Origin of the sequence: Alkalicoccus luteus (genome assembly GCF_052061695.1) — a bacterium.
GTDB classification, from domain to species: Bacteria; Bacillota; Bacilli; order Bacillales; family Salisediminibacteriaceae; genus Alkalicoccus; species Alkalicoccus luteus.
The window spans coordinates 221,234-329,775 of the sequence record NZ_JBPZEY010000003.1 but is presented as its reverse complement, the minus strand read 5'-3'; the positions used below and the strand labels follow the sequence as shown (position 1 = coordinate 329,775).

Sequence of the window (108,542 nt, the reverse complement as noted above, 5' to 3'; positions counted from 1 at the left end):
GGCATTGAGATCATTATAGTTGTTGAAGATGCAGAAACGGTTTTAAATCGCTGCATCGATTATGGATATGCATTAGAAACGAAAATTGTAACTTATCCTTGGAACATGCGAGGCTTTAACGTAGTAGATCCTGACGGTTATTACATCAGGGTTACTTCTCCATAAGGAATTGTCTTTATAAATCTTCATCATCGCAAATAGGTCAAGTACAAAGGTTCTCGTAAATCGAACGGACAAACTGAGTTCTGGCATGTACATTGGAAATGTATTGTATGCATGAAGCATGATTTAGCTTCTTTTTTCTTTAGTCAATCAATCGTTTGGTGCAATGACAAAACGAGAGGCGATTTCGGGTGAGGTATTTTATTGTAGCTAGTCTCATATTGCTCGGAGCTTGCGGTGAACCTGAAGTAGAGCCAGATGCAGAGGCGTTTGCATTAACTTTTGACGAATTGATGTCCGGTAATTCAGCACTGCATGCCGATATCGATTACGTAGCACTAGAAATCAAGGAAGAGTTGAATATGGATGCCGAAATGGCAGATGAATTAATTGCAAGTATCGAAGACCGTTCAGAGGAACAGGTGAGAGTAACCGCCTTCGACGAGTGAGATGAGGAACGACTGAAGGAGGATACTCACCAGCTTGCGGGAGTATTAATTCGTTTCGAAGAAGTATAAGCGGTTTCTGATTCAGAGATCATCATTCAAGCCCAAAAATATCGATCCCCGGACGGTGCCATTAGAATGGCGTTTACGCTGTCAGATGAGAATGGGTGGAAAGTGACGGATTCACGAATCGTTGATATGTCTTAAAGGAGGCTTTACATGAGGATTATTCGAGACGTCGGGACCGGTGTTGATCTGGATGCAGTGCTTGCAAAGCCGCTTGTCGCTCACCTTGCTACGAGCGCTCCAAAAGGACCGCGTGATTCACCGCTTTGGTTTTTGTGGGAGAAAGAACGACTATGGATTATTGGCACAGCTGGGGATACGTTTCCGGAGCGGGTTCGACAAACGCCGGCCTGTGCAATCGGGATCGTAGATTTTGACGCTTCCAGCGGAACGTTCATTCACATCGGCTTTCGCGGAACGGCTGACGTGAAGCCGTTTGAAAAGCAAAGAGCAGACAGGCTTTTAGCGAAGTATCTGGGGCCGGAACGAGCAGCATGGGATCCGCGCTTTCAAGCATTAGGACAGGAGAATGTACTGATCGGTTTTCAGCCGGAATCGGTCGTCGTACGCGATCAGTCGTATCAACCGCCATCGCCTATAAGGGAGTAAAGAGATGAAACACGTATATGCATTTGAATCAAGCTCAGAAAGTGAACGTTATCAGGCTCGGATCAGCCGGTTTACTCAGAAGCTTTCAGACTATCAGCGCTATTTGGAAGCTGATTTTGAACTGAAGGAACCTCCCGAAGCGTTCGTTTGGACGTCGGAGGAATTGGCTACTACTGTTTTTTCCAAACTGCCAATTCCGGCCTTTACGAACCGTCATTTGATTTACATATCTCCTGACTTAGATGGCTGGCGACAGTTGTTTCTCCGGCAGCTGGAGGATAAACATGTACCCGAAATCAGACCATACTATGAACAGATGCCTGAGGCGCAGGTGCTTACGATCGCAGGGCATGAACTGACGCACCACCTGGACTTGTTTCCAGGCGGGTTTGAGGATGCGCGTGAAGATAGTATCTGGTTTGAAGAGGGGATGTGTGATTATCTTTCGCGCAGCTTCTTCCTGTCAAACGATGAACTTCAGAAAATTACCGAGGTGGAAACAGAGCTTGTTTCTCAGTTTCAGGAGCAGTATGGCACTCACTCATTGAATACGTTTGGTCAGGAGAGCTACAGCGGTACCTTAACGAGCATTATGTTCGACTACTGGCGCAGTTTTTTAACCGGGAAGGAACTTGTAGAACGATCCGACGACGATATTCTAACCATATTTAAAGCGTATCAGCATTGGTATAACCATGAAAAAACGATTTCTTTGACCGATTATTTTGAGATTTAAGGAAGAGGATCCTGCATCATCTCGTCCTCTTTTGCAGGGTTTTTCTCATGTACTCGCTTTACACTGGTTACAGAAGGGAGGTCAGCTGATGGATTCGATCAGTCGATTAAATCAAGCGATGACGTTCGTCGAAGAGCATTTGCACGAGGAGCTTAATGAGGAACGTGTCGCTATGCTTGCAGGCACCACAGTATATCATTTTAAGCGGATGTTCTCTTTTTTGGCAGGTATGCCGTTTTCTGAGTATGTCCGCCGGCGGAGGCTCAGTATCGCAGCAAACGAGCTCTACCAGACCGATGCGAAGGTGATTGATATTGCCCTTTTGTCAGGGTATCAGTCACCGGACGCATTCACGCGGGCTTTTTTACAGATGCACGGCGTTACGCCAAGCGAATCCCGCAAAACAGGACGAATGAGAGCATGCCCGAAGCTGACTTTTCAACTGCAGCTTAAAGGAGGACATGAGATGGATTACAGACTGACAGAAAAAGAAGGGTTTTATATTAATGGGTTGAAAAAGCGCGTGTCGATTCAGTTTGAAGGCGAGAATGAGGAAATTGCAGAGATGCACAAAAAACTGACGGATTCGATGACAGAGGAATTGCTGGAGCACAGTCTGGCAGAGCCGGAAGGAATCATACAGGCTTCCGCTAACTTTTCAGAAGGCAGGATGGAAGAAGCCGGATCACTCGATCAGTATTTAGGGACAGCAGGAAGCAGGCCGCTCGAGGGCTATGCGTCATTGGAAGTAGCGGCAGGAAAATGGGCCGTTTTTACTTCAGTCGGAGCATTTCCGGAGCACTTGCAGCAGACGTGGGGAAGCATTTATGCCGAATGGCTGCCATCTTCCGGATACGAAGTGCGGGAAGGACCGGAGATACTCGTCGTCACATCAGACGACTTACAATCGGAGCAAGTGGAGTCTCACATTTGGATACCGATTCGCTGATCAAATCCAGCCACCTCTAGGTAATAGAGGTGGTTTTTTCAGTTTGAAACGGGAATGGGAAACGTACAGGAGGCGATGGGATGAAGGTGTTTTTGATCAGCGGTGTTGTCATCGCGGCGGTTGTGCTCTTAACGCTTCTGCCGAACTATTTTCAAAATCCGCTTGCTGAGTTTCGTGATCATGAGCCGGAGGCGATCGTCATCGATCAGTTTGATGAAGGCGGAAGCCAGGTGGAGCAGACAGTGAGGCTGGAAGAGTCGGCCGAGATCGAGGAGGTGGCATCTGCCTTTCGGGAGGCGGACTGGACGGAAACTGACTTTCCCGACGGAGTCCCTTTTTATGCGTATACGCTGCGCTTTTATGAGGAGGAGCTGATGTTTAACATCGATCTCTTCGACGGCTACATGGAGATCACGTCTATGGAAACAGGACAGAGCCGGGTATACGAAGCGGAGGATGAGCCGCTTCAGGTGATCGAGCAGTATACCGATGACATGGAACCGATTGGGAAGCTGGACTAAAAAATAGGAAAAAGATTCCAGTAAAAGATGTTACACTGAAAAGAACAGCGAGGCTGATGATCAATACCTGCCTATGGAAAGGGGATTGCTTATGGAACAACGAGCGGCTGGCGTTCTAGGTCCGGTCAGCACTGGAGCGTATGCAGCATTTGCCTACGCCATCCTGTTTGTCGCACTGATGCTGTTGTTTGGCGGCGCTATTACAGCAAGCGGCATCGGCATACCGGGACTGCTGCTTTATACAGCGGTGACGATCACGGAGAAAACGTTAATTCGTAAAACAGGCAGCCTGCCAGACGGCTTTACCGCCGGTGCCTTTTATCTTGCTACGATAGCGGCTTTAGCCGTGAGCATCGGAATCGCATTTTTATGACGCTGCGAGTATGTAATCAACTGCTAGGCATGAGCTGGCTCCTTCTGCTCGTGGTGGCATTGCTGACAGGTCAGCGTTCCGGCCTGTTAGGTCAGCTGCTTTTGTACACGGTGCCGCTTTTATTCCTTTTGCTTGGAGTTGCCGAGCTGCGCTCTAGAAAAAGCGTACTCGGATATCTTTATCTCGGAGCAGCCGCTGCAGGTGGTACGGCGATGGTTGTCTGATACCCGGTTTCCTGATTCGTTCAGGATCCGGGCTTTTTTCGTCGCTTAGCCGATTCAGACCGGTTTCGCAGCCCGCGGGATCACTCGCTCCAGCGTCAGCTTCGTGATGAGGAGGTTGATAAGCAGGATCGTCAGTGTAAGAATCAGCAGAAAAAACGTATCTGTAACGGGCAAGACTCGATTCACGACTTGAACCATCGCAAAGCTCAGCACAAGATAAAACGGCACGGCCAGGATCAGATAGCTGAATCGATTCATGGTTTCACCCCTTTCATGCTTGTTGACGTCGCTTCTTCGGAGTAGTCAAATAGAAGCGAATTTCTTCGTTATCAATTTGCAGGTTCGACAACGCTTAAGTTGACGATCGAAACAATTCGTCCACTCATCCAACTGTGTTTCCAAGTATAGCGAATCAGTTAGGTCTAAACAATCTGACATAACTGCCTCCATTAGCAAGCCTTTTTACCCAATAAAAAGCTTGCCTACCTTCAAAGTTGGTTTTTATTTCTATGGAAAGGGAATGGAAACATATACTTACATACAGGAGGTAACGATGAAAAACTCACTTACTTTCAGCTCTGTGATTCTCCTCTTTTTTGCTGCAGGCTGTTCGGATAACCCGGAGGAGGACATGCAGGCGCTCGGGGAGGAATATGGCATCGATCTCTCCACCGGTTCGCAGCAGCAAACCGGGATCGGTGATACGGATGAGATAGATCGTGACCAGGCGGAAATGCTGTTTCAGTACATAAGCAGCTCGTTGGAAGAAGATTCTCCTTATGAAGGCGATGTCCCGATTGAATCCGAGCTGACTGAACCGGCAGAGCCTTATAACGCAGGCGGGACGCATCTGGCGCAAAACGCTGACTACGCTGAGGAGGACGATGAATTTGCTGCGTTCAGTCGTAACGTTTCGTTTGATTACCAGCTGCAGGAAGATACTGAAACGATCACCCCGGACACGATCTATATTGAAGACATGGAAGCGGAACTGTCAGGAACGTTGCCTGGCGCCTCCTGGGACGATCACTTTGTGAGCGCAGACTTCGATGCAGACACCGGAGAATTCATCTTTTTTACCGAAGGAGTTTGGAATATTCATTTTGAGTACGAAGGAGAAGAAATGTATGCGGCAATCCCGGATACCTGGTTTGTTCATTTTGACCCGGATGAGATTTTAGATTCTCTGCCTGATTTACTATAAAAATGCTCCTGTTGTTCACGTTGACTAACCAATTGGTCTTTTGTACAAAAGACAGGAATTAAATAGGATAGATAACAGGTTGATCAAGATACCAATAGATTGTAGGTTTGCATCATCGGGCTCATTCTAAATTGTCTTATCGGGATCTTCACGATCGTTTGTATGTTTATAGTTAACCTCTATATATCTGGAAACAACCAATAGGCATAATCAAAGAGCCCGTGCAGCGCGTCTGCCGGGCTCTTTGAATTGATTTACCACTCGAAGAAAAACTTCAGTGACATCGTAAGAACGGAGTAGAGGATGACGGCAAGGGCAAAGGTCGGAAAGTGTATTTGCTTTTCTCCCGGGAGTTCATGCTTAAAGACCGTAAAGATCATTGCCCCGGCTACGAAAGCAAAGATAATGGACTTTACGAGAGGGCGGAAATCGGTGGTGAGCGCCAATATCCAGCCGACAACGATGCCAATAGCAAGGACATATCTGCCGTACTTATTGTACTCTTCCGGAAACTCGCGCCACATGTCCTGCGCGACGGCGATAAAATGCAGCCCGATCGCGAAGCAGTAAAAAATCGCCTGAATGCCGGAGACTTCAAAGGAAAGTACCGTATAGGAGACAAGTGCATTATATAACGCGTAAAACGTGATCGCCGACCAGAACGAGGACGTATGCGAGACGTAATTTTTTTGCCTGATCATGATCTGAATGCCGAGAAACACGACGACGCCGATCAGTCCGATAAAGTAAATCTCCGACTCCATCGTCAGACGCCGGTAAGGTTCTTCGATCGCTGCCTGCTCCTGGTGAAGCGTCGGCAGCAGGTAAATAAAAATGTACGATACCGCAAGTCCGCCCGAGAACGAGAACCATTTCATCCGCTTGATTCGTTCGGAAGGCAGAAGCACGTTTGCGAGAAAATGAATGCCAATAAACACAATGCCGACAAAGAACGGGATTAAGGACATCGCTTCAGCCTCCATTCAAATTTGGAATAAATGGCGGGAATCGGAAAACAATATACATAAAGTATACATTTTGAACGGAAATAAAGCGAGTGAAATGGTTTTTGTCAGTTGCCAAAACCTTTACATGGAAAGGTTTGTCTGACATAATTTGTTCACAACTTTTTGTATAAAAACGTATATAAATGAATTGTGAACGGGTATGGAATATATAAGTAATTGTTTATGTTGTTGGGTAATTTACTAAAAAGGAGGAGTTATGAACAAAAAGTGGTTTTCTCTATCCGTTGATGATGTTGTCAGAGAGCTTCACACCGACCAGGATCAGGGGATCTCCGCTTCCGATGCAGATCATCTGCTAGAAGCCTATGGAAAAAACGAACTGCCTGAAAAAGAGACGGAGAGCATCTTCGTAAAATTTTTCAAGCACTTTAACGATATTCTGATCTACATTCTGCTGGCAGCAGGAGTACTCAAGTTTTTGCTTGGCTATTACATCGATACGGCGATTATCGTTCTCGTTGCGGTCATCAATGCGACCATCGGGTTTTTACAGGAAAACAAAGCCGAAAAAGCACTGGAAGGGATTAAAAACATGCTGTCGCTGGACGCTGTCGTGATTCGGGATGGCAGACGTCAGGAAATCAGCGCCGCAGATCTCGTTCCAGGAGACATTGTTGTACTGAACGCCGGTGACAAAGTACCAGCAGACATCCGCATTCTCTCTTCTGCCAATTTAGGTGCGGAAGAAGCTGCACTTACCGGTGAGTCAGTGTCGGCACGAAAGCAGACCGATGCGCTGCCGGAAGACACCGTGCTCGGCGACCAGACGAACATGCTTTTTTCGAGCACGTCGATCACGTCTGGAAGTGGAGTTGGCGTGGTCGTTGCAACTGGAGAAGATACGGAAATCGGTAAAATTAATGAGTCGATCAATGAAGTGGATGAGCTGAAAACGCCGCTCATGCGTCAGACGGATACGTTTGGCAAGACGATCACGCTGTTTATCGTCGGTGCATCGGTGTTCATTTACGCATTCGGATTCTTTTTCCGCGACTATGCGCCGGTTGATCTGCTGCTGTCGATCGTTGGTCTGGCCGTCGCTGCGATTCCGGAGGGACTCCCGGCGATCATCTCGATCATTCTAGCGCTCGGCGTGCAGAACATGGTCAAGCGCAAGGCGATTGTACGAAACTTGCCTTCTGTTGAAACGCTCGGGGCCGTATCGGTTATTTGCTCAGATAAGACCGGGACGCTTACGAAAAACGAAATGACCGTAACGGCGCTTCTGACACCGAGTGACACCTATGAGGTAACCGGCACGGGCTACGACCCGGTAGGAAGCATCATGGATGGTGACAAAGAAGTAGAGCCGGATAATACCGAGGTGTATGAGCTGCTCACAGCAATGAAAACGTGCAACGACGCCTCGCTTCATCAGGAGGAGGACGGCACGTGGGTGATGAGCGGCGAGCCAACCGAAGGCTGTCTGTTAACCGTCGCGGAAAAAGCAGCCACCGAGATCCCGAGACACAAAGCCATTTCGAAAATACCGTTTGATTCTGATTACAAGTATATGGCGGTATTGATCGAAGAGGAAGGCAAGCGCCGCATTTTTGTAAAAGGAGCACCGGACCGCCTGTTTGATATGGCAGCGTCCGACGACAGCTTTGACCGTGCTTCCTGGGAAAAGGCGATGAAGAGCCGGACCTCGCAGGGCGAGCGCGTGCTCGCGGCAGGCGTCATCGATGTGGATGCATCGACGTCGGAGATCGATCATGAGGACCTGACGTCCGGCCTGCGCCTGCTCGGGATGACAGGGATCATCGACCCGCCGCGGGAAGAAGCAGTTGCCGCTGTGGCAGAGTGCCACCGTGCCGGCATCGGGGTCAAGATGATTACCGGGGACCATCTCGATACTGCGCTTGCGATCAGTGATCAGCTCGGGATTGGGGACGGCACAAACGGCGTTGAAGGTCGCGACATCGATACCATGTCCGATGAGGAGCTTGATGAGGCCGTTTTGTCTAACGACGTTTTTGCACGCACGAGTCCGGACAACAAGCTTCGTCTCGTAAAAGCACTGCAGAAAAACGGCAACGTCTCCGCGATGACAGGGGACGGCGTCAATGATGCACCTGCTTTAAAGCGCGCGGATATCGGCGTTGCAATGGGCATCAAAGGAACAGAGGTTGCCAAAGAGTCGGCGCAGATGGTACTCGTGGACGATAATTTTGAAACGATCGTCGGCGCAGTTGAGGAAGGCCGCCGCGTGTATGCGAACTTGAAAAAGACGATCCTCTTCATTCTGCCGACAAACGGCGCCCAGGCGCTATTGATCATCATTGCGATTCTGCTTGGTACCGCCGTCATGCCGGTGACCCCGATCCAGATTCTCTGGATTAACATGGTGATTGCGATCACCGTTTCTCTCGCGCTCGCCTTTGAGCCGCTTGAGAAGGGGGCCATGGACCGGCCGCCGCGTCCGATCGATACACCGCTCTTAACGCCGTACTACGTGTTCCGGATTATCTTCGTTTCCCTGCTCATCGGCGGCACCTCATTCGCCTTTTATCTCATGATGCTGCAGGAGACGACGGATCAGGCGTTGCTCAATTCCGTTGTGCTGCATACGATCGTCATGCTGCAGATGTTCCACTTGTTCAACGTACGCAACGAGACCGGATTCGCGTTCAACCGCAATTTCTTTAAAAACAAAGTCGCGTTTCTCGTCTCCGGCGTTCTGATCCTGCTGCAGCTGCTGATTTTGTACGTGCCGTTTATGAACACTGCATTTGGCACGGTGCCGCTCAGCATCGAATTCTGGATCATCCCTGCCATACTCGGCGTCGTGATCTTTACCATCATCGAAATCGAAAAGACCATCACCCGCTCTGTCATGAAGCGGATCGAAGCAAGAAGGACAGGCTAGCATAAGGAGCCTCTGGAGCTGATCCAGAGGCTTTTTTCGTTTTGGCGGCGATGGCAGGTTCTGCTTGGGAAGGTGATCGTGAAAGTGTTCAACTTTCCCGGACAAAGCGTTAACTTTTTCATACAGCAGTTGCGTCTGAAAATAGATTCCAATCAAATGATAAAAGTAGCAGCCAAAATAAAAAGGTTGGGGGAAAGAATGATAAGTTTTTCGATATAAAGAACGCAGGATGATAACACGTATAGGTTTAAGCTTGGAAATAATAAGTTTGACGCAACGGTTAATAAGTTTCCCTTCAAGGATGAAAACATTCCCTCCTCCATTAATAACTTTCCCCATTCCAAACGCAAGAAGGAAGCTTTCGGCCCGCCGAAAGCCAAATCAATCTAAAAAGCTTCTGTCATCAAACTGCAATATTCGTAACAAATCTGTAAAATCCCATGTTTAATCCCAGTTTTGAGAAGGTATGGGATTACTAACAACCTCATAGCTTCACAGATTAAGCCAGTTCAGACGCGGCTACTAATCTTAACGAGGAGGCTAATTGTGAGACGTACGAAGCTAATGGCGGGTACGCTCGCCGCAGCGGGTGCGACGATGATGGTCGGAGGTTTTTCAGTAAGTGCAGAAGACGTGACGCATTCGGTAGCGGAAGGCGAGACGATGTACAGCATTGCGGAAGCGAACACTACTGTGACGCTGGATGAATTGCAGGACATGAACCCGGACGCTGATCCGTACAACCTGCAAATCGGCGAGCAGCTGACGATCACAGCTGCAGATGATGCTGGAAGCGGAGTGGAAACCCACGTTGTCCAGGAAGGGGAAACGTTCGATAGCATCGCATCGGAGCACGACGAGGTGACAGCGGACGACCTCGATAATTGGAACGCAGACGTGGATCGGTATGACTTGCAGCAGGGTATGCACGTTGTCGTAGAAGCACCAATTTCCGTAAATGACGCAGCTCCGGACGGGGCTTATCATCACGCCGATGAAGGTGAAAACTTTCACAGCATAGCACGGCAGTATCATGACGTAACCGCAAATGAGCTGATTGAAATGAACCACTCTGTCTATTCTGACGAAATAAGCATCGGGCAGATGATTCAGCTTGATCCTCAGCCGTTAGAATAAAAAATGCCTGCAGGAAGGTCGTCTTCCTGCAGGCTTTCTTTCGTCAACGCTATTGCGCCACGCTTTCTTCTATATAGCCGTCTGCTTGTTTAATTGTTTTCAGCACCTGCTCTTTGTATTCCTCCGGCACGCGGAACGAAATCAAATAATGCGGATAGTCACGCCTGCTGACGCTGCGGTCCTTGCGAATGTTTCGAAGCGATGTAAACACCTGCACGTTGCCCGGGGTGCCGCCAATACTTCCAGTAGCAATAAACGGGGTACGAAGCTCTGCGCCGTCCGGCAGTTCGTCGATGTACAAATCCGTGACATGATACCTCAGCAGCTTGGTTCTGAGCGACTCTGCGGCATTCTCATTCTTGAGATACACGTTCATATGCACAGACATCGGTAAAACCCCTTTCTGCAAGTTGGTATCACTATTTTTCCCGTTTTATACTTAAATGAAACGCTCAGAACCGAGCTTCGTCAACCGCCTCCCAGATTTCTTCATAGGCCTCCTCTTCTCTTCTCTCCCCGTTATCGTCCAGCAGCGGAACCTGCAGCGTGGAGTGCGAGTCGCCATCGTGCTCCAGTAAAATTAAACCCTTACCACCATGCCATTTCGGCTTTTCGGTTTCATAGGAAGCATCGACTACAAACGGGAGGGGACCAGCCTCTGCTTCAGCAAACACATACGTAAATTCGGTTTCTTCGTACATCGCCACATAGACCGGATCGGCTGCTTCCGACAGCTGATCGGCCAAAATGAGCACCGCATCATAGCCGTCCGGGCGCTCCTCTTCAAACTGCGGCAGCGAATAACGCTCTGCTGATAATGCATCGTTTTCTTCAACTGAGGCAGGTGTTTCCTCACCGATTATCGCAATGGAAAGCGGCGATCCCTCGTAGGTCTCCGCCGACTGACAGGCGCTTATAAGCAGAATGAGAATAAGATATTTAGTCATGAATCGTTTCCTCCGTAATCGTGTATGAAAGAGAAGAGTTCCGTGAGATATGCAGCGGGCTGATCCTGATGAACCAGATGGCCGGCATTTGATACGAGAACGGTTCGGCCATTCGTTAGCTGCTTTTTGTAAACATTCAGTGAGCTCGCTTCATTCAGGTTTTTGTCCCCTGCACAAATAAGAACCGGCATCGTAAGGTCCGCTGCATTTCCCGTAATAGCAAATGGATCGTAGTCATCCTGCGCCATACGCAAAATAGTACGCCAGCCTCCGCCATGAAGGCTGTCGAAATGCGAGGCAGCCGCCTCGTTTTCTAAAAGAGCTTTATAATGGGCGTTCTCCTGAGATCGCAGTTCAGACCAATTAGCTGGTTTTTCAGCGATGATTCCATGAACAGCGAGGGCAGTCACCAGGTCCGGGCTGCGTCTGGCAAAACATAAGGCGACGAGTGCGCCCAGTGAAGCGCCGATAACGATAGCAGCCCTGATGTGATGAGCTTGCAGCGTTTCTGCAACATCATCCGCGCATGCCACAACGTAAGCATGTAAACTCGCAGGCTGAGAGCGGCCATGCCCTCGTAAATCCATCGTCACAACTTGAAAATTTGATTGCAGCATGTCCCGCTGATAAACAAAGTCCGTTTCACCTGTTTCAAGTCCGGCATGAAGAAAGAGAAGGGGGGAGCCGGTTCCATTTAATGTCGTATGTAACAGCATCTTGAATTCCTTTCCTGAGCGGTGGTGACGTGCATGTTAGGTTACGGAGGGTGTTCGTCGGTATTTTTTATCACGTCCTGCAAACGTCATTCTCGCGATCGACCGCACAAGGCCATATATAATCAGCACGTTCAGTACGAGGCCGCCGATGCTGATGAACATGCCGTCGTTGCCGCTGAAAAAGTTAGTGAAAAACCAGCCGCTGCCTGGTTCAAGCTGATAGATGGTAATGAACTCAAATGGCAGCCCGAAGCTGTAGCTGCCGCGGCCGGCGCTCTCATAAGCGCTTGGAACCACATGTGGGATCATCAGGCATAGAACGAGACTCCATGCCAGCTGCGTTTGGTTTACCAATCGCATCACTGGTGTTCCCCTTTCTGCAAAAAGAATCTGTATGTCTATGTTTCCATATTTAAGGAAAAACTGCAACGATATCCATGAAAAACCGCTATGCAACGTGAAGGAACGGCAGCTGCATGATCTTTGCTACCAATCAATCCCGTATGGAGGCTCTACTAAACTGAGCAGAGCGAAAACGATAATAATAAGAGTGGCATAGCTAACGACATAGCAGCCAAGCTGACGATGAAGATAGCGATAGATAGTCTGCACGGTTTCCCTGCTGTTAAACAAACTGAGTTTGTTAACAATCTTTTTCGAACGCCTTAGCTGAACGGCATACTGAACCGTCTCCACTATTAATCGGGCCATCATATAAAAAAGGATCATATAGCCGCCGACAGCAAGCAGTTCCCATGGCGGGCTTGGATCATAAGGTTGATCGCCAACATGCTCCAACGTAATCACTAATGGCATAAAGCCAACAGCAAAAACATACAGAAAGAAGAAAAGATAGTGGGACAGAAAGCGTAAAGGCCACATTCGCCAGCCCGGTGACAACTCCAGATTGATCACACCGAGCATTTTTGCGACCCTGGCATAATCAATCGTCTTCTGACTGATCCGGACAGCATCAGCAAGATAGTGCGACCACGTTGCGCCTGTTGTGGTTCCGGCAGGCCTGAAATGAAAAAAGACATCTCTTCGTGCAGACTCTCGTGTATACCCTGGAATCGAGCCGTTATGTGTGAACGGAAGCCCCTCATCAAACAATGCACCGGCAGTCACATCCTCTAACACCTCACGAGGTTTCATTCCTTTCATGGGGAAAAAGCGGTCCCGCCGGTAACGCCGAGGACCACGCCAGCCCCAAATTAGTCCAATGCCATAGATCGCGCAAAGCATTAAAAAGATAGGTAACGGAATAAATTCCCCGAATATATGCATGTCGTCCTGCTCCTTCTGAAAAGCAATTGATTAGGATCGTGCACGTTCAGATAGCTCATGGCATTCACTGCATCCATATGAAAGTGCTTGGGATGGATGGTGTAGATTGATTCCGCACTCTATAAAAGTGAATTAATTGTATAGCATTATAATGACGAACATCAACGTGGCGATCAGTAACCATTTGAGAAACTGAGTACTGAAAAATAAGATGAATGACGTCCAAAGATAGATGAAAACAGATTTATATTCATTTGTTGTCACACCAAATGATTTGGAAAGCTTTAAGGAATAAATGTTTTGCAGAAAATAAGCAATAAACTCTTTTAACAAATATAAGGCGTAAAAAAACAATCCGAACATGACAAAGATTCCAATAAATTCTGTGAAGAATGCAAGACTTTCATCTAAGGAAAAAGAGATTAATGCGGTGAAAATAAGACCCATGACCAATAACCTGCCTCGCAGGAGGTAAGAAGCGGCGGCGACCCCGGATCTTACCATATTCACCAAAACATTCGGGTTCATTAACCGATTGGTATAGCCCAATAGTTTAAACATTTGGGCGATATTTCTTCGGGACTGTTTTTCAAGAAAACCACGTTCAACATATAAAGCAGTAATTTGATCCTTCCTTTCATTCGAGGAGGGATAAAAGATCACTTCTTCATATTGTCGATCTTTATCAACTTGATAAAAAAATTCATAATGGGCCTTCGTCTTCGTATAGTAGTCAAGAATCGAAAGAGGAGTAGTAGTTGAATGAGCCTCTTTCGGCTGATTAGATTTTTTAATTTCTGACCTGTGAAACCAGGCAGTTTTTTTTAGCAATAAATACATAGCTAAACAAAACGTGAGAATTCCAACGATTGCCGTTACATAATAGTTCATCTTCTACCGCCCTCTGTCTGTTAGAAATAATGATCTGAACGGAGTAACTGAGCAAAAAAAGACTTCGCGTTCCAGCTGCATTGCTAAAGACCCCAGATACGCTACAGCCTGCAGTTGTCGAGATACGTTCCTTTCAGCTGAATCGACCTGCGGTGCGGATTGAGCTAGCAAAGCTATATGCAGCTTTGCTAAGATGCCTTTCATTTAGTGATGTATTTTGATGGGAGCAGGAAGAAAAATAATGAGAGCTTGGATGATGGTAACCAGGTTTAACTCATGTTTTTGATTCTTTCTCGTTTCGCTTCTTGCGCGCGATCGAGGTAATGATCACTAACATAATTCCCGCAGGAACTGCAATGACGGATGCAATAATCAACGTCTCTACTGCTTCAAGCGTTGCCACAGAGCCGGAGTCGGGGAAAGTCGAATCCAATATAATGACCGCCGCGATAAGACAAATGAGACCGGCTGCCGACAGTCCAATACTGCCGTAAAGTGATTTTTTGCTGTTGGTATCCCAATGAATCATGACATAAATAACTGCCGAAACTACAAGAATCAGACCGATTACCATATCCATACCTCCCTTTGAGTCAGGAACGAGACCTGAATGAAGAAGCTGCCAAACAACTAAGAAAACCGAAATTTCAGTAAACTTATCGCGAAATGAAGGAAAGCCTTTAGAGCTGAACCGTGCATCGGCTGATTTCCTGTTCGGATTCGATGAAGATGTTCTCTTTAATGTACGTAAGACCGTATCGTTATGTTTCCATATGTAAGAACAAATAGCAACTATTTGCATAAAAAATCCGCTCCTTATCGCTAAGGAGCGGTACGTTTATCGTTTTGGTTCCGGCGGAATGGTGGTGACATATGTTTTAGCAAGCAGATCATGCAGCGCACGTTTATCCTTACGCGCAATCACCATGATGACAGATGCGATGAAGCCGATGCCGAACGTCAGTGCATACAGAATGTAGGACACCGGTTCGCGGACGATCATCGTCAGCAGCCCTACCTGAGAGCCGTCTGTGCGAACAATGCGAATGCCAAGCGCCCGTTTTCCGATTGTATATCCGGTCCAGATCACGGGTAGCAGCACGTAATAAACGATGGGTAAAATGCCTTCAAATACTTGCAAAAGCCGTTCTTCAGCCGCAAATTCACCGAAAACAATCAGCGCAAAAATAAAGATCGTTGCAGTGATGACGATCCCGTCCAAAATAACGGCCGCAAGCCGCTTCCAAAAGCCGACTGGTTCTCGAACCTCCATGGAAAATCCCCCTTTTTTTCATATCTACGATAAAAGTTCCCTTCCCGATCTTCTGCTAAACTGCAGGTGTGTTTATACGTGGAAAGGGGTCATCTGCCAGTATAACGCAAAGGCGGCGAAAAGGGCGACCGCAGCCTGGATGAACAGGAAGCCGACGCTGCTTTTTGCCCGGTCTGTCCGCCACCAGACGAGCGCGTAGATCAACGCCAGCAGGAGCGGTACGAGCGGGGCAGCCAGCATAAACGTACCAGCTGTCACATAGCCAAAGATCAACAGCTGCACAGACGCGGCCATTGTACCGGCTGCGAGCAGCAGGAATAGCACCGTAAAGAAGGCGAGAATTCGAAGGCGTTTATCCGGCACTTTACGCCGGCGGATAATCCGGTACAATCCTCGTACCGGGATCACGAGCAGGAAAAAGACCGCCACTGCACCGATGAAGCCAAGGACAGCGTAGGAAAGATAACGTTCGCCAATGAGCGGCACCCGGTCAAACACCATCATCGGGTAGACGGAGCTGATAAACTGATCATTTTCCAAAAGCGCCAGCGTCTCATCGTCGTTTACCTGCTGGAAAACGAGCGGAGAACTCGATTCCTGCATGGTGTATCTGCCTCCGGAAAAATGCAGATCATCAACGGACAGCGTGCCGTCTGAAGCAGCTTCGATCGAAATCGTCGGATTAAAGATCGAAATGATGCTGAGCGGACCTTTTTCATTGACCCGGTTCATCGTGTAGGAGCCTGAAAAATTCGCAAGATCGTCCTCTGTTGTCGGCGTTTCAGCGAGAGTGTGGGGCTCAGTTTCCACTCCCATCGCTTCAGCGAGCCCGCTTAAATAATCAGCAATTACCCGCTGCGATTCGATCCCGGTCACGCCGTTTGTGGAGACAAAAATACCAAGATCAAGCTCTGGAACGAGCATCATCGTCGACATGAACGCGTCAATCGAGCCGTCATGGCGAACCGCATCCAGGCCGCCAAACTGCGATCCATAATGACCGAAATGCATCCCGGGCACGTCCTCGTGCATGTGAAACTGCGGCTCATGCATGAGCGAAAAGCTTTCTGAACTGGCAAGCTCCTCGTTTTGTTCCAGATGCGCGAGCATGTAAAGCGCCATGTCGTTCGCAGATGTTGTGATCGAGCCAGCCGGAACCATGTGAATATAAGAATACGGATAAGGCTGATTACCAATGTAGCTCGCGGCTACGTCAGCCGGGTTTTCATGCTGCTCAAAGGAGGAATCATTCATGCCGAGAGGTTCAAAAATTCGTGCTTCCACATAGTCTGGAAACGGGACACCGGAAGCATCCTCCACCAGCTGACCGGCAATCGCGAGTCCCACGTTGCTGTACTCCACTTCGGTGCCGGGCGAGCGTTTTAAAGCAGGTGTCCGCTCCTCGATAAAGCGCACGGGATCCACCTCATCGTAGGAGGTTGCATAAAAGCCGGTCATCGTCTCATCAAAGCCAGCTGTATGGGTTAACAGGTGCGGGATCTTCACCGTCTCTGCCGGCTCGTTAGCGAGCTCAATGGAAAGCATCTCGGTGATCGAAGCTTCAAGCGACAGCGTACCAGCCTCGATCTGCTGCAGCACGGCGGCAGCGGTCATGCTTTTGCCGACAGAACCGGCGCGAAACAGCGTATCGGCATCTGCCTCTACCTGCAAAGACGCATTTGCCATCCCGTATCCATCTGCAAGCACGACCTCCCCGTCCTGAACGATGCTGACGATCGCTCCTTTAAAACTTCCTTCTTCAATTCGCTCTTCCATGTAGGTTGCGGTATAGTTTGTTGCCTCCTGCTCGATTGCCTGAACCGGAACTGCTGCAAGCAGCCAGACCGCAAGCAGGCTTAGAATCGTTCGCATCGTCATCCCCTCCACATTTTCTCTACATAAGTTACGGACGACACGTGACAATTGTTTCATGATGTTGGAAAATATATTTTGTTAAACTGAATGAAGAGAGGAGTGGGGGAGATGGACACGGTTTCACTTAGCACGGCTAAAGAAGCACTGGCATTGGCAGGAGAAAAACTTGCCGCAAATCAGGCGGCCAATGGATTACCGTATGGTGTTTTACATAATATAGACGAGAGCGATCAGCCCCTGCTTGTAGCGGTCAAAGAGAAGGAAGAGGTGCTGGCGCTGCTCGTGCGGACGCCGCCGCACCATTTAATCTTATCGGCGTTTACAACGGAATTGGAACCTGTATGGAACAGCGCCATCAAGGAGCTTGCCGTTCATGACGTGCCGAGTATCATCGGCAGCATTCCGGCAGTAGAAGCGTTCCAAGCGATTTGGCAGGCGAAGCACGGCTGTCAAAGTGAAGTCGGCATGGAACAGCGAATTTTTCGTGCGGACCGGGTGATCCCGCCGCGAAAAACTAGCGGTACACCGCGCTGGGCGGAAGAGGAAGATGCAGCACTGTTAACCGAATGGATTGAGGCCTTCGCAGAGGAGGCACTCGACGGAGTAACAAAAGAGGAAGCAGCAGAGCTTGCGGAGCGCTTTATTTCCAAGCGAAGCGTGCTGTTCTGGGAGGATGATGGTCAAGCGGTTTCGATGGCGGGAGCTGGTCGTCCCGCAGCCGGATCGTGTGCCGTGCAGCATGTGTACACGCCAAAGGAGTATAGAGGAAGAGGCTACGCCGAAAACGTCACCGCCGCGCTCACGAAAGAGCTGTTAAGTCGCTATTCGTTCTGTACGCTCTACACCGATTTGGCAAACCCGACATCCAACGCCATTTACACCCGCATCGGCTATGAGCCCGTTGCCGATTCACGAGTCTTGAATTTTATCTACCGCTGAGGGTAGTGTGAAGTTAAAATGCAGAACGTACGTTTAGATATTAGACTTATATATAAGTCGAAAAATGTAATGCTATATACTGATCTAAAATATATAGTTTGTTAAATGATATATAAATTAAAATAAAATAATACTAAGATGATATTAAAAATAAAACCTAAATAGCTATTATTTCAGGATAAATGTAAATCAATTGCATTGATAATTCTAGAAAGTTTTAAATATAAAAAATTTTTTCAATTATAATTAAAAAGGAAAAGACTCATAAATATGTATAAAGGTTTACTAATTAAGAATTAAGTGTTAATTTTTAAATAGGGAGACCCCTTTTTGTAGGATATATTTACAAAAGATTCCTCAGGAATGTGGCTAATTAAAGTTTGGTTAATCTAAACAAGCTTATAAGGTCTTTTTTATAAGATGAAAATGTAATGTTTCAGGGGTCTTTCTTAAATTATAGAAAGAGTGAGAGAAGTGAGCATATCGCTGATAAATAATTTGAAAAATAAAATATGGATAACTAGAAAATGCCGGATTAATGCTTCACAAAGGTTAAAGCTTGTAGATTTAGTATCTAAACTCTTGATAAGTTATTTTACCATAGTAATTTTAAGCTTTTCTATATGGGTGCTATATAATCCTAATGATCAGAGTCACTTGGCTTTTATAACAATTATAGCTTCTTTATTGATTTACGGTGGATCAATGGGCATAAATTCATTGAATTTTAAGGAAAGATTTTTAAGTTTAAAAGAATGTTACATTGAACTTGATAAGCTGTATAACGATTTAGAAGTTCTAGAGATTAGATTAAGTTCAACCGAAGTTAACAACATGTTAAAAGAATTTACATCCATTAGAGACAAGTATGAGTACTGGTTAAAGAAAGTAGAGAATCATTTGTCATACGATTATCTTAAATTTTCTTATGAACAATCAAGCGAATTTAGTATAAACAATATACGAATTTTTTTAAAATATTGGTTGTATAATTTATGCTTTTTTTCATTTTTTCTACTAGCTCTACTATTGCCTTTTATTCCATTATTTTTAATTTGAGAGGTGATACTGTGCAAGCATATAAACTATTCAGAATACTATTTAGTTTGAATCAAATAAAAAATTTTTATAAGACATCAAATAGGATCAAACCATCAACAGGTATTGATGGAGTAAATGAAACTAGTTTTTCACGAGATATCGATTTATATTCTGAGATAATAAATCGTAAAGTTGTTAATGGAACTTATGGATTTACTCCTTATAAAGAGAAATTGATTAGTAAAGGTCGAGATAAGTATCCTAGAGTTATTTCTGTACCTACTTTAAGAGATAAATTAACTTTGGCATTACTACATCAGCTTCTCTCAAAAGTGTTTGATGATAATTTGAATAAAGAAATAGTACATACGGTTATTTCTAACTTAAAAAAAGAATTAAATAAAGATAGTTTTGATTATTTTATTAAGATAGACATAGAAAAATTTTATGATAATATACCCCATGATAAATTAATTAGCAAACTTAAAAATAAAATAAGAAAAAAAGAGATACTCCATCTTATTAAGCAAGCAATTATAACTCCTACAATTGCTAATGGAAATAATAAACAAAAGCCATATTCAAAAAATGAAAGAGGAGTTCCCCAAGGCTTATCAATATCTAATACGTTAGCTAATGTATATATGTCTGATTTAGACAATAAATATCAAAGTGATAGTAGTTTAAAGTATTTTCGTTATGTAGATGATATTTTGATTTTGTGCGATTCGTCTAAAGGAATCGAAACTGAGATTAACATAATTAATGATTTAAATAATAAGGGTTTGTCGGTTAATCAAGAAAAAAATAAGTGTGGTCACCTTGTAAATGATTTTACGTTTTTAGGCTATCAATTTCGGACTAGGAAAGCAGAAGTCCAAGAGCATAATATTCATAAGATCGAAGCTTCAATTATTGAGGTTTTTACTAAATATAAATATTCTCAATTTAAAAGAAGAAGTGAATTTATTTGGACTCTCAATTTAAAAATTACTGGTGGAATTATAGATGAGAAGAAATATGGGTGGGTCTTTTTTTATTCTCAGATAGATCGATTAGAAGTACTTTACCATTTGGATAAATTCCTTCAAAAAATGATGAAAAGGTTTGATATTAACAATATACAGGAGAGTTCAATTAAGAGCTTTGCAAGAACATTTCATGAAGTTTACTTTAACAAAGCAAACACTAAATATATACCTAATTTTGATTTGTTCTCAGAGGATCAAAAACGAATTTTTTTAAATGAAGTAGTTAAGTTTAAAAATGTAAAATATCTTTCTGCTGACGAAGTAAATGAAAAATTTAAGAGACATGTTTTTCATGCAGTAAAGAAATTAGATAAAGACATCCAACATTTTTCATAGAATAAAATAATTTTACTAATTTCAGATCAGTATTGATACTCAAATTAATACATTCGTTCGGTATTCATTATAAGTTTAAATAAAAATTTAAGAATTAAATTTTTGGTTTTATCAATAAGATAAGTTGTAAGAGATTAAAGAAATATGTTTCTCATAAAATATTTTTGTTGTAGTTACAAAAAACGCACCTTTACAAAACATTCAATAAATCATGAAAAATCTTTACATTTTTATAGATCTTAATATTATTAGCATGTAAATATAAAGTTTGTCTTGTATAAAAAAATGAGCAAATAAATTCAAGTAGTTTAGAATTTTTAAAACATTTACCGGCTTAACATCGACGCACCGGAAAGCTGATAGCGAAAAATCAGCCACGTGAATAAAGCAACGAGAATCAGTGCAACCATCAGTTCCATCAAATCGCCTCCAGTAAATGGAATACGTCGGTTGCATAGAAAAGGTTTCAGTTAGAGGCATTAAATGCCACACGGGAAATACGCCACTCGTTATCCTCTTCGATAAGCAGGTAGTCCATGAAAAACGGCGCATGGCTCGGCACATCGGGAACATCAGCTGCATAGCTTAGCACAAGTCCGGCCTCCGTCATGCGAAAATCGGCAAACTGCTGCTCCAGTTCGTCCGGAGAAAGCCACTGGTACGTATGCATATCGTCAAACTGAATCACGCCGGTCGGCCTGCCTTCGCGGCGGATGACGTTAGCATGAACAGATAAAAGTCCGGAAGCCTCGTCAAGTGAGTCCGCCTGTACAAACTGCTCCGTAATTTGCACCGCCTGCGCTACCTGATAGGTCTCCGGATAGCCGTTCAGCGAATCGAGCAGGTCATCCCGCTCCTCCGTCAGCGCTTCGACCTCTGCTTCAAGCTCGGCAATTTGCGGATCGTCCGTTGGCTCCTGAAACACGAACATCGCACCTCCGACAAGCATCGCAATCGCGAGCAATGGTATCCACTGTTTCAACCCCTTCACCGCCCTCATACGTTCTTAGTTTAAGCCTATCACGGCACCTGCCGAAGCTCTCATCATATGCCTCATTCCTTTTAAATGGAAATTATGGTACGGTAATGAAGTGGTTTTACATAATGAAGAATGAATTTTTAAAGAAAAGAATGGATAGCTGTCTGGTACAAAGGAGGTAGAGAATGAAATATGGGTTGATTTTTGGTGCAGCATTTTTAGTCGGGTTAATGATTATATTTGGAACTGGAAGTGAAATCGGATTTTACATCATGGCGGTTTTACCGTTTGTGGTTTATCCAATCTTAATTAGTTTAGCCGTCTGGTTCTTAATCAGCCTGATTAATCTTCAAAAAGAGAGAAATAGGTATCTAGCTGAGATTGTCAGGAAGCTAGAGAAAGAAAATACGTAAAGGAATCTTCATCAGCGAATGTTTCAGCGATCGCAGCTCAACTGAAGAATCTTTTTTCGAACTCAATCAACCACGCCAATAAGCCTTACACATATTAGTACAGGTCATACGGAGGGTAATATGATCCGAATTTTATTTTTCTTCGCAGCCATTGCGCTCGGGTTTATTCTAAGCCTGCTCGTAGGCTGATAGATGCGCACACAAAAACAGCCTCTGGATTCAGAGGCTGTTTCGTACGTATTAGACAGAGGCAGCAATTTCTTTTAACGAAGCGGAAACGGCTTGCTTGTCACCTTTTGCGTAAAAGCCTGTTACGAGGTCGTAAGCAGTAGCCAGATCAACTAAAAAGCAGTCGTGTGTAGAGGTATCGTACACGAAATGGCTGCGTGTTTCTCCTTTGTAGCCATCCACCACTTTGTACTGCTCTAAATCAAACAATTCCACCATCCCGGACTGAGCCAGGTCCATAAATTCCTCGCGCGTTACTTTTCGTTCAGCTTGCACACTCATCTGAAAACCTCCTGTTATCATCCGTTTTGCATTACCTACTTTAGCATGATCGGTCGCTTGAGCAAACGAAAAAGCATTAAAAGAGATGTATGTGATAGGTGTTCAATTCATCTACTAAGAAATATTCAGTATAAAATGTTTACTTTGTAAACACAACGTGCTATGTTGTATACAAAGTAAACAAGGAGGGTGTTAAGGATGAACGCTACGTTAAAGGAACTGCTTACTTCTTTTCCGCATTTTGAGCAGACAGCACCGGAACAGCTTACGGATCAGGAATACCCGTTTTACGCACTGTATTTGTTTTTGAAAGACCCTGATACGAACGGCTTTGATATTCGTCTGTTAAACAGCCTCACGGACAGAGAAGATGCACTAATGATACTGTCGTTTATTGAGAGGTATATACAAACGTGCCGCTATTCAACCTCTAAAGCGACGATGCCTATCAATCGCCCTCCGGTAGCATATAAGACAAAGAAAGAGCCTGTATATTTCAATCAGACGGATGTCGCGCGATATTTACAGGATCAAGGCCATACATCCTGGAACCGCCATAAGGTTCATGTCTACTATAAACGGGGAAAGCTCCCCGAGCCAGATAAGCAATTATCGAATACGCCTTATTGGGAGTTAGAAACAGTTCAATTGTTTTCTCGCGCGCTATTCTCACGGTTAGACTGAAATAAGAGCATGATAGGATGTCTCAAAGGTGACGATCATGCTTTTTACGTTCTTTACTGAATTTTGAATACCAACTACTATAGACCCTTTTTAAGTTAAGCAGCAACAACAGATACCCAATCATGAGGAGCGCTTACTCCCACTGCCACTTTGAAAATAAGCAGGTGAAGATCGAGTACTTGCAAGGCGGAAAAAAGCAATGAGAAAAGAGAAGGGATAAGCCATCCAGCTGATTTCCCTGCTGTATCCGTTTCTCCCTCTCTTCACGAAACGCTCTGCGAACATATAAGTGACATAAAATCCTGCTAAGATCAGTACCGCATGTAGGAATATCATCATTGGATTCTTTCTTCTTTAATGAAAGCCGTTTCACTTGCTATCCGCTCATGACAGCTATATGCTTCGTTTATTGATAATACGAAAAGCAGCGCTAAGTTGCTGAAGAAACCAGGAGGGCTGTACATGACAAAGGTAGTAGTGACAGGCGGAAGCGGACTGCTCGGCAGAGATGTGATTCAGGAGTTTATCGATCACGGATATGAGGTCGTGAATGCAGACGTGAAGCACCCGAAGGAAGCACGATGTAAGACGGTGATCACCGATTTAACAAACCTCGGTGAAGTTTACGGCGTCTTGGCCGGTGCCGATGCTGTCGTTCATCTCGCCGCGATCCCGGTGGCGTATTCACACCCAAATGAAGTGACGTTTGAAAATAATACGATGTCGACGTATAACATTCTCGAAGCGGCTGCTCATCTCGGCATACAAAAAGCGGTGCTTTCGTCGAGTGAATCGTCCTACGGCATCTGCTTTTCAAGACAGGGGCTGGAGCCGCAGTACGTGGCGATCGACGAAGAACATCCGCAGCTTCCGGACGACAGCTACGGATTTTCCAAAATTGTCAATGAGCAGACGGCCGATATGATGCACCGCCGCACTGGCATGCAGATCGTCTCGTTCCGGCTCGGAAACGTGATTACGCCGGAGATGTACAAAAACTTCCCGAGCTTCATTCACGAACCGGAAATACGCAAACCAATTCTCTGGAGCTACATCGATACCCGCGATGCGGCTTCTGCTTACCGGCTTGCAGTTGAAGCAGAAGGCCTCGGCTCAGTTGCGCTGAACATTGGAGCAGATGAGAGCAGCATGGATATCGAAAGCCAGGAGCTGATGAAAACCTGCTTCCCGAACGTAACAGACATCCGTCAGGACATTTCCGGCTACGCACCGCTTCTGGATAACAAAAAAGCGAAGCGGCTGCTCAACTGGCAGCCGGTTCAAAATTGGCGGGACAACGTGAACAAACTCGCCGATTAACAGAAAGACCCTCGAAAACACGGCGTGCTTTCGGGGGTCTTTACGCTTGCCTAGAGCTTCATGAATGGATTGGTATGGACGTCGACCCACAGCTCTGACTGTTCAAGTGCAGAAGCGAGCTGAATCAGCAGATCCTCCTGGCCTCTCGCACCCATTATCTGCACCCCGACCGGGAGACCGTCACCTGTTTGATGCAATGGAACGCTCATCGCCGGCTGGCCAGTCAGGTTTGCCAGCTGCGTAAACGGAATTCGCTCGAGGCTTTCGGTAATCATCTGGTCGAGCATATCTGTTTTCAGCAGGAGCTTCCCGGCATTCAGTTTGGAAACTATCTGCACCAGCAGCTCTTCGGTTTTCGTCAGCTGGAAAGCGCCAATGTCAGCCTGAAGCATGGCCGTTGCCGGCGTGATGTACAGATCATACGTCTTATGAAATGCCTCCATTTGCATCGCAGCCTCATCCCAGATACGCATTTGGAGAACAAATTCCTCTGCGGTAATAGCTCTTCCCAGCATGCCAAGGAGCCACGTGGTCGTTTCCACATCGCTCATCGTCACTTTTCTGCCGAACATCGATCCAATTTCTGTCAATCGTGCAGCGACTTCCCCGTAATAGAGCGTCATGTAGCTTTTGGCAATGGCAAGTCCGTCGACTGGAGCTGCTTTTTCTTCCACCTGATGTCCCTGTGCCTCGAGCCAGCGAACGGTCTGCAGTACTGCTTTTTGACACTCCTCGTCCACTGCGGTACCGATCGGGGAATCGATCGAGTAGGCGATTGTGAATGATTTCGATAGCGGTTTGTCCAGGCTTGCTGTAAACAACTCCGGCTGCGGCGGTGCTCGAAACGCGCCAGTCGTCTCTTTGTCAGCTAATATGTCTAACATGGCCGCACTGTCCCGCACCGTTTTTGAAAGGATATGATCACCGGACGCTCCTTGCCAGGCACGTCCTCGAATCGGTCCCATCGGCGTCCTTCCGCGCGTCGGCTTTAATCCGAACAGCCCGCAGTAGGCAGCCGGAATGCGAATCGAACCGCCGCCGTCGTTCGCACCGGCGATTGGAACCATTCCGGAAGCAACTGCCGCAGCCGAGCCGCCGCTGGAGCCGCCTGGAGTGACGTTCATGTTCCACGGATTTCTTGTCGCGCCGTACTGGACCGGCTCGGTAATGCCAATCAGTGCAAACTCAGGCACATTTGTTACGCCGATAACATTCATACCGGACTGCTTTACAAGAGACGTATACGTCGAATCCTGAGGAGCCCGGTGATGGTGGAGAACGCGTGAGCCTTCCGAAGCGAGGGCGCCCTTCCATTCCTGATTGATATTTTTTAACAGCATCGGCACACCCGCAAAAGGCCCTTCGGAAGGAGTGCGATCCACCCGTTTGATCGCCGCCTCGTACGCTTTATCAATCACCGCATTTAGCGCAGGATTCATCCCTTCAATACGAGTAATCGCCTCCAGCAACACCTCCTTCTCCGTCACTTCTTTAGCGCGTATCAGCGCAGCAAGACCTGTCGCATCGTATTGTTTATATACAAACCCTTTCACGAACATCCCTCCAGCGCGGTTTAGTAGCTTTATCTTAATAGTAAAGGCCGCTTCGAGCAACACAGATTTGAAAAACAAGGAAAATACTTCCTGATCTTGCATGATAGAAGTGATATGTTTAAAGGGTAGAAATGGGCTTAATTTGATATAACCTACAGTAATGACTGTATGAAAGAAAGGATGGCACAGCATGGAGAAAAACGTGTTTGAGGAACTTGCCAGGCGATACGATACGGAGGAGCGAAAGCAGCTGGCTTCGGATATTGCAGAGCGGGTGAAGCTTGAACTTTCCAACAGCACCGACAAAGCGCTGCTCGATTACGGGGGAGGCACGGGGCTCGTAAGCCTTGAGTTAACCGACCTCGTGCAAGAGCTTGCGATCGCAGACGCTTCTGAACAAATGCTGAAGCTCGCACAAGCGAAAATCGTGGAGCGAGAGCTTTCGAACGCGACCGTGCTTCACGCCGATTTCGTCAAAACAGAACCGAGCGTAAGCGCCGATATCGTGCTCCTATCACTCGTGCTGCTTCATATTCCCAATACGGAGCGGATTCTGCAGGCGATCGCTCGTGCCTTACATGAAACAGGCAGGCTGATCATCGTTGATTTTAATGAAAATGAACGCGTACATCATCTGGCTTTGCACAGCGGATTTGACCAAAAAAAGCTGGAGCTGCTTTTGCAGAAAGCAGGATTTACAGCCATCACGTTCGAAACGTTTTACGAAGGGGAAGGTATTTTTATGAAACAGGACGCGTCGATGTTTATCTGTACGTGTGAGAAGGCAGTACCAGTATGAGAAAGCGAACGATCGTGTACGGAGGGTTATCGAAGGAAGCGTTGATGGAGGCATTTGAAGCAGAGCGATTTATTTGAACATGTATGCAGTGGATATCCTGAAGGATCAGCTGTTTTGAGTTCCCTGAAGTGAAAAGGAAGTGGGCTGCTAGATATGTTCGTTAGCGGAGATCGGCTCAACGGAAGGCGGTACGTGGTTGGAAATCGTCTTGGCAGCTTTTCAGCGTGGGTTCACGCTCGTTCTGCTTGAAGCTGCATCGTATGTACGATTTAGTATGACGCTGCCGACATCTGACAGCATCGAAAGGAAAGACGGGGTCCCGAACGGTGCAATCAGCTTTGCTTCCCCAAGACTCAGAGAGAATCCCAATTTCCCAGCAGGATTTTATGTGAGAGATATAGAAGGCAAAAAGTAGCTTCGAGGATATGTCACAGATGATCTGCACGTTTGACGGCATTCGGATATATATTTATTTGCGGTTTCAGTCAGGGGATCAAGGTTGATTTATTCCACCCGTGACGCCACGATGAACTCCATTCCGACTGCAATAGCAAACGATAAAAAAGGGAGAATGACTGCTGAAGCTGTTGGATAGAAGGGAAGGTCCCTCGAGAAAATCTGGTGATAAGCAAGTTCATAACCAATAACAACGACAAACGAAGCTGCTGGAGCAGCCAGCTTTCTGCCGGTTACCACATATAATGCAATTCCGATCCCAATGCTCGCAAGCGGCAGAACGAATACTTGTAAAATGACTAAATCCAGCATATGAGCACCACCTCAAATTGATATCTACACCTATTCGCCTTCTAACGTCCTATTTCCTTTATCGATTTTCAGCTTTTACGTTCAACTTTTTGCAAATGGGAGAGGGTGGAAAACAATGCCTGTTTTTCGATCAGATTATGCAGTCATTTATTATGAAACGACGGGTCATGGACCACCGCTTGTCCTGACACACGGGGCTACGCTTGATCATCATCAATGGACCCCGCAAATAAAGGCACTTGCAAAGGATTTTCTGATCATCAGCTGGGATGTCCGCGGTCACGGACGCTCCGTTACACCCCCGGGGACATTTCAGCATCATGAAGCAGCGGCAGATCTCATCCGCCTGCTCGACCATCTTCACATAGAAAAAGCGCATATGTGCGGACTGTCGATGGGAGCAGCGATCAGTCTGGAGGCTGCTGTCACATCGCCTCACCGGACAGCTTCTCTCATTCTTATGAACAGCTACCATTCACTTTCTACAAGTGGTTTTCGCAAGCTGTTTGCACCGCTTACGCATTGGACGAGACGATTCGTGCCGCGCCTTCCTGTTGTGAAAACACAGGCGAAATTGCTGGCGCGGTTTAACCGGAATAATCAGCCCTATATTGAACAAACCGTCCGCTCGATGCCCAAGACGACCTGGTCGCAAACATGGCACGGACTTTCTGAAACGGAACTGACCGGGAAGCTGGAAAAGGTCAGCTGTCCAGTGCTCCTCATGCACGGGAAACAGGATCTCGTCACAAAAAATCAGCAGAACACGCTTTTCACACGTCTTGCGGGTGCAACACGTTTGGAACTAGATGATTCCCATCATTTGATGAACCTGGATCAGCCGGAGCAAGTGAATGAAGCGATCCATTCCTTTTTGAAAGAAGTAGACAACTAGCTTCAATACAATTGAACGGTACACCTCAGGAAGGAGAGCTGCTGCATGTACACATCTATCGCCGTTCTGCTTCCATTTGTTGTTTCACCCGGAGCGAGCTATGTGCTCACGCTCGCAGCGGTCGAACAAGCCGGCTTGAAAGGAGTAAGGACTGTTATCAGTGGTACCGTTGCAGGAATTGCCATTCATGTCTTGCTTGCTGCTTTCGGTGTCTCGGCACTGCTCCTGCAGCTGCCGGAGCTGATGAGCGCGGTTCGAATTGTCGGGTCGATGATGCTGATCTACATCGGCATCATCTTGCTGAGAGCGCTATTCGTTTCTGGAGGGCAGCAAAACAGGCAGTCGATTACCTTTCGACGCGTCTTTTTACTGAACCTGCTGAACATCAAACCACTGCTTTTATATATTACGATCATCCCCTCACTAAGCCCGTATTCAGGGTGGGAGCTGTCTGTTCACTACGCAGTCATCGGCTTCGTTCATATCACCATGCAAATTGGCTGGCTTACGCTGCTTGGGTGGCTGACCGCTGTTGCTGCAGCAGGAAAGCTGTATTCATTAATTCGAATACTATCAGGAGCCGGGAGCTTGTTTTTGATTGGAATGGGGTTCTGGAATTTACTGCTATGGATATAGCCATTAAAAAGGAGAGGTTCTATGCTGTACGAAACGATGCACGTTGCTGTACCGACTGTTTTTGATCAACAAGAGGATGTGAACATGGAGGCGACAAGTGCACATATCAAGTCCCTTCAGAAAAAAGGAGTCCGCTCAGTGCTGATCAGCGGCTCAACTGGCGAGCAGCACAGCTTAAGTGTGGATGAACGCTTGAAAATGATGGAATCCATCAGCGAATCAGCGCTTCATCAGATGGAGGTTTTGTTTGGCATCGCAGCTGTCCGGCTGAAGGATGCAGAGAAGCTGGCCGCAAAGGCTTCCGAAACGAAGCTGTCTGGCGTGATGATCGGTTTTCCGCCGTACATACGACCTTCTCAGACTGAAGCCGTAGCCTATGCGAAACGGCTGATCGAGCGCTGTCAAAAACCGGTCATTCTCTATAACAATCCAGGCAGAACCGGGTTTGATTTATCATCTGAGAGCGCAATCACACTTGCGCAAAATGAGAATGTGATCGGCATCAAGGATCTCGGCGGACCTGAAAAAATACAAGCCGTGCAAAACGGACTCGATCGCGAATTTTCGTTTTATGCAGGCGGAGAGGAAGGTCTTGCTGAGAAGATCCGCTTCGGCTATAACCGGCTTTCGTCCATCGCCGGGAATGTTTATCCTGTTGAAATAAAGCAATGGCTGCAGCAGCTGTTGGCAAATGAAACGCCCGATGCCTCTGAACAGAAGGACATCGAGCGTATGATGCAGACAGTGTATAGCAAAAATCCGATCGTTCGGGTGAAGCAGGAAGCGAATCTTGGAGCATGCAGACCACCGCTTGGAATGAGCAGCGATTAAAACAAGTGCTCAAATGGAGCGGTGATCGGTCTGAGCAGTCGTTTTCCGATTTCAGCAGTAATCGGCGTCTCCGCACGGTCCACATGGTCCGACTCTGCATAGTCTCCGTCTTCTGTCACCTGCAAGCTTTGCTCGTTCATCAGCTGCTCGAGCTCGGTGCGCAGCTCATGGTTCACATCCTCGCTGTCAATAACGAGCATGCTCTCAGTACTCAAATACACGCTTCTCGGATCAAGGTTAAAGGAGCCGATTGCGGATAAACGGTCGTCGAACACGTACGATTTTCCGTGAATCGAGTGTTCCTCTGCCTGATACTCCAATAAATCAGCTTGGGAAGCGGCTAAGTCCTCACGGTGAGCCGTGAAGCGGGAATAAGCAGGTAGATTGGGGGAAGCCGCAAGGGAATTCGTTACAACCCGGACTTCCTCTGGCAGCGCTTCCCGATTCAATGCATCAAGCATTGGATTCGTCGGCACGATAAACGGACTTTGCATGAGCACAGACGACTCGGCTTCCTCCATCAGCGCAGTCAGGTCCTGCCACACCCAAGGCTCCTTATTCATTCTGCCAAGCGGGTTATGAATAAACGTCACTTGGTTAACAGGGTATGTGCGTTCTTCCCAATCATACGTATGGCCGTAAAGATCAGCCTCTTCGTCCTGCAGTGACGTATGCTCTGCGCGGAGCACTTCCAGCATTTCTTCCGCATCATCCAGCTGACTTTCTGATAAACCATCTGCGGCATCCTCGACATAGTCACTCGTCCAAACCTCATCAAAATACCGCTGCATTTGCATAACGCCGCTCTCTTCATAGTCGGCGCCCTGCGGATTATACACGACAGCATCGCGGTCATCTGTTGCTCCTTCCACACCTTCCCGCGCGAAATAGCGGTCGCCGATGTTTCTGCCACTGATCATACCGAACGTATCGTCAGCAATCAGCAGCTTATCATGCATACGGTTATTTAACGTCCACGGCTTCAGCACATTAACCGGTTCAAAAAAGCGCAGTTCCATGTTGTCATGGTGCGTAAATGCCTCAACAATAGCGCCTTTTTCACCGCGCAGGTTATAAAACATGCCGTCCAGCAGCACGCGAACGTGAACGCCACGATCTGCAGCTTCTAATAAAGATGTATAAAAGATCATGTCCGCTGTGCCATCCGTTATTTTAAACATCGTTACATCGAGCGTGTCTTCCGCTTGCTTCTTCAGTGAGGTGCGGGTCTGTTTCGATTCAATCCGGTCGTGGATCAGCGCGACCCGGTCGTGAGAGTCGGATTCGCTCATAAATCGATCCGTATCAGGTTGGCCTGTTTCCTCCGGTACCGTCAGCTGCAGCATGAGCACCCCGCCGATCCAGAGATACAGCAAAAACGCACCGGCCAGACCAGCTACGATGAAAAGAACCTTCTGCACCATAAAACGCCTCCAAAAATAGGACAAAAGATGATTTTATCATTCTATTACCTTGTAAAAAAGGAGGCAAACATACTGCTTATAAACGAAATTATCTAATGATGTATTTTTGAAGATATTTCTGTGTTTTATAAAGCTCCTCGTCAGATACCGGTTCAGTTTCCGGAAAGGCACGGTGAAAGTCAGCGAAATCCTGTTCCTCATACCGCGGCACGACGTGCATATGATAGTGATCCAAGTCGTTAAACGTTCCGCCATTTTGTACAATCGAGATGCCATCCGGCTGATAAGCAGCTTTCATCGCCCTGGACATAACTCTGGAAGCCTCCATCACCTCATGAGCAGTCTGTTGATCGAGATCGTCCACGTCGAGCGCATGCAGCTTCGGTAAAATCAGCACATGCCCCGGATTAAAAGGAAGAATATCAAGAATACATGTCACCCATTTAGTTTCGTACACAACAAAAGCACGTTCTTCCTGCAGCGCCAGCCGGCAGCCTAAACACGTCATCGCACAAACCTCCTAAAACACATCGTCTATCCTTATGATATCATAGAAACAGTAAATAAATTCCTTTTACTACACATACGGAAAGGTGGATTCACTATGGAAACCATGAGCATCATTGCATTCGCAGTAGCCTCAGGTGCGATAGGACTTGCTGTCACTTTAAACGGAAAAGTCATCAAACTGGAGAAAAAAGTGATGGAGCTGGAGGAAAAGCTAAAGGAAGGTTAAATACTTACTTTAATGGGAGAGAGTACTGACAGGATTCATGGTTGGTTAAAATAGAAAAGACCGAATTAAATTGATTAAAGAAAAGGCGGAACCTAATGAGTATCGATAAACGAAATCAGCTTGGCCACGAGCCCTTTCGCTACCGCGTGACGAAGCAGGAGACGGTGTTCATTGACTACGAGGGAAGACAGGTTACGACGCTGAAGGGAAAGCAGGCGCAGAAGTTTTTAGCGAGGGCAGCAAATGCCACTGACGAAAAAGAAAGGCAGCTTCTGATGGCAAAAGCTACAGGTAATTTTAAGCGGGGAAATGAATGAGGTTATTTCACAACCGGGAATGATAAAAAACACGGCACCCCGATTGTTCTCGGATGCCGTGTTGATCTATCCGTGAACCTGCCATTGATCGCGAGCGTCTAAAATCTCCGCAACAAACGTGTCCACTTGCTCTTCCGTTTCCTGTATATCGTTGTCGGAATCGAACTTCATTTTTGTCGCGATCAACATGCCGTGCTGCTCGCGAATTGCTTCATCCATCCGGTCGACAGCACCCGCAAAATGCTCGTAGCTCGTATCTCCCGAGCCAAACAAAGCGAATAGCTGTCCTGTCAGGTCGGTTTGCTGCAGCTCTTCGTAAAAATCAATCACGTCATCGGGAATATCTCCGTCACCGAACGTATACGTGCCGATAATAACGAGGTCGTAGGAAGCAAATTCGTGCGGCTCTGCTTCATATGCCTCTTTGACATCCACGGTTATATCCGCTTCTTCCAACCGATCCTTGATTAACTCCGCAAGCTCTTCCGTGTGACCGCTGAGCGTCGCGTAAACGAGCAGAACTGACATTGCCTACACTCCCTTTCCTGATTTGACCGAAAATAATGGTCTGCTAATGGGTTATGTTCATCCTATCATATGACCCGCGGGATCGAATAGGACTCGCCATTTACAGGTTCAGCGTCATCAGAGAGAGATCTGTTGCAGCATGCAATTCCTTATCAACATTTATCCTAATGAAGACTGCTTCGTATTTCATAAATGAAATCGGTTGATGAAAAAGGAGCATGCGGCTTTTGCGTCAATAATATCGGATCTTCTCAAAAGCACAAGGTGTTGTTAGTTAAACAGAGAAGGAGTAGGTGAAGGAAAGGTGGGAGTGAAAAATGCCTAAACAGAAAGCCTATCGCAAAAAGGGATGGTATTGCACGGTGGATCAGCAGTGGATGGCGGAGATCGACACCCAGCTGCAGAAGGATGATACGATCGAACCTCCTGCGAGCACCGTGATCTGGTTTGCCAACGCGGGCCTGCCGTTTAAAATTGCGCCATTGCCAAACGTGAAAGAGCATGACTACAACGTCCTCTTCACGGAAAGAACGCTGACGTATGAAGAAAATAAGCGGCTCGCCCTCTGGTTTGATATAGTGGCTGCTTATGAGGATATTTATTCCCACCGAAAGCTTGTCGGGCTTACGATTCACTATAAAGGATACTATTGTTCATCAGACGCGGTGATCCAGCTCGTGCGTGACATGCCGGCTGTGCAGCCGCAGCTCCGGGAGCGCGAAATCATCATGAACGCTGAGCTGCTGCCGGAGTGCTTGTCCGCTTCGGAGCGCATCGTTATTCAAGAAGTGCTCTCAGGGAAAAACAACAAAGAAATCGCCCGCACGCTGTATTATTCGCCAAACTCGATTACGAGCATGCTGAACCGCATTTTTCACAAGCTGAACCTGTCGAGCAAGCGAAAGCCGGCTCTTATCCAACAGGGCATTCGTGATGGCTGGATCGTGATCAGTCATGTACGTAAAGCTAAATAGCATTCTCGTCATCGACTAAATAGCGTGCCAAATAGCCAAGCAGGGTCGCAGGCTGATCTTCCTGCACGAGATGGCCTGCGTTCGGAATGGAACGGAAAGCTGCATTCGGAATTCGCCTCCGCAGCTCACGACCTTTACCGATCGGAATCCATTCGTCTTCGGCACCCCACAAAATGAGCGTCGGCACCGTCATCGATGCATATAACGGCTCAATTTCGTCGGTGTAGCGCTGCTCTGCCTGGACGATCTGCCGGTAAAACGCCGCCTGCCCGGTTTCTTTCAGCCAGGGTGTGATCGTGCCTTTCAGCGTATCAGCAGGCATCGGTGTATGCATCGCATCCTGTACATAGGCGGATACCATCGCTTCGTGAATGTAGCCGGGAATGCCGCGAAAGGCCTCCTCGTGTCTGGCCACATGCGAAAAAAAGGAAGACCCCCACGGAGCGAGCGCGACAGGGTCAATCAGCACGAGTTTTTTGTATGGAACATTCAGGAGCAGGTGCGTCCTGAGCGCCGTCGACCCGCCAAAGTCATGGCCAACAACGACAGGTTCATGAATACGCCATTCTGCGAGCAGCTCGTGCAGCACGTGATGCTGAATGCCGAGGGAGACGTCGCCGGTCGCTTTTTCAGATTTTCCGTATCCGACTAAATCATAGTAATAAACCGTAAACCATTCGCTTAATCCCGGAATCAGATGCCGCCAGTTAAAGGAAGACCAGGGGGTGCCATGAACGAGAACGAGCGGCGGGCCCTCTCCGCAAATCCCATACCTTACATACCCGTACGAAGAGTGAAACGTCTTCGTTAACCAGTAGTTATTCACGCTGCTAACCTCCTTCTTTTTCAAGCGCGACGATCGTAGTGTTCTTAGTTTATCACTATCCGTAAAAAAAGCACGTACCAACGACGTCATGTAAACAGAAAAGTAGAAGCCTTACGTTTTTATGAGAAATACGTTATCGTAGGGGAGCATGACAGAAAGGATGAATCAGGATGAAACAAGTTGAAATCATAGTGCTGTCCGGCTTTTTAGGAGCAGGAAAAACGACGCTCCTCCAGCATTTGCTTGCGCATGAGAAGGAGCAGGGAAGAAAGATCGGCGTTGTCATGAATGAAGTTGGAAATGTATCGATTGACTCAGATGCAGTTCCAAAAGACACTCCGCTGCAGGAGCTGTTAAACGGCTGTGTCTGCTGCACGCTCTCCGACAAGCTGGAGATTAAACTCTCCGGACTGGTGCAGGACCACGATCTGGACGCCATTTATATTGAAACAACCGGCGTCGCTCATCCGGTCGATGTTCTTCACGCGTCGCTCTCACCGATGCTTGCGAACCGATTAAATATAAAATCTGTCATCACGCTGCTCGACGCGGTGACCTGGCAGAAGCGGGATACGCTGAACATTCAAATGCGCCAGCTTATTTCGGAGCAGGTGAAGCACGCGGATCTTGTGTTAGTAAATAAAATCGACAGTGTATCGGCTGACGACAAACAAGCAATCGAAGCGGAGATCCGGGGGCTTAATCCGGATGGAAACATCGTGCCGACGACCTTTGCGAGGGTGGATCCGAGTGAGCTGACCGCTGCCCGGAAAAAGGTAACCAGAGACCACGTGAAGCTGCACGCTGCTGATCAGCTGCATATCAAAACGTTTGTTTATACGTTTTCGAAGCCAGTCGACGAGGAGCAGTTTGAGTCGTTTTTACGTGACATGCCGGATTCGATTTACCGTATTAAAGGCTACCTCCGGTTTCAGGAAGGGAAAACGCTGTTGTTTCAGTATTCATACGGTATGCCGGTCTACCAGCCGGCGGATTTAAAGTATACGAACACGCTCGTCTTCATCGGCGATCAGCTCGATCACGATGCGCTGCATCACGCAATGAGAGAGCTGGAGCAGCAAAAGCAGGCCTGAATAGGGCCTGCTTTTTTAGTGCGCGACCGGAAAGTGTTCAACTTTTGGCGCAAAAGCATTAACTTTGCTTTCGAAATCATTAACTTCAGCCGCAAAAGCATTAACCTTCGCCGGCAAGTGTTTACGAGCATCAACTTAGGACTGATATAACGAAAAAAACGTTATTTGAGGAAGCAAAACGTTCAACTTTTAGCTGAAAATGTTTATCTTTTTCTTCTGAGCCCAGCTTCTTTTGTTTCACAAGATGTGGAAGCTGAAATAATAACTTCAGTGCCGAGTTTGAAAACTTCAGGCACGACTTTAATAAGATTTTCGCTATCGCGAACGCGAGTTGATAACTATGAAAAGATGCAGCCTTAGAATAATAAGTTCAGCGTCGCGTTTGAAAACTTTGATGCTCCGTTTAATAAACTGGCACGCCTTTTTAATAACTTTCATCCAGCGAATTCAAATCCCTTTCAGCGATCACCCGCATCTCAACCAAATCCGCTCTTTAAATCGTAATAATTACGATTTATAATAACAGCAGTTTCATCATTTCGACATAAGGGAGTGCAACGATGATTTTATCAGATCAAACGATTCAGTCGATGCTGCAGCAAGGCACCTTAGGCGTGAGTCCAATAACCAGCGATCAGATTCAACCGGCAAGCATCGATCTCACGCTTGGCGATTCGTTCAGCCGCGTGCATCCGCACCAGGCTGATATGCTGTCACTGGAATTTCCTCACACAGAGGAATCGTTTAAAAGCCAGCGGGTGATTGTACCGCCGCAGTCGTTTCTTCTCGCAACGACGAATGAGGTGATCCAGCTGCCGGATACCGTCAGTGCATTTGTAGAGGGAAGAAGCAGCATCGGACGGATAGGCTTATTTATTCAAAACGCCGGCTGGGTGGACCCCGGCTTCCACGGTGAGATAACGCTGGAGCTGTTCAACGCCAACCACTTGCCGATCGAGATCCAGGCTGGAAGGCGGATTTGCCAGCTCGTATTTGCAAAAATGGATCAATCCGTTAAAACGCCGTATGCCGGAAAATATCAGCATCAGCGCGGTGCAACCGGAAGCCGAATTTACCAGGATCGCGATAATCCAAAGCGAAGCGGTTTGACAACCTAGCCACACATGAGGTAAGCTAAAGTTCTTAAATCGTAATTATTACGATTTACGAATCAATTACCAGTCAGTTTAAAAAATAGAAGCGGGTGAATAAACGTGTCTATTCCAGTTACCGTGTTGACTGGCTTTTTAGGAGCAGGGAAAACGACGCTGTTAAACCGGATATTACAGGAGCGGCCGCATGAACGGATTGCGGTGATAGTCAATGAATTTGGGGAAGCAGGTATCGATCAGCAGCTAGTAATCGGTGCTGATGAAACCGTATTAAGCCTGAACAACGGCTGCATCTGCTGCAACATCCGAACCGATTTAATTGAGACGATGCTCGGCCTCGCGAATGCGGTGGAGGATCATGGCTTTAAGCCATTTGACCGAATCATCATCGAAACAACCGGTCTCGCGGAGCCTGCCCCGATTATTCAGTCGTTTCTCGCCAACGAAGAACTCGCCTTACGCTATCAGCTGGATGCCGTCGTGACGGTCATTGACAGCGTGTACGTTCAGACGCAGCTGCAGCGACAGGAAGAAGCACGAAAGCAGGCAGCCTTTGCAGACGTATTGGTCATCAACAAAGCAGGCCTCGTGTCTGCGGATGAGGCCACAAAGAGCATAGAGACATTAACACGCCTGAACCCGGAGGCCGCCTGTCTGGTCACGGACTGTTCCGATGCAGACGTGAACCAGCTGGTGGATCGGTACAGCTTTGAGCTCAAGGAAAAACACATTCACCTCGATGCAGCCAGAACGCCGCATAAAGGTACGGGCGCCATCGTCGTCCGCTCCGAAAAACCAGTTGCGATGCGTCCGTTTGAGTCATGGTTTGATACGGTGCTGCAAACAAAAGGAGAAGCCATGTACCGGTTCAAGGGTATTCTCTATGCGGCAGAGTTTAACCGAAAGCTCCTCTTTCAAGGCGTACATATGCTTGTCGCATCAATCGTAGGAGATGCGTGGAGCCCCGGTGAAAAGCGGGTGAGCGAGCTTGTGATTATCGGGGAGGACCTTGATCAGGAGTGGTTTCAAGCCTGTTTTGACGCATGCTGTGAGGCTGTGGAAGAAGGAACAGAGAGAGGATGAGTGGAATGGAAAAAATACCAGTAACTGTGTTGAGTGGCTACCTTGGAGCAGGAAAAACCACGATGCTGAATCACCTGCTGCAAAACCGCGAAGGCATTCGCATCGCTGTTATCGTAAATGATATGAGTGAAGTCAACGTAGATGCAGATCTTGTAGAAAAAGGCGGATTTAAGCGAACAGAAGAAAAGCTCGTGGAAATGTCGAACGGCTGTATTTGCTGCACGCTGCGGGAGGACCTGCTTGTAGAAGTCGAAAATCTCGTAAAACAAGGAGATATCGACCATATCGTCATCGAATCAACGGGTATCAGTGAACCGGTACCAGTCGCGCAGACGTTTTCATATATCGATGAAGAAACCGGAATTGACTTAACGCGCTTTTGCTACATTAACAACATGGTTACAGTCGTCGATGCCTACCGGTTCTGGCACGACTACGAATCCGGTGACTCGCTGCTTGACCGGGGAGAAGCACTTGGAGAGGACGATCGTCGTGAGGTAGTTGATCTGCTTATTGATCAGATTGAATTTTGCAACGTGCTCGTCTTAAATAAAACGGATATGATCGAAGCCGGCCAGCTGGAGGCGATGGAGAAGGTGATGCGCAAGCTGCAGCCGGAAGCAGACGTTATCCGCACGAATTACGGGAAGATACAGGCTAAAGAGGTACTCAATCAAACACGCTTTGATTTCGATCATGCGAGTCAGTCAGCCGGATGGATCAAAGAACTTGAAGCGCCGGAACATACGCCGGAAACAGAAGAATACGGTATTGCAAGCTTTGTCTACCGCAGACGAATGCCGTTTCACTCCGGGAGGCTTGCTGCCTGGCTCGGTGCGATGCCGAAAGCAGTCGTCCGGGCAAAAGGAGTGATTTGGTGTGCGAGCCACAATCACGTTGCGCTGATGCTCTCTCAGGCTGGCCCGTCCATCTCACTGAACCCGATTGCGTATTGGATCGGAGGGCTCCCGCACACGGAGCAAAAGCAGTATCTCGAAGCGAATGAGCAGCTGCGAAACGAGTGGGACCCGGAATTCGGCGACCGCAAAACAGAGCTCGTCGTGATTGGCATCAGCCTGAACCGCGAGGTCATCGAGAACGAACTGGATCAGTGTCTGTTAACAGCAGAAGAGTTTCAGTCAGACTGGTCCACGCTGCCAAACCCGTTTGCAGAACAGCCGGCAGCGCAGCATTAAAAAACACCATACTTGAAAAGAAGCTTTCGGCTGTGCGCCGGAGGCTTCTTTTTGTTCGTCCAGTCGTAATAGAAACGTGCAGTGCCACTGAAGCAAATGAAGTGTTTTGATTGGAACAACAAGTAAGACTGTATGAGAAAAGCGAGGTGTCGTTTTTGAGAGGATGTGTCATACTCTAATTTAGGGAGACACTCATATAGAAAGAAATGCAAAAGGGAGGCGCTCAGGATGAAGCTCATTCCGATGACAGAGGCTTATTTTCGTACATATTTGCAAACGGCACTGAGATTGTACGCCGCTGAAAAAGTAAAAGCTGGCAATTGGCGGGAGGAAGATGCGGAGGCGAACGCGAAAGAATCCTATGAGCACCTATTGCCGGATGGCGTGGATTCAGGAGGACAGTATTTATATGAAGCTGTCGTCGATGGGAATACAATCGGCATGATCTGGTTTGCGGCGCAGGAAAACAGCAAGGGCTTCATTTACGATGTGCTGATTGACTAAGCATTTCGTGGCAGAGGGTATGGCAGACTGCTGCTTAAAGAGGCTGAGCGGGAGGCCCGGCGAATCGGCATCACCGTGTTAGGTCTTCACGTATTTGCACACAACAAGCGTGCAGTACAGCTGTATCAGTCCGCCGGATATGACGTGACAAATATGATAATGGAAAAGAAGCTGGAGGGAGAAGCATGAGTCATCATGTTCGACCAATGACGTCAGAAGATATCCCGTCTGTGCAGGAAGTCGCTGCACGTTCGTGGAAGGATACATACGAAGGCATTATTCCAGAGGCCTCGCAGGAAAGGTTTTTACAGGCAGCCTACAGCACGGAGCGAATGGAGCTGCGTCTCGAAAGATCAAGACTTTACGTAGCAGAAGAGGAGAGCCGCGTCGTTGGTTTCATAAACACAACCTACGTCAACAATGAGGGAAAAGCCATGCTTGGTGCAATCTACCTTCTTCCGGAAGTACAGGGAAACGGCATTGGCACAAAGCTCTTAGATGCCGCGATCAGCGCTTTACCGGAGCTTCAGGAGCTTTATGTAGAAGTTGAAAAAGACAACAGATCAGGAAAAGCATTTTATGATGCAAAAGGGTTTACGTTTGTAAGAGAGTACGACGACCCGATTGATGGTCACGTTTTAAAAACAGTGGAGATGGTGTTGGAGGTGAACCAGGATTCAGGAGCAAGCGCCAGTGTCGATCATTAAGCCTATTGGCAAGTTTGCCAAAGTTGATCAAGATGGTTTTATCATAAACGAAACAAGTGCCTCTTACATTGATATGCATTATTGGAAGGGTATTGAAGAGGCCGTTGATGCATGTATTTTACATGTGAAAGATCACTTACAGAGCATCTATCTCCGAGGATCTGTGCCAAAAGGACAAGCAATCAAGTACGTATCTGACCTGGACATGATTCTAATAACAAAAAAACCAATCACAAATCAAGTGGAGGCTGCTTTGGATAAATCGTTATCGGAGATAGCTGAAGGGCATGACGTATTAAACGGAATGGAACTAAACTCGGTGACAGCTGAAGATGTAACAGGCGGCCAAAAGTTTTCCATGATGGCGTTCATGATTTCAACGCAAAGCGTGTGTATGTATGGAGAACACATAAAACCAAAGCTGCCGCCGTTTAGGATTAGCAGAGCTCTCGCAAACGCTCACCTCCTTTATGTAGAAAGCCACTTAGCAAGCGCTAAGCAGGATATTGTTAACAATGAAGATGATCCTGAGGACATGTTGGACTGCTGCAGCTGGATCATGAAAATCATCGTTCGAGCTGGCATGGCTCTCAAAACAGTAGAAGCTCAGCGCTTTTCACGTGACTTGTATCCCGCTTATCTACTGTTCAGTGAGCATTATCCTACTTTACAGGAGAAAATGCGACTGATGCTGAGTTATGCTATTTCACCAACTGCTGACAGAGACGAGTTGTTAACTATCTTAAAAGATGCGGAAGGGTGGCTGCTTCCGGAAGTGAAAAAATGGATGGACGAACATAACCCGGATCGCAACACAAATCTGAGAATAAATGATTAGCGAGGAATATAAAAAACCAGCCGGTGCTCCCGGCTGGCTCTCACTTAACAAAACGGTGATTTTCGGAAGACGGTCAAAAAAGCGCCTGCGTTTTCCAGGTAGTTAAATGCCTCAGCGTATGAGTCAAAGCGTTTTTGAAGGCAGTTGTCCTGATAGACGTCCAGGCAAAGTGTTCCGACGGCTTCTTCTTTGAATTCCATTACGCGCCACTTCAGCTTGAGCTGCCTATTCTGCTTGTCAACATAATCATGAAATTGATGGGTATACATGCTTCACCTCGAGGGTACGTATTACGTATTACTATAGCGAATAGCAGGGGCTTCGTGAAAGGGCTTTCGAATCATTTTTCCAAAAATGGAAATAGTCATGTGGAATACTGTCAAGACAAGCTCCACGCCTTACTCACTAATAGGAGGATCCGATGAATGTACAGCGAATATTAGCATTTGTCATGATAGCTGCTGCGATCGTTTTTTTCCTGCTGGCCATCGTCGTACCGGCAGAGTTCAGCCTTGGTGCAGGGGTCGTATCCCTGCTGCTGGCCGCGTACTTTTATAATTCGTCCAAACGAGATTATCATTAATGTAAAAGGAGTCATTACTTATGAGGGTCAAATCATTTTACGCACTAAGCAGCAGACAGCTGGATAAACGAATCAATGTGTTTCTCGAAGATAGTCGGATCGACATAGTGGACATCAAGTTTTCAGCGACGCTGTTTTACATAGCAGCGATGGTCGTGTATCGCGACCGCTGATCACTCATCGCCGCCATACATCTCCATAAAGCGGTACATGCCGTATTGGATCATAAACATGTCTTTTCCTAATTTTTCGGGCGGAGCGAAGTCGATCATTTCCAGGACGAGATGCGTAAATGCCACCGGAGCCGTCCCGTTTGCTGTCACGACACGTCCGTCCTGAACGGCCTGCTCGTGAAGAAAAGAACCGGACGGCTCATAGTTCCGGTAGTCCGCCCAATTAGACACGTCATTCCCCGTATGATCGACGTCGTTCAAGAACCCTTTTCTCGCCAAATAATCGACTGCTCCGCAAATCGCGCCGACTGGAATGCCATCGTTAAACGCCTGCTTCACGAACTGTGTCAGCTCCGGCCAGTCCTCATGCCAGCTGTCGCCGCCTACCATGACCAGCAGGTGGTAGTCCTCTGGTTCAGCGCCGGCGAGGTAATCAACGAGCGTCGTAAATCCGCCAATGGATGTTACTGAATGCTTAACAGATACCGTCTTCACCTGCCACTCTGCATCCTCATTCAGCATCGAAGCCAAATAAGCACCTTCCCAATCTGCGTATTGATCCAATACGAGAAACAACGCTGTTTTCATCATGCACGCCTCCTTGTATAGGATGAACATAATTACATTACCCACTGAAAACACGGATTCCATAGCTTATCGTGAAAATAAACAATAGCAGACCGATCAGCATATACACCCGGTCGCGGGCCTGATTCTTTTCATACTCAGAGCGGCTGTTTTTGTCAATATGAGTAAAAATCGTAATATTTGCGACAAGAATACCCATAATAACTAAAGCAGAGCTGATCAAAATAACCGCGAGGATTTCCATTGCATGTTCCCCCTAAGAAGCACACTCATGATGTCAATTGAAATGGAAGCTGACTTTCGTTACTACGTTCATTCCCGTTATTAGTGATTCCAATCCTAAAAGAGAATCATGAAAAACGGACCTTCCACATTTGGAAGACCCGTTCCGTGTCGCTATACTTCAAGCTCTGGTTCCTTCTCTTCCTCCAAGCGGTACACGTTTCGAAATAGGACGGCGTATCCCGTCATCAAAACAAGTGAAAGGAACGAAAGGAAGATAATGGACAGTATTTCCGCCAGGATGCTGTAACCGAAGATGGAGAGAATGATCAGCTCGCTTCCGAAGAATATCACGTAACCTGGCACGCCTAAGACGATGAAAAACAGTAACGCTTTACCGGTGTGGCCGGACATTAAATGGTAAGCCGGATTAAACTGCGGAGCGGAACCCGTAAGCACGATAAAAATAAAATAGAAGCTGTACCGGACGAATCCGATTAACGCGAAGAGAAACGTTACAGTGAGCAGAATGAGTGCGATCACGGGACCGGCTGCGAGACTAAAAAAGACAGGCACTATGATGAAGGCCCCCAGCGCAAGTCCAAATAAGACGTTGGCAAAAAGAAGCAGGGGAATACGTTTCACGGCTGTTTTCAACAGCTGCTTCGTCTCTTGTTCAGGGAACAGCAGTTTTAATAAAAGGAAGGCATAAATCCCTGGTATGACTGCGAAATAGAAGATTTGTTCCAGAAGGACCAGCGTATCACCGCCGCCGCGGAAAGGATGATCGTTCGCCCCGCCGGTTTGATTCAATTCTCCTAAGGACAGTTCGCGCCCTTCACCATAGAGAAAAGGCTGATCCGAAATTAGAAGAAAGATCCATACAGGCAGCGATACCGCAATCAGCGCCAAAAAAGTGGGAGCCCACCATCCCGGCTGTTTGATGTAGCGGAACGTTTCGGTAATTAATTCACTGACAGATAGCAGCTTAGGCATGCCGGTCACTCCTCCCCATACAATTTGTGGTTGTAGTGAACTCAAAGAAACCGGGCTTCTGCTTGAAAAGCCCGGTTTCCATTACATGGCAAGCTCTGGTTTTTTTTCTTCCTCCCACGTATAGATGTTGCGGAAAAGCATGGTGTAGCCTGTTAAAAGCACAATCCAGAACAGGAAATTGAGCAGCGTAGCGATGATTTCCGCTGCCACGCTGTATCCGAGGATCGAGAGAATAACGAGTTCGATGCCGAATACGAGCGCAAATCCCGGCACACCTAGCGAAAGCAGGAAGAGAAAGGCTTTCCCGGTATGTCCGGTCATCAGATGCCAGGCCGGACTGAAGTGAGGTGTTTCTCCGCTCACAGTAATCAGCGCAAAGAAAAAGCTGAGCCTGATCAACAGTGCGGTTAAAAGAATCAGGGCGAACACCAGCATCACTAACGAAACAAACGGACCGCCGGCCATGCCAAGAACGAGTGGTACCATTAGTACGACAAAGGCGATAATGCCGAGGATGAGGTTCGCAATTAACAGCGGCAAAATACGTTTCCCTGACGTTTTCCACAGCTGTTTCGATTCCTTTGCAGGAAACAGCAGCCTTAAGATGAGGAAGGCATAAATACCCGGGAGAAGCACAAAGTAGGTAATCTGCTCCAGCAACGTTAACACTCCGCCGCCTGCACGGTAAGGGTGCTCATTTGCGCCCCCTGTCTGCATCAATTCCCCAAATGAAAATTGCCGGCCTTCTCCAAGAAAGATCGGCTGATTGGATACGAGGAGAAAAATCCACACAGGCAGCGTTACGACGACAAGTGCGACAAATGCCGGCAGCCATGTGCCGGGCTGCTTCATTTGTTGAAAGGTTTCCTTTACTAAAGTTTTGACTGACTTCGGTTTTCTCTCCATCATGCCTCCTAGAAAAATGTGTCTGGTTTTCTTTTCCCTCATTTACACTCATTAACCATTATTTACTATATTGAAAGTCGAAAGCAGGGGGGCATCCTACAGCGAAAAGCTCTATCCGAAAACAGATAGAGCCTTCTTTTGCATGCCAGATTACTTGCGGGTAAGCCGGCGCTTGTGGGATTTCTTTAATCCGTTCTTAATTGAAAGGACCGTCTCGTCCTCCCGCAGGTAATCCCACGGGGAAGGTGCTTCGTGGCGGGGCCTGTAACCTGGCAGCGACGTTAATTCTTCTGGTGAAAACAAGATTCGGCAGCCAAGATCGGCCCGCATCGCTCCGGCCCACATGAGCATGCCGATTTCAATCTCGCTGAAGGCATCGAGATCGGTCCGTACGTTTGCGAGCATGTGCTCAATTTGTTCGAATTCCGTCTGATAGTTCGGCAGCTTTAAACGGCGATCGAGCCCTTTTTTCTCCCAGTGGGCATTCCAATACGTTGTTTGAAACTCGATATTTTGCTGCATCGTTTCAACGTTCACAAGCTGCACGCCAAGGGAATCGTGACCACGGATCAGTTTTTTTCGAAGCTCGGCGACCTGATCCATGCTGACGCTCAAAATGCGCCACTGCCGCTTCCCCCACCAGCGCCGCTCTTTTGGGCTCCAGGCAGCTTTTCTGGCGGACGCATCGAGAATGAGGTAAGGGACCGGCTCATCCTTTTCGTTGGATGCCTCGGACAGAAACGCCTCAGATCCGAGATTGTCGTACACTCCGCCGTCTGACAGCAGGAAAAACGAATACGACTGATCCATGTTCGAAAACGACCGCTTTGACACATCAAAGCGGACTGGTTCAAACATGAATGGAAACGCAGCAGAGGCAGCGACGGCAGCCGCTACCGAAATGTCTGCAACGTCCGGGCTGTAGCCAAATACTTCATCCGTGATGCCTTGTTTACTGAATGAAAGCCGCTTCAATGTATGCAGGTTGGTGGCATTGCACTCCCATTCCGGCGAATCCGGCAGCTGGTCAAGCGTGATTCCGGAAACGATGTCTTCATCGCGCATCAGGGAACGAAACAGCTCGTTGTCCAATGTGATCGGGGACAGGCTGCTGAACCTTGCACGTGGCAGCACAGGGCGGAGCGGTCTTCTTGGCGGAAGCAGTGCGTTTCGGATCACATGGTTGCGAAATCCGCGCCTGCCAAACTCCCTCAGCGGAACCTCTACCCGTTCCTTGAAATCATCCAGGTTCGTAAACGATCCGTGGCGAAGCTCCTTCATAATCACTGCCGCTGTGATGCTGCCACCGGAAACCGAGCTGATTTTCGAAACAAATTCGTGCACGCCGAGCTCAACAAAGCGACTGTACGCGCCTAAACAAAAGAAAGCTGCACGAAACCCACCGCCGGAAAAAGCCAAATTGAACCGTTTCATCATCGCATCTCCTCTACTCGTTTTTAGAGAATGAGCGCAGCGATAGCCGTTAATCTTCCATACCCGAATCCATTTAATGCCAACCGGTTAGCTGGTACCGATATGAATCAGGACGATGGCAGAAAGGTGTGCAGGATAACGGAGCGAACGTCAGCCGGCGAAAGGTCATCTGTATCAATGATAAGATCAGCGCTTTTCTCCAGCAGGGGCAAAACATGCTCCCAGTTATGAAGGATCTCCTCGCGCTCCTCCGGCGTTTTGCCGTAAGGGTTGGTCGTTCGTTCAGCAACTCGTTTCAACATAATATCAGGCTTCGCTCTCAGCAGAACGACAGCATCGACCTGATCTGCGAATTTACCTTGATTGCGACAGCAGCCTGCCATGATTAAAGGGGTGCTGCGTTCAGCAGCTAAAAGCGCCGCTACTTTTTCCTCGATGAGAAGCCATTCGTAACCGCCCCCAGCCATTGGCACCTGCTCTGTAAAGCCTTCATCTAAATCAACGGTTTCCATGCCTTCTCGTTTCAGCTCTTCCAATAAAGTAGATGTACCTGAACCGGAAAGACCGGTGATGTATAAAACAGTCAAATCTGCCGCCTCCATTTGGTTCAAACCAGGTTGATACCTCATTTTATCATGTTTGGATGATTCTCTAAGACAGCTAAGGACGAATAACTATTTCTTGCTTTTAACGTTTACTGTCACGATTTAAAAGGAAAAAATTAGTGACGCTAATGAATGTTCCGTTTCGCCTCTTACGTGCCGTTGAGAAATATGTCAACAGAGTACATGACTGCTTCAGAACGCGCACCGAGCGAATATTTCCCCGATTGCCAGCAAAGGAGGAACCCACATCATGACATACACGCACGATGAATTAACGAACAGATTGAAAGAGAAAATCACTCATACGACCAAGGGAGAATTAAATATTCTCTATAAAGGAATTCCGTTTGAAGAGGAGAGACGCGGACTTGATCCGCGAGTGAAGCGATTTCTGATGGAGCATGTTCATCCCGGGGCACGCCGCCCTCTTGAGATTGATGATCTGGAAGTAACGAGAAGCAAGGTGGAAGTATACAACCGTGATTTAAGCTCTGGCATCCGTGCCACTAAGACCTCTGTACACGCCGATCGGCGCGAGATTAACGTGACGATCTACAATCAGCAAAAAAAGCCGCAGCCCGTTCTGATCTATTTGCATGGAGGCGGCTTTTTTGAGCGCGACGTGGACGTGATGGAAAATGTGTGCAAGCTGCTCGCACAAAAGGCAGAAGCTCTCGTCGTTGGTGTAGAATATCGTCTGGCGCCGGAGCATCCGTATCAGGATGGCTTAGAGGACTGTCTGGAGGCAGTAAAATATATATATGAACATGCAGACGAGTACGGCGTCCGAACCAACCAGATCGGGATTGTAGGAGACAGCGTAGGAGCTAACTTGGCGCTTGCCGTGCAGCATTTAAGCACAGACGAGCCTTGGGAAATCTGCTACATTGGGATGCTTTGCCCGCTGGTCGATTTTTCAGATGTATCGAGAGAATCCTGGAATATTACGCATTACGATCTGGATACCGATTATGAGCTTATCTACGAGGAGCTTGTTACGTTAAAAGAGTCGCTTATCTTTATTCAAACGCTCTATTTGACGAATTTGGAAGACGTTCACCTGCCGCTTGTTTCCCCGCTGCTTCGAAAGGATAAATCCAGCCTGCCGCCGATCACCCTTATCACGGCAGAATTTGATTATTTACGCATTCAAGGAGAGGCATTTTCACGGCAGCTCCAGAAAGCAGGAGTCCCTTTCCGGCATTTTGAATACAAAGGCATGGACCACGCCTTCGTCCGTAAGCTCGGGTACTATCCTCAGGCAGCAGATGCTATCAGTGAAATTGCCGCTCATTTTAAACAGGTGTTAAAAAAAGCGAACAATGACCTGTAGCGAAGTGCACACCCATTAAAGCAAACCGTAAACAACCTGTAAGGCTTTCTTTTTTCCTGTTAAATTTAAATGCGTAAGCGTATATACGACTATTTTCTTTTGAAGACGTTTAGTTAAATAGATGAAGTGGAAGAGAATTTACAAAAACATTCCCGCTTGTTCATCTTATGAAATAGGGATCCCGCGCACTGCTGTTGTGAAGCATTCCCCCAGCAGATTTGTTTTGGTAAAAAGGAGGCAGACGCCTGTGTCACATACACATGAGGAACTCGTTCGCAGGCTGGAAGGAAATATCGCTCATTCGACAGAAGATAATATCAGTATTCTGCATAAAGAGATTCCCTTTGAGGAAGGCCGACGCGGTCTCGATCCGCGCGTCAAACACTATTTAAAAACAGAGGCAGATTTACGGAACAGACGTCCGATGGACATGGAAGATTTAGAAGCAGCTAGACGTCGCGTGGAGCTGCACAACTGGGATTTGAGTACAGACGTCGAAAAAACGATGGCGACGATTCATGCAGAAAACCGAAGTCTTCCATTATCGGTATTTCGCCACGGTAAGGGAAAAAAACCTGTCGTGCTTTATCTGCACGGAGGAGGGTTTTTTGAACGGGACGTTGAGGCGATGGAAAACGTATGTAAGCTGCTCGCTGAGAAAGCTGACGCAGTGGTAGCAGCTGTCCATTACCGGCTGGCACCCGAACACCCGTATCAGGACGGACTGAACGACTGTCTGGAAGCGGCCCGCTATCTTTATGATCATGCAGAGGAATGGAACATGGACAGGAGCAAATTTGGTTTAATCGGTGACAGCGTAGGCGGCAACCTTGCGCTCGGTCTTCACCAGCTCAGCGGCATAGAACCGTGGGAGATCACGTATATCGGTATGTTTTGCCCGCTTGTTGATTTGTCCGAGCTATCCCGAAACACGTGGAGGATCAACGACTATAATAGGAAAGAAGACGCAGATTTAATTTACCGGGAGCTCGTGACGATGAAGGATTCGCTCATGTTTGTGCAAAGCTTGTATTTGGAAAACCTCGAAGACGTGTACAGACCCCTCGTCTCTCCGCTATTGCGAAAAGACAAATCAACGTTTCCGCCGATGACGATTATCACAGCCGAATACGACTACCTGCGTGTTCAGGCTGAGGCGTTCTCCAAGCAGCTGGCTGAAGCGCAGGTACCGGTTCGGCATTTTCGTTACAAGGGCATGGATCATGCTTTTGTCCGCAAGCTCGGGTATTACCCGCAGGCAGCGGATGCGATCAATGAAATCTCCAAACACTTTCAGCACGAAGTAAAGAAGTCTGCCCGCCTTTAAGGCGAAGGCAGATTTTTTTAGGTTGAATCACTGGCACGTGTCACAAATCGTATTCGTTTTCTCCGCTCGATACGTTTCATTTAGAACCTTCCCGCAGGAGGAACAAATCATCGTTTCCTGAAGCGCATTCGTATAAGATCCATAGTTCTCATCGTGCACGTCGAGCGCCTTTCGCAGCATAAAAAAGAAGACGTACGGCAGCAACAATCAGCAGTTCAGCGATTATCATCGACTCCTTCTAAAGTATGGCGTACGAATGGAACGCATGTTAATCAGTTCTTATGAGATAAGCGCCTTAACCACAGTGAGCGACTTATTATGTACATATACGAGATGTTTTTTTGAATGGCTACCTTGAAAATAGCTCGTTTAAACAACGTACAGCGAGCTGTTCCACTCTCGGCGAAGGCTTACCCAATGGCTTGTGCTCGACTACTGTTGGCGAAAGAGCGTGTCGCCAACATGGATTCTCACACTGCGCTGATCCTTAGGGTGTCCTCGCCTTCGTTTCACAGCGTTAAATGTTCATCTGTCATCGTGCAGGTTGTCATTGCATAAGTGTCACTGTTGATGACTAATGTTGATAGAAACGCAATACGCCTGCCGCTACTTTTTCGCTTACAGCATTGAAGTCCTTTGTGATTCTTCTTTTCAGTACGGGATGATTTTAAATCTGTCTCTTACCGCAGACATCTTGAAATTCACTTTCTCTCTTTTTTACGGAGCGGAAAGGGAGAGATCGAAGCGATTTCTCTTTTGTAAGATCGAATAGAAGCGAATCGAAAACCGGTGGACGCCTGTACGCCGGGAAGAACCTGCAGCGCAGCGAGGAAGCGGGGGAGCTCGTCCACGGCAAGCTTGCCGCGTTGTCGTGAGGTGTCCTTCTGTCAGCAATACATAGTAACAGAACTCTTTGTATAAAGCCTGCCCTGCGACGGTTATCCTATGAATACCAGTGAAAGGAAAATAAATGGTGAAATCAACCTTGTGTTTGAAGGCCTCCTCCTGTAACGTACGGGTCAGCACCTTTATAAAGGGGACTTTCTTATGAAAAAAGCACTGGCTGTTTCCATCATTGGCGTAATCGGAATTTCAGCGACGGTCGCATTAGCATCAGACATCGAGCTGTCCGAATCGTCCTCGGCACAGGATGAATCGAATAAAGCGAATGAGGACCGTTCACACGATATGGAGCAGAACAACGATACAGAAGCAGAAGAGACGGAGATGGAGGAAGGACAAGAGACAGACTCGATTTCCTTAGATCGTTCAGAGGCTGCGGAAGATATTGCTTACCAGGAAGGAAAACGGGAGGAAGCAGAACAGCTGATATACGAGGTTCACGAAGCCTTTAATAACATCACCGGGTACGGCGCAATTGACGAGTTTCGATTTGCGGACTTCGTGCATGAAACGAGAGAGTTTGAAGGTGAAAGCTACGTGCCGATGGGATCGGACTTAAGCTATTTACTTTCGTACCTGCTCGACGACTCGAAGCTGCGGGATGACGTGGAAAACGCGCGGGAGCTGTTTTATTACGCCGTTAACAACGAGGACACCTCCGTTCTGCGCTATGCCCATCGCATTATGCATGACATAGACGTGTATATCAACGATGAAGGCCGTCAATCCGATAAAGATGTATTCGGCGTCACGGAAACGTTCGGTCTGGAAAAATCCATTGAACGCATGCACGACAGAGTAAATACAGAATGAGATAAGGCAGCACCAGGAAGCATAAAACGGCAGGCGAGGTTGTGGTTAGAATCGTTGGTACAAGTATAAAGGACGCTTTTCAGCTATTAAGAGGCAGCTGGTTAAACATAATCGGAGTCGTCGTGCTCGCATATGTCATCAAGCTCGTATTCGAAACGCTGCCTGTGCAAGGGACGGTTCAAGTTCGAATGGAGCCGCTGACTATAGCAAATACAAACAATTTACTGTCGCTAGCCTTAGCGGCAGCAGTGAACAGCGTCCTCTTTTTTATCATAATTGATTACATCACAAAAACGGCTCATACGATGCGCAGGCGATTTTGGAGCGCTTGTGCGTATCCATTTAAGCAGTGGAGCCTCTTGTATAAAGGGACCGCCGTGTTTTTCATGACGTATCTGCTACTTGATGTAGTGGGAACACTGTTTATGTATGGCGGGATCCTCGGGCTGTTCGGTAATATGATGGCGCTGCAGGCAGGAGGAGCTATGCTGCTCGCGTTTTATGCAGGCATCTTTACGCTGTTAATCTGGATCCTATTGGGCATCTCCCAGGTCGGGTATATTCTCTATGAGTACCCGGAGAAAAGCCTGCTGAAAAGCATCCGGGAAAGCTTCACGATGATGAAAGGCTATCGCCTCTCACTACTCGGCCTGTTCGTGCTCGCAGTCATCAGCATCCTCGCAGGCGCTCTGCTGTTTATAATCGGAGCAATCGTCATGATCGTAGTGTACGAAGTCGTACGACTCGCTTTTTATCAGGAGCTGAAACGCAGAAAACGGCGGGAGGAATGGCACAGTAAAGTAAACGCAGGAGCATAGAGGTTTATTCAAAAAGCAGCCGTGCGCTGCTTTTTATTTTCAATATAATTGTCATTATTTTACTTTAAGTCACCTTTACTTTACATAAAGACTAGTGTACTATACTATGTATAAAAATGGAAAAGGGGGAGTTTGCTCATGGATCAATTTGTCGTGCCTATATTGGTACTTATTTTTATCGTTTCCACGTTTTATTCGCTCGTGATCTTCAATCAAATAAATGATGAACGTGCGCATAAGATCAAAGGCAAGGTGAGCAGGATCTCTTATTTTTGGTTGTTTCTGATGGTGATGGCCATTGGCCTCATGTATGAAATGAATGTGATGGCTTTCTTGTTCCACAACTTGTTTTACACGCTGCTTGTGACTGCAACGCTTAGCGCAGCGGTTCATTCCATGCTGCTTTGGTTTGCTTCAAGAAGAGCGATGTAGGGAGGCCCCACAGTGAAGAACCGAATCAAGGTATACCGCGCGATGCATGACATCACTCAGGCAGAACTCGCAAAACAAGTAAACGTCAGCAGACAGACGATTGTATCGATCGAAAAAGAGCGCCACAGCCTCTCGCTAGAGCTTGCGTACCGCATCGCAAATTACTTTCAGGCTGATATTACAGACGTCTTTCCTAACCCGGGAAATGACGATCCAGAAGAGAAAAAAGAGTCGTTCTTTAACATGTTTTAAATCAGGAAATCATGCAAATCGAAACATGTTTTATCGGATCAGCCTCGAGGTAAACTTGTACACTTTAGAAGAAGGGAGGGGGGCGCATGAACGTACTGGAGACGATGAACAGTATTGTCGCTTATATCGAGGACCACTTGAAAGAGGAGATAGACTATCAGACGGTTGCCCGAATTGCCTGTTACTCGGAGCATCACACAAAGCGAATGTTTTCCTTTATTGCTATCCATAGCCGAATACGTTCGACGGAGGCGCTTGACGCTTGCTGGTTTTGATTTGCATGACCCGGAGGTGCGCATCATTGACGCAGCGGTAAAGTACGGATATACCTCGGCCGATTCGTTCTCAAGAGCTTTTCAGGAGATGCACGGCGTTTTACCGAGTACGGTCAAGCACGGTAATGCATTATTAAAAGCTTATCCTCGGCTCACCTTCCAACTAACGATACAAGGAGATGAAGGTATGAAGTACACGTTTGTTCAACAAGAAGCATTTTCCGTGGTTGGGAAACAAGAGACTGTTGTATATGGAGAGGGAAACGATACGTTTGAACCAGCTATGTGGAAGCAGATCGAAGCAATAGAGGCTGAAGTGAAGCCATACTCCAATACGGAACTGTCGGGAGTCCTGCATCTCTCATTCACAAATGATGATGGTGACATCGACTATATGATTGCTGCAGCGACTACTCAGGCGTGCCCGGATCATCTGAAACAATGGGATATCCCGGCTCACACATGGGCCGTATTTCACGTTGAGGGAAAGCGTTCTGAGAACATGCTGGACACATGGGAACGCGTTTATACCGAATGGTTTCCCATTTCCGGCTATGAGCTGGCAAAGGCACCGGAGATCATAAGAGGAGTGGAGGAGGGATTTGAAATCTGGATCCCGGTTCAAAAAGGTAAAATCCAAAACTAAGAGATGGTGGAAAGAAGCCGTGCGCTGCTTTTTTATTGTCTGTTGACTTAGTGAATACGTTGTAGCACATAGTCTTACAATAAGAATGGCCTTACAAAGAAGGGGCTATCCCATCAGTCCATATCATCGAAGGGAAATCCTCCTTTTTTGCAATATATATATTGCAAAATGGAAGTTTCTCCTATAAGATAAAGGTAATTCAAGTCGAAGGAGTGATGGTCAATGGTCTCTTTAACCCGTCAGAAGGATGAGCGAGTAGTAGGACTGGAAAACAAGGTGTACCGGGAGCTGATGTACATCGTATACGCACTGCTGCTGGCCTCGCTGATCTATAACTACGTGCAATTTGGTGCGCAGGAAGCGTTTCTAAGCATCGAGGTCGCGCTGCTGCTGTTGCTGAGTCTGTACAGCGGCATCCGCTATCAGATGATGGGGCTCTATACAGATAAAGCGGAGGAGTACCTCGTCAAAAAGAAGAAGAAATATTCCACGTTTTATTTTGTTGCAGGAGGCCTGCTGGGGCTGGGGTTTTCGTTCAGCTTCGCTTTTAACAGCGCGATAAACTATGCAGAAACGACCACGCAAAGTATCACCTATTTCGCCACCGTCTTTTTTGTCTGTGCGATCATCTATATCGTCCCGCTCGCTCTGCTGACCGGATTTATGCCGTGGATCTCGGAGCGGAAGGCGAAAAAGCGGCTTCAGGAGGATGAAGGTGAATCATAATCGCGTCAAACAAGCACGCCAGGAAGCAAATCTTTCCCAGCAGAAGCTCGCCGAACAGGTGCAGGTGACGAGACAGACGATCAGCTTAATCGAAGTCGGCAAATACAATCCGACGATCAATCTCTGCATCGCCATCTGCAAAGCTTTAAACAAACGGCTCGACGATTTGTTTTGGCCGGAGGAAGAGTGAAGATGCGCCCCTGCGAAACAATAAAAAAACAACCTGTTTCCTCATGAAGCGCAGTATGTTACGGTCTGACTAATGGGAAAGCATCACCAGTCAGCGTAAAGGGGAGTTTTATGAGGATCAGAGAAGCAAAGCCGCGAGATGCACGAGCAGTTGCCAAAGTGCAGGTGGATACGTGGAAAAGTACATACAGCGACATCGTTCCGGACAAAGTATTGAATAAAATGACGTATGAAAGCCGCGCGAAGCAGTGGCGAAGCATCATTTCCAATCAGATGGTCTACGTTGCCGAAGATGAGTTTGGATCGATCATTGGATTTGCGAACGCGAGTGAGCAGCGCCTAAGTGAATACAGCGACTACGAAGCAGAGCTTTACGCCATGTACATACTCGACGAATATCAGCGCATGGGCGTCGGTAAACAGCTGCTGGAGCCAATCGTCGACGAATTAGTGAAGAAAGAGATGCACTCCATGACAGTGCTCGTATTAGAAGAAAATGAGTCGCGGGAGTTTTACGAATCACTCGGCGGTAAAGAAATCGACCGTGTCGAAATCGAACTGCTGGATCAAAAGCTGAACGAAATCGTGTACGGCTGGGAGGATATCCGGGAGATTGAACTGAGTCAATAAGAAAAGCCTTTAACAGGTGAAAAAGCAAAAAAACAGCAGGAGGGATGAGCCCTTCTGCTGTTTTCTTTATCTCCATTGTAAAGATATTCTAATACGTGTGTATTCCTCCGCATAAAGAGTAAATATATATTAAATAACTAAATATGTGTTTAACTACTTAATATATATTTAATTAATAAATATGTATTGTGTATAAAAAAGCCAACAGAACAGTCCTTTGCTCTGCTGGCTTAACTTTATGTCGAATATAGAGAAGATAAAAAACGATAGTATTAAAATATCAGAATGATAGTGTGATACCATTGAATTAACATCTACATCATCAATTGCGATCAGGGAGGTATTAACGTGAGCGAAAAAGAAAAGCTTCAAGTGACGATGCCAGCAGCCCTTAAAAAAGAGTTAGAACGAATGGCGAATGAAACGGGTATTTCACAGAATCATTTATCTGTCCTGGCGCTGCATAGTCTTACGGAAAACTATAAGGAAAAAGGCTCGTTCATCTTTGCTAATTTACTCAATCCAGAACATCGAAATTGAACTTACATGGAGGGGGATTCTCAATGGAATTCTTAGATCAGGAACATGAAGAAAGATACCTTTCACTATTACTGCGTGATAAGACACACCCTAGAGATAAAGATCGTGTAGCGATTTTCTATATCTTTGGGGATATGAAGGCTTATATAATAAAATAGAGTATTTCTGACTATGAAGAGAATATTATTTTTTCGGGTGGATTTAAAAGGAAGAATTAAAGTTGATTAGCAGCCTTTTGCTTCAATGGATGAACATAATCGAAATTTGGTCTTAAATGCTATCCGCCTAAGATTTAATTGATAGGCTATGTTGAGGCTAGTTGATAAGAGAGCGTTGTATGTGATAGTCGTCTACAGATTAAACTATACATATGTGTGGGGGGAACATCGTTAATGAACATCAATTATTGGGATTCTATTATAACGAATGCTACAGTGCTCGGAGATGTAGAGATTACTATTCTATTTTCACTACTATTATCTATATGGTTATTACTTAAACGTAAAAGAAAAGAGTTTATATGGATGAACCTCGTGATTTATGGAGGGATAGTTTTAAATCTTGCTTTAAAACTGGTGTTTAATCGGGAGCGACCTGGAGAAGAAAGAATGTTAGAGGTTTTTGGATATACATTTGAGGTCGCTTCGTATAGTTTCCCCAGTGGTCATACGATGCGTATAACGCTATTAGTCCTTTTTATAGGATATCTCCTGCTTAATTTATTTGCTCTTACGTTTCAAAAATTATTTTTTGTAATTAGTATTGGTGTCTTTTTAGTTTTTATAGTAGCTTATAGCAGAGTATATTTAGATTATCATTATATATCGGACTCCATCGCTGCAATTATTATCTCCGTTATATTTTTTAGTGGAATGCTACTTATTCGAATGAAAATGATGTTACCTGTTTATCCGGGTCGATCCATCTACTAATAAAATTTGGTGTTTTCGACCTGCTTTGTCTTATCAGAACACCTTGCAAGAGGGTGTTCTGATAAGGAATGCAGGGAGCGGTCTTATTTTGATGAAGATCTGCTATCTTCTAGTAAACGCATCAACTTTTTCTTTTGTTTTTTGGAAGAAAGGATATATAGTATGTCCATTTCTTGGATTACGGTGTCGCCGGATGGAGTAATCAATTCACCACTTCTAATTATTGCATTAATTAACACTTCTGAAGGGAACTCGATCTCGGCTAAAGTGCAACCAACTATGACCGTGTTTTGATTAACCGTATACTCCACCATTTCCGCATTTGCTTTCCCAATAGAAACAAGCTCTAATGTGTGAAAAGGAGTAACTCTTTCAGGGCCGGTTAGATTTAGGATGTTTGCAAAAGGAGAAATCGAAGCTCCTTGTAGTAAAGCGGAAGTTAAGACGACGAAAAAAACTACATTAAAAAATAATTGGGCGTTCTCGACCCCAGCGAGCATAGGAAAAGTTGCTAATACAATAGGTACCGCCCCTCGAAGACCAGCCCAGGAGATTAATGTTTTTTCTTGCCATGTGTAATTAAATCCAATTGTTGAGATCCAAACCGCGATTGGTCTAGCAATTAAAATTAAAATGAAAGAGAGGAGAAGCCCACTTAATATAATATCCAGCGAAAATAATTGGGAGGGAAATACTAATAGCCCAAGAATAACGAACATCAGTAGTTGCATCATCCATGCAAAACCTTCATTGAATCGAAAAATCGTGTGACGATAAACAAGATCAGAATTTCCGATCACTATCGCTGCTACATAGACAGCTAATAATCCACTTCCATTTAAAGTTGCAGTAATACCATACGTCATCAAAGCAAATCCCATAGCTAAAATAGGATATAGCCCTCCCGAATCTAAATTAACACGATTAATTATAATAGACGCTATCCAGCCGAGCAGAAACCCAAACAAAAGACCTAACCCCATCTGAAGAATAAATTCTCCAACTGTCCCCAATATGGTTTGGCCATCTATCATAATTAATTGAATTAAAGCGAGGGTAAGAAACATGGCCATCGGATCGTTAGTTCCTGATTCTGCTTCAAGCGTAGCTGCAAGTCTTTCTTTAATGTTTTGCCCTTTTAAAGCGGCGAATACAGCAGCAGCATCCGTTGAACCGACAATCGCACCGAAGAGCATTCCCTCTAACCAACTCACATTTAGGATATAGGTAGCGGCGATGGCAACAATCACGCTAGTAATAACTACTCCTACAGTGGCTAAAAGTAAAGATGGGGCTGCTACAGGGCGGATCGTATTCCATTTAGTTGAAAGCCCACCTTCAAATAGAATTACTACTAATGCAAAAATACCAATAGTTTGTGCATATAGAGCGCTGTCAAAATAAATTAAATTAAGACCATCACTACCTGCAACCATTCCCAATGCAATAAAAAGCAACAAGGCAGGTATGCCAAAACGGGAACTGAATTTCGTAGTGATTACTCCTACGAGAAAAAAGAGAGCAAAAATAAGAATCACGTAATTTGGATTGATCGCTTCATCGAACATAAATAGAACATCTTCTCCTCTCTATAAATTTACATCTATCTTGATAAAATGGTCATTCGAAGGGTCTATACCAAGATAATGGTATGTCTCGTACTTTGATGAATGGTCAAAAAGCTTTTGTATAATAGCAATAGAAACTCCTTTTTTATAGGCGTGGTATCCGAATGTTTTGCGAAGCGTATGAGTACCTATGTTTCCTGGGATACCCACTTCGGAAGCTGCTTGATGAATAATGCGGTAAGCTTGTTGTCTAGAAAGAGGGCTATTGGATCTCGGAGATTTGAATAAAAAATCATGAGGGTGTATGGAGGCGCTCTCAATGTATGAAGATATGGCTGTGCGAGCCTGATTATTCAAATAAACATAATTGATGCGATTATTCTTTTTAAGTAACGAATAAGAATCTTTAATTCCTCCTGATTGATTTTGGATATTATCTACCTTTATGTTTAACAAGTCGGAAATACGTAGGCCCGTATTAATACCGACTGAAAAAAGCGCATAGTCTCTTAAAGACTGCTTTTTTAGATGGAGCTTCATTTGATTAATATGATTTACACTCACAATTGGATCAACGAATTCCATGGAATCTTACCTTTCTTTCTAATTTTGTTACTTATACAATAATATACACGAATATGTAATATTAAACAAATAAAAAGCAAGGGTTTACATATTAGTTAGCTTTCACTACAATTAAATGAAGTAGAAATTTAATTGTAGTGAAAGCTAAGGAGCGTAGAAAGTGAATAATAATAACAATAGAAAAAAAGAAGATGACTACAACTATGCAGGAGCGAAGGAAGCTCTGCGGGGTCTATTTTGGGGCGTTGGCATGATGACTTTTGTATTTTTAATAGTGCACTTTGTCATTGGCATACCTGCTTTTCAATAGGACAACAAAACTAGTCTCATATTTGTTAATCTCTCCTTATTTAAAGTAGCAGGCAACTTTATAGTTGCCTGCTACTTATATTAGAATAAATCTATAAATCATAAAAACCCTTTTATATTATGAACTTCTAACGAAAAAGTGATCCCGTGACCAGGTTCATTTAGTTTTCCTTCTGTTTCTATCGCTTTCAAAATTTCTTCCTCTTTTTCTCTAGGAATAATGGAAAGAATTCCTTCGCGTTCAGGTTCAATTTTCATTCCAAAAAGCTCTCCTTCCGTGTCGCTGTGTCCCCTAGCTAAGAAAATTGTGGATTTTTTGATTTTATGTTGATCTTCAAGCATCTTCATAATGTTGCTAGTTAATTTCCTGTCGACAATGGTAACTACTAAACAAAAATCTTTAGACATAAAAAACTCCTGTGTAACTCATATTATTTTTGACTAATGGATAAGTCCAACGTGAAATTTACCATAACATGTTTGTAGAGCTTTATATACCACCATAATCAAAAGAAATAGGGAAGTGTTGTAATGAATGAAAAAAGGAGCGGATATGTTTTTATTATATTAGGAATTAGCCTTATGTGTCTTAGAATATTCGTTATTCAATACTATTATTTTACAGGCATCACTTTAGTTCCTGAATATATAATTATTATTAGTTTCTGGTTGGTATTTTAACTTTAGCAATAGGGATAAATATCCTTTGGAAATTTAAAAGGTAACATTAAGTGCCTCTTATACATAAAATATTTATCTTGAAATAATCATTTTTAATATATAATCGTTTGACTATGTTAAAAATGTAAATACATATAGAAAATCAATTCATTTTTCGAGAGCTTCACTTGTCACTTTAAGAGATAACTTGCATTCATTTCAAGCTTTATTTTGCGTGTCATTATCATAATAAAATAAGGTGTAAAGAAATAATCTCGCAGCTCTTTTAAAAGAGCTGCGAGATTATTAAGAGTTAGGTGTTATCGCTATTTTGGATCATGCGGGGAAGAACAAGGTTCAAAGCGTCGTTAATAGTAAAGACACCAAGGAATTGGGAACCATTCATTACTACCGCCAGTTGTTCACTCGACCGCCGCATGCTTGTTAGAGCCTCATGTAAAAGCGTATCCGACTGTAGAATAAATGAAGGGCGCGCCAGTTCCCATGCAGGTCTTTCTGGAAGCTCGAGCAGCGTATCACGCACATGAATGATGCCTGGTGCCGAATCATTCTCTGCCATAATAAGAATACGTTTGTGACCAGAGCGTTCTGTAGCCTTTTGCACATCATAAGCTGTAGCATCTGAAGAAACTGTGGTTGGCGCCACCACTTTTGAAAGTAAATCAGCAACCCGCAAGGTTTCCAAATCAAGAGCCCCTGAAATAGGGACCCGTATAGAGGAATCGAGAGCACCGACTTTCGCCGAATGTTCTACGAGATAGCGGATCGTCGCCGCATTCTGGCCACCAACCGCGGCAGTTTCAACAGGTTCGACTCCTGAAGCCTTGACGAGACGATTGGCCATACCGTTGACCCACAGTAACATTGGCCGAAATGGCCAAATGAAGATGCGGGCAGGCAAGCCAATCAGAATCGCCGAATTCTCCGGGCGTGAGATGGCCCATGATTTCGGTGCCATTTCGCCGACAACAAGATGAAGGAACGTTACAATCAGCAGGGCCAGGAAAAAAGAAGTTCCATCAGCCAGCCAGTAGGGAAGTCCTGCCTCGGCAAATAACGGTGAAAACCAGGCATCGACAGCCGGTTTTGTTATTGCACCTAAGGCGAAAGTACATACCGTAATTCCCAGCTGTGCTCCTGCGAGCATGACGGTAAGTTCATTCACCGAACGCAGTGCAGCACGGGCGCCGCGGCTGGTAACCGCAGCTTCTTCAAGACGATGGCGCCGCGATCCAAGCAGGGCAAACTCAATAATGACAAAGAATGCGCTGAGTGCGATGATTCCTATCGTCACAATCAAAATGATCCACGGGTTACTCATGATTTCCCCTCCTCACCTGAGTGGAAATCGATGCAGAAACAGTCTCGTCTTTGCATTCCTCCAATGTCAAATTGACTAACGTAGGAACCCGTCTGTCTACCTGCATGATCTGCGCTTCTAAATAGCGGCGAACCGGTTCGTCCTGAACCAGGTCCCCCGGATCCTGAGGCAGCTCCACCCGGATAATTTCGTCAACGGCGGGAAGATTATCACAATAGGATATAAGCATGCCGGCCAGCGTTTCATAGTCGCCCCGAGGTAAGTCGTACCCGATTTCACGTTCGGCTTCATCAATATGAACATCCCCGTTCATCTGCCAGATACCCCCTCCTTCAAATGCAACGACTTCCGGCAGTTCACGGTCGTGCTCATCCGAAATTTCTCCGACGATTTCTTCAGCAAGATCTTCCAATGTTAACACACCAGTAAATCCTCCATACTCATCAATCACACAAGCCAGGTTTTCCCGCGAATGAAGCATCTGTTTTCGCGCCTCCGGAAGAGACATCGATGTAGGAACTACCAAAGGCTGCTGCATCATTGCAGTGACCGGGGTACTATCAGCCAGTGACGAGCCCAGGACATCGACAAGGTGCACGACACCAACGGGGATATCCTCCTCGTTGATGACCGGATAGCGCGTATGTGCTTTCGCCATCAGGATCCGTACCTCCCCAATGGTGATATCCGGTTCGACAGTGTCCGCGCGTGATCGCGGTATCATCGCATGCTCGACATCACGTTGAGGGAAATCCAGGATGCGATCGATAATGATAGAAAGATCTTTTGGTAAATCACCGCTTTCGCGGGAGTCTGCGACAATGTGTTCAAGATCACTTGCGTTCGCACTGGTATCGATGTCATGAATCGGCTCAATTTTTAATAATCGCAGCAATCCGTTTGCTGATTTATCAAAAATCGTAATTAACCACCCAAAAACAAGCAGATATATATTCGTTGAGCGGGCAAGTCCCCGCGCCATTGGTTCAGGATTGGCAATTGCCAGGTTCTTCGGATATAACTCTCCAAAAATCATCTGTACAATCGTCGACAGAACTAAAGCTAGGATGGTGCCGACGGAAATACCGACGACGGCAGGCACTCCCACTCCACCGAGCAATATTCCTAAACTTCGGCCTACGAGAGGTTCGGCCACATATCCAACAAGCAGGCCTGTAACCGTAATGCCCAGTTGTGCGCCTGAGAGCATAAATGACGTCCGTTTCGTGACGGTCAATGCGCGCTTGGCTGCCATATCCCCTCCATCAGCCAATGCACCCAGACGCGAACGATCGACAGACATGTAGGCGAACTCTTGAGCAACGAAATAACCATTGGCAGCAATGATAGCAAGAATGACGAGAATACCAAGCAGTAAGGTCAACGTAGCTATTAACATAAGTCGTCTACCGCTTTATTTCCCAATTGCACCTGTCTACCATGACCGGCCTCCACTTTATACAGAATATAACTACTCGAGGGTGGGTCATCGTCGTCCCGACTCGTTCTTTGTAATGATTCGAACATTATTCTCTTTCCTCCATTTGTATATATCGTTTTTTCAATAGTACTTAAAACCGGCTGCAATAAAAAAGAACACAAAATGGATCCCTGTTATCTTCTCTTAAATTGCCATACCCCCTTTCAAGCTTTTACCAGGATTGCTTATTTTATGTTCAAAAGATGAAATCCATTGCATAACACCTGTGATTTCATATGTTTACACCGAGAAATAATTATATTATATGTTAATTCTATTTTATTTTAAGAAGAATAGATTGGTTTCCACCTTTCATAGTAAGTAGAGAATATTTTTTTTAAAAAAGGAAGAACGAGCATAGACATATTATACCTCTTTATTTGATTTTATCCATACATTTACATCGTACGCAGCTCGACACTTGAAGGAGACTACGAATAAAAAAATTTCAATATTAAACTTTTCAAAATATCTGATATATACTTCTATTTTATTACAAGAAAGTTTGGAGAACTGCATTCTTATAGAATCATTGAAACAATCATCTGCCTTTTACAAGACGACTTTTTTGTGTCAGGATTTTGCATACTTCTTCAGTATGATAATAAGAATGCCGCGGATCTTTTAGTTTCAGAAACTTAATGTGAAAATTTACAATAAATTAGTCGTTCATAAAAGTACGTGTACGAACGTATCAAAAACACCCGAAAAATGCTAGCTGATTTTATATCCTCTTACGAACACTATAATATGACGAACAGCATCAAATAATTTCACTACAAATTCCCACGGTAATTTAATGTAATTTCGTCCTTCTGCAAAGAAGATTTGATCATGAGAATTTATCTAGCTATGAATCGGACATATTCTTGCTATGTTCCAAAACTCGTCCTTTTCTGAACACTTGCTTGATCTTTAAGATTTCAAAAACTTTTTCCATGATAGACCTCTCCTTTTGGTGGATTTACTGTATCTCTGATTTACAGCGTTACTTGTTTTATGTTTCTGTCCTCCTTTGTGAGACAACCCGAATCCACCCGAAAAGCCGTGTAAATGGCGACCGGCAGGGAGTGCGACAGCAGTAAAGAACCGTTAGGGAAGTCGGTAAAACCCAATGACTTAGAGGGCGTTCGCTTGCGATCTGTGCAAGTGTACGCCCTCTTAGCCTACTTGGTTTTATCGGCAGCCCTTCGGTTTCTGCAGCCCGTTTATTCGGCTTATGAGGTTGGATTACCATTGGGAGACAAAGGAGAAGAAAAAATGAGCCGCATCCCGGCATTAGAAAGGTTTCATCCTTTTACCTGTTGAAAATGCAAACAAATGTTCTTATAATAAGAGCATAAAATGCACGGGAAGGCGGGAAATACGATGCTGTTACAAGAACCAGCAAACCGGCTTTCAGATCGAGAGCGAAAAATGCGGCATGTGATTTATTCTCATTTTCAAGGTAGAAATAATCATGCTACCGTGGGCGATTTACAACAATGCATGAATTTAACTCGAAAAGAAGTAGAAGCCTGCATTACGTCACTATTAGAGAAGGAACTTATCTTAAAAGCTCGTACTGATTGTTATATCGTGAAAGAGCATTTTGATAAGTATGTGGAAACCATTAACTACGGGCAGTTAGGAACGAAATCGGACAATGATTATATTCCTCCGCATAAAGAATAAATATATATTAAACAACTAAATATGTATTTAACTAATTAATATATATTTAATTAATTAATATGTATTGTGCATGAAAAAGCCAGCAGAACAGTCCTTTGCTCTGCTGGCTTATCTTTATATTAAATATGAGGAAGATAAAAACGATAGTATTAAAATATCAGAATGATAGTATGATACCATTGAATTACCATCTTTATGACCAATACGATCGGGGAGGTATTAACGTGAGCGACAAAAAAAGCTTCAAGTGACGATGCCAGGAGCCTTAAAAAAAGAGTTACTGAACTTTATAATATTTTAGGAGGCAAATATGATGCAGATGAAATATACGAAATTATTGAACACAACACTGGAAAAATATAAAACAAATGGAGTGGAGGAAGCTTATCAATATATTTCTAAACATGCTGATGAGGTCGAGGGAAACCATGCTCAAATTTACAACTTTAAGTACTCATTGGCTGCTGCATCTGGACACGAAGATGAAGCCTTAGTAATAATGAAAGAAGCGATAATTGAAAACGGTCATTGGTACTCTTATAACTACCTTTTGGAGGATGATGACTTGGAATCCCTTCGTAAGTATGAAGAATTTCAATACATGATTGAACTTTGTAAAAATAGAGAAGAAGAAGCGAAAAGAAATGCTGCATCGAAATTGGAAGTTATATGTCCAGAAGAGGGACAACCTAAGGATCGTTTATTAATCGCCCTACATGGGAACCAAGAAAACAATATGTTTACAAAGGAAAATTGGCAAACTGTTACATCAAGTGGCTTCGTATTAGGATTGCCTCAGTCTTCTCAGGTCGAATTCTCAGGTGGGTATACTTGGGATGATGTAGAAAAGGGATCAATTGAGTTGCATACTCATTATGAAACTATGAAACAAAATTTTCATGTGAATAATGATCGTATCATTCTTGGGGGCTTCTCCGCTGGGACAGGAGTTATTCTAAACACAATTTTGAAAAGGGATATCCCAGTACAAGGTTTTATTTTTGTGGGACCATGGTTACCAAACATCGAACAATGCGCTGATGAATTAATTACCTTGGCTGAAAATGGAATCAAAGGGTACATTATCTGTGGAGATCAAGATGAAGATTGTCTTCAATGTACTAAAGAGTTCATTGAAGTGCTGGAAAAAAAGAACGTTCAACATGTATTTGAACTAGTAAAAGGGTTAGATCATGATTACCCGGAAAATTTCAATAGGCTCTTGAACAATGCTATCGAATACTTAACAAATAATAACTAAAATAACAGACTTACAATAAAAGTCCACCCAATAAGATGAAAAATGCAGGTTTAGGGTTTACCCTAAACCTGCATTTATTTGATTTGGTATAAAAGTAGGTCTTGCAAGCAAGTTAAGGGATTTATAATGAAGGTTTTATGACAATAACTGCATAATGTATATGATGAAAAAATTAAATCATTTCACAGCCGGTATGTTCACTTTACGTATTACCTTGAATATACTAACCTCCATTTAGTTAATTGAACGTTTACATTGTACTAATTAATATGAAATTTTAATTAATTAAAATGTACTATAGGGCAGATGAGACTAGTTAAGTTAAGGAACAAAGAGTTAAAAACTGTAAATGAATGATTTTGGGATTATTTGAAATTTTAATTTATTATTTATATTTTTTACAATTTATTCATAATACAAAAAGGAGGTTTATACATCTAACGGAGGTAAAAAATGCAATTAGAATCTGATGGAGAAGGATTAAGTAATAGTTAAGTGCGAAACAATCAAAAGAATTTAGACGTAGGTTGTTAAATGACGTTGAGGCCGTTGTAGTGAAGTGTTTAGAAGGTGGCAAGGGATTTAAAAGTGTTTTGCTATTCTTTTTAGAGAATAGTAATAAATTTGATTAAGGGGATGTGAATATATGAAGTATATTATCAAGTTCAAATTATTTTTCTTTATTATATTTATAGGATTTACATATAATGTAAATGCAGATACGCAAGACGACTTATCCGTAACCGATGAAGAACGGGAGACAATAATTTCTGATTTGAAGGAAGAAATAGATAATGGCGAAGTAGATTCACTAGAAACAAATCCATTTGATTTAGAGATGGAAATGAATATGACTTCAGATGAAGCCGAAGAATCTGGCCTTATTATGTCGCAACCTCAATCAGCAAGCACTACTATTGGAGAAACCACAGATGAGGACGGAAATGAAGTAACTTTAAATGCTACTCTTTTATCAGGATCATTGAAAAGCAGAACAGCAGGAGATACTTACTACGATTATGGTGAAAGTATAACGCAAAACCACTACCTAGAATGGTATGAAAGATATTCAAACGGTTATGATAGAATTAATTTAAACTATTATTCAAGCAGTTGGGATAGATCAACAGCCGCATTTTCTGTAAGAAACGCAGATGTTTATACAGAAAGTGCCGGAAGAAATGACGCTGGTAATTATACTACTTGTTTGGACGAAAGAGATATAGGTACTGTTTCTTGGTCATCAAATAGCTCTATTCATTATGCAGATTATATCTGTGGAGACGATTATATCGAAGCAGAGACAGCAAACCCTATATCAAGGGTAACAGGCGACATTTACTACAATCAGCGGATAGTAAGTAGTGGTTTTAGAACTACAGTAAGACCCAATTAATAAAAAACAGATTGTTTAAGAGAGATATTATGCTCGTATATAGTCTCTGTTTTGCATAGTAGTATTCTTTCAATATTTGATGATTTTAGGCTCACAAGAAATTGTATAATCCAATAATTGATAGTATAGTTAAAGTGTGTAATCTACTACAATTATACACTTTAGGAGTTGAAAAATATGCAACATACATTGTTGTTATTCTTAACTGTTTTTATATTATCTGCTTGTTCAAGTTTAAATGACAGTAATGAGAATTCCTCATATCAAGATCTGCTACCTGAAAATGATGGTGAATACGCAGCTTACTCTATTGTAAATGATGAAGACGAGGTTCGAGAGTTAATGAGCAAATTAAGTGCTCCAGAGTATAGACACGTTACTAATTATCAAACAGATGAAGTGGAAAATCCGGATGAAGTATATTTTTCCGAACTGGAAGCATCTGGAGTGCCTGAATATTTCATTTTTGATAATAGTAGTTTGATTTTCAAAACCAATGATGAAGAGGAGTTTTTCTCTTATCTAGACGACCTTTCCGAAAATTAATTTTTCTTCCTATTCATTAAAATCACTAGAAATTAGTTTCTTTTCGTATGAGAATCCTCACTCTTATCAAGGATCGACTAAATGAGCGAGAGAAAATGGAAATCATTTTCTCTCGCTCATTTTCCTTGTATTAGACTTCTTTTCAATTTCAGTTTATTAGAAATGTTGCCTTAACTATCCTCAATTCGCAAGTTGAATCTAGTTATGTGTTGCGGGAATATAGGTTAATAAGGTTGAACCAGAAATTATGAAGCAAATATTTACTTCAAAGTACATGAGGCTAATCAGACTATATTACTTGAGTGCAACGAAAAGTTAAGATGGTAAGTTCTTTTAAAAAATCAAAACCCCTTCATCCTCCTAGATTGTTCACGACCTATTTATATGTTTGCTTGGTTTCATCTAGTGTTTTGCGTAGACGACTCACTAAGCACCTTAGACTCTTCGATTTGCTTCACTAATTTATAGAAGGTCGTTTTCTTCAAGCCCGTTTCCATCATCGCACGGGTAGCTGTTATTTGACCTTTCTTCCACTTTCCATAAATGGACCAAAAATCGTCTGGAATTGCGACTTTTGGTCGTCCATAAGGTTTTCCATTATTCAAAGCAGCGTCAATACCTTCACGCTGCCTTTTTCGGATGCGATCTCGCTCATCTTGGGCTACCCAAGAAAGAATCTGTAAAACTAGATCAGCAATAAACGTTCCCATACTGTCTTTATACTGGGTGGTATCTAGAAGAGGCATATCAAGAACGACAATATCTGCTTGGATATTTTTCGTAATATCATTCCATTCTCCCAAAATTTCTTCTTTGTTTCTTCCAAAACGATCTAACGAGTGAATATAGAGCACATCTTCTTTTCGCAGTACTCTCTTTAATAATTGGTACTGCTCTCTATCAAAATCTTTACCACTCGCTTTGTCCATAAAAATATCTCGTTCGTTAATTCCTAATTCACTCATGGAAATTATTTGTCTACTCTCATTTTGATCTTTACTGTTGACACGAATATAACCAAATCTTCTTTTTTCCATAAATTTATATCACCTTCGCTATAGCATAGTATTATTGTTAAATTATACCACATTTCGTTCGTAAATGTATTAGTGAAATCATGAACGTTCGTAAATTTATTTTATGCTTTTGCGAACGTAAAAACAGTCATGATTTATATACGAAATAAGCGTTCGAAAAAGTGTACTTTTTTGAACGGGTTAATTTAATCATGATTTCAATAAGTAACTTTGAGATTGAATAAAATGTTAAAATTAGGTTGTTAAGTAAATGTAGTTATTTTTAACTAATAATATAGTTTGAGGTTGAACATGAATCATCAGTATTGTTTGAAATTAAAAATCAAACAGGACTATTTGGTAGTTAACGTTATGGATAAAAAAGATAAGCCTGTTGAAGGTGTGTTATGAGAAAATAGAAATATACAACTCTTGTAGTGATTTTGAGATTATAGTTGAAAGTTTATAAAAGATGGTTAAGAAAGATCGTATAATTTATAGGAGGTGTTCGGTTTGGACTTATTAAATGTGAATTCAATCGAAGAACTAAAAAAGTACGGAAAGTTTAAAGAAATAAAAAAGAAATTAAATTATAAATTAGGAAATAGCATCAAAATAAGAGCTAGAGGATGGACGGAACTTTTTGAAGTGATTAATGATTTAAACTGCTTAATTAAAACATTAGATAATAATGTAGAAGATGAAACTGCACACATTCTTCCAACGGGACAAAAGGGTCAAAGTCAAATTAAAAAAGAAGTAAATTATTTTAAAACTGAAGTAGATGAGCTTATTTTTTATTTATTAGAATTAGATGGGGATTCTAGGTTAGATAAATTAGGTGTTACTTCTTTTCACTATCGCAACCGCAAATATGCTAATAATTGGAGAAAGGACTTAGCTAGAAAATTGCATCCAGATGTTTGTAAACATCCAAAGGCTGAAGAAGCTTATAAAGAATTAAGTAAAATATATGAAGGGATGGGAAATTATGAAAGAAAAAGAAAGTCAATTGATTCCTCATCCTGATTGGCAAAATTATATTCCTTATGAAAAGCCAAGAGTATCAAAAGATCTAGCAGATAGAACCTTAACAGAAATTACAAATGCTATGGATACTCATGTCTATGTGGATCAACAAGGTCAGGTGTGGGTATCTGAAGAATCTTTGCACGTAGTGTTACGAACAAATAAAATAATGTCAGCCTATTATTTAGAACGTTTCAAGGATGAAAATAAAATAATTTTAAAGGGGTTAACTTATGTTCGTGTATTCGAAGTGACAGGACATATTTGGAAGGAAATAGAAAACTCTGGATTGAAAAAGAGGGGCGAATATCTAAAGTTTTCTGAGGAATGTTTGCGTTCGATCAGAGACTCAGATAAAGCAAGAGTAATAAGAGGAGAGCATGAAGAAAATTGGAAAGAGGAAAAGAAAAAATTGAAAAATAAAAGAATGAAACAATATAATATAATTAGAGATGAACTTACTGGAGAAACACTAGATTTTCGGACAGCTGAGTTTTCTCATATTAGGAGTAGTAGTGCTTATAAACACCTTGCGTTGGATATAAATAACGGGTTGATAGTAAATAAGACCATTCATGAAACGATAACAAGAGAAGGTGTAATAGATGAAGAACAGTTATGATACCTTTGTGATGACAAAGGGTGGGATAAAAGTTGGTATGACGATTATAAATTTTCTTAAATGAAGATTTATTACTTTTCTAAAAGTCACCGATCAAATGTTTATTTAATTAGAACACTGGGGTAGTTTCAATAATCTGAAGGGATCACTTGGAATAGGAGAGGGCTTATGTTCCCTTCAGTCAAGCCCCTTCCTACTACTTACCGAGTGATACTCTAATTAAGTTACACAAACTTATTGACACTACCGTTAATTTGCAAAAAATAGAAATTAATTATTCTATAGTGATTAACATAATCCAATATTATAGGAAGGGTGCTTTGAATTTGTCCTTCTCCTGGTCTCCTTTTTGTCCTGCATGGCTCTGAAGGATGACTGTATTCATAGAATTATAACTTTTGAAATTAAATTACCTAGGGAGAGAAACAGCCGTGAAAATAAACGTTGAAATCGAAAGTATACAAAAAGAAGGGGATTATATTGTAGGAACATTATCATTAGACGAAAATTTCAAGAAGGAAACCTTTGATCTTGAGTGCATTATTAGAGAAGATAATTCTGGTTTCGAGTATGCGTTCTTGAATGGTATAAACTTAATGACTGATGGGTAAGTGACATGCAACTTGTATCCAAAAGAAGAACTGGTCAAAATTTATTCTGTTGGAAGAGCAGTGATAGATTTAATCATAGATTTTTATGAAAGTGATAACTTAACCTATAAGAAAAATAGAGGGAAGTATAATAGATTGAATTAACAGTAAAAAGGAGCAGTTGCTCCTTTTTTGTTATTTATATAAAAAATTAGAATCTATGAATCTATATGTGGGGTCCTTCCAATAAAGTTATTGACAACGGTCGAAAACCCAGTTTTCCAAACTTCCTGCCCCTCACCTGTGGGTAGAAAGCAAAACAGGATTTGTTTTCATCAGGTCAAGAGGGTCTCAGGTGCGTAGCCATCTGGCCACACCTTAATTCTCAGTCTGGCCCCCTCCTTGCGATTACCGTGGGCAGATATGTTATCTTCTATTTCTATTTTTCTTATTTTGTTTCTTATGAACAGGTACAATTTTTGTTTTATAATATTTTTCTAAATTTTTTAAATCCTGAATCATCAAAGGATCTTCAATTTCTTTATCCGGAACATATTTCCAAAGAACTCTATACTCTTTTTGATATGAATATCTTTCGTCCTTAACAAAGTAAGGTTTGTGCAAAACGAAATTTTTTCCTTTGTTTGATAAATTAGAAGTATCAAAATTTTGCTCTCGTCTTGGCAAATAAACGCACGGTCCCATATCCTGAATAAATATTGATTTTTGTTCCAGCAAAGCTGTTAATCCTTTTATAAAACTTTTGAAATCGAAAATTTCTTGAAGGCCATTTCCAAAATGAGTTCGCACATCTTTACTATTTTCTAAACAAACACAATACACAAAATAATTGGTGTCTATAAAGGTAGTTTCTAAAGTAGTATTAGATATAGAAACAGAAGATGTAGAATCTACACTTATTCCATGAGCAGCCAATATACGTCTTTCTAAATCAGATGTTTGATTAGGTATGATTTGATATTCATCAAGATATAGAGACGATTTTGTAATACCTTCAAAATCATCTCCAATTTCAGAACCATGGTTAGTTTCCTCAAAGTTTTTGAGGAAATTAACCCTTATATCTCCTGTTTCTCTAAGTGAATTTAAATATTTTGGCTTCATAAATTTATAAACTTTCTCAGGCATCTCCATCAAATCCACTCCTTTATTGATCTTCCTTTTCATGAATAAATGTTCTATTTACTTTTTTTATGTTCTGAATCAGTAAGCAGTGATGTTTCTTATTCAACATATCCCCCCCATATCCCCAGTTATACATCACAGCATAAATATATTAGTTCTTATCAATTTCTTTATATTGATCAAGTTCACCGTTTTCAAATCGCCTCGCCATTTACTTGAACAATCCGGAATAGAAGTTTGTTAATGAAATGAATCTTCCATGGGAATTTGACAAACTAATACATATATATAATTATCTTATCAGCTTTTTAATTATAATTTGCTTCGTGATATTCTGTCATTGGCCATTTGAGTTATCTTCTCCATATAGTTTAAAGACTCGTTAGTAATGTCAAAATAGATATATCTTACAATTCCAGTTTTTTTCATGAAATTACCTATTGTGGATTTACTGGAGTTTCTATCATTTAGCAATTCTTCAAACTGGGGGAGAGGTATCTTAATTTTTATCTCTTTATCTGAAAAAACATTTATGTATTCACTTGTTTCATTCTCTTCCATTTGCACAGATAATTTTTCTCCCTTCTTACATCTTAAAGTCTCATACATTATGTGATTTATACTCTTTGCTTTTTGTTGAAGTAATGGTTTTATTCTATTGTTAGTCCAAGTTTTTCCGTTAGGTCTAATATCTTTATTAGCGAAAGTATCTGCATCTTCATGCCAAACACAAGTTGATCCATACTGAACAAAATTATAACTATTAAGATCTCCATTCGGATAATCATTTTGAAACATTTCCCATATAGAAAATAGACGTCGCCATTGTCGTTGACGGTCTAACTGATCCGTGAAATGCGAGACTTTTTTTGACTTTGATTTTAGAGTGTAATCCCATGGATTATTTTGTTTAGGTTTGCAATATTTTGCCTCAAATAGCATTTGCTTTGATTCGTTTCCTTTTCTAAATACTATTAACCCATCTGCTCCGAAAAGTCGTTCTTGTCTAGACGGAAGCGTAATCGCTCTAGCAATCGAAGGATGGCCTAATTTAGCTATTCCATATGGTCTTCTTAAATATGCCATGAAATGGGAGACATAATCTCTTTCATTATTAATATCTCCCTTATTCAAATCTTCTCTGCAAACTTCGTCGATTACTTGAATGAAAGCGGCTAATTTTTTTGCTTCAATTTTATTTAACAAAAATCTTCATCTCCTAATTTGATATATGATCTATTATAAGGTAAATCGTTAGGTATTTGTGAATTTGCAATCCCCTTTTCTTGACGATAATCTACTATTTGCTTAACATAATCCCACTTATGCGAATCTCAAACCAGCTGCGCTTTAAAAGCGGCTGGTTTTTATCAAATTATTCATTTAACTTTTGCTGTTTCATCAATTTCTATACGCAAATACATATCTAATGGAATGCTGCTCTCTATTAATTGTTTTTAATTACTTTCTAATTTAGCGTTTACATAGCTCACTAAGACTCACCTCCATTTTTTGTAACTTACCCTGTTGTTTTCATGACTAACAAGGTAAGAAGACACAGAATGGGGGTTTTTCTTTTGCGAAGAAAAAGGCTTGTGTTTTTCCTTCTTATGACAGCGGTGCTGGTCATTCTGGGTGCGTGCATGAATCAGGTGGATGATAATCAGGCTTCTGATAATCGGAATACCGAAGAGGCTGGGGATAATGGCGGCGGTCTTGTGGACTCCAACGAAGAAGCAGCGAATGCCCCGGCAGATGAGGACGCGGACCAGGAAGCGTTTCCGGAGATCGAGGAAGCGCCGACTGCTGATCAGACGGGACAGATGGTGATTTATAATGGAGAGATTTCCGTCGAAGTGAATGATTTTGACACGATGCAGGCAACTATTCAGGAGCAGGTCGATGCCAGAGGCGGATATGTAGTCGAGTCCAATGTGCAGCAGGCGGGAGAAAACGAAGAGCGTAGCGGCCGCATGGTGGTCCGGATTCCGCAGGAGGATTTCCATCCGTTTTTGCAGGAGCTGGAGTCTGCAAGTGCGACAGTACTAGAACGTTCCACGAGCGGCAATGATGTATCCGAAGAGTACGTCGATCTGGAATCCGAACTTCGTGCCCAGGAAGCGGTGGAGGAGCGGCTGCTGAGCTTTCTGGAAGATGCGGATACGACGGAGGATCTGCTTGCCATTTCTCAGGATTTGGACGAGGTGCAAAGTGAAATCGAACGCGTGACCGGCAGAATGAACTATCTGGAAAATCAAGTTGCCTACTCGACGGTGACGATTCAGATACAGGAACGTGCAGTGCACGTGGACCAGCTACAGGACCAGGAATCGCTGAATACGTTTGAGCGAGCGCAGAGCCTGTTTATGACGACCGTCAACTTCCTGCTTTCGGCTTTCTCTGGCGTGACTGTCTTCCTTATCGGATTATCACCGGTGCTCGTCCCGCTTGCATTGATTGCAGGCGTGATGTACTGGGCTTCCCGTCGCACGAAAAAGAAGAAGCAGGTCAATCAGGAATAAGAATGGAAGCAGCCCCGTTCATTAACCGGACGGGGGTGCTGTTTTCCGGTAAGGGATTTGCTGCATTTATCTGCGCTTCCTTGAGAATTTACCTCATCCGACCACTTCGCAGCAGTAAATTCAAATCAGGAGACACCTGTACGAATCTTCATCCAGCAGCACACGATAAGTGACTGGACCCTTTCATTTTTGAATAGTCCGAGCGCTCATTATTTACGGCCAGCTGTTCTTTTAGTTGCCTGTATTCATCTGCATAGAAGGAGTGTTCATTAAGAAATTCTTTGAACAGAATCAAATGTTTCTATTCAGCATCGTTTGCTTTCAGAAAGTGCAGGTGGTGACTGCCGTTTCCCCATGGACCTTTTCGGAAAAACAATCGTTCCTGCCATACATCTTTAGGAACATGTTCATATCCATTTATTTGTAAACGATTCATCGTAGTCTGGTCTAAATCAGCCAATTCCTGGACGACGGCTAGTATATCAATGATCGGCTTGGCCTTCATGCCGGAGATCGACGTACTCCCAACATGTTTGATGAATAGGGCCTTGTCTCTTAAAACCTTTTTTTGTGCCCTTTTCTCGTTCAAATGAATGAATCCATTCATGTTGATAGGCTGTTAAGCTCACATGAGTCTCCACATTAATCTCCCTTTTTTTAATTTAATCTTTTAATAAAAGGATTAATTTACATAAAACTATAGGTTAGTGCCGTTGTAAATTCCATGATTTTCTATATAATGGGCATCAGGTTGTGCATGTATCAAGTCATCATACACAAGTTGGCAGCGTCTATTAGGTATGTCAGATAAGGGAATCGTACATCTTTTTAGAGACCGATAGTTTCAGGTGTCTGACGATACGCATGTCTAGGTGGATATATTGAAAATATTTAATTATCGATACGGATTTTCCTGAGTACTAAAAAAGCATCACGGACCGATGATGGATGAACACGACTTATTCTCATAAATCAGTGGATCCGGCACTGGAAATGTATCTGAAAATAAATAGATATACTGCGAAGAGGTGATGGGGATGAGTACAGAAGAAAGCAATTCTGTAAGCATTGGTTCATTTTTTAAACGGGCAGCGGTACAGCCGCACAAAATTATGAGCAGTGATATGTATATATCTGCCTGGAAGAATGTCCTGCTGCTACTTTGTTTAGCGGCCACTGTAGTTTTTGCCGCTTATATTCTGTACCTGCCGCTGATGTATGATGGAAGCGCACAAAATCAATATGCCGGCATGGGACTTCTTGTGGTCTATTTAGGCCTCTTTTCCTTTCTGTTTCTCGCTCCCGTCATGGTCGTGCATTTTTATGTATTCAGCGGCATCAATCATAAGTGGGGCCGCAGCTCAAAAATCTTTGCCAAAATGTTCAGTGACTATTCAGCCATCCTAATACCTACATTCATACTGTATGCGGCCGGTCTTTACTTTTACTCATTGATGGATACATTCCAGCCGTATTTGCACCAGTTCGGTATCCTGTTAATGCTTGGTGCCGTGATAATCTATATCACATTATCCGTTTCTCTCGTCCATTACTATGTGGGAAAGCACCATAAAACTGTCACCATCATTTATGCGGTCATTACTTCCCTCGTAATTCCGGCGGGACTGATTTTTTTCGTGGCTAATATTATATAGGACTCTCAAGAGACGTCTTTATGTAATGTTGAGTGATCCAGCAGGCGGTCGGGACCAGGCTTTCGAAAAAGTAATGAATTCTGAATAAGCCGCAGTCAGCTGCTTATGTCTTCAAAATCGCTTTCCGGGAAAATGCTCTCAATATTATATTTGATCCAACTCCCGAAAGAAGCACGCACCAATTAGGCGCGTGCTTCTATTTAAAATTCCTTGGTGTCCAAGTTCTGGATGCTTCAGATACAGGACCAGGAATCGCTGAATACGTTTGAGCGAGCGCAGAGCCTGTTTATGACGACGGTCAACTTCCTGCTTTCGGCTTTCTCCGGAGTGACTGTTTTTCTTATAGGATTATCACCGGTGCTCGTCCCGCTTGCATTGATTGCAGGCGTGATGTACTAGGCTGCTCGTCGCAAGAAAAAGAAGAAGCAGGTTAATCAGAATTAAAAATGGAAGCAGCCCCGTTCATTAACCGGACGGTGCTGCTGTTTTCGGTAAGAGATATACTGCTTTTATCTGCGCTTCCCTGAGAATTTACCTCATCCAACCACTAGGCAGCAGGACAATCAAATTAGGACACACTTATACGAACCTTCATCCAGCAGCACCTGTAAAGCACCTGGATAATGTTTGCGTTATTCAAGAGATTTCAATCTTCACTCAACGAAAATACATATCTAATGGGATGACGCTAAGTGTGAGTAACACCATGCCGACGAAGTAGGGGTTGAGTGCTGCCGGGTAATCGCGTTTTTGGGTTTTAATATCGTCTACAGTGGACATGGAGTGAACCGCGCTGCCTGCCATCATGGCACCGTTACCTCCTCCGATGCAGATTAACGCCATGATGGAGCCGCCGACAAACATGATATTTTGCCAGGCAAAGTCCGTCATGTACCATACGCCAGTTAATATCAAGGCGCCAACCGCCATCGTGGAAACCATTCGAATCAAGTAGCCGAGCATGTCCATCACCTCAGTTTCAGTCGTTTTGTTTGTTTGTTTGTATGATTGTTTATCTCTATTTCTATACGCATCAATCACAAAGTAAGTTCCCATTTTTTCACTAATTATCCAGCTAGAGTGAAAGTTGTAAATGGAAAAGAAACGAACGCTGTAGGCAGGTGAGGGGATTAGTCGACGGCTTTTCCATTCATTATAACTGCGTATCTTTTAAGTCCAAGCTCCTTCAGCTTGGACTAGTAGGGCCTATCAAAAAATCAGCCTCCCGAATCTCTCGGAAGACTGGTGGTTTTCGTTATGCTTTATTGCGGTAGTCCAGGTTCTGTTTGTTAAGCGTTTCGTCTTTCCCGAAGAGGAAGTGCTTCTCCATGTCCGGGGAATACTTGGAGTTAATCGCTTCCTGGCCTGCGGCTTCTGCCACTTCACGAAGCATCGCAGGTGAAGCACCGCAGCACAGGCCGATATAGTTGATGCCGAGATCCTTGGCTTCCTTCGCCCAGGCCGCAATTTCGTAGCGGTTGTGGTAAAGCGGATCGAGCGACGTCGGAAAGGTGGTTTCCGTCGGCAGGTGGCAGCTGCAGCCGCCGTCCGGCAGGTTGAAAAACGTCGGGTGCTCCTCGGTCGTGCGGTACGGCACCGGCAGACCGGCAACATATCCGTCAACCTCGCTGCGGATCTTCTCGAGATACGGCTGCATCGTATTTGGTCCGCGGAAGCAGTTCATACCTACGACGAGCGCACCTTTTTCGGAAAGCATGCGGCACGATTCCTCAACCGTGTACCCGTCACGCAGGATGTTTTCTCCCATGAGACCCATCGTAATCACGGCCGGAAGACCCTGCTTTTGAATTTCCTCGAGCGCGACGACGGCTTCTCCGTGGTAGTAAAACGTTTCGCCGTTCACATAGTCGACGCCTTCTTCTTTGCACCAGCCGATCATTTCGGCGAACATGCTCCGCACTTTATCAACGGATTCCTGATCATTCGGGTCAAAGATGTTCGTGTTGGAAATGTTTCCGGCAACGAGCGCCTCTTCTGTCGGATGCTCCTTGGCGACTTCTTTTGCAAGGCGGATCGCCTGCCGATTGAGAGGTTCCAGCACATCCTCCTTGCCGATAATCCGCATTTTCTCCCGGTGGGCGTTGTACGTAAACGCGAGAACGACGTCTGATCCGGCGTTCATAAAGTCGCGGTACGTCTGCTTCAGTGCCTCTGGATTCTCCAGTGCGACCTCCGGCACGAATGAGCCGGCCTGCAGATAACCTCTTCGCTCCAGTTCAAATAAATATCCTTCTCCGGCTACGACGGTTCCGTCCTGCAGCCGCTGTTCCAAGCTTCGCTTCGCCATGTGCATTCCCTCATTTCTATATTCATTCCATGATCGTAATGATCTCCATATACCTGATCGTGCAAATGGGATATCCCGCACTTTACAACGCACTTATCGGATTGTCAAGAAAGGTGACAGAATATTCGTTGTGTTGTAATGTCCTATCCTAAAGAAAACTGGTGCCTAAACATGGAGGCTGCTTTGGCTGCTTTTTTTGGTGAAGCACTTGCGAATAACCAGACGATGAAAAAGACGAGTCCGATCGCGCCCCGATAGAAGGAAATAACGATTGGATTTTTACCCGGTCCATTAAAATGTTCCCGATTCCACCGCTCAAACCCCAGCCAACTGCTGCGATCATAATAAACAACACACCTGCAAAACGCATGCAACCCTCCCCCAATCGTTCTCTTGCTCGATGGCCCACCTGAAGAAGCGGCAGGATGCAGCCTTAGGATGAATTCCTTTTTATACGAATAACTAATCTGCTTTCTAGCAGGAAGAATGTGATAGTGAAAGAAAAACCGACATATCAAAGATTCAATTCTGTAAATCAATCGCAGGAGTACTTTAGACTGGATAATGACGAAATTTCGTGCATCAGCAGAATTGAAGACGCGATTCTTTTAATAAACTGATTGACCGGTCGGACGGTTAATTATATACTGAGCGTAACGATGAAGGAGGGCTTTGATGCGCGACGATTTACGTATGGTAAAAGGAAGTGAAACGAAGAGGCGTATTCTGGATACTGCGATGGCGATTGTGGCAACTGAGGGACTGCAGGGGGTGAGTGCCAAGAAAGTGGCCGACGCATCCGGGATTAGTAAAAGCAGCGTGTTTCACCACTTTCGCTCCGTTGATGAACTGCTGCAGGAGCTGCTTCTCATGATTACGAGAAACCTGTCGGAAGAGGTGGCGCAGGTGCATGAAAGTGCGGAAGAGTACCTGTACGCATTAGGGGCAGAAATCTTTCGATCGTCCACCGAGGAAGCACTTGCCTATACGACGCTGCTCCACTATGTGAACGCGGCTCTGTACACACCTGAATACCGCGACGTGCTGCTTCAATCCAACGAAGAGATGATAGACGCTGTGGCCAGACAGCTTCGCTTCTTCAGCCAGCAGCCGGAGCGGCAGCTGAATCAGGTTGCAGAAATGATTGTCGTGACGCTTGACGGCTACGGCATTCATTATTTGCTCGAACCGGATCGGAAGGATTGGCAGGAAATCTGGTCGCTGCACGTGAAGGGCTGGCTTCAGCTGCTGTAAACGGTTCGGATAAAAAAAGACCGTTTGATCGGTCGGATAGAGGTGCCACGTGATAAGGATCCCGGCTTTTTTTCATGAGATTCTCGGCGAGGTTCAGTCTAAAACGGCACTGCTCGTGATCATGCTGTTTACGGGTACAATCGTGCTCTTGGCAGGCGTTTTTGGCTATGTAACATGGAGCCAGCTGGCCTTCGTGAAACAGCTCGTGCTTTTCGTGCTCCTTATCGATATTGCCGGTGGTGTCGTGGCGAATGTCACACCGGGAACCGACCGCTTTTACGGAGGCTCGGCCAGACGCCGCTGGGTGTTTATTGCGATTCACGTGCAGCCAATCATCCTCGCCTGGGCACTTGAACTGCCGCTTATGATCGGCATTGGCCTCTGGGCGTTTACGACAGCCTGCGCTGTGCTGTTGAACGTAATGCGCGAGCAGCAGGAACAGCCGCTTGTGGCGTTTGCACTCGCAGGCATTGGCTTTATGCTGATTGCGTTCAGCGGAATCGCTCCGTTAGCAGCGGGGATTTTTCTGCTGTACGTGTGCAAAGTGCTGATCAGTTTTTCCATTTCATTTACGAAGGAGGCAGCTTATGAAACACGAGCCAGTCGTTCAGTTATTAGCTCAAGCATTTCGAGAGGATCCCTTTTTTAAGCTGATGTTTAAGGACGAGGAATGGGACACAAAGGCGACCGCGATGATTGCGTTTTTGATCAAAAGAAACGAGCTGCTGGACGGTGTGCTGCTGACAGATGATGAGGCGGTTCCTAGCTTTGCTGCTATTGTGGAAAAGCCGGCACCTTTAAGGCGGATTTCAGTAATGAATCGCCTCAGGCTGCTTGTTGAAATGATGAAGCTGGGCGTTCGTTTACCTGGGCGAATCCTGCCGATTGCACAGCAGTATGAGCGCATTCAAAAGCAGCACCTGCCAACTGAACCTCATTACTACATCACGATGATCGGCGTCGCCGCATCGCTCAGAGGCAAGGGAGTCGGAAAGCGTGTGCTGCAGGCGGTGGACGAATTAGCAGCATCCGGCCCATATCCTATTGCGCTCGATACGGAGAACGAACAGAACGTGGAAATCTACAGACGGCTTGGCTTTACGTTGACCGGCTCTGGGAAGCTCGGCGATGTGACGATGTACTGCATGACGAAGCCGCCAGAGAAGATGAGAAATGAACGTAACGGCATCAGGCGGGGAAACAAATAAACGCTCTTAGGCGTATCGAATAATACGAAGGAGGACTGAACGTGGATACTCATACTTTTTCCATCCTTATTCAGGCGGATAAGAGAGATATCTGGAACGTCTTGTGGGAGGATACGTCGTTTCGGGATTGGGCGAACTTGATTGATGAGGGCACATATATGAAGGGAAGGCTCGAAGAAAACGGGGAGGTCGAATTCATTTCCGCTGTCAACGGCTACGGGGTGACAAGCCTCGTCGAAGAGCTGCGCCCGCATGAGTATGTGCGTTTTCATCATCAGGCAGACACGCAGGATAGCGGCTCAGGCGTGAGGGAGGAGGAATGGACCGGAAAAACGGAAAGCTATCTCCTGAAAGAAGATGAGGGGGGAGTGACGCTTTGTCTCACACTAACGATCCCCGCAAATCAGCTTCCTCTCTTTTCCGAAAGGGTTCCGAAGGCGCTCGCCCGAATTAAAGAACTAGCAGAAGCGTTACCGTTGTCACGGATTCGAATCAACATAAAAGAAAAATGCAGCGCTGATGCATCAAGCATCTTGGCACAGGCTACAGGATAAGGACCGGTCCTGCAGCCATTTTTGTATTTTTGTTCTAGAGACCGTCCTTGTTCATGCTGGTAATCGTAGCGAACATATATGAATGGAAGATGAACAACTAAACGCTTCTTGAATAATCAAGAAGCGTTCAGAAGCAGTTACTGTTGGTGAACCGTGTTTTCCTTTCGAAGGGCCAGCATATTTTTAATGAGGCCGTATATTCCCAGAAGTATCATTACAATGTGTCCAATGCCGAACGGCAGCCTTAGGACAAAGGAAAAAAACAATAGTGTCGCAAGCACGATCAAGGCAATCCATAGTATGTTTTTCACGTATAGGTGTATGAGAAACCCCTCCTTAACTAATAGAGATACAACACAGGTCTTGTAATACCATCATGTATGCTGCAGTGTTACTTCGCAACTTCATTCACGTTCCCTCTTTGCAAAATGGCATGTAATAAGCAAATTTTATCATATAATACGTGCTAGAATAAGAGAATCAAAAGATGACAAATTGTTATGTAGGAGGCACTCTTTGTAAAAAAACAGGCTGTGATTCACCACTATGAGGAAACGATACAATTTGTACGCAGTCTTGAACCGATGTCTGAGCAATACTGGCGTACGCCAATTGCGGCTGGTAAATGGACGATAGCAGAAATTGTTGCTCATTTTATTCCGTGGGATGCGTTTGTCCAATCAAAGCGGCTCCCGTATTTTCATAGCTCTGAGCCATTACCCCCTGGTCCACAAGCGGCGCAAGTAAATCATGAGGCGGATGATTGGGCCAGGATCACCCCTGTTTCGTCTATTGTGAACGAGTTTGTTGAAGGAAGAGACAAGCTGATTGCGAGTATCGACTCCATTTCAGAAGCGGACTGGCAAACGCCTTTTCAAATAGGCGAAACAAACTTGACGATTGCCCGTTATTTCGAAAACTTAGCAGCACATGACCGCCATCATATGGTACAAATTACTGACTTGCTCGACTCTCTGGATGAGACTACAAGCGATTCTTCCATATGATCAGCTTTTGGCGGGGGATAGGTTGAAAGCTAAGGTCACTCATAGTCTTTAGAAACGTAGTGATAAGGTCTTTATGGAACGCATGCTAAATGCTTGAAACGGTCTCCTGGTTGGAGGTCGTTTTTTCTGTCCAGGTGTACCAACCAATCGAATTAATGAGATGCCCTGTGTCTGGTGATGTATTATTTTATTATACAACCAATATACATTACATAAACAAGAGAAACTGCCGATAAAAAGGTCATAGCCAATTTCAGCACGTTCATCAGGAGGAGAGACATGAATTTATTCGCTTTTACGAAACGATCGCAGCAAGCTGTATTTGAACCAGGTCTGGCCTATGAGAAAGGCAGCTCGTTTCAGCTGTCGGAAAAGGTGCTGGAGCAGCGGCTTTTTTACATGAACGTCACGACCGAAAAGCTTGCCGTGCTGCAGGAAGTGAAGCCGCACGTGCTAAGCATAAAAGATGAATTTCTGGATACAGTGCTCGATCACGTGTACAGCATCGAGCCGCTGCGCCAGATTGCGGAAACCCATTCCACCAGGCAAAAGCTCAAGGACGTATTCGCTATGTATCTAGCAACGTTGTTTGAAGGTTCGATTGATGACAAATACGTGCAGCTACGGAAGCGGGTCGGCTCCACGCACAAAGGAGTGGAGCTTCCGGTCGCCTGGTTTCTCGCCACGTATCAGGCGTTCAACAGCCTGCTTATCCCAAAGCTCGTGCAGCTGTTCGTGCATGATCCGCAAAAGCTTTCTGACGTGCTCGTTTCTGTTACTGACGTGATGAACTTTGACGCGCAGCTCGTTGTGGAAACGTATTTAAACAGCAAGATGGAGGAAATTACACTGCTTCACGAGGAGCAGCAGGATCTGCAGCAGGAGCTTAGCGGACTCAGTCAGGACCTTGCCGCGATGGTCGATCAAAACGAAGCCTCACTAAGGGCAACGGCCACACGTGCGGAAAAAATGGGGGCAGATACGCTGTCGACGATGGACCGGAATAAGAGCGTGCTTCAGCTTGCGGGAACGAGCGAGGAGCACATCGAAAAAATGACGGTTTCCTTCGCTGTTTTACAGATGACGCAGGGCGCGAGCCGGATCGAGGAAATGAAGCGCATCTCCTCGAGTATTTCAGACATGACCAGGCAAATTGAAAGCATTGCCGAACAGACGAACCTGCTGGCGCTGAACGCCTCCATCGAAGCTGCCCGGGCAGGGGAGGCAGGGAAAGGTTTTGCGGTTGTTGCAGATGAAGTCCGCAAGCTCGCTGAAAACTCAAAATCGATTACGTCCTCGATCATGGCACTTGCGTCAGAGAGCAGTGCGAATACCGATCAGCTTGTTGCCTCACTGGAGACGATGGGCCAGGCAACCGTTGCATCAGACGAGAGTATGACAAATGCCCGTTCGAGCTTTTCGAGCGTAAAGCTCGAGATGGAAAGCTACAGCAGCATGTTCCAGACGAATAAAGATGAAATGGACTTAATCGTGCAGTCCGTCAGGGAACTCGCCGACTCCACAACGAACCTCTCACACATGTCGAATCAGCTCCTCCAAAAAGGGCAGAAGGTTTCGATACTGTAACGAAAAAAACGTCGCAATCAGCGGCGTTTTTTCAGTCTAGCAGGAATCTTTTTTATCCTTGCTGTTTAAAGGAGTACCCTTCTTCCGCAAGTAGTTTTTTCATCGTCGGAATCGACGCCGGCCCCACCCCGTGTAAGTCTAGAATCTCTTTTTCAGAATAAGCAGCGAGCGTCTCCAGTGAGGTAATGTTTTCATGCAGGAGGGCGCTTCTTGCCGGACCGCTCAGTTTCATGAGAAAAGCCTGTTTGTCATTGGCATTTGTCACGTTAATCACCACCTTTTGATTCTGCCACTAGCTTTACTCGTTGGGTAAACGCTTTGACAGTTTTATCACTCGCAAACAAAAGCATCCATCTCAATATCGGGTTTGTAGGCCGATTCGTCACCGTATACCGGAAAATAGTAGACGAGGCTGTATGCCGAATCAATGTGTAATCGGCTGTAATATCAAACATATTCGCAAGAGTAAAGCTGACGCGAAGCTGCTTTTGACCCGGCAGATCACAGTACGCAATTGTTTCAACCTCATACGTTTCCGTTCGTCTGCCTTCCCGATACGTCTGCCGGTAAACGCTTCCGACTTTTTCATCTGTGATCGTGACCGGCTCATTTGCTTCGACCTGCGGCATTATTTTTTGCGTATGAGCAAGCGTGCCGTCAAATAACGTCCATACCTGCTCAATCGGAGCGAGGATGTGTACCGTACTCGACCATTGCGTCAATACATTCATCTCCTTCTCAGTAAGCTGCTGGTATTCTTTAGTATAGCTTACATGAGGAATGGAATGAATTGTTTCCAGTCTCCAGAAAAAACTTGCCCTATTCGGTGAGAGAAAAGCAAAAATGTAATGGAAGGGTGCGCGTCGCGAAAAATCGGGTATAAGGAGGTAAGGAGGGAAGATGCATGTTTTATTACGGTATGAAAGAGCTGTCGCTCATGCTGCTGTACTGGTCGAATCCGCGTAAGAGCGTGGCCAAAATCGAAGCGCAGGACAGCTGGGGCTATCCGTTTCTAGACGAAAATCGAAAGCCGACTGAGGAAGAGTTAATCCGACGCAGACATCAATCCAGTCCCATTGCTCACTCAAAGAATGACATCAAGAGAGCCGAGGCATTGTACGATAAATACTTGCGCATGAGTAAACGACCGTAAAACGGAACGGAGTCTGAGGAAGGCTCCGTTCCGTTTTAGTTTGAGTTCATACACCGGCAGCTAGAGCATTACAAGACATGGAATTGCATCCACTCGTGAAATAGAAGATAATGTAAATAATGAATCGTAAACCAGCCTCATATTCGGCATTTTCGAAGGTTATTGGAGCATACGGCTTACTTTTTTATTCAGAAAGCAATCTGAAGAAATCATTATCATAACGCAGACGATCTTGTAGATACTTCAATCAACATTCAAGAGAGTAATACGCGCCCAACTTCTTTAGAATCTTTAACTGAGACGAGGGGATCCTATGACTAATTACGTGCAGGAATTAAGGCAATTTGTTGGGAGTAAACCGCTTATTGTAACTGGAGCAACGGTGATCGTTTTAAATGACAATCATGAACTTCTCTTCCAGCACCGTTCAGATACGAAGGAATGGGGTTTTCCCGGCGGTGCTATGGAACCTGGCGAGAGCCTTGAGCAAACAGCAGCTCGAGAATTATTGGAGGAAACAGGACTGACTGCTGGGTCATTAGAACAAATAGGTGTTTTATCGGGAGCGGAGCTATATTTTACGTATCCAAATGGGGATGAGGTATATAATGTGATCAGTCTTTATCTCGCTCAAGGAGTACAAGGAGAGGAGACACCAGATCAACTGGAAAGCATAGAGCTCGCGTATTTCTCACTTCAACGGCTGCCTTCAATAATCGACAAGCGAGCAGAGATGATTATACGGGATTATGGGAAAACCATTAAGGAGCGATTCGGTAAATAAACAGGAGGCGACGGGTATGCAGCAATTGTTCAGCTACAACTGGCAGGTGCGGGAAGAGTGGTTCGCGTGGTGTGAAGAACTGTCTTCTGATGATTTTTTTCTCCTCCGTAACGGTGGTCAGCGAAGCTTTTACCGGACCTTTCTGCATCTGCTCGACGTAGAAAAGAGCTGGGTGCTGGCAATCGAAGGGAAGCCGGACGAACCGATTACCGCTGACGACGCTTCCACATTAGCCGAGCTGAAGGATCTTTCCGCACGTCAGCAAAAAGAACTAAACCGCTTTTTTACAGGCATCACGAACGAAACGTTAACCCAGATCGTTTCGCCTGCTTGGACGCAGCATTCCTATTCGGTTAACGTGATTCTTCAGCACCTTATCGCGCATGAGATTCACCATGTCGGTCAGCTGTCCGTCTGGGCGAGAGAATTGAATCGGCAGCCTGTGTCAGCTGATTTGATTGATCGAAAGCTGCCTGACCACTCCAGGTTTTAACGATCGTGCAACAGGCTAAGAGGAAAGATACTATAAGATATAGGAGGAAGCCGGATGTCAGGTGAACGAACGTATAATGTAAAGGCGATAATCGGATTTTGCTTCTCGCTGATCGCGTTGTTTATCCCGATCTTTGGTGTGCCGATCGGCATTGGAGGCATCACCCTGACCAGAATCGCGATAGCTGAAATCGATCAGTCCCATCAACAGGGAATCGGGCTTGCAAAAACAGGCTTTTTCCTCGGTGTTGCTGCCGTGATTGTACATACGGGCCTGCTCATTGCCGGCCTCATGTCGATATGGACACTTTAATTCACGATTACGTCATAGGGAAGTATTGCAAGAGTTAGTTATAAAACCGGCGGAATTTCTAATGCTAGATCTGATTTTTAGAGGATGGAGTATGGATAAGTAACTGGTTGATATGAATAGAGGCAGAAGCAACTACTTCAGAGTGAAATGACGTAATATACGTCCATCAGCGGAGGTCAACCAAGATTATCTGTGGCTCTTTTAGAAGAGAATATTCGATATCGATAATTCTTGGAAGAAAGGTGATACATCATTATGCTAGTTTTTTGGAATCCAATTCGAGATCACAAAATGAGTATCTCCTTTACTCATCGTGATGGCGAATATGATGCTATGCAATTGCACTCTGTAGAACGACCAGGGAACCTCCGTATTATTTTAGAAGATAATCATTTTTCTTACCTTTTTGAATACGAAGAGTCTCAACTATTTCCCTTTGATGAAGTTTATGCGGTTGTTCGAACTCCTGAACACATGCGAACTGGCCTGATGGAGGGTTATTTTGAAATCCTTGAGGAAGAAGGGATAACAGATAAATTCTGGCCCTTTTTTAAGGTGAAACATTCTTTATTGTTGACTTGGACTAGAAATGCCGTGGATATACACATGCCAAAAGAGAAAAAGCCAAATCATCATGTGTACATTACAGTAGATGAAGTCATTGAAGTAATTGCAGATAGAGACCCAAAAGTGACAATTCAAAAAATCGATAAATAAATAGTATCTTCAATTAGTTAAAACTGTCGGCTATTTTCAACTGGAGGTGCTTCATTTGGCAGGTGCTGCTTATAATGTGAAAGCGATCATCGGATTTATCGCTTCCTTACTTGCCGTATTCGTTCCGGTGTTTGGAATTGTTCTCGCTATTATCGGAATCGTGCTTTGCAGAATCGCACAAAAAGAAATCGTTCTCTCTGCGGAAGAAGGCGCCGCTCTCGCTAAGGCAGGCTCTATATTAGGCATTATCGCACTCGTGCTGCAGCTGTTTTTTCTTATCGTAGGTGTAGCAGCCTTTTTAGCAGTGTAAGCCGCACGAATCAGTCATGTCCGATGAAAATGTTGTGGTCATGCAGTGGAGAAATAGGTGACGATGACCTGCATCGCATAAGCAAACGGAGTCTGTTGAACAGGCTCCTTTTTTTGACGCGCTTTTATTTGGATAGCGTATAACTGGTCAGCTCGTATTTTAACGTAAACCCCAAAGAACGGACTAAATGATTAGCTGGTTTGTTATCAGAAGCGGTGCAGAGTTCAATTGTACGTATATCAGGATGGTGAAAGTGATGGGTCAAAGCCGAGCGGAGGAGGCGTTCCCCATAGCCGCACTGCCGGTAATCATGGTGGACGGCAATATATTCAATGGTTCCTTCACCATGCATCGGATTGGTTTCAGTGTACACATAACCTGTAACCGAATCATTATAGTCGCTTACGACAAATAGTGAATTGTTTTGGTTCATGCGCTTCAAAATAGTTTCACCATCAAAATAAGTTTGAGGAAAGGTTTGATCATGTAGCGCGACAAAGCTTTCGTGCAAATGGTCGGTGATTGGCTGAACGTTTATTAAGGAAGAAGAAGGCTTCGGCTGTTCCGTTCGCCTGAGTAAATAAACGTGTTGAATGCTGTCTGGCAAACCGTGATTAGATTCGATAAATGTTTTAGCAAAATAGTTCTTAATATTGATGAAGAATGAAAAACACGTAATCGTACTAAACTCTCCCAGCAAACGATCCCATAGAAGCTGAGCCATATTTAAGTCGTGATCCATACAAAACGGTCCCCATACATCTGCTTCTGAAAAGTCCTCGTCTATATCAAAACCTAGGGCGGCCACGATTACCCCATCTTGATAAGCTGCATAAAATGATTCAAGTGCAGGAGAATTGGAGAATTCATCCTGTAATGCATCGGTTATTTCGAACCTGTCTTCACCACAATAGCCGATATGAGATAAATCCGAGCTATTTTGAGTGGAGAGAAACGCAGCTAATTCAGTTAATGAGGTCGGCTTTTTTATAGTTAATGTCACGGAGTACCACTCCTTTTAAATGAAATGTCGCTTTCTAAATTCTACCATTTAATCGTTTGTCGTCCAAAGTTATGAGGTTGTTTTAATAATACAAGACTGCTAACTAAACAAAACTATCTCTAATCTGTTTCCTTGTGCGATTTGAACAATGTTTACAACTGGTTCGCATGCTGAAATACGATGAACTTTCACAAACTGAAACGAATCCTTCCGCTGATACGTAGCTCTATAAAGAGCAATGATTACAAGTGAAAGACAGGTGAGACGAATGTTTCTGCTAATACTCATTGGCGTTCTCTGTCTGATCCATGCAGGTGGAGCGGTTTTTGCTTCACGTCGGACGAACACCATCTATGTCTCCGTCGTTGTTTTATTGCTCGCTGTTTATCTCACCGACAGGCTTATTATACCTCTGCTCCCGGAATGGCTGCTATGGTTTCTCACGATCGGCGTATGGATGCCGGTGTTTCATCGGGCCTATCAAAAGTCGAAAGGGAATTTATGATATAATTAGCTAATAATACCAGTTAAAGGAGGGTGATCCAATGAGCAAAAATCGCGCTCTGGCACTAGGATTGATGGCTTTATCCGGGCCGATTTTATTAACTGGCGGGCTTCATAACCAGCTGCTTCCATACTTGTATCCACTGGGTGCCCTTCTTTTTTGTGCAGGTGGAAGCTGGTTATTCCTGCAGGAGTGGAGGAAAGAAACATGAAGGGTAGCAGGTGCCGCTGCTGCAGGGTGACATTCAGCTACAGCCAGCTTATTTAATTACAGTTTAGCAGACGCTGTCCTGCTTGCCGGAGAAAGCTCTTTTTAACGAGAGAGAGTCAGTTTAAATGCAGCATCCCGCCCGTATTGATGCTCTGTATTCCAGCATTCCTTATGCTTGTTGTTTCTCCGGTTTCCATAATGTTCTACCTATTAACAGGAACAGCGATGACCGTGCTGATGTTTGCGGTACAGCCGTGGATGCTAGAATTTACGGATAAAGAAGAAGCGTTATTTTAGAGAGGATGAGTCTTATGCCCGCAATAAAAGCAATTCTATTTGATTTGGACGATACGCTGCTGAGCCGAAAAGAGGCGCTGCACCGATTCTTTTTATTGGTGGTGGAAAAAGGATATGAAGAGCCGAAAGAGGAGGAGGCGATGTGGCAGGCGTTTCAGGAGGAAGATGCAAAATGGCACGGTCACGCAGATAAAACAGACGTGCTGCGTATCTTTTTTGAGCGCTATCCGCCGGGTGATTTTTTTAACGATCAGGAGTATCAGCAGTTCTGGAATGATTATTTCCCGTCCTGCTACGCCGTGACTGATGAAGTGGTGGATATGCTCGATACGTTGAAGCAGCAGGTGCACACAGGTATTGTGACAAACGGCGTAACGACACGCCAGCAGGCAAAGCTGTCTGTTTCCAAGCTGGAGCGCCTCGTGGATGAAGTCGTCATTTCCGAAGAAGCTGGCGTGGAAAAGCCGGATGCACGTATTTTTCAGCATGCCCTTTCCCGGTTAAATGTGCAGCCGCACGAAGCTGTTTTTGTCGGCGATGATCTGAAAAAAGACATTGCCGGAAGTCAAAGCGCCGGAATGCGTGCAATATGGTACAACCCTGAACGACTCAACAACGATACGGCGATTAATCCGGATAATGAAGTGCAGACCTGGAACGAGCTGTTAACGTTGATGAATAAGGAAGCATGAACCTATCGATCCTGGTTGCATTTTTTGTGAGTGTTCTCGTTTGGCCAGTCGTCCGCTCTTTTCTGTTGACGAATCCTCCTGCAGACAGAGTCCGTCTTGCAGTGGAAAGCGTGTTAATCGGGTTTGTCTGCGCATTCTTAACGGCAGTTGTAAGTTAAAAAGGGGGAAATATGATGGACGTCTTACTGGCAGGATTGTTTATCGTTGGCACGATCATTTGGCTGGCACTGGAGTTTGCGACAGATAAGGACATGCGGGAACGGGGCAAGTTCGGCAAGCATTTTAAAACGAGCTTGAAGGTCGTGGTGCCTTTTTTCGTCATTGGCAGCGGAATTTATCTGGGCGTGCGGTGGCTGATTGGGTAATGACTGATGGCAAGGAGTGATACATAATGAGAAAATCCGGCTATTTATGCCCTGTTTCTTATCATCGTTGGGGGTACTGTAGCGGTGATCGAAACTCTGTCGTTACATTACAGCTCGCCTGAACGAGTAGTCGATGCGTATGTAGAAGAGGAAAGCGAGCCTTATGAGAGAGGGCGCGTGTTCACGTTTGATGACCACGCTTTGACGGTGTTAATAGATGAGTGGCTACCGTTATGAGAATGAAGAACAGCTGGTTCGGCTGGAGTCAACAATTGACCCTTCGCTCAGGAGAATGAGAGAGTCGAATTGGAACGAAGTCTGCAGGCAGTGATGGGCCATTTTTTCTTTTCGGGGACTTGCCGCAGGGAGCATCTACAACCGCCACGATCAATGCTTCCAATATTGAAGCAGAAGAAATAAAGATTGACCACAGCAGCGAATTTTGGTTCATGGAAGCGACCAGGGAAGAGGATGAAGACGTTGCGGTTCATTTTATGGACAGCAGCGGAGAAGAGATCGAAGTTACCGAGCAGCAGATTCGATTTGAATGAGCGGCTTCGAGATGAACCCGGTGAACAAACGATCCTAGTGTTGAAAGGAGCATGCAATGAAGCGTTTTGGAGCAATTCTGATCGTCAGTCTTATAGTGTGCTACTTAGCTACCTTTTTCTTCGCAGGTGTTATCATGGAGAGCTTTTGGGGAAATGTTACGATTTTTGCCGTCCTCATAGCTATCACAGCTACTATCTTCGTCAATCAGCAGGTGCGGTTGGAAGAGCTTGAAGAGAAGGTTGCGACGGTAACCAATCACTTCGATAGAAGAGACGAATAAAGGCCCGGATCAATCATTCAATCGTTTGATCCGGGTCTTCCTCTTTCTTATTGATTTTGTAATACCCATACACATAGTCCGCAATCGCCGCTAACGCAAAAAAGATGGCCAGAATGAGTGGTATTATGCCAATTTCGGTTAGCGCTGTGCCAAATAATCCATACCTTCCGTCCTAGCCTCTGCTTCCGCTTAAATAGACAGGTAAATAAAGAGCAGATGAGAGCCAGGCCACACTGAACATAAGAGCACTAATGAGTAAAAGAATAAGACTGTTCCATCTTACCGGCATTGCTTCCAGATCCTTTTTGACATCTACATTTACTATAGCATAGCGATCACGATTAATGGAAAATTATACTAATAACTATGGTATAGTATTCTAAAAGGAGAAAATGCCATGCAAAAGCGCCGATTCTTTACACCCTTCGGATTGATTTCAGCATTTTTCGTCGTCATGTTTATGAACGGTATCATGGGTGATCGAACGATCGAGGCATCAACAGAACGGTTTATTCAGGAGGAGTTGACATTTGAGGTTGTCGATACAGAAATGATTGCAATCGATGATCAAGGATATGCTGTCATACTCGGCACCAAGGAGTTTGCGCTGTTGGAGCTGCAAAACTCGTATGCAGGCTGGAAATGGACCGGATACGGTATACAGGATGAAATGGGAGAAACGTATACAACGAGCGTCGATCATACGACTGGGGAAGTGTTTTTAAGTGGAGCGCTTCCTGAGCATCAGTTCGGTCATGTCGAAAAAGTCCTCGTTGCCGGGGGCGAGGCGGAGGTCGTTCCTCTCTCAAACGGGTATACAATCTGGCTACAAACGCTGCAAGACCAAGAAGCAACAAGCTGGGAAATTGAATACGTGGATGATAAAGGTGTTGTAATAGAAAGCTTTCTCCAATACTAGCGAAGGTGCATTGATGGAAAAGGAGTGCTCATTTATGACAACAACAACCGTCAATTGGGGAGGATCTGCGGTGCAGTTAACGTGAAGGGTTATTGTTACCTTCTTTAATTAATGGATAAGCCCGTCAGACTAGCTGAGGGGCTATTAAGTATGGGAAGCTTTTATATATGCAGGAAGTAAGATCGGAACTACTGAAAATTAGGATGGTTTGTCGGTGATCCAGCATACAGGTTCGCGGTCAGCAAGCACCTCAACAAAACCATCTTCAGTCGCAATGATATGGTGCTTCAATGTTTCGTTATGAACCTGGGGAACCTCCTGGAGCGCCCAACTAAGCAGAAATGAGCGTGTCGCCTTACAGAAAGGAGATATCTCAGAGTGCTGATGTATGGCGCTGATCAGCTCGAAACGATGTTCTTCCCTTGTTTCCAAAATCGCAAACACTTCTGTATAAGGAAGACCTTCTTCCGCAACGTAATGAAAATGGTAATAAAATCGATTGTCTTCAAAAATAAGATAAAGCCCGTGTTCTTCATCACGCTTTACCAGGCTCAGCGCTTCAAATCCTGGCTCAGGAATCGTTGAAAATTGAAACTCATGATTAGAAAACAGGGGCCAAGGCTCAAGCTTATAATAGTACATTTGTGTCCCTCCTTAAATTATGGCGAGCGAAGTGCGAAGCATGTAAATGAAAATAGCGCCGCTTCCAATAAACAGTACAACGCTGGAGGTTTTCCCGCTTGTTGTCCATTCTTTAACTCCCATTAGCAAGAAAAAGAGTGTGAGTGGAATACCTAAAGAAAGGGCTGTGAACAAGGAAGGTTCCATATTTGCGGCAGCAAAGCCAAAGAAAAGTACAGCGATTGCCGCTATAAAAATTAGTTTTTGCAGCATAAGTGACACCTCTCGAAACAGGATATGGTTATAGTTTACCATTTTAAGAAGGAGTGAAAGAATTCTTTTAGAAAGACATGTATGGACATAGTAAATTGCGTCACTTCGCCTATTTCCAATTAATGTTATAATGAATGGTAATAAATAGTAATCAATGGTAATGAATGGGAGGTTATTGCATGTCAAACCCGCTTTACGATCAAATCGGCCGCAGCTATGACACGACGAGGCGCGCCGATCCGCGTATAACAAAACGAATCAGGGAGCTGCTGGACGTTCGCAACAGTGCTCATGTAATGGACGCCGCATGCGGGACGGGTAACTATACGCAGGCGCTAGCGAGTGCGGGCTTACAGATGACGGGCGTTGACGTATCGGGAACGATGCTCGATCAGGCAAAGCATAAATTTTCGGAGCTGACGTGGGAACAAGCGGATCTGATCAGCATGCCATTTCGTTCAGCACAGTTCGATGGTGCGGTCTGCGTCCTGTCGATTCATCACCTGCCAGATTTGAAGGCCGCATTTCGTGACGTGCACCTTGTCATAAAAGAAGGCCGGTTCGTTATCTTTACGTCATCACCGGAGCAAATGCGGAACTACTGGTTACATGCTTACTTCCCAGAGATGATGGAACGCTCAGCCGAGCAGATGCCGGCTGTGGAAAAAGTGAAAAATGCGCTTGTGGAAGCAGGCTTTGCTGACGTAAAGCAGGAGCCTTATTTTATTGAAAGTGATCTCGAAGACTTCTTTTTATACAGCGGCAAACATGAGCCAGCAATGTACCTCGATCCAACAGTGAGAAGCGGTATCTCAAGCTTTGCTTCTCTCGCGTCTGAAGCAGAAGTGAGAAGCGGCGTGGAAAAACTCCAGGGCGATATAGCCTCCGGTGAGATCGAAAACGTGATGAAACGATACGCGTCTGAAGCTGGCGACTATGTCTACATAACGGCCGTTACATGATCGTTCAGCGTGCTGAAAAAGCAGATGCAGCGGCTGTGACAGCCTTGCTGAACAGGGTAACGAAGCGACTGCTTGATATAAATATGATGCAGTGGGACTACCCGTGGGATGAAGCAGCAGTAATCGCGCAAATCGACAGAGGAGAACGCTATATCCTTATTTCCGGAGATCACGTGATCGGCACCTTTGCCATGAAGCAAATCAATGAACCGATGACGTTTCCAGTGGCTCCAGGAAGCTGCTACCTTTTTGAGCTTGCTGTCGAACCGGTTTATCAGGGTCAAAAGATTGGCCAAAAGCTGCTGGAAGAAGCGAAGCTCATAACTGCCGGCACGCTGTATCTGGACTGCTGGGCAGGGAATGAAAAGCTGCGTGACTATTACACAAAAGCTGGTTGGAAAGAGGCAGGCGTCTATCCGGTAAATGACTACGAGATTTGTGTGTTTCTAACGGAAGGAGGGAAAGGCGATTGAACGTTGTTGAAACGCTCCTAATGCTGAAGGGAAAACAGCTGCGTGGCTTACGCTCGCAGCAAACGGTCATGTATCCGTCCGGCGATTTTTTAGAATTGAACACGATGCCAACGCTGCTCCACTGGCAAGAGGGAGATGAAGGAGAGCAAGGCTTCATTCGCCTGGACTGTACAGAAAATGAGAACTACAACGACGTTTTTACAGTACAAAACCAGGTACATCCTTACCCGCTGTCATTTGATATAGAGGACGGATTGTACATAAACGTATCCGGCTCTGTACTCGCGTTTGATGAGATGATTGAAGACGTCAAGCTGTTTACGCTTGATCATGTACCGGACTCGGTTTCTGGAGTTGCGCTGTACACCGCAAAAGGTGTCTTGTTTATCGCGGCAGCTATGTTTTTCATGGAATGTACGTTTGCAGAAGAGCTTGTCGCAAGAGATACAGGTCTGAAAGAAGTAGCGTTTTAAGAAGTTAGTAAGGGTAGGGGAATAGCAGCAGGATTTTTTTGGCGCTTTGAGCATCAGCACTCATCGCCGCGCAGGAATAAGACCTAAAAAGGAGGCGGTAGCATCTTTTTACCTTCAGGCAATCATAGCGAAGGCGAAAAGCTGATACATAAATGGATCGGCCGTAAGGCGTTTAAAGATCGTCATCCGGCTTTTAATGCCGTCGATATGTTGATCGGGATCGTCTACGCAGGATTTCCAGCCTTTCATTATTTGAACCCGAACGTCTTCCAAGCCCCGGTAGCTATGTGGACATTGATATTATCGAGCTTTTTTGCCGCAAGAATCATTGAAGCTGTCCAGGATGAAAACAACCTGCAGCGAAACGTCTTCACTGGCTTTTTTGCGCTCGTGCTTGTCGGTGCACTCTGCTTTTGGATCATTGGGCTCTAGTGAATAAAACGATAGAAAACGCTCCGGACAACAAGGTCCGGAGCGTTTTTCAAAGTGTCGATAAAGTGTTTTTAAGTGAATAATCTTACACCTGCTTTTGTCTGTGCACACTCGCTTTACTGAGGGAAAAGCCTCGGCTTTCGCCTCGTTCTGATCCTCCTGGAGTCGAGGTTTTTTCGATGTCTACAGCTGGCAGTTCGGTTCAAATGCCTGGATCTGATTGGCACGAGCTTATAAGATTCAGATGGAGCGTATCGTTATGTGACGTTTCGAAGTTGAATAGGCAGCCCAGTACGTCATGAAATTCACCATTAGAGCAAAAAAGCAGTCGCGTCTGCCTGTCGCGACGTTGTTTTCCAACAAGCAGAGCCGTTTCCTCAATGTGTCCGGCGGGGACGCCTGTGGAATAAGCGCAGTCTAAAGATCCTTTCTCAGGGGTCACCCTGAGAAATAGCTGAAGACAAGCGCACGGCAAGCTTCCGCCGGTAAGCAGAGAGGAAATACAATCAAACGAATAGACATGTAAATTGAAAGACTTTTTCAATATCCTGGAAAACGCTCCGGACGTCTAGGTCCGGAGCGCTTTTTGTCTTATGCTTGTTTCACACTTAAAATCGTAACGGTGATGAGAATGACGCCCATGCCGACTGCCTGAATCAGCGTGAGCACGTCGCCGAGCAGGAGCAGACCGAAAAGCGTTGCGGTAACCGGCTCGACCATCGCAACCATCGATGCGGTAGAAGGTGCCGTTTTGCGGATTCCGTATAAATAAAAGATAAACGATACACCTGCTCCGACCGTACCAAGCAGGATAAACCAGCCGATATCAGCGGATGTCCAGACGGCTAAAAGCTGTCCTGGGTCTGCCAGAAGAAACAGCGCAATACAAAACGCAGAGAAGGCGACCGCGAGAATTGTTTCCGGATTACCAAGCTTGGAAGCACGCTTAAATCCGAAAATGAATAACGTATAGGCCAGTCCCGCCCCTAAACCGGTAATCACGCCCAGCGCGCTCACCGCCACATCGTCCGGATTATAGGCGCCGGTTAGCAGTACAATCCCCGCAACCACGCTCGCCACACAGCTCCATTTAAAGATCGTCGATTTTTCAATTCTAAGCACGAAGGAAATGAGCAGCACAAACACCGGCGCCGTGTACATGAGCGTCGCGGCAACCGGCACGCTGGACGCCTCGATGCTCGTATAGTAGAGCGTAAAGTTACCGGCTACACCAAGTCCGGCAAGCACCGCCCATAAGTAAAAACGGCCGGATCGTTCGCTCTTGGAAGACGAACTGATGACAAGCCATATGAGAAAGAAGACGAGTCCGATCGCGCCCCGGTAAAACGAAATCACGATCGGATCCCAGCCGCGCTCCATTAAAATATCACCAATTCCGCCGCTGAGACCCCAGCCGATAGCGGCAAGTATCACGAAAAGAATGCCTAAACCTCTCATTCTTTCACCTCTCTGCTTGTAACATCGTTCTTACGGGTCACGATCGACCCGGACTGGTAAAGGATACCTTTTTACCGTGCAAAATAAACAAAAATAACAAAATCGTTTTCGGTCATTGGATGACAATCTATTCTGGCGACGGAATAAGGGTGCGCTGTTTCATATGTACAATTTAATAACATCCAACGATAAATTCTCTTATGTCCGAAATTACGTTCAACAAATCACAAATACGAAGAATGGATGTAATCGCTTTCGTTACGAGGATTAGCAGCTATTGTGCCGAATAGGTACGGGCCTAATATGCAGGCTTTGTCACGTTATCTGACACGAAAAACTAATTTTCTGAAAAGAGGGGGCTTTCAAATGTCGAAAAATGTGGTAAGGTACGTTTAACGGAATAAAAAAAGATAATGTCCGTTAATACATACGTGCTGGAGGGATACGATGTCCACCGAAGAAACGGAAAAGAAAGGCTTTTTCCTTAAGTTTCTCGACAACGTCGAGCGTTTAGGGAACAAGCTTCCACATCCATTTATGTTGTTTATTTATTTAGCGGCCGGGGTGATTCTCCTGTCGTGGGTGCTGAGCGCACTCAACCTCTCCGTTGTGCATCCGCAGGACGGTGAAACAGTTGCCATCGAGAACATGGTGAGCTTGGAAGGACTCGAGTTTATTTTATCTTCGATGCTCGATAACTTCACCGGTTTTGCGCCGCTTGGTCTCGTGCTTGTCATGATGTTCGGGATCGGGCTTGCGCAAAAGGTCGGACTGATCGAAACGTTTATGAAGCGGACGATTTTGAATGCACCCGCAAAACTTGTCACCTACGTCATTATCGGAACAGGTGTTATGGGAAACCTGGCGTCCGATGCAGCGTTTGTTATTATTCCACCGCTTGCGGCGATGGTGTTTTATTCACTCGGCCGTCATCCGCTCGCTGGTATGGCTGCCGGTTTCGCGGGGGTTGGTGCCGGATTTACTGCAAACGTGCTGATCACGGGTACAGATGCCCTGCTTTCGGGTATCAGTACAGAAGTGGCCCAGACGGTAAATGAAGACCTCGTCGTCACCGTGGTGGATAACTACTTCTTTATGGCGTTCTCGGTCCTCATGCTCATGATCGTCGGAACATGGATCACCGAACGCGTCGTCGAGCCACGTCTTGGCAAGTTCAATGACAAGTATGCAGATCCGGATACCGTTTCCCAGACGGCAGAACAGCCGACTGCACAGGAACTGAAGGGGCTTCGAAACGCCGGTATTACAGCGGCCGTATATATTGCCATTGTTGCTGCCGGGATTGTGCCGCCAAACGGCATTCTCCGCGGGGAAGACGGAACGGTCGTGCCGTCGATTTTCCTGGATAACATCATTCCGATCATTTTGTTCTTCTTTATTGTCGTTGCCATCGCTTATGGTACGACGGTGAAAGTGCTGCAATCGACTGCTGACGTACCGGAGCTGATGGGGAAAGCAATGAAGGATATGAGCGGCTTTATCGTCCTCATTTTCGCTGCTTCCCAGTTTATTGCGTATTTCGAGTGGACAAATCTCGGCACGTTTATCGCCGTCACAAGCGCAAACGGACTGGAGGCGATTAACTTCACCGGAATGGGACTGATTGTCGGCTTTATTCTGCTCGGTGCTGTACTGAACCTGTTTATTTTCAGCGGCTCAGCACAGTGGGCACTGATGGCACCGATTTTCATTCCGATGTTTTATTTCTTAAATTACGACCCGGCGTTCGTCCAGCTGGCCTACCGTATTGCAGATTCATCGACGAACATCATTACCCCGATGAACCCGTACGTGCCGATGGTGCTCGCCTTTATGAAAAAATACGACAACCGCGCAGGCTTTGGAACATTGTTTTCCATTATGCTCCCGTACGCGATGACCTTCCTGTTCATCTGGATTGCAATCTTCGTCGTATGGAACCTGATCGGACTGCCGATCGGACCTGGCATCACGCCTGGTCTTTAAGCGAGACAGGCTGTTCCCGCGGGGCGCAATTCGTGCTCCCGGGGGCGGCCGTTTGTCGTGTATCAGACAGAGAGGATAATGTGTATGTTTATAGGACTTGGAGAATCAATCAAAGAAGAAACGATCGCGTTCCGGCGCGAGCTGCATGAAAATCCGGAGCTTTCGCACGAAGAAAGCCGTACGTCCAGACGGGTCCAGGAGGAACTTGAGAAAGCCGGCATTCCGTTTCAAACCGGCTTTGCCGAACACGGGGTGCTTGGCATCATCAGCGGGGCCCATCCCGGAAAAACGATCGCGCTGCGCGCCGACATGGACGCCCTGCCGATCGTCGAGCAAAACGAGCACGAGTTCGTATCCAAAACGAAGGGAGCGATGCACGCCTGCGGGCACGATGCACACACGGCGATGCTTTTAGGAGCGGGTAAGCTGCTTTACGCTAACCGTGAATCCCTATCAGGCACGATTTTACTCGTGTTTCAGCCGGCAGAAGAGAACGCACCTGTCGGAGGAGCTCAGGCGATGATGGATGACGGCGTATTTGCCGACTACGTTCCGGATGAGACTTACGCGCAGCACGTATGGCCTGATTTGCCGGTCGGTACGTTCGGCGTCCGCCCAGGTACGATGATGGGCAACTCCGACCGCTTTGAAATCCGCGTCACTGGTGCTTCGGGCCACGCATCGATGCCCCACCAGACGACTGATGCCGTTGTGATTGCCGCGCAGCTCATCAACGCACTGCAGACGATTGTAAGCCGCAGCACCGATCCATTGAAATCAGCGGTTGTCACGGTTGGCACCATTAACGGCGGCTCCCGCTACAACGTGATCGCAGAAGAAGTCGTGCTCGAAGGAACGGTGCGGACGTATGAAGCGGACGTCAAAAACAGCATTAAAAAACGGATGGAAGCGATTACGACTCAGACGGCAGAGATGCTAGGCGGAACGGCTGAGCTCACGTACCATGACGGCTATCCGGCAACGCGAAACACCGAAGAAAGCGCGGCACTCGTCGCGGAAGCCGTGCGCGATGCCTACGGTGAAGAGGCACAGCCGGAGATTCTTCCTAGCATGGGCGGAGAGGATTTTGGCCGCTTTCTGGAGACGTATCCGGGAGCTTATTACTGGCTTGGAACGGCAATTCCGTCGCGAACAGTGCAAAAGCCGCTGCACGACCCGCAGTTTGATATCGATGAGCGTGCGATTCCATATGGCGTGGAAATGCTCGCGGAAACGGCATACCGCGCGGCAAAAGGAGGAGACGTATGAGCTGGTCGGAGGCGATCGCAGCAAAAACAGAACAACTGACAGCGCTTCGCCGGAAGCTGCACCAGATCGCCGAACCTGGCTGGTGTGAGTATCAGACGACTGCGGCAATTGTTTCGGAGCTTTCCGAGCTGCCGGTTACGATCTATACCGGAACGGATGCAGTAGAGAGCAGTGCTCGTATGGGCTTGCCGTCGGCTGAAGAAGATGCTTATTTTTTTCAGCTCGCAGAAAAGGCGGGCTTAGAACCTGCTCTGCTGGAGCGAATGCAGGGCGGACACACTGGTGCAGTAGCGGTGCTGGATACGGGGAAACCGGGTCCGGATACAGCGCTTCGTTTTGACATCGATGCGCTGCCCATTACAGAAGCTGCTGCAGAGCATTTTCCCGCAGATGCAGGCTTTCCAAGCCGCCATCCAGGGTACATGCACGCCTGCGGGCACGACGGGCATACGGCGATAGGGGTAGAACTTGTGAAGCTATGCGTCGAAAACGTCGACCAGCTTACAGGTACGCTGACCTTTTTATTTCAGCCGGCGGAAGAAGGCAGCCGTGGCGCGTATGCGATGGTGGAAAAGGGCTGGCTGGACGGGAAGGACTACTTTTTCAGCGGCCACATCGGTATTCATGATTTGGAAGTCGGCACGATCGCATGCGGCACGGAACGATTCCTCGCGACAACAAAGCTCGATGTCACGTTTACCGGCGTGTCTGCACACGCAGGCGTCGATCCGGCGGCAGGAAAAAACGCGCTGCTCGCAGCTGCGTCTGCTGCGATTCAGCTGCAGGCAATTCCGCCGCACCGGGACGGCATCATACGCTTGAACGTCGGCAAGCTGACAGCCGGAGAAGGACGCAATATCATTCCGGAACGAGCGGAAATGATGATGGAGACACGAGGAGAAACGAATGAGCTGAACAATTATATGGAAGAAGAAGCAAGGCGCATCCTCACCGCCTGTGCCGACATGTACGGAGTCGAGGTCACCATCGACGTTGTGGGGCAAGGCAGCACAACCGAGTCGAGCAAAGCAATCGGTGCCAAGCTTTCCAGTTGGGGTGAGCAGTTTACGAAGCGCGTCATCGGACCGCTTCCGCTCGGTGGCTCAGAAGATGCGGCGCTCATGATGAATCGTGTACGCGAGCAAAATGGGGAAGCGGCCTATCTCTTATACGGCACACCGCTTCCATATGGTCACCATCATCCGAAATTTACTTTTGATGAAGGGGTGCTGCCGGCTGCTGTTGAGGCGCTGGCGCAGCTCGTCACGACTTATCATGAAAAGGAGAGGGTGAGCCGATGATTGCAGATTGGCTGGAAACACGACTACTTGCACTGAACCTGACCGATACGATGACCCGGCCGGAAGGGTTTACGCGCCTCAGCTTTACGAAAGAAGAACAGGAAGCGCAGCGTGTCTTTAAAGAGGAGGCAGAAGCGCTCGGTATGACGGTGCGCACGGATGCCGTCGGCAACGTGATCGCGCGGCTCGATGGAAAGTCGGACGGTCCGGCGCATGCGTTTGGCTCGCATCTGGATACCGTTACGAACGGTGGCGGCTATGACGGCGCCGCTGGTGTTCTGACCGCGCTCGGTGCGGTAAAGCTTTTAACGGACGCAGACATTACGCCGGAAAAACCGATTGAAGTAATCTGCTTCGTATCGGAAGAATCCTCGCGCTTTTCCATGTCAACGGTTGGTAGTAAAGCGATGACAGGGATGCTGACGCGTGAACAGCTCGATACGATCACCGATCAAGACGGTGTCACGCTCGCAGAAGCGATGCGTGAGGCGGGCTACAATCCGGACGCCTTCAAGGAAGCGGAACGTGGCGAAAACGAGCTGCTCTCCTTCACCGAGCTGCATATTGAGCAGGGGATGCGGATCGAGAACGCAGGAAAAGAATACGGGGCGGCAGCTGCCATTGCCTGCCCGATTCGCATGCACGTGACAATCAGCGGAAAAGCAGGTCATACCGGCACGACGCCGATGGACCAGCGCAAGGATGCGCTGACAGAAGCAGCCGGTTTGATCACATTCGTGCAGCAGGCAGCGCTCAAGCTGAACGACTACGATGACTACCCGCTCGTTGCGACCGTAAGTACGATTGAAAGCTATCCAAACGCGATGAACGTGATCCCGGGCACCGTCGTCTTAGGGATCGACATCCGCAGCGTGTCCGATCAGCAGAAAAAGCGAATGGAAGCGGCCATTGACGGCTGGATGTCCCAGTCGCAGTTCGATATCGAAAAAGACGTCATCGTTCGCAATGCGTCGGTGACGCTCGACGCAGGCATCTATGATAAACTGAAGAAACTGGAAGAAGAAACCGGTTATACATGCCTCGGGATGGAGAGCGGAGCAGGGCACGATGTCATGAACATGCAGACAAAATGGCCGTCCGGACTTTTGTTCATTCCATGCCGCGACGGACTCAGCCATCATCCGGAGGAGCACGCGTCGCTTGAGGACCTTGTGAAAGGCACGGAGCTTCTTTTCCACCACATGAAATCTGTCAGTAGGTGATGTCTGTGAAAATACGTTTAGGGCTGCTCGGTCCTAAAGATTCGGTAACGATGATGGAAGAGGTCGTGCGGCCATTCCCTGATTTTGACTGGACGAGCTTTCATTATGAAGCAACGGAAGAAACAGAAGCGCTCGTGAACGGCGCGGCCGGAAAGGTGGACTGCTGGCTTTTTTCCGGTCAGGCCCCTTACGCGTATGCCGTAGAGCAGGGGTTCGTGAACCGCGAGAATGCCTACTATCCGCCGCTTCACGGGGCGAGCCTCGTTGGCGCGCTGCTCGACATGTTTTTCAGGGAGGAGAACCCGACCCGGGTCTCGCTCGATACGATCGACGAAGCCGAGTTTCAGCAGGTGAAACAGGAGCACGAACTGGATGGTCTGCAGGTCACAACGTATCCGTATGCCGGCTATAAATCAGCTGAGGAGATTATTCAGTTTCATGCAGCGGAGCATGAAAAAGCACCGGAGACGATCGCGTTAACGTGCATCCGCCGCGTGTACCAGGAGTTAAAAAGCAGAGGCATCCCGGTTTACCGGATTACGGCATCACGCTTTGATGTCAGTGAAACGCTTAAATTTATCCGCGAGCGCCGATCGGCGGACTGGTACCGCAGTCACCAGCTCGCTGTCATCGGCGTCGAAGTGCGCGAGGAAGCAAGCCTGGAGGAGTATCATTCGTTCAGACGAAAGCACCGTGAGCTGGATTTGAAGCGAATATTGCTGCGCTATGCCGAGGAAGTAAAAGGCTCCTTCGTGCAGATCGGGGACGGTTTGTTTCACTTGTTTACGACGCGCGGCGAAGTAGAGCGCCGCCCTCTTCCGTTTACGGTGATGGAAGAAACGGAGCTGCAGGCGAAGCTGCACATCCGCATGGCAATCGGCTACGGCAACAGTGCGATGGAAGCAGAAGTCCACGTGCAGGAGGCGCTGCAGCAGTCGCGCCGCACAACAGAACGGGTGATTTATGCAGTCGACGAAGAAAAGCGGCAAACGGAGCACTTCCCGGAGGCAGGATCACTCAGCTACTCGGTGCAGAGCGGACACCTTCGCGCGGTCGATCAGCTGCGCGGCCGTGTGTCGCCCGGCGTTGTCTCGAAAATTCTCGCGTACGCCCGCTATCACCAGCAGCGGGAAGTGACGTCGAAGGACCTCGCCGTATGGCTTGCAAGCTCCGAGCGCAATGCACGGCGTATTTTGCATGAGCTGGAAGAAGCGGGCTTTGCAGAAATTGCCGGAGAAGAGCAGGGAGTCCGCCGTGGACGGCCCCGTAAACTGTTCCGCCTGAAGCTGGAGGAAGCAGAAGGAAACGCTTGACAGCTCTGCCTGCTCCTGTCGTAAACTAGGAGAAGCGAGAAGGAGGAGAGCGTTTTGGAACAAGCTGCACCTGCACCAAATACGATCGAGCTCCGCCGAGGATTGTCGGCGGGGCTTTCCATTGCGTTTGGCTATATGCCGGTTGCGATTGCATTCGGCCTGCTTGCCGGCTCGACCGGCCTCACAGTGTACGAAGCGGTGCTCATGAGTATGCTGGTGTTTGCCGGAGCGGCCCAGTACATGGCGCTGTCGATGATTGCGGTCGGCGCCGGCATGATCGAAATTGTGCTCGCGACGTTTATCGTGAATTTCCGGCATCTGCTCATGAGCGCCTCGATTAATGAGCGGGCAGAGCCGACGTCGAAGCGCTACCGGGCTTTATTCGGCTTCTTTTTGACAGATGAGGTCTTTGCCGTATCGTCTGTGCATAAGGAGCCGGTGCCGGGCGGCTACATATTAGGAACAGGCATCGCCGCTTACTCCAGCTGGGTCGGTTTTACGGCCGTCGGCTATTTTACCGGAGCGATTTTACCCGCAATTTTACAGGAGAGCATGGGAATCGCGCTCTACGCGCTGTTTATCGCCCTGTTAGTGCCGTCGATTAAAGACGCAGGCCGGCCTGTCGTCGTGCTCGCTTTACTTGGCGGAGGCTTTAACTGGATGTACGCGTTTGTACTCGACACCGGCTGGGCCATAATGGCCGCGGTGATTACGGCAGTTGTCATCTATGAGCTGCTGATCAGGAGGCGGATCACATGAGAGAGGAATTCATCTGGATGATTATCGGCATGGGACTTGTCACGTACATCCCGCGCATCCTGCCGCTGATCGCCCTTTCTACAGAAAACTGGCCTGACTGGCTGCGCCGTATGCTCTCACACGTGCCGTACGCCGTGCTCGGCGCCCTCATCTTTCCAGGTATTCTGTATGCGCAGGAAACGATCTGGTACGGCATGTTAGGCGGCGTCATCGCCTTTTTGATCGCTTACACCGGCGCACCGCTTCTAGCCGTCGTTGCAGGCACAATCCTGCTGTTAACCGGCGTGCATATCATCACGTAAGCTCCCTGAGACAGGAGCTTTTTTCGTTGGAAAAGCAAATCCGCTGATCCTAACCGCAGGAGAGAGTGAGTGATGCGTTCGGAAAGTACATTTATGCGTAAGTGGCGGAGCTGTATGCGTATGAGAGGGGCATTTATGCGAAAGTGATGGAGCTATATGCGCATGAAGAGTGTGTTTATGCGTAAGTGGCGGAGCTGTATGCGTATGAGAGGTGCCTTTATGCGTAAGCGGTGGAGCTGTATGCGTATGGAAAGTGCATTTATGCGTAAGTGGTGGAGCTGTATGCCGTACTACAAGCATGTACTGAAAAAAGCCGCTTCCATCCCGAAGCGGCTTTCGATCAGCTGTCTTTAATAAACGGCCGGTTAATGTAGTAATAGACGAGCCCCATAAAGATGGCGCCGCCGATAATATTACCGGCGGTGACGGGGATTAAATTGCGGACGATGCCTTCTGGTGTGACAGCTCCGGGATTGTCGAGCACGAGCGCGATCGCGAAGGTGCACATGTTGGCGATGCTGTGCTCATAGCCGGAGATAAAAAAGCAGAACACAAACAGCACCATTGCTGCCATTTTCGCAATATCATCCTTCATCGACATCGGCACGAAAAAGGCCATGCAGATCAGCCAGTTACAAAGCACTGCCCGGAAAAACAGCTCGGAGACCGGATCGGTCATTTTACTGTCGGTGACCGTCAGCAGAAAGGCACTGATCTCAGGATCGCTGAACAGCCCAGTCGTGTAAATCAGCAGGGCGAAGGCTGCAGCACCGATGATGTTGCCGATATACGTATACGTCCATAGCTTTCCAACGACGCCCCACGCCATTTTTTTCCGGATGGCGGCGTACGTGTGATAAAAGGTGTCCCCTGTAAATAAGTCGGCACCGCCGTAAGCGATTAAAATGATGGCGACACTGAACGTAAGCCCGGCCATTGGATAGGCCCACGGAGACTCAGCCAGATAAAAGTAGCTGCCCGTTCGGAAAGCGACGATCACACCAAAGCCGATAAACATGCTTGCAAGCGCCGCTCGTATTAAATAACGAATTTTCCCTGTGTTAAATATCTTCTCTTTCTTTTGGGAGACCTGCTCGACCTGCTCCAGCGACTGGCTCTCCATCATACGTCATCCCTCCATCTCTGTATTCCACTTTACGCCGGGAATAGAGAAAAAGAAAGAGTAATGTGAGTAGATTCACAAGTGACAGCCCTTACATGAAAAGAAATACCAATAAGGAGCAGGGAGAGGCGACGTAACCCATCTTTTGACGATAAAACATCATAAAATATGCCACTGACGTGCAGGAGCAGAACAAATACAATGACGAAGATAAGCATCATTATTCCCTTCCGTTTTAAACCATGGCGGCGATTTAGAAAATCGATGGAGCCTTCTATCATGGCGCACAAGGTCCGCTTTCGCTACAATAAGCTAAAGGGGAGATGCACGTGAAACGACTGCTCGCGCTTGTTTGTTTACTGACAGCTTGCGGAATCCATACGGAAGAAGAAACGTTTGAGCTGGAGTTTGAGTTACATACATATGTGGATCGGATTGAACAGGAACATATTCGCGAAGGGACCGTCACGCACGTTGTCGATGGCGATACGTTTGATGTCGTAATTGCTGGTGAGGGGGAGGAGCGGATACGGCCGTACATGGTAGATGCACCAGAAATTTGTCACGGACACGACCCGCCAACCTGTGAATCAGAGCCGTGGGGCGATGAGGCCGCTATTTTTGCCAGGCAGGCACTGCTGGGTGAAACCGTCTATTTGGAGCAGGATGAAACTACGGTTGATCGGTTTGACCGAACGCTCGCCTACGTCTATCTGGAAGACGGTACGATGTTTCAGGAGAAGCTGCTCGCTCTCGGTCTTGCCGAAGTCGTCGTCTATCCGCCGGACGACAAGTATGAAGCAGACCTGCGCGCAGTCGAGGAAGAAGCCAGAGAGCGCGGGATACGGATGTGGGAGTAGCGATTCAGCTAAAGCTGTAAAATCGCACAATGGATACAGCGGATTTGAGGCCATCCTTTCATGTTGTGGGTGTGATGATTGAAGGAAGTATTCTCATAAATGACTTTATTAACAGCCCAAGTACGATGGATTGTTTTGCTTAGGGTTGTTTCACTGTTTTCTAAGTTTATATGCCCTTAAATTCGTGAATAGGAACTGAAAAGAACAGGTTAGGAGGAGTCAGTATGGATGGAGCAGCTGTAATAGTGGTACTCGATCGCAGTATTACAAAAGACGTATTAACTAAGCTTGAAAAAGAGGAAGGGGTGCAGTCGCATACGCACTGCAAGCGTCCGGCCACAGCTCGAAAGATGGGAGCTTAATGGGAATGAAAATTCATCCGGAACGCGACTGTATACTGCTTATTGTCAACAAAGCGGAAACATCAGCTGTCATTGAAACGGTTAAAAAAGAGGCCGATCTGTATGAAGCCGGCCAGGGGCTTGTTTTTTCAGTCGATTTAATGGAGATTGCCGGATTGCGTCATTAATTTGTGTAATTCCATTGTATTCGCAGGAGGCAGTTTTATCATTTTCATTAAGGCTTCCCTTAATCGGGAAGTCTTTTACGTACGGTGCCTTTGAGAGTAGACATTTCCACGTATAAATAATAGTTTGAAAAGAAAGAATGTATACTTTTCTGTGAATACTCGGGTTAAACTGGTAAACTTGTGAATAGCAACATTCTTATTGAGGCGGTGTCCGTAATTGTCCATAGAAGACATGTTTTCCACTGATCAGTTTCTAATGCTGATCGCATTCTTTTTCATCATCGGCGTACTAACCACGAAATTCTCCAGTCGTTTTGGTATTCCTGCCCTTATTTTATTTATTGGAATAGGCATGCTTGCCGGTAGTGACGGGCTTGGACTCATTTACTTTGATGATGCCTCGCTGGCGCAGCTGATCGGCATTTTTGCGCTGGTTATTATATTGTTTGAAGGTGGTCTCTCGACAAAGTGGGCGACAATAAAACCTATTGCTGTCCCTTCCCTTCTCCTCGCAACTGTCGGCGTTATACTTACTTCGCTCATCGTCGCCGTTGCGGCACGTTT

General features: G+C 45.7%; 138 protein-coding genes and 2 pseudogenes (2 of these 140 running past the window's edge). 97 read left to right on the top strand and 43 right to left on the bottom strand.

Features of this window, described 5'->3' with window-relative positions; genetic code table 11:
* The 8 genes from ACSZLD_RS06035 to ACSZLD_RS06000 all read left to right on the top strand — a co-directional run.
* A protein-coding gene (locus ACSZLD_RS06035; RefSeq protein ID WP_444684604.1) for a VOC family protein crosses the window boundary here: on the top strand, positions 1-165 show its 3' end. The gene continues 213 nt to the left of window position 1, outside the view; the window shows 165 of its 378 coding nt (coding positions 214-378); its start codon lies beyond the left edge, outside the window; the stop codon is at positions 163-165.
* Between the two features lie 188 nt (positions 166-353).
* Entirely contained in the window at positions 354-611 is a 258-nt protein-coding gene (locus ACSZLD_RS06030) for a hypothetical protein (RefSeq protein ID WP_444684603.1), read from the top strand.
* Between the two features lie 216 nt (positions 612-827).
* The gene (locus ACSZLD_RS06025) at positions 828-1,283 is read left to right on the top strand and encodes a pyridoxamine 5'-phosphate oxidase family protein (protein ID WP_444684602.1); all 456 of its coding nucleotides are present in this window, start codon (positions 828-830) and stop codon (positions 1,281-1,283) included.
* A gap of 4 nt (positions 1,284-1,287) precedes the next feature.
* The gene (locus ACSZLD_RS06020; protein ID WP_444684601.1) at positions 1,288-2,019 is read left to right on the top strand and encodes a hypothetical protein; all 732 of its coding nucleotides are present in this window, start codon (positions 1,288-1,290) and stop codon (positions 2,017-2,019) included.
* A gap of 88 nt (positions 2,020-2,107) precedes the next feature.
* Positions 2,108-2,968, top strand: a complete 861-nt coding sequence (locus ACSZLD_RS06015) for an AraC family transcriptional regulator (protein WP_444684600.1) — start codon at positions 2,108-2,110, stop codon at positions 2,966-2,968.
* Positions 2,969-3,048: 80 nt separating this feature from the next.
* The gene (locus tag ACSZLD_RS06010) at positions 3,049-3,489 is read left to right on the top strand and encodes a hypothetical protein (protein ID WP_444684599.1); all 441 of its coding nucleotides are present in this window, start codon (positions 3,049-3,051) and stop codon (positions 3,487-3,489) included.
* A gap of 91 nt (positions 3,490-3,580) precedes the next feature.
* Positions 3,581-3,862: a hypothetical protein gene (locus ACSZLD_RS06005; protein WP_444684598.1), complete on the top strand. Its 282-nt coding sequence runs from the start codon at positions 3,581-3,583 to the stop codon at positions 3,860-3,862.
* Positions 3,859-4,086, top strand: coding sequence for a hypothetical protein (locus ACSZLD_RS06000; protein WP_444684597.1), 228 nt, complete (start codon positions 3,859-3,861; stop codon positions 4,084-4,086). The genes ACSZLD_RS06005 and ACSZLD_RS06000 overlap by 4 nt, the downstream gene beginning before the upstream one ends.
* Positions 4,087-4,140: 54 nt before the next feature.
* On the opposite strand, the gene ACSZLD_RS05995 is transcribed toward ACSZLD_RS06000, so the two are convergent.
* Positions 4,141-4,344, bottom strand: coding sequence for a hypothetical protein (locus ACSZLD_RS05995; protein WP_444684596.1), 204 nt, complete (start codon positions 4,342-4,344; stop codon positions 4,141-4,143).
* 295 nt (positions 4,345-4,639) lie between these two features.
* Here ACSZLD_RS05995 and ACSZLD_RS05990 point away from each other — a divergent pair, with 295 nt between their 5' ends.
* Complete coding sequence (locus tag ACSZLD_RS05990; protein WP_444684595.1) at positions 4,640-5,290, top strand: hypothetical protein; 651 nt, start codon at positions 4,640-4,642, stop codon at positions 5,288-5,290.
* Positions 5,291-5,544: 254 nt separating this feature from the next.
* Here the strand turns inward: ACSZLD_RS05990 and ACSZLD_RS05985 are convergent, their stop codons facing one another.
* On the bottom strand, positions 5,545-6,258 hold the full coding sequence (locus ACSZLD_RS05985) for a DUF3270 family protein (protein ID WP_444684594.1): 714 nt from the start codon (positions 6,256-6,258) through the stop codon (positions 5,545-5,547).
* A 256-nt stretch (positions 6,259-6,514) separates the two neighbouring features.
* Here ACSZLD_RS05985 and ACSZLD_RS05980 point away from each other — a divergent pair, with 256 nt between their 5' ends.
* Together ACSZLD_RS05980 and ACSZLD_RS05975 are read left to right on the top strand one after the other, a co-directional pair.
* A complete protein-coding gene (locus tag ACSZLD_RS05980) occupies positions 6,515-9,187 on the top strand; it encodes an HAD-IC family P-type ATPase (RefSeq protein WP_444684593.1) in 2,673 nt (890 codons plus the stop codon).
* A 546-nt stretch (positions 9,188-9,733) separates the two neighbouring features.
* Positions 9,734-10,324 (top strand): LysM peptidoglycan-binding domain-containing protein, encoded by a 591-nt coding sequence (locus tag ACSZLD_RS05975; protein WP_444684592.1) that lies wholly within the window; start codon positions 9,734-9,736, stop codon positions 10,322-10,324.
* 49 nt (positions 10,325-10,373) lie between these two features.
* Here ACSZLD_RS05975 and ACSZLD_RS05970 read toward each other — a convergent pair whose 3' ends face one another.
* The 9 genes from ACSZLD_RS05970 to ACSZLD_RS05930 form a co-directional block, all read right to left on the bottom strand.
* Positions 10,374-10,712 (bottom strand): hypothetical protein, encoded by a 339-nt coding sequence (locus ACSZLD_RS05970; RefSeq protein WP_377909802.1) that lies wholly within the window; start codon positions 10,710-10,712, stop codon positions 10,374-10,376.
* A 64-nt stretch (positions 10,713-10,776) separates the two neighbouring features.
* A complete protein-coding gene (locus ACSZLD_RS05965) occupies positions 10,777-11,271 on the bottom strand; it encodes a hypothetical protein (protein WP_444684591.1) in 495 nt (164 codons plus the stop codon).
* On the bottom strand, positions 11,268-11,987 hold the full coding sequence (locus tag ACSZLD_RS05960; RefSeq protein ID WP_444684590.1) for an alpha/beta fold hydrolase: 720 nt from the start codon (positions 11,985-11,987) through the stop codon (positions 11,268-11,270). Before ACSZLD_RS05960 ends, ACSZLD_RS05965 begins: the two co-directional genes overlap by 4 nt.
* A gap of 36 nt (positions 11,988-12,023) precedes the next feature.
* Positions 12,024-12,347, bottom strand: a complete 324-nt coding sequence (locus tag ACSZLD_RS05955) for a hypothetical protein (protein ID WP_444684589.1) — start codon at positions 12,345-12,347, stop codon at positions 12,024-12,026.
* A 126-nt stretch (positions 12,348-12,473) separates the two neighbouring features.
* A complete protein-coding gene (locus tag ACSZLD_RS05950) occupies positions 12,474-13,274 on the bottom strand; it encodes a hypothetical protein (protein WP_377909798.1) in 801 nt (266 codons plus the stop codon).
* 132 nt (positions 13,275-13,406) lie between these two features.
* Positions 13,407-14,165 carry a hypothetical protein gene (locus ACSZLD_RS05945; RefSeq protein ID WP_444684588.1) on the bottom strand — a complete coding sequence of 253 codons (759 nt, stop codon included), beginning with the start codon at positions 14,163-14,165 and terminating at the stop codon, positions 13,407-13,409.
* Positions 14,166-14,439: 274 nt separating this feature from the next.
* Positions 14,440-14,739, bottom strand: coding sequence for a hypothetical protein (locus ACSZLD_RS05940; RefSeq protein WP_444684587.1), 300 nt, complete (start codon positions 14,737-14,739; stop codon positions 14,440-14,442).
* Between the two features lie 264 nt (positions 14,740-15,003).
* Entirely contained in the window at positions 15,004-15,438 is a 435-nt protein-coding gene (locus tag ACSZLD_RS05935) for an RDD family protein (protein ID WP_444684586.1), read from the bottom strand.
* 72 nt (positions 15,439-15,510) lie between these two features.
* Positions 15,511-17,310, bottom strand: a complete 1,800-nt coding sequence (locus ACSZLD_RS05930; RefSeq protein WP_444684585.1) for a serine hydrolase domain-containing protein — start codon at positions 17,308-17,310, stop codon at positions 15,511-15,513.
* Between the two features lie 111 nt (positions 17,311-17,421).
* On the opposite strand from ACSZLD_RS05930, the gene ACSZLD_RS05925 reads away from it, so the two are divergent.
* The 3 genes from ACSZLD_RS05925 to ACSZLD_RS05915 all read left to right on the top strand — a co-directional run bounded on the left by ACSZLD_RS05925 (position 17,422) and on the right by ACSZLD_RS05915 (position 20,660).
* On the top strand, positions 17,422-18,252 hold the full coding sequence (locus ACSZLD_RS05925) for a GNAT family N-acetyltransferase (RefSeq protein WP_444684584.1): 831 nt from the start codon (positions 17,422-17,424) through the stop codon (positions 18,250-18,252).
* A 465-nt stretch (positions 18,253-18,717) separates the two neighbouring features.
* Complete coding sequence (locus ACSZLD_RS05920) at positions 18,718-19,311, top strand: SLATT domain-containing protein (protein WP_444684583.1); 594 nt, start codon at positions 18,718-18,720, stop codon at positions 19,309-19,311.
* An 11-nt stretch (positions 19,312-19,322) separates the two neighbouring features.
* Positions 19,323-20,660: a reverse transcriptase domain-containing protein gene (locus ACSZLD_RS05915; RefSeq protein WP_444684582.1), complete on the top strand. Its 1,338-nt coding sequence runs from the start codon at positions 19,323-19,325 to the stop codon at positions 20,658-20,660.
* Positions 20,661-21,126: 466 nt separating this feature from the next.
* Here the strand turns inward: ACSZLD_RS05915 and ACSZLD_RS05910 are convergent, their stop codons facing one another.
* The gene (locus ACSZLD_RS05910; protein WP_444684581.1) at positions 21,127-21,642 is read right to left on the bottom strand and encodes a hypothetical protein; all 516 of its coding nucleotides are present in this window, start codon (positions 21,640-21,642) and stop codon (positions 21,127-21,129) included.
* 182 nt (positions 21,643-21,824) lie between these two features.
* On the opposite strand from ACSZLD_RS05910, the gene ACSZLD_RS05905 reads away from it, so the two are divergent.
* Entirely contained in the window at positions 21,825-22,052 is a 228-nt protein-coding gene (locus ACSZLD_RS05905; RefSeq protein ID WP_444684580.1) for a hypothetical protein, read from the top strand.
* Between the two features lie 240 nt (positions 22,053-22,292).
* Here the strand turns inward: ACSZLD_RS05905 and ACSZLD_RS05900 are convergent, their stop codons facing one another.
* On the bottom strand, positions 22,293-22,562 hold the full coding sequence (locus ACSZLD_RS05900; protein WP_168009119.1) for a hypothetical protein: 270 nt from the start codon (positions 22,560-22,562) through the stop codon (positions 22,293-22,295).
* A 198-nt stretch (positions 22,563-22,760) separates the two neighbouring features.
* Here ACSZLD_RS05900 and ACSZLD_RS05895 point away from each other — a divergent pair, with 198 nt between their 5' ends.
* Together ACSZLD_RS05895 and ACSZLD_RS05890 are read left to right on the top strand one after the other, a co-directional pair.
* Positions 22,761-23,246 carry a hypothetical protein gene (locus tag ACSZLD_RS05895; protein ID WP_444684579.1) on the top strand — a complete coding sequence of 162 codons (486 nt, stop codon included), beginning with the start codon at positions 22,761-22,763 and terminating at the stop codon, positions 23,244-23,246.
* 462 nt (positions 23,247-23,708) lie between these two features.
* Positions 23,709-24,566 carry an NAD-dependent epimerase/dehydratase family protein gene (locus ACSZLD_RS05890; protein ID WP_444684578.1) on the top strand — a complete coding sequence of 286 codons (858 nt, stop codon included), beginning with the start codon at positions 23,709-23,711 and terminating at the stop codon, positions 24,564-24,566.
* 50 nt (positions 24,567-24,616) lie between these two features.
* Here the strand turns inward: ACSZLD_RS05890 and ACSZLD_RS05885 are convergent, their stop codons facing one another.
* Positions 24,617-26,119 (bottom strand): amidase family protein, encoded by a 1,503-nt coding sequence (locus tag ACSZLD_RS05885; RefSeq protein ID WP_444684577.1) that lies wholly within the window; start codon positions 26,117-26,119, stop codon positions 24,617-24,619.
* 190 nt (positions 26,120-26,309) lie between these two features.
* On the opposite strand from ACSZLD_RS05885, the gene ACSZLD_RS05880 reads away from it, so the two are divergent.
* The gene (locus tag ACSZLD_RS05880; RefSeq protein ID WP_444684576.1) at positions 26,310-26,918 is read left to right on the top strand and encodes a class I SAM-dependent methyltransferase; all 609 of its coding nucleotides are present in this window, start codon (positions 26,310-26,312) and stop codon (positions 26,916-26,918) included.
* A 196-nt stretch (positions 26,919-27,114) separates the two neighbouring features.
* Complete coding sequence (locus tag ACSZLD_RS05875; RefSeq protein ID WP_377909777.1) at positions 27,115-27,333, top strand: hypothetical protein; 219 nt, start codon at positions 27,115-27,117, stop codon at positions 27,331-27,333.
* Positions 27,334-27,422: 89 nt separating this feature from the next.
* Here the strand turns inward: ACSZLD_RS05875 and ACSZLD_RS05870 are convergent, their stop codons facing one another.
* Complete coding sequence (locus ACSZLD_RS05870) at positions 27,423-27,686, bottom strand: DUF2651 family protein (RefSeq protein ID WP_377909776.1); 264 nt, start codon at positions 27,684-27,686, stop codon at positions 27,423-27,425.
* Between the two features lie 115 nt (positions 27,687-27,801).
* Between ACSZLD_RS05870 and ACSZLD_RS05865 the strand changes: the two genes are divergently transcribed.
* The 3 genes from ACSZLD_RS05865 to ACSZLD_RS05855 are packed head-to-tail and all read left to right on the top strand — an operon-like array spanning position 27,802 to position 30,048.
* Entirely contained in the window at positions 27,802-28,581 is a 780-nt protein-coding gene (locus ACSZLD_RS05865; RefSeq protein ID WP_444684575.1) for an alpha/beta fold hydrolase, read from the top strand.
* A gap of 45 nt (positions 28,582-28,626) precedes the next feature.
* A complete protein-coding gene (locus tag ACSZLD_RS05860) occupies positions 28,627-29,217 on the top strand; it encodes a LysE family translocator (protein WP_444684574.1) in 591 nt (196 codons plus the stop codon).
* Positions 29,218-29,238: 21 nt separating this feature from the next.
* Positions 29,239-30,048, top strand: coding sequence for a dihydrodipicolinate synthase family protein (locus ACSZLD_RS05855; RefSeq protein ID WP_444684573.1), 810 nt, complete (start codon positions 29,239-29,241; stop codon positions 30,046-30,048).
* Here the strand turns inward: ACSZLD_RS05855 and ACSZLD_RS05850 are convergent.
* Together ACSZLD_RS05850 and ACSZLD_RS05845 are read right to left on the bottom strand one after the other, a co-directional pair.
* Positions 30,045-31,472 (bottom strand): phospholipase D-like domain-containing protein, encoded by a 1,428-nt coding sequence (locus ACSZLD_RS05850; RefSeq protein ID WP_444684572.1) that lies wholly within the window; start codon positions 31,470-31,472, stop codon positions 30,045-30,047. The genes ACSZLD_RS05855 and ACSZLD_RS05850 overlap by 4 nt on opposite strands.
* Positions 31,473-31,560: 88 nt before the next feature.
* Positions 31,561-31,980 carry an HIT family protein gene (locus ACSZLD_RS05845; RefSeq protein WP_444684571.1) on the bottom strand — a complete coding sequence of 140 codons (420 nt, stop codon included), beginning with the start codon at positions 31,978-31,980 and terminating at the stop codon, positions 31,561-31,563.
* Between the two features lie 96 nt (positions 31,981-32,076).
* On the opposite strand from ACSZLD_RS05845, the gene ACSZLD_RS05840 reads away from it, so the two are divergent.
* Positions 32,077-32,208 carry a hypothetical protein gene (locus tag ACSZLD_RS05840; protein WP_444684570.1) on the top strand — a complete coding sequence of 44 codons (132 nt, stop codon included), beginning with the start codon at positions 32,077-32,079 and terminating at the stop codon, positions 32,206-32,208.
* A 95-nt stretch (positions 32,209-32,303) separates the two neighbouring features.
* A complete protein-coding gene (locus tag ACSZLD_RS05835; protein WP_444684569.1) occupies positions 32,304-32,525 on the top strand; it encodes a hypothetical protein in 222 nt (73 codons plus the stop codon).
* Between the two features lie 66 nt (positions 32,526-32,591).
* Here ACSZLD_RS05835 and ACSZLD_RS05830 read toward each other — a convergent pair whose 3' ends face one another.
* Positions 32,592-33,053, bottom strand: a complete 462-nt coding sequence (locus tag ACSZLD_RS05830) for a flavodoxin (protein ID WP_444684568.1) — start codon at positions 33,051-33,053, stop codon at positions 32,592-32,594.
* Between the two features lie 317 nt (positions 33,054-33,370).
* Here ACSZLD_RS05830 and ACSZLD_RS05825 point away from each other — a divergent pair, with 317 nt between their 5' ends.
* Positions 33,371-34,027, top strand: coding sequence for a response regulator transcription factor (locus tag ACSZLD_RS05825; RefSeq protein ID WP_444684567.1), 657 nt, complete (start codon positions 33,371-33,373; stop codon positions 34,025-34,027).
* Here ACSZLD_RS05825 and ACSZLD_RS05820 read toward each other — a convergent pair.
* Positions 34,020-34,853 carry an alpha/beta fold hydrolase gene (locus tag ACSZLD_RS05820; protein ID WP_444684566.1) on the bottom strand — a complete coding sequence of 278 codons (834 nt, stop codon included), beginning with the start codon at positions 34,851-34,853 and terminating at the stop codon, positions 34,020-34,022. The genes ACSZLD_RS05825 and ACSZLD_RS05820 overlap by 8 nt on opposite strands.
* Before the next feature lie 170 nt (positions 34,854-35,023).
* On the opposite strand from ACSZLD_RS05820, the gene ACSZLD_RS05815 reads away from it, so the two are divergent.
* From ACSZLD_RS05815 to ACSZLD_RS05770, 10 genes and pseudogenes are all read left to right on the top strand, one after another.
* Complete coding sequence (locus ACSZLD_RS05815; RefSeq protein ID WP_444684565.1) at positions 35,024-35,947, top strand: CobW family GTP-binding protein; 924 nt, start codon at positions 35,024-35,026, stop codon at positions 35,945-35,947.
* A gap of 560 nt (positions 35,948-36,507) precedes the next feature.
* Entirely contained in the window at positions 36,508-37,065 is a 558-nt protein-coding gene (gene dcd / locus ACSZLD_RS05810) for a dCTP deaminase (protein ID WP_444684564.1), read from the top strand.
* A 96-nt stretch (positions 37,066-37,161) separates the two neighbouring features.
* Complete coding sequence (locus tag ACSZLD_RS05805) at positions 37,162-38,142, top strand: CobW family GTP-binding protein (RefSeq protein ID WP_444684563.1); 981 nt, start codon at positions 37,162-37,164, stop codon at positions 38,140-38,142.
* 5 nt (positions 38,143-38,147) lie between these two features.
* Positions 38,148-39,338 (top strand): GTP-binding protein, encoded by a 1,191-nt coding sequence (locus ACSZLD_RS05800; RefSeq protein WP_444684562.1) that lies wholly within the window; start codon positions 38,148-38,150, stop codon positions 39,336-39,338.
* Between the two features lie 228 nt (positions 39,339-39,566).
* The gene (locus tag ACSZLD_RS05795; protein ID WP_444684561.1) at positions 39,567-39,842 is read left to right on the top strand and encodes a hypothetical protein; all 276 of its coding nucleotides are present in this window, start codon (positions 39,567-39,569) and stop codon (positions 39,840-39,842) included.
* A gap of 12 nt (positions 39,843-39,854) precedes the next feature.
* Positions 39,855-40,031, top strand: a pseudogene (locus ACSZLD_RS05790) (GNAT family N-acetyltransferase); the annotation flags it as partial.
* Positions 40,028-40,549, top strand: coding sequence for a GNAT family N-acetyltransferase (locus ACSZLD_RS05785; protein ID WP_444684560.1), 522 nt, complete (start codon positions 40,028-40,030; stop codon positions 40,547-40,549). The pseudogene ACSZLD_RS05790 and the gene ACSZLD_RS05785, both read left to right, overlap by 4 nt.
* A complete protein-coding gene (locus ACSZLD_RS05780) occupies positions 40,536-41,387 on the top strand; it encodes a hypothetical protein (RefSeq protein WP_444684559.1) in 852 nt (283 codons plus the stop codon). The genes ACSZLD_RS05785 and ACSZLD_RS05780 overlap by 14 nt, the downstream gene beginning before the upstream one ends.
* A gap of 421 nt (positions 41,388-41,808) precedes the next feature.
* Positions 41,809-41,970 carry a hypothetical protein gene (locus ACSZLD_RS05775; RefSeq protein WP_444684558.1) on the top strand — a complete coding sequence of 54 codons (162 nt, stop codon included), beginning with the start codon at positions 41,809-41,811 and terminating at the stop codon, positions 41,968-41,970.
* A gap of 20 nt (positions 41,971-41,990) precedes the next feature.
* Positions 41,991-42,143, top strand: coding sequence for a hypothetical protein (locus ACSZLD_RS05770; RefSeq protein WP_444684557.1), 153 nt, complete (start codon positions 41,991-41,993; stop codon positions 42,141-42,143).
* Here ACSZLD_RS05770 and ACSZLD_RS05765 read toward each other — a convergent pair whose 3' ends face one another.
* The 6 genes from ACSZLD_RS05765 to ACSZLD_RS05740 all read right to left on the bottom strand — a co-directional run bounded on the left by ACSZLD_RS05765 (position 42,144) and on the right by ACSZLD_RS05740 (position 46,876).
* Positions 42,144-42,731, bottom strand: a complete 588-nt coding sequence (locus ACSZLD_RS05765) for a type 1 glutamine amidotransferase family protein (RefSeq protein ID WP_444684556.1) — start codon at positions 42,729-42,731, stop codon at positions 42,144-42,146. It lies immediately after the preceding gene.
* Between the two features lie 37 nt (positions 42,732-42,768).
* Positions 42,769-42,975 carry a hypothetical protein gene (locus ACSZLD_RS05760; protein ID WP_377909745.1) on the bottom strand — a complete coding sequence of 69 codons (207 nt, stop codon included), beginning with the start codon at positions 42,973-42,975 and terminating at the stop codon, positions 42,769-42,771.
* Positions 42,976-43,127: 152 nt separating this feature from the next.
* Positions 43,128-43,949, bottom strand: a complete 822-nt coding sequence (locus ACSZLD_RS05755) for a hypothetical protein (protein ID WP_444684555.1) — start codon at positions 43,947-43,949, stop codon at positions 43,128-43,130.
* Between the two features lie 81 nt (positions 43,950-44,030).
* Positions 44,031-44,858: a hypothetical protein gene (locus ACSZLD_RS05750; protein ID WP_444684554.1), complete on the bottom strand. Its 828-nt coding sequence runs from the start codon at positions 44,856-44,858 to the stop codon at positions 44,031-44,033.
* Positions 44,859-45,005: 147 nt separating this feature from the next.
* Entirely contained in the window at positions 45,006-46,289 is a 1,284-nt protein-coding gene (locus ACSZLD_RS05745; protein ID WP_444684553.1) for a patatin-like phospholipase family protein, read from the bottom strand.
* A gap of 107 nt (positions 46,290-46,396) precedes the next feature.
* Positions 46,397-46,876 carry an AAA family ATPase gene (locus ACSZLD_RS05740; protein WP_444684552.1) on the bottom strand — a complete coding sequence of 160 codons (480 nt, stop codon included), beginning with the start codon at positions 46,874-46,876 and terminating at the stop codon, positions 46,397-46,399.
* Between the two features lie 268 nt (positions 46,877-47,144).
* Here ACSZLD_RS05740 and ACSZLD_RS05735 point away from each other — a divergent pair, with 268 nt between their 5' ends.
* The 15 genes and pseudogenes from ACSZLD_RS05735 to ACSZLD_RS05665 all read left to right on the top strand — a co-directional run bounded on the left by ACSZLD_RS05735 (position 47,145) and on the right by ACSZLD_RS05665 (position 56,710).
* Complete coding sequence (locus ACSZLD_RS05735) at positions 47,145-48,227, top strand: alpha/beta hydrolase (protein WP_444684551.1); 1,083 nt, start codon at positions 47,145-47,147, stop codon at positions 48,225-48,227.
* Positions 48,228-48,474: 247 nt separating this feature from the next.
* Entirely contained in the window at positions 48,475-49,554 is a 1,080-nt protein-coding gene (locus tag ACSZLD_RS05730; protein ID WP_444684550.1) for an alpha/beta hydrolase, read from the top strand.
* A gap of 1,047 nt (positions 49,555-50,601) precedes the next feature.
* The gene (locus ACSZLD_RS05725) at positions 50,602-51,270 is read left to right on the top strand and encodes a hypothetical protein (protein WP_444684549.1); all 669 of its coding nucleotides are present in this window, start codon (positions 50,602-50,604) and stop codon (positions 51,268-51,270) included.
* A 41-nt stretch (positions 51,271-51,311) separates the two neighbouring features.
* Entirely contained in the window at positions 51,312-52,088 is a 777-nt protein-coding gene (locus tag ACSZLD_RS05720; RefSeq protein ID WP_444684548.1) for a DUF975 family protein, read from the top strand.
* Positions 52,089-52,226: 138 nt separating this feature from the next.
* Positions 52,227-52,520, top strand: coding sequence for a hypothetical protein (locus ACSZLD_RS05715; RefSeq protein WP_444684547.1), 294 nt, complete (start codon positions 52,227-52,229; stop codon positions 52,518-52,520).
* A gap of 12 nt (positions 52,521-52,532) precedes the next feature.
* Positions 52,533-52,772, top strand: a complete 240-nt coding sequence (locus ACSZLD_RS05710; RefSeq protein ID WP_444684546.1) for a helix-turn-helix transcriptional regulator — start codon at positions 52,533-52,535, stop codon at positions 52,770-52,772.
* An 86-nt stretch (positions 52,773-52,858) separates the two neighbouring features.
* Positions 52,859-53,047, top strand: coding sequence for a hypothetical protein (locus tag ACSZLD_RS05705; RefSeq protein WP_444684545.1), 189 nt, complete (start codon positions 52,859-52,861; stop codon positions 53,045-53,047).
* A pseudogene (locus ACSZLD_RS05700) lies at positions 52,992-53,105 on the top strand (AraC family transcriptional regulator); the annotation flags it as partial. The gene ACSZLD_RS05705 and the pseudogene ACSZLD_RS05700, both read left to right, overlap by 56 nt.
* 129 nt (positions 53,106-53,234) lie before the next feature.
* The gene (locus tag ACSZLD_RS05695) at positions 53,235-53,693 is read left to right on the top strand and encodes a GyrI-like domain-containing protein (RefSeq protein ID WP_444684642.1); all 459 of its coding nucleotides are present in this window, start codon (positions 53,235-53,237) and stop codon (positions 53,691-53,693) included.
* A 222-nt stretch (positions 53,694-53,915) separates the two neighbouring features.
* On the top strand, positions 53,916-54,419 hold the full coding sequence (locus ACSZLD_RS05690) for a DUF6773 family protein (RefSeq protein WP_444684544.1): 504 nt from the start codon (positions 53,916-53,918) through the stop codon (positions 54,417-54,419).
* Positions 54,403-54,609, top strand: a complete 207-nt coding sequence (locus ACSZLD_RS05685) for a helix-turn-helix transcriptional regulator (RefSeq protein ID WP_444684543.1) — start codon at positions 54,403-54,405, stop codon at positions 54,607-54,609. The genes ACSZLD_RS05690 and ACSZLD_RS05685 overlap by 17 nt, the downstream gene beginning before the upstream one ends.
* Before the next feature lie 110 nt (positions 54,610-54,719).
* Positions 54,720-55,238: a GNAT family N-acetyltransferase gene (locus ACSZLD_RS05680; RefSeq protein WP_444684542.1), complete on the top strand. Its 519-nt coding sequence runs from the start codon at positions 54,720-54,722 to the stop codon at positions 55,236-55,238.
* Between the two features lie 348 nt (positions 55,239-55,586).
* Positions 55,587-55,778 (top strand): hypothetical protein, encoded by a 192-nt coding sequence (locus ACSZLD_RS05675; protein ID WP_444684541.1) that lies wholly within the window; start codon positions 55,587-55,589, stop codon positions 55,776-55,778.
* 23 nt (positions 55,779-55,801) lie between these two features.
* Entirely contained in the window at positions 55,802-55,936 is a 135-nt protein-coding gene (locus ACSZLD_RS05670) for a hypothetical protein (RefSeq protein ID WP_444684540.1), read from the top strand.
* 234 nt (positions 55,937-56,170) lie between these two features.
* Positions 56,171-56,710 carry a phosphatase PAP2 family protein gene (locus ACSZLD_RS05665; RefSeq protein ID WP_444684539.1) on the top strand — a complete coding sequence of 180 codons (540 nt, stop codon included), beginning with the start codon at positions 56,171-56,173 and terminating at the stop codon, positions 56,708-56,710.
* An 83-nt stretch (positions 56,711-56,793) separates the two neighbouring features.
* Here the strand turns inward: ACSZLD_RS05665 and ACSZLD_RS05660 are convergent, their stop codons facing one another.
* Positions 56,794-58,278, bottom strand: a complete 1,485-nt coding sequence (locus ACSZLD_RS05660) for a potassium/proton antiporter (protein ID WP_444684538.1) — start codon at positions 58,276-58,278, stop codon at positions 56,794-56,796.
* A gap of 21 nt (positions 58,279-58,299) precedes the next feature.
* Positions 58,300-58,863 (bottom strand): tyrosine-type recombinase/integrase, encoded by a 564-nt coding sequence (locus tag ACSZLD_RS05655; RefSeq protein WP_444684537.1) that lies wholly within the window; start codon positions 58,861-58,863, stop codon positions 58,300-58,302.
* Between the two features lie 160 nt (positions 58,864-59,023).
* Here ACSZLD_RS05655 and ACSZLD_RS05650 point away from each other — a divergent pair, with 160 nt between their 5' ends.
* Complete coding sequence (locus tag ACSZLD_RS05650; RefSeq protein WP_444684536.1) at positions 59,024-59,173, top strand: hypothetical protein; 150 nt, start codon at positions 59,024-59,026, stop codon at positions 59,171-59,173.
* 98 nt (positions 59,174-59,271) lie between these two features.
* Here ACSZLD_RS05650 and ACSZLD_RS05645 read toward each other — a convergent pair whose 3' ends face one another.
* The 3 genes from ACSZLD_RS05645 to ACSZLD_RS05635 form a co-directional block, all read right to left on the bottom strand.
* Positions 59,272-59,580 (bottom strand): P-II family nitrogen regulator, encoded by a 309-nt coding sequence (locus ACSZLD_RS05645; RefSeq protein ID WP_444684535.1) that lies wholly within the window; start codon positions 59,578-59,580, stop codon positions 59,272-59,274.
* 565 nt (positions 59,581-60,145) lie between these two features.
* Entirely contained in the window at positions 60,146-61,174 is a 1,029-nt protein-coding gene (locus tag ACSZLD_RS05640; protein ID WP_444684534.1) for a CNNM domain-containing protein, read from the bottom strand.
* Positions 61,167-62,573: a hemolysin family protein gene (locus tag ACSZLD_RS05635; RefSeq protein WP_444684533.1), complete on the bottom strand. Its 1,407-nt coding sequence runs from the start codon at positions 62,571-62,573 to the stop codon at positions 61,167-61,169. The genes ACSZLD_RS05640 and ACSZLD_RS05635 overlap by 8 nt, the downstream gene beginning before the upstream one ends.
* A 1,449-nt stretch (positions 62,574-64,022) precedes the next feature.
* Between ACSZLD_RS05635 and ACSZLD_RS05630 the strand changes: the two genes are divergently transcribed.
* From ACSZLD_RS05630 to ACSZLD_RS05615, 4 genes are all read left to right on the top strand, one after another.
* The gene (locus ACSZLD_RS05630; RefSeq protein WP_444684532.1) at positions 64,023-64,328 is read left to right on the top strand and encodes a hypothetical protein; all 306 of its coding nucleotides are present in this window, start codon (positions 64,023-64,025) and stop codon (positions 64,326-64,328) included.
* Between the two features lie 310 nt (positions 64,329-64,638).
* Positions 64,639-65,589: an alpha/beta hydrolase gene (locus ACSZLD_RS05625; RefSeq protein ID WP_444684531.1), complete on the top strand. Its 951-nt coding sequence runs from the start codon at positions 64,639-64,641 to the stop codon at positions 65,587-65,589.
* A 646-nt stretch (positions 65,590-66,235) separates the two neighbouring features.
* On the top strand, positions 66,236-66,985 hold the full coding sequence (locus tag ACSZLD_RS05620; RefSeq protein WP_444684530.1) for an Asp-tRNA(Asn)/Glu-tRNA(Gln) amidotransferase subunit GatC: 750 nt from the start codon (positions 66,236-66,238) through the stop codon (positions 66,983-66,985).
* Between the two features lie 177 nt (positions 66,986-67,162).
* Entirely contained in the window at positions 67,163-67,531 is a 369-nt protein-coding gene (locus tag ACSZLD_RS05615) for a hypothetical protein (RefSeq protein ID WP_444684529.1), read from the top strand.
* A 398-nt stretch (positions 67,532-67,929) separates the two neighbouring features.
* On the opposite strand, the gene ACSZLD_RS05610 is transcribed toward ACSZLD_RS05615, so the two are convergent.
* Positions 67,930-68,568 carry a recombinase family protein gene (locus ACSZLD_RS05610; protein ID WP_444684528.1) on the bottom strand — a complete coding sequence of 213 codons (639 nt, stop codon included), beginning with the start codon at positions 68,566-68,568 and terminating at the stop codon, positions 67,930-67,932.
* 492 nt (positions 68,569-69,060) lie between these two features.
* Here ACSZLD_RS05610 and ACSZLD_RS05605 point away from each other — a divergent pair, with 492 nt between their 5' ends.
* The 3 genes from ACSZLD_RS05605 to ACSZLD_RS05595 all read left to right on the top strand — a co-directional run bounded on the left by ACSZLD_RS05605 (position 69,061) and on the right by ACSZLD_RS05595 (position 70,809).
* Positions 69,061-69,576 carry a hypothetical protein gene (locus ACSZLD_RS05605; RefSeq protein WP_444684527.1) on the top strand — a complete coding sequence of 172 codons (516 nt, stop codon included), beginning with the start codon at positions 69,061-69,063 and terminating at the stop codon, positions 69,574-69,576.
* Positions 69,539-70,198, top strand: a complete 660-nt coding sequence (locus ACSZLD_RS05600; RefSeq protein WP_444684526.1) for a hypothetical protein — start codon at positions 69,539-69,541, stop codon at positions 70,196-70,198. Before ACSZLD_RS05605 ends, ACSZLD_RS05600 begins: the two co-directional genes overlap by 38 nt.
* A gap of 431 nt (positions 70,199-70,629) precedes the next feature.
* Positions 70,630-70,809, top strand: a complete 180-nt coding sequence (locus ACSZLD_RS05595; RefSeq protein ID WP_444684525.1) for a hypothetical protein — start codon at positions 70,630-70,632, stop codon at positions 70,807-70,809.
* A gap of 405 nt (positions 70,810-71,214) precedes the next feature.
* Here the strand turns inward: ACSZLD_RS05595 and ACSZLD_RS05590 are convergent, their stop codons facing one another.
* Together ACSZLD_RS05590 and ACSZLD_RS05585 are read right to left on the bottom strand one after the other, a co-directional pair.
* A complete protein-coding gene (locus ACSZLD_RS05590; RefSeq protein ID WP_444684524.1) occupies positions 71,215-71,943 on the bottom strand; it encodes a hypothetical protein in 729 nt (242 codons plus the stop codon).
* A gap of 303 nt (positions 71,944-72,246) precedes the next feature.
* Positions 72,247-73,140, bottom strand: coding sequence for a hypothetical protein (locus tag ACSZLD_RS05585; protein WP_444684523.1), 894 nt, complete (start codon positions 73,138-73,140; stop codon positions 72,247-72,249).
* Between the two features lie 371 nt (positions 73,141-73,511).
* On the opposite strand from ACSZLD_RS05585, the gene ACSZLD_RS05580 reads away from it, so the two are divergent.
* Complete coding sequence (locus ACSZLD_RS05580; RefSeq protein ID WP_444684522.1) at positions 73,512-74,456, top strand: DUF4349 domain-containing protein; 945 nt, start codon at positions 73,512-73,514, stop codon at positions 74,454-74,456.
* A 301-nt stretch (positions 74,457-74,757) separates the two neighbouring features.
* Here ACSZLD_RS05580 and ACSZLD_RS05575 read toward each other — a convergent pair whose 3' ends face one another.
* Positions 74,758-75,063 (bottom strand): GrpB family protein, encoded by a 306-nt coding sequence (locus ACSZLD_RS05575; RefSeq protein WP_444684521.1) that lies wholly within the window; start codon positions 75,061-75,063, stop codon positions 74,758-74,760.
* 430 nt (positions 75,064-75,493) lie between these two features.
* Between ACSZLD_RS05575 and ACSZLD_RS05570 the strand changes: the two genes are divergently transcribed.
* Together ACSZLD_RS05570 and ACSZLD_RS05565 are read left to right on the top strand one after the other, a co-directional pair.
* Entirely contained in the window at positions 75,494-76,111 is a 618-nt protein-coding gene (locus ACSZLD_RS05570) for a hypothetical protein (RefSeq protein ID WP_444684520.1), read from the top strand.
* Between the two features lie 228 nt (positions 76,112-76,339).
* Positions 76,340-76,510 (top strand): hypothetical protein, encoded by a 171-nt coding sequence (locus ACSZLD_RS05565; RefSeq protein WP_444684519.1) that lies wholly within the window; start codon positions 76,340-76,342, stop codon positions 76,508-76,510.
* Positions 76,511-76,768: 258 nt separating this feature from the next.
* On the opposite strand, the gene ACSZLD_RS05560 is transcribed toward ACSZLD_RS05565, so the two are convergent.
* Positions 76,769-77,152, bottom strand: coding sequence for a hypothetical protein (locus ACSZLD_RS05560; RefSeq protein ID WP_444684518.1), 384 nt, complete (start codon positions 77,150-77,152; stop codon positions 76,769-76,771).
* Between the two features lie 214 nt (positions 77,153-77,366).
* On the bottom strand, positions 77,367-78,419 hold the full coding sequence (locus ACSZLD_RS05555; protein WP_444684517.1) for a homocysteine S-methyltransferase family protein: 1,053 nt from the start codon (positions 78,417-78,419) through the stop codon (positions 77,367-77,369).
* 675 nt (positions 78,420-79,094) lie between these two features.
* On the opposite strand from ACSZLD_RS05555, the gene ACSZLD_RS05550 reads away from it, so the two are divergent.
* The 6 genes from ACSZLD_RS05550 to ACSZLD_RS05525 all read left to right on the top strand — a co-directional run bounded on the left by ACSZLD_RS05550 (position 79,095) and on the right by ACSZLD_RS05525 (position 84,029).
* Positions 79,095-79,673 (top strand): TetR/AcrR family transcriptional regulator, encoded by a 579-nt coding sequence (locus tag ACSZLD_RS05550; protein WP_444684516.1) that lies wholly within the window; start codon positions 79,095-79,097, stop codon positions 79,671-79,673.
* A 49-nt stretch (positions 79,674-79,722) separates the two neighbouring features.
* The gene (locus ACSZLD_RS05545; protein ID WP_444684515.1) at positions 79,723-80,322 is read left to right on the top strand and encodes a hypothetical protein; all 600 of its coding nucleotides are present in this window, start codon (positions 79,723-79,725) and stop codon (positions 80,320-80,322) included.
* Positions 80,261-80,881, top strand: coding sequence for a GNAT family N-acetyltransferase (locus ACSZLD_RS05540; RefSeq protein ID WP_444684514.1), 621 nt, complete (start codon positions 80,261-80,263; stop codon positions 80,879-80,881). Before ACSZLD_RS05545 ends, ACSZLD_RS05540 begins: the two co-directional genes overlap by 62 nt.
* Before the next feature lie 41 nt (positions 80,882-80,922).
* Positions 80,923-81,435, top strand: a complete 513-nt coding sequence (locus ACSZLD_RS05535; RefSeq protein WP_444684513.1) for a hypothetical protein — start codon at positions 80,923-80,925, stop codon at positions 81,433-81,435.
* A 533-nt stretch (positions 81,436-81,968) separates the two neighbouring features.
* Positions 81,969-82,442 (top strand): DinB family protein, encoded by a 474-nt coding sequence (locus tag ACSZLD_RS05530; RefSeq protein ID WP_444684512.1) that lies wholly within the window; start codon positions 81,969-81,971, stop codon positions 82,440-82,442.
* A 279-nt stretch (positions 82,443-82,721) separates the two neighbouring features.
* On the top strand, positions 82,722-84,029 hold the full coding sequence (locus ACSZLD_RS05525; RefSeq protein ID WP_444684511.1) for a methyl-accepting chemotaxis protein: 1,308 nt from the start codon (positions 82,722-82,724) through the stop codon (positions 84,027-84,029).
* A 52-nt stretch (positions 84,030-84,081) separates the two neighbouring features.
* Here the strand turns inward: ACSZLD_RS05525 and ACSZLD_RS05520 are convergent, their stop codons facing one another.
* Positions 84,082-84,294, bottom strand: coding sequence for a helix-hairpin-helix domain-containing protein (locus tag ACSZLD_RS05520; protein ID WP_444684510.1), 213 nt, complete (start codon positions 84,292-84,294; stop codon positions 84,082-84,084).
* A gap of 1 nt (position 84,295) precedes the next feature.
* The gene (locus ACSZLD_RS05515; protein ID WP_444684509.1) at positions 84,296-84,751 is read right to left on the bottom strand and encodes an SRPBCC family protein; all 456 of its coding nucleotides are present in this window, start codon (positions 84,749-84,751) and stop codon (positions 84,296-84,298) included.
* Positions 84,752-84,933: 182 nt separating this feature from the next.
* Here ACSZLD_RS05515 and ACSZLD_RS05510 point away from each other — a divergent pair, with 182 nt between their 5' ends.
* The 6 genes from ACSZLD_RS05510 (at position 84,934) to ACSZLD_RS05485 (ending at position 87,798) form a co-directional block, all read left to right on the top strand.
* Positions 84,934-85,182 (top strand): hypothetical protein, encoded by a 249-nt coding sequence (locus ACSZLD_RS05510; protein WP_444684508.1) that lies wholly within the window; start codon positions 84,934-84,936, stop codon positions 85,180-85,182.
* A 313-nt stretch (positions 85,183-85,495) separates the two neighbouring features.
* Positions 85,496-85,966 carry an NUDIX hydrolase gene (locus ACSZLD_RS05505; protein WP_444684507.1) on the top strand — a complete coding sequence of 157 codons (471 nt, stop codon included), beginning with the start codon at positions 85,496-85,498 and terminating at the stop codon, positions 85,964-85,966.
* A 16-nt stretch (positions 85,967-85,982) separates the two neighbouring features.
* The gene (locus tag ACSZLD_RS05500) at positions 85,983-86,459 is read left to right on the top strand and encodes a DinB family protein (protein WP_444684506.1); all 477 of its coding nucleotides are present in this window, start codon (positions 85,983-85,985) and stop codon (positions 86,457-86,459) included.
* Between the two features lie 54 nt (positions 86,460-86,513).
* Complete coding sequence (locus ACSZLD_RS05495) at positions 86,514-86,771, top strand: hypothetical protein (protein ID WP_444684505.1); 258 nt, start codon at positions 86,514-86,516, stop codon at positions 86,769-86,771.
* 255 nt (positions 86,772-87,026) lie between these two features.
* A complete protein-coding gene (locus tag ACSZLD_RS05490; protein ID WP_444684504.1) occupies positions 87,027-87,488 on the top strand; it encodes a hypothetical protein in 462 nt (153 codons plus the stop codon).
* A 55-nt stretch (positions 87,489-87,543) separates the two neighbouring features.
* Complete coding sequence (locus ACSZLD_RS05485) at positions 87,544-87,798, top strand: DUF4190 domain-containing protein (RefSeq protein WP_444684503.1); 255 nt, start codon at positions 87,544-87,546, stop codon at positions 87,796-87,798.
* Between the two features lie 124 nt (positions 87,799-87,922).
* Here ACSZLD_RS05485 and ACSZLD_RS05480 read toward each other — a convergent pair whose 3' ends face one another.
* Positions 87,923-88,801, bottom strand: coding sequence for a GNAT family N-acetyltransferase (locus ACSZLD_RS05480; protein ID WP_444684502.1), 879 nt, complete (start codon positions 88,799-88,801; stop codon positions 87,923-87,925).
* A gap of 268 nt (positions 88,802-89,069) precedes the next feature.
* On the opposite strand from ACSZLD_RS05480, the gene ACSZLD_RS05475 reads away from it, so the two are divergent.
* From ACSZLD_RS05475 to ACSZLD_RS05440, 8 genes are all read left to right on the top strand, one after another.
* Complete coding sequence (locus tag ACSZLD_RS05475; RefSeq protein WP_444684501.1) at positions 89,070-89,306, top strand: hypothetical protein; 237 nt, start codon at positions 89,070-89,072, stop codon at positions 89,304-89,306.
* Between the two features lie 40 nt (positions 89,307-89,346).
* Positions 89,347-89,517, top strand: coding sequence for a hypothetical protein (locus ACSZLD_RS05470; RefSeq protein ID WP_444684500.1), 171 nt, complete (start codon positions 89,347-89,349; stop codon positions 89,515-89,517).
* Positions 89,518-89,827: 310 nt separating this feature from the next.
* Entirely contained in the window at positions 89,828-90,505 is a 678-nt protein-coding gene (locus ACSZLD_RS05465; RefSeq protein WP_444684499.1) for an HAD family hydrolase, read from the top strand.
* A gap of 173 nt (positions 90,506-90,678) precedes the next feature.
* On the top strand, positions 90,679-90,870 hold the full coding sequence (locus tag ACSZLD_RS05460) for a hypothetical protein (protein WP_444684498.1): 192 nt from the start codon (positions 90,679-90,681) through the stop codon (positions 90,868-90,870).
* Between the two features lie 84 nt (positions 90,871-90,954).
* Entirely contained in the window at positions 90,955-91,107 is a 153-nt protein-coding gene (locus ACSZLD_RS05455) for a hypothetical protein (RefSeq protein WP_444684497.1), read from the top strand.
* A 119-nt stretch (positions 91,108-91,226) separates the two neighbouring features.
* The gene (locus ACSZLD_RS05450) at positions 91,227-91,421 is read left to right on the top strand and encodes a hypothetical protein (protein ID WP_444684496.1); all 195 of its coding nucleotides are present in this window, start codon (positions 91,227-91,229) and stop codon (positions 91,419-91,421) included.
* 56 nt (positions 91,422-91,477) lie between these two features.
* Positions 91,478-91,702, top strand: a complete 225-nt coding sequence (locus ACSZLD_RS05445) for a hypothetical protein (RefSeq protein ID WP_444684495.1) — start codon at positions 91,478-91,480, stop codon at positions 91,700-91,702.
* A gap of 397 nt (positions 91,703-92,099) precedes the next feature.
* Entirely contained in the window at positions 92,100-92,621 is a 522-nt protein-coding gene (locus ACSZLD_RS05440; protein WP_444684494.1) for a hypothetical protein, read from the top strand.
* 198 nt (positions 92,622-92,819) lie between these two features.
* On the opposite strand, the gene ACSZLD_RS05435 is transcribed toward ACSZLD_RS05440, so the two are convergent.
* Positions 92,820-93,263, bottom strand: a complete 444-nt coding sequence (locus ACSZLD_RS05435; protein WP_444684493.1) for a hypothetical protein — start codon at positions 93,261-93,263, stop codon at positions 92,820-92,822.
* 12 nt (positions 93,264-93,275) lie between these two features.
* Entirely contained in the window at positions 93,276-93,515 is a 240-nt protein-coding gene (locus ACSZLD_RS05430) for a hypothetical protein (RefSeq protein ID WP_444684492.1), read from the bottom strand.
* Positions 93,516-93,694: 179 nt separating this feature from the next.
* Between ACSZLD_RS05430 and ACSZLD_RS05425 the strand changes: the two genes are divergently transcribed.
* From ACSZLD_RS05425 to ACSZLD_RS05410, 4 genes are all read left to right on the top strand, one after another.
* A complete protein-coding gene (locus ACSZLD_RS05425; protein ID WP_444684491.1) occupies positions 93,695-94,477 on the top strand; it encodes a class I SAM-dependent methyltransferase in 783 nt (260 codons plus the stop codon).
* Positions 94,474-94,950 carry a GNAT family N-acetyltransferase gene (locus tag ACSZLD_RS05420; RefSeq protein ID WP_444684490.1) on the top strand — a complete coding sequence of 159 codons (477 nt, stop codon included), beginning with the start codon at positions 94,474-94,476 and terminating at the stop codon, positions 94,948-94,950. The genes ACSZLD_RS05425 and ACSZLD_RS05420 overlap by 4 nt, the downstream gene beginning before the upstream one ends.
* Positions 94,947-95,423, top strand: a complete 477-nt coding sequence (locus tag ACSZLD_RS05415) for a hypothetical protein (RefSeq protein ID WP_444684489.1) — start codon at positions 94,947-94,949, stop codon at positions 95,421-95,423. Before ACSZLD_RS05420 ends, ACSZLD_RS05415 begins: the two co-directional genes overlap by 4 nt.
* A 207-nt stretch (positions 95,424-95,630) precedes the next feature.
* Positions 95,631-95,855: a hypothetical protein gene (locus ACSZLD_RS05410; RefSeq protein WP_444684488.1), complete on the top strand. Its 225-nt coding sequence runs from the start codon at positions 95,631-95,633 to the stop codon at positions 95,853-95,855.
* 591 nt (positions 95,856-96,446) lie between these two features.
* Here the strand turns inward: ACSZLD_RS05410 and ACSZLD_RS05405 are convergent.
* Positions 96,447-97,313, bottom strand: coding sequence for a DMT family transporter (locus ACSZLD_RS05405; RefSeq protein ID WP_444684487.1), 867 nt, complete (start codon positions 97,311-97,313; stop codon positions 96,447-96,449).
* Between the two features lie 447 nt (positions 97,314-97,760).
* Here ACSZLD_RS05405 and ACSZLD_RS05400 point away from each other — a divergent pair, with 447 nt between their 5' ends.
* The 8 genes from ACSZLD_RS05400 to ACSZLD_RS05365 all read left to right on the top strand — a co-directional run bounded on the left by ACSZLD_RS05400 (position 97,761) and on the right by ACSZLD_RS05365 (position 105,820).
* On the top strand, positions 97,761-99,299 hold the full coding sequence (locus ACSZLD_RS05400; RefSeq protein WP_444684486.1) for an AbgT family transporter: 1,539 nt from the start codon (positions 97,761-97,763) through the stop codon (positions 99,297-99,299).
* An 84-nt stretch (positions 99,300-99,383) separates the two neighbouring features.
* The gene (locus ACSZLD_RS05395; protein WP_444684485.1) at positions 99,384-100,568 is read left to right on the top strand and encodes a M20 metallopeptidase family protein; all 1,185 of its coding nucleotides are present in this window, start codon (positions 99,384-99,386) and stop codon (positions 100,566-100,568) included.
* Positions 100,565-101,869: an amidohydrolase gene (locus ACSZLD_RS05390; RefSeq protein ID WP_444684484.1), complete on the top strand. Its 1,305-nt coding sequence runs from the start codon at positions 100,565-100,567 to the stop codon at positions 101,867-101,869. The genes ACSZLD_RS05395 and ACSZLD_RS05390 overlap by 4 nt, the downstream gene beginning before the upstream one ends.
* Positions 101,866-103,092, top strand: coding sequence for a M20 family metallo-hydrolase (locus ACSZLD_RS05385; RefSeq protein ID WP_444684483.1), 1,227 nt, complete (start codon positions 101,866-101,868; stop codon positions 103,090-103,092). Before ACSZLD_RS05390 ends, ACSZLD_RS05385 begins: the two co-directional genes overlap by 4 nt.
* A gap of 5 nt (positions 103,093-103,097) precedes the next feature.
* On the top strand, positions 103,098-104,405 hold the full coding sequence (locus ACSZLD_RS05380) for a hypothetical protein (protein ID WP_444684482.1): 1,308 nt from the start codon (positions 103,098-103,100) through the stop codon (positions 104,403-104,405).
* A gap of 54 nt (positions 104,406-104,459) precedes the next feature.
* Positions 104,460-105,164, top strand: a complete 705-nt coding sequence (locus ACSZLD_RS05375; protein ID WP_444684481.1) for an AzlC family ABC transporter permease — start codon at positions 104,460-104,462, stop codon at positions 105,162-105,164.
* Positions 105,161-105,466: an AzlD domain-containing protein gene (locus ACSZLD_RS05370; protein WP_168006085.1), complete on the top strand. Its 306-nt coding sequence runs from the start codon at positions 105,161-105,163 to the stop codon at positions 105,464-105,466. Before ACSZLD_RS05375 ends, ACSZLD_RS05370 begins: the two co-directional genes overlap by 4 nt.
* A gap of 219 nt (positions 105,467-105,685) precedes the next feature.
* A complete protein-coding gene (locus ACSZLD_RS05365) occupies positions 105,686-105,820 on the top strand; it encodes a hypothetical protein (protein ID WP_444684480.1) in 135 nt (44 codons plus the stop codon).
* On the opposite strand, the gene ACSZLD_RS05360 is transcribed toward ACSZLD_RS05365, so the two are convergent.
* Positions 105,807-106,589: a formate/nitrite transporter family protein gene (locus ACSZLD_RS05360; protein WP_444684641.1), complete on the bottom strand. Its 783-nt coding sequence runs from the start codon at positions 106,587-106,589 to the stop codon at positions 105,807-105,809. The two genes, ACSZLD_RS05365 and ACSZLD_RS05360, sit on opposite strands and share 14 nt — an antisense overlap.
* 329 nt (positions 106,590-106,918) lie before the next feature.
* Between ACSZLD_RS05360 and ACSZLD_RS05355 the strand changes: the two genes are divergently transcribed.
* The 4 genes from ACSZLD_RS05355 to ACSZLD_RS05340 all read left to right on the top strand — a co-directional run.
* Positions 106,919-107,449 (top strand): thermonuclease family protein, encoded by a 531-nt coding sequence (locus ACSZLD_RS05355; protein ID WP_444684479.1) that lies wholly within the window; start codon positions 106,919-106,921, stop codon positions 107,447-107,449.
* 224 nt (positions 107,450-107,673) lie between these two features.
* Positions 107,674-107,811 (top strand): hypothetical protein, encoded by a 138-nt coding sequence (locus ACSZLD_RS05350; protein WP_444684478.1) that lies wholly within the window; start codon positions 107,674-107,676, stop codon positions 107,809-107,811.
* Between the two features lie 5 nt (positions 107,812-107,816).
* The gene (locus ACSZLD_RS05345) at positions 107,817-107,978 is read left to right on the top strand and encodes a hypothetical protein (protein ID WP_444684477.1); all 162 of its coding nucleotides are present in this window, start codon (positions 107,817-107,819) and stop codon (positions 107,976-107,978) included.
* Positions 107,979-108,210: 232 nt separating this feature from the next.
* Positions 108,211-108,542, top strand: the start of a protein-coding gene (locus ACSZLD_RS05340; protein WP_444684640.1) for a potassium/proton antiporter. The gene runs 1,144 nt beyond the window's last position; the window shows 332 of its 1,476 coding nt (coding positions 1-332); its start codon is at positions 108,211-108,213; its stop codon lies beyond the right edge, outside the window.

What these genes read in the sequence shown, in the direction of transcription:
- ACSZLD_RS05565 (WP_444684519.1), top strand. Translation starts at nt 76,340, where the DNA reads ATGCTTCAGATACAGGACCAGGAATCGCTGAATACGTTTGAGCGAGCG.
- ACSZLD_RS05995 (WP_444684596.1), bottom strand. Translation starts at nt 4,344, where the DNA reads ATGAATCGATTCAGCTATCTGATCCTGGCCGTGCCGTTTTATCTTGTG.
- ACSZLD_RS06020 (WP_444684601.1), top strand. Translation starts at nt 1,288, where the DNA reads ATGAAACACGTATATGCATTTGAATCAAGCTCAGAAAGTGAACGTTAT.
- ACSZLD_RS05670 (WP_444684540.1), top strand. Translation starts at nt 55,802, where the DNA reads ATGGAATTCTTAGATCAGGAACATGAAGAAAGATACCTTTCACTATTA.
- ACSZLD_RS05900 (WP_168009119.1), bottom strand. Translation starts at nt 22,562, where the DNA reads ATGAGTGTGCAAGCTGAACGAAAAGTAACGCGCGAGGAATTTATGGAC.
- ACSZLD_RS05390 (WP_444684484.1), top strand. Translation starts at nt 100,565, where the DNA reads ATGAGCTGGTCGGAGGCGATCGCAGCAAAAACAGAACAACTGACAGCG.
- ACSZLD_RS05940 (WP_444684587.1), bottom strand. Translation starts at nt 14,739, where the DNA reads ATGGTAATCGGTCTGATTCTTGTAGTTTCGGCAGTTATTTATGTCATG.
- ACSZLD_RS05435 (WP_444684493.1), bottom strand. Translation starts at nt 93,263, where the DNA reads ATGTACTATTATAAGCTTGAGCCTTGGCCCCTGTTTTCTAATCATGAG.
- ACSZLD_RS05865 (WP_444684575.1), top strand. Translation starts at nt 27,802, where the DNA reads ATGCCTGTTTTTCGATCAGATTATGCAGTCATTTATTATGAAACGACG.
- ACSZLD_RS05680 (WP_444684542.1), top strand. Translation starts at nt 54,720, where the DNA reads ATGAGGATCAGAGAAGCAAAGCCGCGAGATGCACGAGCAGTTGCCAAA.
- dcd (WP_444684564.1), top strand. Translation starts at nt 36,508, where the DNA reads ATGATTTTATCAGATCAAACGATTCAGTCGATGCTGCAGCAAGGCACC.
- ACSZLD_RS05765 (WP_444684556.1), bottom strand. Translation starts at nt 42,731, where the DNA reads ATGAAAACAGCGTTGTTTCTCGTATTGGATCAATACGCAGATTGGGAA.
- ACSZLD_RS05600 (WP_444684526.1), top strand. Translation starts at nt 69,539, where the DNA reads ATGAAAGAAAAAGAAAGTCAATTGATTCCTCATCCTGATTGGCAAAAT.
- ACSZLD_RS05970 (WP_377909802.1), bottom strand. Translation starts at nt 10,712, where the DNA reads ATGTCTGTGCATATGAACGTGTATCTCAAGAATGAGAATGCCGCAGAG.
- ACSZLD_RS05630 (WP_444684532.1), top strand. Translation starts at nt 64,023, where the DNA reads ATGCTGTTACAAGAACCAGCAAACCGGCTTTCAGATCGAGAGCGAAAA.
- ACSZLD_RS05510 (WP_444684508.1), top strand. Translation starts at nt 84,934, where the DNA reads ATGTTTTATTACGGTATGAAAGAGCTGTCGCTCATGCTGCTGTACTGG.
- ACSZLD_RS06025 (WP_444684602.1), top strand. Translation starts at nt 828, where the DNA reads ATGAGGATTATTCGAGACGTCGGGACCGGTGTTGATCTGGATGCAGTG.
- ACSZLD_RS06000 (WP_444684597.1), top strand. Translation starts at nt 3,859, where the DNA reads ATGACGCTGCGAGTATGTAATCAACTGCTAGGCATGAGCTGGCTCCTT.
- ACSZLD_RS05985 (WP_444684594.1), bottom strand. Translation starts at nt 6,258, where the DNA reads ATGTCCTTAATCCCGTTCTTTGTCGGCATTGTGTTTATTGGCATTCAT.
- ACSZLD_RS05360 (WP_444684641.1), bottom strand. Translation starts at nt 106,589, where the DNA reads ATGGAGAGCCAGTCGCTGGAGCAGGTCGAGCAGGTCTCCCAAAAGAAA.
- ACSZLD_RS06010 (WP_444684599.1), top strand. Translation starts at nt 3,049, where the DNA reads ATGAAGGTGTTTTTGATCAGCGGTGTTGTCATCGCGGCGGTTGTGCTC.
- ACSZLD_RS05725 (WP_444684549.1), top strand. Translation starts at nt 50,602, where the DNA reads ATGAAAAAAGCACTGGCTGTTTCCATCATTGGCGTAATCGGAATTTCA.
- ACSZLD_RS05870 (WP_377909776.1), bottom strand. Translation starts at nt 27,686, where the DNA reads ATGCTGGATTTAGTCATTTTACAAGTATTCGTTCTGCCGCTTGCGAGC.
- ACSZLD_RS06015 (WP_444684600.1), top strand. Translation starts at nt 2,108, where the DNA reads ATGGATTCGATCAGTCGATTAAATCAAGCGATGACGTTCGTCGAAGAG.
- ACSZLD_RS05945 (WP_444684588.1), bottom strand. Translation starts at nt 14,165, where the DNA reads ATGAACTATTATGTAACGGCAATCGTTGGAATTCTCACGTTTTGTTTA.
- ACSZLD_RS05685 (WP_444684543.1), top strand. Translation starts at nt 54,403, where the DNA reads ATGAAGGTGAATCATAATCGCGTCAAACAAGCACGCCAGGAAGCAAAT.
- ACSZLD_RS05505 (WP_444684507.1), top strand. Translation starts at nt 85,496, where the DNA reads ATGACTAATTACGTGCAGGAATTAAGGCAATTTGTTGGGAGTAAACCG.
- ACSZLD_RS05745 (WP_444684553.1), bottom strand. Translation starts at nt 46,289, where the DNA reads ATGAAACGGTTCAATTTGGCTTTTTCCGGCGGTGGGTTTCGTGCAGCT.
- ACSZLD_RS05960 (WP_444684590.1), bottom strand. Translation starts at nt 11,987, where the DNA reads ATGCTGTTACATACGACATTAAATGGAACCGGCTCCCCCCTTCTCTTT.
- ACSZLD_RS05880 (WP_444684576.1), top strand. Translation starts at nt 26,310, where the DNA reads ATGGAGAAAAACGTGTTTGAGGAACTTGCCAGGCGATACGATACGGAG.
- ACSZLD_RS05400 (WP_444684486.1), top strand. Translation starts at nt 97,761, where the DNA reads ATGTCCACCGAAGAAACGGAAAAGAAAGGCTTTTTCCTTAAGTTTCTC.
- ACSZLD_RS05365 (WP_444684480.1), top strand. Translation starts at nt 105,686, where the DNA reads ATGCGTAAGCGGTGGAGCTGTATGCGTATGGAAAGTGCATTTATGCGT.
- ACSZLD_RS05850 (WP_444684572.1), bottom strand. Translation starts at nt 31,472, where the DNA reads ATGGTGCAGAAGGTTCTTTTCATCGTAGCTGGTCTGGCCGGTGCGTTT.
- ACSZLD_RS05815 (WP_444684565.1), top strand. Translation starts at nt 35,024, where the DNA reads ATGAAACAAGTTGAAATCATAGTGCTGTCCGGCTTTTTAGGAGCAGGA.
- ACSZLD_RS05525 (WP_444684511.1), top strand. Translation starts at nt 82,722, where the DNA reads ATGAATTTATTCGCTTTTACGAAACGATCGCAGCAAGCTGTATTTGAA.
- ACSZLD_RS05760 (WP_377909745.1), bottom strand. Translation starts at nt 42,975, where the DNA reads ATGGAAATCCTCGCGGTTATTTTGATCAGCTCTGCTTTAGTTATTATG.
- ACSZLD_RS05350 (WP_444684478.1), top strand. Translation starts at nt 107,674, where the DNA reads ATGGATGGAGCAGCTGTAATAGTGGTACTCGATCGCAGTATTACAAAA.
- ACSZLD_RS05425 (WP_444684491.1), top strand. Translation starts at nt 93,695, where the DNA reads ATGTCAAACCCGCTTTACGATCAAATCGGCCGCAGCTATGACACGACG.
- ACSZLD_RS05800 (WP_444684562.1), top strand. Translation starts at nt 38,148, where the DNA reads ATGGAAAAAATACCAGTAACTGTGTTGAGTGGCTACCTTGGAGCAGGA.
- ACSZLD_RS05445 (WP_444684495.1), top strand. Translation starts at nt 91,478, where the DNA reads ATGAAGCGTTTTGGAGCAATTCTGATCGTCAGTCTTATAGTGTGCTAC.
- ACSZLD_RS05830 (WP_444684568.1), bottom strand. Translation starts at nt 33,053, where the DNA reads ATGTCAGTTCTGCTCGTTTACGCGACGCTCAGCGGTCACACGGAAGAG.
- ACSZLD_RS05770 (WP_444684557.1), top strand. Translation starts at nt 41,991, where the DNA reads ATGAGGGTCAAATCATTTTACGCACTAAGCAGCAGACAGCTGGATAAA.
- ACSZLD_RS05590 (WP_444684524.1), bottom strand. Translation starts at nt 71,943, where the DNA reads ATGGAGATGCCTGAGAAAGTTTATAAATTTATGAAGCCAAAATATTTA.
- ACSZLD_RS05385 (WP_444684483.1), top strand. Translation starts at nt 101,866, where the DNA reads ATGATTGCAGATTGGCTGGAAACACGACTACTTGCACTGAACCTGACC.
- ACSZLD_RS05635 (WP_444684533.1), bottom strand. Translation starts at nt 62,573, where the DNA reads ATGTTAATAGCTACGTTGACCTTACTGCTTGGTATTCTCGTCATTCTT.
- ACSZLD_RS05955 (WP_444684589.1), bottom strand. Translation starts at nt 12,347, where the DNA reads ATGCGATTGGTAAACCAAACGCAGCTGGCATGGAGTCTCGTTCTATGC.
- ACSZLD_RS05845 (WP_444684571.1), bottom strand. Translation starts at nt 31,980, where the DNA reads ATGACGTGTTTAGGCTGCCGGCTGGCGCTGCAGGAAGAACGTGCTTTT.
- ACSZLD_RS05950 (WP_377909798.1), bottom strand. Translation starts at nt 13,274, where the DNA reads ATGCATATATTCGGGGAATTTATTCCGTTACCTATCTTTTTAATGCTT.
- ACSZLD_RS05905 (WP_444684580.1), top strand. Translation starts at nt 21,825, where the DNA reads ATGAAATATGGGTTGATTTTTGGTGCAGCATTTTTAGTCGGGTTAATG.
- ACSZLD_RS05405 (WP_444684487.1), bottom strand. Translation starts at nt 97,313, where the DNA reads ATGAGAGGTTTAGGCATTCTTTTCGTGATACTTGCCGCTATCGGCTGG.
- ACSZLD_RS05655 (WP_444684537.1), bottom strand. Translation starts at nt 58,863, where the DNA reads ATGGAATTCGTTGATCCAATTGTGAGTGTAAATCATATTAATCAAATG.
- ACSZLD_RS05620 (WP_444684530.1), top strand. Translation starts at nt 66,236, where the DNA reads ATGAAGTATATTATCAAGTTCAAATTATTTTTCTTTATTATATTTATA.
- ACSZLD_RS05645 (WP_444684535.1), bottom strand. Translation starts at nt 59,580, where the DNA reads ATGTCTAAAGATTTTTGTTTAGTAGTTACCATTGTCGACAGGAAATTA.
- ACSZLD_RS05795 (WP_444684561.1), top strand. Translation starts at nt 39,567, where the DNA reads ATGAAGCTCATTCCGATGACAGAGGCTTATTTTCGTACATATTTGCAA.
- ACSZLD_RS05755 (WP_444684555.1), bottom strand. Translation starts at nt 43,949, where the DNA reads ATGCCTAAGCTGCTATCTGTCAGTGAATTAATTACCGAAACGTTCCGC.
- ACSZLD_RS05860 (WP_444684574.1), top strand. Translation starts at nt 28,627, where the DNA reads ATGTACACATCTATCGCCGTTCTGCTTCCATTTGTTGTTTCACCCGGA.
- ACSZLD_RS05610 (WP_444684528.1), bottom strand. Translation starts at nt 68,568, where the DNA reads ATGGAAAAAAGAAGATTTGGTTATATTCGTGTCAACAGTAAAGATCAA.
- ACSZLD_RS05705 (WP_444684545.1), top strand. Translation starts at nt 52,859, where the DNA reads ATGAACGTACTGGAGACGATGAACAGTATTGTCGCTTATATCGAGGAC.
- ACSZLD_RS05555 (WP_444684517.1), bottom strand. Translation starts at nt 78,419, where the DNA reads ATGGCGAAGCGAAGCTTGGAACAGCGGCTGCAGGACGGAACCGTCGTA.
- ACSZLD_RS05465 (WP_444684499.1), top strand. Translation starts at nt 89,828, where the DNA reads ATGCCCGCAATAAAAGCAATTCTATTTGATTTGGACGATACGCTGCTG.
- ACSZLD_RS05345 (WP_444684477.1), top strand. Translation starts at nt 107,817, where the DNA reads ATGAAAATTCATCCGGAACGCGACTGTATACTGCTTATTGTCAACAAA.
- ACSZLD_RS05500 (WP_444684506.1), top strand. Translation starts at nt 85,983, where the DNA reads ATGCAGCAATTGTTCAGCTACAACTGGCAGGTGCGGGAAGAGTGGTTC.
- ACSZLD_RS05965 (WP_444684591.1), bottom strand. Translation starts at nt 11,271, where the DNA reads ATGACTAAATATCTTATTCTCATTCTGCTTATAAGCGCCTGTCAGTCG.
- ACSZLD_RS05470 (WP_444684500.1), top strand. Translation starts at nt 89,347, where the DNA reads ATGAGCAAAAATCGCGCTCTGGCACTAGGATTGATGGCTTTATCCGGG.
- ACSZLD_RS05660 (WP_444684538.1), bottom strand. Translation starts at nt 58,278, where the DNA reads ATGTTCGATGAAGCGATCAATCCAAATTACGTGATTCTTATTTTTGCT.
- ACSZLD_RS05370 (WP_168006085.1), top strand. Translation starts at nt 105,161, where the DNA reads ATGAGAGAGGAATTCATCTGGATGATTATCGGCATGGGACTTGTCACG.
- ACSZLD_RS05430 (WP_444684492.1), bottom strand. Translation starts at nt 93,515, where the DNA reads ATGCTGCAAAAACTAATTTTTATAGCGGCAATCGCTGTACTTTTCTTT.
- ACSZLD_RS05735 (WP_444684551.1), top strand. Translation starts at nt 47,145, where the DNA reads ATGACATACACGCACGATGAATTAACGAACAGATTGAAAGAGAAAATC.
- ACSZLD_RS05640 (WP_444684534.1), bottom strand. Translation starts at nt 61,174, where the DNA reads ATGAGTAACCCGTGGATCATTTTGATTGTGACGATAGGAATCATCGCA.
- ACSZLD_RS05715 (WP_444684547.1), top strand. Translation starts at nt 52,227, where the DNA reads ATGGATCAATTTGTCGTGCCTATATTGGTACTTATTTTTATCGTTTCC.
- ACSZLD_RS05925 (WP_444684584.1), top strand. Translation starts at nt 17,422, where the DNA reads ATGGACACGGTTTCACTTAGCACGGCTAAAGAAGCACTGGCATTGGCA.
- ACSZLD_RS05495 (WP_444684505.1), top strand. Translation starts at nt 86,514, where the DNA reads ATGTCAGGTGAACGAACGTATAATGTAAAGGCGATAATCGGATTTTGC.
- ACSZLD_RS05835 (WP_444684569.1), top strand. Translation starts at nt 32,304, where the DNA reads ATGAGTATCGATAAACGAAATCAGCTTGGCCACGAGCCCTTTCGCTAC.
- ACSZLD_RS05825 (WP_444684567.1), top strand. Translation starts at nt 33,371, where the DNA reads ATGCCTAAACAGAAAGCCTATCGCAAAAAGGGATGGTATTGCACGGTG.
- ACSZLD_RS05615 (WP_444684529.1), top strand. Translation starts at nt 67,163, where the DNA reads ATGCAACATACATTGTTGTTATTCTTAACTGTTTTTATATTATCTGCT.
- ACSZLD_RS05550 (WP_444684516.1), top strand. Translation starts at nt 79,095, where the DNA reads ATGCGCGACGATTTACGTATGGTAAAAGGAAGTGAAACGAAGAGGCGT.
- ACSZLD_RS06005 (WP_444684598.1), top strand. Translation starts at nt 3,581, where the DNA reads ATGGAACAACGAGCGGCTGGCGTTCTAGGTCCGGTCAGCACTGGAGCG.
- ACSZLD_RS05775 (WP_444684558.1), top strand. Translation starts at nt 41,809, where the DNA reads ATGAATGTACAGCGAATATTAGCATTTGTCATGATAGCTGCTGCGATC.
- ACSZLD_RS05490 (WP_444684504.1), top strand. Translation starts at nt 87,027, where the DNA reads ATGCTAGTTTTTTGGAATCCAATTCGAGATCACAAAATGAGTATCTCC.
- ACSZLD_RS05570 (WP_444684520.1), top strand. Translation starts at nt 75,494, where the DNA reads ATGAGTACAGAAGAAAGCAATTCTGTAAGCATTGGTTCATTTTTTAAA.
- ACSZLD_RS05750 (WP_444684554.1), bottom strand. Translation starts at nt 44,858, where the DNA reads ATGATGGAGAGAAAACCGAAGTCAGTCAAAACTTTAGTAAAGGAAACC.
- ACSZLD_RS05665 (WP_444684539.1), top strand. Translation starts at nt 56,171, where the DNA reads ATGAACATCAATTATTGGGATTCTATTATAACGAATGCTACAGTGCTC.
- ACSZLD_RS05855 (WP_444684573.1), top strand. Translation starts at nt 29,239, where the DNA reads ATGCTGTACGAAACGATGCACGTTGCTGTACCGACTGTTTTTGATCAA.
- ACSZLD_RS05625 (WP_444684531.1), top strand. Translation starts at nt 64,639, where the DNA reads ATGATGCAGATGAAATATACGAAATTATTGAACACAACACTGGAAAAA.
- ACSZLD_RS05440 (WP_444684494.1), top strand. Translation starts at nt 92,100, where the DNA reads ATGCAAAAGCGCCGATTCTTTACACCCTTCGGATTGATTTCAGCATTT.
- ACSZLD_RS05540 (WP_444684514.1), top strand. Translation starts at nt 80,261, where the DNA reads ATGAAACACGAGCCAGTCGTTCAGTTATTAGCTCAAGCATTTCGAGAG.
- ACSZLD_RS05460 (WP_444684498.1), top strand. Translation starts at nt 90,679, where the DNA reads ATGGACGTCTTACTGGCAGGATTGTTTATCGTTGGCACGATCATTTGG.
- ACSZLD_RS05890 (WP_444684578.1), top strand. Translation starts at nt 23,709, where the DNA reads ATGACAAAGGTAGTAGTGACAGGCGGAAGCGGACTGCTCGGCAGAGAT.
- ACSZLD_RS05420 (WP_444684490.1), top strand. Translation starts at nt 94,474, where the DNA reads ATGATCGTTCAGCGTGCTGAAAAAGCAGATGCAGCGGCTGTGACAGCC.
- ACSZLD_RS05395 (WP_444684485.1), top strand. Translation starts at nt 99,384, where the DNA reads ATGTTTATAGGACTTGGAGAATCAATCAAAGAAGAAACGATCGCGTTC.
- ACSZLD_RS05690 (WP_444684544.1), top strand. Translation starts at nt 53,916, where the DNA reads ATGGTCTCTTTAACCCGTCAGAAGGATGAGCGAGTAGTAGGACTGGAA.
- ACSZLD_RS05840 (WP_444684570.1), top strand. Translation starts at nt 32,077, where the DNA reads ATGGAAACCATGAGCATCATTGCATTCGCAGTAGCCTCAGGTGCGATA.
- ACSZLD_RS05475 (WP_444684501.1), top strand. Translation starts at nt 89,070, where the DNA reads ATGTTTCTGCTAATACTCATTGGCGTTCTCTGTCTGATCCATGCAGGT.
- ACSZLD_RS05935 (WP_444684586.1), bottom strand. Translation starts at nt 15,438, where the DNA reads ATGGAGGTTCGAGAACCAGTCGGCTTTTGGAAGCGGCTTGCGGCCGTT.
- ACSZLD_RS05895 (WP_444684579.1), top strand. Translation starts at nt 22,761, where the DNA reads ATGAACGCTACGTTAAAGGAACTGCTTACTTCTTTTCCGCATTTTGAG.
- ACSZLD_RS05695 (WP_444684642.1), top strand. Translation starts at nt 53,235, where the DNA reads ATGAAGTACACGTTTGTTCAACAAGAAGCATTTTCCGTGGTTGGGAAA.
- ACSZLD_RS05930 (WP_444684585.1), bottom strand. Translation starts at nt 17,310, where the DNA reads ATGCGAACGATTCTAAGCCTGCTTGCGGTCTGGCTGCTTGCAGCAGTT.
- ACSZLD_RS05785 (WP_444684560.1), top strand. Translation starts at nt 40,028, where the DNA reads ATGAGTCATCATGTTCGACCAATGACGTCAGAAGATATCCCGTCTGTG.
- ACSZLD_RS05990 (WP_444684595.1), top strand. Translation starts at nt 4,640, where the DNA reads ATGAAAAACTCACTTACTTTCAGCTCTGTGATTCTCCTCTTTTTTGCT.
- ACSZLD_RS05410 (WP_444684488.1), top strand. Translation starts at nt 95,631, where the DNA reads ATGTTGATCGGGATCGTCTACGCAGGATTTCCAGCCTTTCATTATTTG.
- ACSZLD_RS05575 (WP_444684521.1), bottom strand. Translation starts at nt 75,063, where the DNA reads ATGAATGGATTCATTCATTTGAACGAGAAAAGGGCACAAAAAAAGGTT.
- ACSZLD_RS05980 (WP_444684593.1), top strand. Translation starts at nt 6,515, where the DNA reads ATGAACAAAAAGTGGTTTTCTCTATCCGTTGATGATGTTGTCAGAGAG.